Annotated in this window: 115 protein-coding genes, 2 tRNA genes, 4 rRNA genes, 1 pseudogene and 1 riboswitch (2 of these 123 cut by a window edge); of the genes and pseudogenes, 90 read left to right on the forward strand and 32 right to left on the reverse strand. The window is 57.5% G+C overall.

Annotated elements, in window-relative coordinates; genetic code table 11:
• The 3 genes from FO014_RS11400 to FO014_RS11410 form a co-directional block, all read right to left on the reverse strand.
• A protein-coding gene (locus FO014_RS11400) for a phosphoribulokinase (protein WP_105232905.1) crosses the window boundary here: on the reverse strand, nt 1-168 show its 5' portion. 702 nt of this gene lie to the left of the window's left edge; only the first 168 of its 870 coding nucleotides appear in the window; it begins with the start codon at nt 166-168; its stop codon lies beyond the left edge, outside the window.
• 152 nt (nt 169-320) lie between these two features.
• Nucleotides 321-554, reverse strand: coding sequence for a YheU family protein (locus FO014_RS11405; protein WP_105232904.1), 234 nt, complete (start codon nt 552-554; stop codon nt 321-323).
• Between the two features lies 1 nt (nt 555).
• Nucleotides 556-1,530 (reverse strand): hydrolase, encoded by a 975-nt coding sequence (locus tag FO014_RS11410; protein WP_160029626.1) that lies wholly within the window; start codon nt 1,528-1,530, stop codon nt 556-558.
• A gap of 119 nt (nt 1,531-1,649) precedes the next feature.
• Here FO014_RS11410 and FO014_RS11415 point away from each other — a divergent pair, with 119 nt between their 5' ends.
• The 6 genes from FO014_RS11415 (at nt 1,650) to tauD (ending at nt 6,606) form a co-directional block, all read left to right on the forward strand.
• A complete protein-coding gene (locus FO014_RS11415; RefSeq protein WP_160029627.1) occupies nt 1,650-2,252 on the forward strand; it encodes a LysE family translocator in 603 nt (200 codons plus the stop codon).
• Nucleotides 2,253-2,262: 10 nt separating this feature from the next.
• On the forward strand, nt 2,263-3,045 hold the full coding sequence (locus FO014_RS11420) for a PhzF family phenazine biosynthesis protein (protein WP_160029628.1): 783 nt from the start codon (nt 2,263-2,265) through the stop codon (nt 3,043-3,045).
• Nucleotides 3,046-3,161: 116 nt separating this feature from the next.
• Nucleotides 3,162-4,157, forward strand: a complete 996-nt coding sequence (gene tauA, locus FO014_RS11425; RefSeq protein ID WP_160029629.1) for a taurine ABC transporter substrate-binding protein — start codon at nt 3,162-3,164, stop codon at nt 4,155-4,157.
• Nucleotides 4,158-4,166: 9 nt separating this feature from the next.
• On the forward strand, nt 4,167-4,934 hold the full coding sequence (gene tauB, locus FO014_RS11430) for a taurine ABC transporter ATP-binding subunit (protein ID WP_105232899.1): 768 nt from the start codon (nt 4,167-4,169) through the stop codon (nt 4,932-4,934).
• Nucleotides 4,931-5,761, forward strand: a complete 831-nt coding sequence (tauC, locus tag FO014_RS11435; protein WP_111737894.1) for a taurine ABC transporter permease TauC — start codon at nt 4,931-4,933, stop codon at nt 5,759-5,761. Before tauB ends, tauC begins: the two co-directional genes overlap by 4 nt.
• A complete protein-coding gene (gene tauD, locus FO014_RS11440) occupies nt 5,758-6,606 on the forward strand; it encodes a taurine dioxygenase (RefSeq protein ID WP_105232897.1) in 849 nt (282 codons plus the stop codon). Before tauC ends, tauD begins: the two co-directional genes overlap by 4 nt.
• Nucleotides 6,607-6,609: 3 nt before the next feature.
• Here the strand turns inward: tauD and FO014_RS11445 are convergent, their stop codons facing one another.
• Entirely contained in the window at nt 6,610-7,329 is a 720-nt protein-coding gene (locus FO014_RS11445; protein WP_105232896.1) for an NUDIX hydrolase, read from the reverse strand.
• Between the two features lie 206 nt (nt 7,330-7,535).
• Here FO014_RS11445 and prs point away from each other — a divergent pair, with 206 nt between their 5' ends.
• Both prs and FO014_RS11455 read left to right on the forward strand, forming a co-directional pair.
• Nucleotides 7,536-8,396 (forward strand): ribose-phosphate diphosphokinase, encoded by an 861-nt coding sequence (gene prs / locus FO014_RS11450; RefSeq protein WP_160029630.1) that lies wholly within the window; start codon nt 7,536-7,538, stop codon nt 8,394-8,396.
• A 10-nt stretch (nt 8,397-8,406) separates the two neighbouring features.
• Nucleotides 8,407-9,903, forward strand: a complete 1,497-nt coding sequence (locus FO014_RS11455; RefSeq protein ID WP_160029631.1) for a nicotinate phosphoribosyltransferase — start codon at nt 8,407-8,409, stop codon at nt 9,901-9,903.
• A 34-nt stretch (nt 9,904-9,937) separates the two neighbouring features.
• Here the strand turns inward: FO014_RS11455 and FO014_RS11460 are convergent, their stop codons facing one another.
• Nucleotides 9,938-11,857, reverse strand: coding sequence for an ABC transporter ATP-binding protein (locus FO014_RS11460; RefSeq protein ID WP_160029632.1), 1,920 nt, complete (start codon nt 11,855-11,857; stop codon nt 9,938-9,940).
• Nucleotides 11,858-12,041: 184 nt separating this feature from the next.
• On the opposite strand from FO014_RS11460, the gene kefG reads away from it, so the two are divergent.
• From kefG to slyD, 4 genes are all read left to right on the forward strand, one after another.
• On the forward strand, nt 12,042-12,593 hold the full coding sequence (kefG, locus tag FO014_RS11465; RefSeq protein ID WP_105232892.1) for a glutathione-regulated potassium-efflux system ancillary protein KefG: 552 nt from the start codon (nt 12,042-12,044) through the stop codon (nt 12,591-12,593).
• A gap of 2 nt (nt 12,594-12,595) precedes the next feature.
• Nucleotides 12,596-14,401, forward strand: a complete 1,806-nt coding sequence (kefB, locus tag FO014_RS11470; protein ID WP_160029633.1) for a glutathione-regulated potassium-efflux system protein KefB — start codon at nt 12,596-12,598, stop codon at nt 14,399-14,401.
• Between the two features lie 15 nt (nt 14,402-14,416).
• Nucleotides 14,417-14,620, forward strand: coding sequence for a YheV family putative zinc ribbon protein (locus tag FO014_RS11475; RefSeq protein ID WP_105232890.1), 204 nt, complete (start codon nt 14,417-14,419; stop codon nt 14,618-14,620).
• Between the two features lie 125 nt (nt 14,621-14,745).
• Nucleotides 14,746-15,330 carry a peptidylprolyl isomerase gene (slyD, locus tag FO014_RS11480; protein ID WP_160029634.1) on the forward strand — a complete coding sequence of 195 codons (585 nt, stop codon included), beginning with the start codon at nt 14,746-14,748 and terminating at the stop codon, nt 15,328-15,330.
• A 64-nt stretch (nt 15,331-15,394) separates the two neighbouring features.
• On the opposite strand, the gene FO014_RS11485 is transcribed toward slyD, so the two are convergent.
• On the reverse strand, nt 15,395-15,622 hold the full coding sequence (locus tag FO014_RS11485) for a SlyX family protein (protein ID WP_015962158.1): 228 nt from the start codon (nt 15,620-15,622) through the stop codon (nt 15,395-15,397).
• A gap of 326 nt (nt 15,623-15,948) precedes the next feature.
• Here FO014_RS11485 and fkpA point away from each other — a divergent pair, with 326 nt between their 5' ends.
• From fkpA to FO014_RS11695, 42 genes are all read left to right on the forward strand, one after another.
• Nucleotides 15,949-16,770 carry an FKBP-type peptidyl-prolyl cis-trans isomerase gene (gene fkpA, locus FO014_RS11490; RefSeq protein WP_015962157.1) on the forward strand — a complete coding sequence of 274 codons (822 nt, stop codon included), beginning with the start codon at nt 15,949-15,951 and terminating at the stop codon, nt 16,768-16,770.
• A gap of 313 nt (nt 16,771-17,083) precedes the next feature.
• Nucleotides 17,084-17,806: a helix-turn-helix transcriptional regulator gene (locus tag FO014_RS11495; RefSeq protein ID WP_172606322.1), complete on the forward strand. Its 723-nt coding sequence runs from the start codon at nt 17,084-17,086 to the stop codon at nt 17,804-17,806.
• Complete coding sequence (tusD, locus tag FO014_RS11500; RefSeq protein ID WP_105232888.1) at nt 17,806-18,195, forward strand: sulfurtransferase complex subunit TusD; 390 nt, start codon at nt 17,806-17,808, stop codon at nt 18,193-18,195. Before FO014_RS11495 ends, tusD begins: the two co-directional genes overlap by 1 nt.
• A gap of 3 nt (nt 18,196-18,198) precedes the next feature.
• Nucleotides 18,199-18,564 (forward strand): sulfurtransferase complex subunit TusC, encoded by a 366-nt coding sequence (tusC, locus tag FO014_RS11505; protein WP_172606321.1) that lies wholly within the window; start codon nt 18,199-18,201, stop codon nt 18,562-18,564.
• A gap of 10 nt (nt 18,565-18,574) precedes the next feature.
• Nucleotides 18,575-18,859: a sulfurtransferase complex subunit TusB gene (tusB, locus tag FO014_RS11510; protein WP_160029635.1), complete on the forward strand. Its 285-nt coding sequence runs from the start codon at nt 18,575-18,577 to the stop codon at nt 18,857-18,859.
• A 143-nt stretch (nt 18,860-19,002) separates the two neighbouring features.
• On the forward strand, nt 19,003-19,377 hold the full coding sequence (gene rpsL / locus FO014_RS11515) for a 30S ribosomal protein S12 (protein ID WP_004930426.1): 375 nt from the start codon (nt 19,003-19,005) through the stop codon (nt 19,375-19,377).
• 96 nt (nt 19,378-19,473) lie between these two features.
• Nucleotides 19,474-19,944: a 30S ribosomal protein S7 gene (rpsG, locus tag FO014_RS11520; protein WP_004956203.1), complete on the forward strand. Its 471-nt coding sequence runs from the start codon at nt 19,474-19,476 to the stop codon at nt 19,942-19,944.
• Between the two features lie 97 nt (nt 19,945-20,041).
• On the forward strand, nt 20,042-22,156 hold the full coding sequence (gene fusA / locus FO014_RS11525) for an elongation factor G (protein WP_160029636.1): 2,115 nt from the start codon (nt 20,042-20,044) through the stop codon (nt 22,154-22,156).
• A gap of 71 nt (nt 22,157-22,227) precedes the next feature.
• Entirely contained in the window at nt 22,228-23,412 is a 1,185-nt protein-coding gene (tuf, locus tag FO014_RS11530) for an elongation factor Tu (protein WP_105229426.1), read from the forward strand.
• Nucleotides 23,413-23,543: 131 nt separating this feature from the next.
• Entirely contained in the window at nt 23,544-23,738 is a 195-nt protein-coding gene (gene bfd, locus FO014_RS11535) for a bacterioferritin-associated ferredoxin (protein WP_015962151.1), read from the forward strand.
• Nucleotides 23,739-23,812: 74 nt separating this feature from the next.
• Nucleotides 23,813-24,292, forward strand: coding sequence for a bacterioferritin (bfr, locus tag FO014_RS11540; protein ID WP_105232884.1), 480 nt, complete (start codon nt 23,813-23,815; stop codon nt 24,290-24,292).
• Between the two features lie 355 nt (nt 24,293-24,647).
• Nucleotides 24,648-24,959: a 30S ribosomal protein S10 gene (gene rpsJ / locus FO014_RS11545; RefSeq protein WP_001181005.1), complete on the forward strand. Its 312-nt coding sequence runs from the start codon at nt 24,648-24,650 to the stop codon at nt 24,957-24,959.
• Nucleotides 24,960-24,991: 32 nt separating this feature from the next.
• Nucleotides 24,992-25,621: a 50S ribosomal protein L3 gene (gene rplC / locus FO014_RS11550; RefSeq protein WP_015962149.1), complete on the forward strand. Its 630-nt coding sequence runs from the start codon at nt 24,992-24,994 to the stop codon at nt 25,619-25,621.
• 10 nt (nt 25,622-25,631) lie between these two features.
• Nucleotides 25,632-26,237 (forward strand): 50S ribosomal protein L4, encoded by a 606-nt coding sequence (rplD, locus tag FO014_RS11555; RefSeq protein WP_004956192.1) that lies wholly within the window; start codon nt 25,632-25,634, stop codon nt 26,235-26,237.
• Nucleotides 26,234-26,536, forward strand: coding sequence for a 50S ribosomal protein L23 (gene rplW, locus FO014_RS11560; RefSeq protein ID WP_015962148.1), 303 nt, complete (start codon nt 26,234-26,236; stop codon nt 26,534-26,536). Before rplD ends, rplW begins: the two co-directional genes overlap by 4 nt.
• 18 nt (nt 26,537-26,554) lie before the next feature.
• Nucleotides 26,555-27,379, forward strand: a complete 825-nt coding sequence (gene rplB / locus FO014_RS11565; protein ID WP_015962147.1) for a 50S ribosomal protein L2 — start codon at nt 26,555-26,557, stop codon at nt 27,377-27,379.
• Between the two features lie 14 nt (nt 27,380-27,393).
• Nucleotides 27,394-27,672 carry a 30S ribosomal protein S19 gene (rpsS, locus tag FO014_RS11570; RefSeq protein WP_004929772.1) on the forward strand — a complete coding sequence of 93 codons (279 nt, stop codon included), beginning with the start codon at nt 27,394-27,396 and terminating at the stop codon, nt 27,670-27,672.
• Nucleotides 27,673-27,686: 14 nt separating this feature from the next.
• The gene (gene rplV / locus FO014_RS11575; RefSeq protein WP_002223844.1) at nt 27,687-28,019 is read left to right on the forward strand and encodes a 50S ribosomal protein L22; all 333 of its coding nucleotides are present in this window, start codon (nt 27,687-27,689) and stop codon (nt 28,017-28,019) included.
• 17 nt (nt 28,020-28,036) lie between these two features.
• Nucleotides 28,037-28,735, forward strand: a complete 699-nt coding sequence (gene rpsC / locus FO014_RS11580) for a 30S ribosomal protein S3 (RefSeq protein ID WP_004956187.1) — start codon at nt 28,037-28,039, stop codon at nt 28,733-28,735.
• Between the two features lie 12 nt (nt 28,736-28,747).
• Complete coding sequence (gene rplP, locus FO014_RS11585) at nt 28,748-29,158, forward strand: 50S ribosomal protein L16 (protein WP_002438716.1); 411 nt, start codon at nt 28,748-28,750, stop codon at nt 29,156-29,158.
• Nucleotides 29,158-29,349, forward strand: a complete 192-nt coding sequence (gene rpmC / locus FO014_RS11590) for a 50S ribosomal protein L29 (protein WP_015962144.1) — start codon at nt 29,158-29,160, stop codon at nt 29,347-29,349. Before rplP ends, rpmC begins: the two co-directional genes overlap by 1 nt.
• Entirely contained in the window at nt 29,349-29,603 is a 255-nt protein-coding gene (rpsQ, locus tag FO014_RS11595; RefSeq protein ID WP_015962143.1) for a 30S ribosomal protein S17, read from the forward strand. Before rpmC ends, rpsQ begins: the two co-directional genes overlap by 1 nt.
• Before the next feature lie 170 nt (nt 29,604-29,773).
• Nucleotides 29,774-30,145: a 50S ribosomal protein L14 gene (gene rplN, locus FO014_RS11600; RefSeq protein WP_000613954.1), complete on the forward strand. Its 372-nt coding sequence runs from the start codon at nt 29,774-29,776 to the stop codon at nt 30,143-30,145.
• A gap of 10 nt (nt 30,146-30,155) precedes the next feature.
• Nucleotides 30,156-30,470: a 50S ribosomal protein L24 gene (gene rplX, locus FO014_RS11605; RefSeq protein ID WP_015962142.1), complete on the forward strand. Its 315-nt coding sequence runs from the start codon at nt 30,156-30,158 to the stop codon at nt 30,468-30,470.
• A 14-nt stretch (nt 30,471-30,484) separates the two neighbouring features.
• Nucleotides 30,485-31,024, forward strand: a complete 540-nt coding sequence (rplE, locus tag FO014_RS11610; protein ID WP_105232883.1) for a 50S ribosomal protein L5 — start codon at nt 30,485-30,487, stop codon at nt 31,022-31,024.
• A 14-nt stretch (nt 31,025-31,038) separates the two neighbouring features.
• Nucleotides 31,039-31,344 (forward strand): 30S ribosomal protein S14, encoded by a 306-nt coding sequence (gene rpsN / locus FO014_RS11615; RefSeq protein ID WP_004956173.1) that lies wholly within the window; start codon nt 31,039-31,041, stop codon nt 31,342-31,344.
• Nucleotides 31,345-31,377: 33 nt separating this feature from the next.
• On the forward strand, nt 31,378-31,770 hold the full coding sequence (gene rpsH / locus FO014_RS11620; protein WP_004929753.1) for a 30S ribosomal protein S8: 393 nt from the start codon (nt 31,378-31,380) through the stop codon (nt 31,768-31,770).
• 14 nt (nt 31,771-31,784) lie between these two features.
• A complete protein-coding gene (rplF, locus tag FO014_RS11625; protein ID WP_160029637.1) occupies nt 31,785-32,318 on the forward strand; it encodes a 50S ribosomal protein L6 in 534 nt (177 codons plus the stop codon).
• 9 nt (nt 32,319-32,327) lie between these two features.
• A complete protein-coding gene (rplR, locus tag FO014_RS11630) occupies nt 32,328-32,681 on the forward strand; it encodes a 50S ribosomal protein L18 (RefSeq protein ID WP_095846806.1) in 354 nt (117 codons plus the stop codon).
• 14 nt (nt 32,682-32,695) lie between these two features.
• Nucleotides 32,696-33,196 carry a 30S ribosomal protein S5 gene (gene rpsE / locus FO014_RS11635; RefSeq protein ID WP_015962139.1) on the forward strand — a complete coding sequence of 167 codons (501 nt, stop codon included), beginning with the start codon at nt 32,696-32,698 and terminating at the stop codon, nt 33,194-33,196.
• A gap of 6 nt (nt 33,197-33,202) precedes the next feature.
• Nucleotides 33,203-33,382 (forward strand): 50S ribosomal protein L30, encoded by a 180-nt coding sequence (gene rpmD / locus FO014_RS11640; RefSeq protein ID WP_105232881.1) that lies wholly within the window; start codon nt 33,203-33,205, stop codon nt 33,380-33,382.
• 3 nt (nt 33,383-33,385) lie between these two features.
• Nucleotides 33,386-33,820, forward strand: coding sequence for a 50S ribosomal protein L15 (gene rplO / locus FO014_RS11645; protein ID WP_015962138.1), 435 nt, complete (start codon nt 33,386-33,388; stop codon nt 33,818-33,820).
• 8 nt (nt 33,821-33,828) lie between these two features.
• The gene (gene secY, locus FO014_RS11650; protein ID WP_015962137.1) at nt 33,829-35,160 is read left to right on the forward strand and encodes a preprotein translocase subunit SecY; all 1,332 of its coding nucleotides are present in this window, start codon (nt 33,829-33,831) and stop codon (nt 35,158-35,160) included.
• A 34-nt stretch (nt 35,161-35,194) separates the two neighbouring features.
• Complete coding sequence (rpmJ, locus tag FO014_RS11655) at nt 35,195-35,311, forward strand: 50S ribosomal protein L36 (RefSeq protein WP_002227352.1); 117 nt, start codon at nt 35,195-35,197, stop codon at nt 35,309-35,311.
• Between the two features lie 146 nt (nt 35,312-35,457).
• Complete coding sequence (gene rpsM / locus FO014_RS11660) at nt 35,458-35,814, forward strand: 30S ribosomal protein S13 (RefSeq protein ID WP_105232880.1); 357 nt, start codon at nt 35,458-35,460, stop codon at nt 35,812-35,814.
• A 16-nt stretch (nt 35,815-35,830) separates the two neighbouring features.
• The gene (gene rpsK, locus FO014_RS11665) at nt 35,831-36,220 is read left to right on the forward strand and encodes a 30S ribosomal protein S11 (RefSeq protein WP_004929731.1); all 390 of its coding nucleotides are present in this window, start codon (nt 35,831-35,833) and stop codon (nt 36,218-36,220) included.
• A 30-nt stretch (nt 36,221-36,250) separates the two neighbouring features.
• On the forward strand, nt 36,251-36,871 hold the full coding sequence (gene rpsD / locus FO014_RS11670) for a 30S ribosomal protein S4 (protein WP_015962134.1): 621 nt from the start codon (nt 36,251-36,253) through the stop codon (nt 36,869-36,871).
• Between the two features lie 25 nt (nt 36,872-36,896).
• The gene (locus FO014_RS11675; protein WP_002919219.1) at nt 36,897-37,886 is read left to right on the forward strand and encodes a DNA-directed RNA polymerase subunit alpha; all 990 of its coding nucleotides are present in this window, start codon (nt 36,897-36,899) and stop codon (nt 37,884-37,886) included.
• Between the two features lie 40 nt (nt 37,887-37,926).
• Nucleotides 37,927-38,316, forward strand: a complete 390-nt coding sequence (gene rplQ, locus FO014_RS11680) for a 50S ribosomal protein L17 (RefSeq protein ID WP_004929726.1) — start codon at nt 37,927-37,929, stop codon at nt 38,314-38,316.
• A 147-nt stretch (nt 38,317-38,463) separates the two neighbouring features.
• Complete coding sequence (locus tag FO014_RS11685) at nt 38,464-38,838, forward strand: DnaJ family domain-containing protein (protein WP_160029638.1); 375 nt, start codon at nt 38,464-38,466, stop codon at nt 38,836-38,838.
• Nucleotides 38,838-39,278: a Zn(2+)-responsive transcriptional regulator gene (gene zntR / locus FO014_RS11690; protein WP_160029639.1), complete on the forward strand. Its 441-nt coding sequence runs from the start codon at nt 38,838-38,840 to the stop codon at nt 39,276-39,278. Before FO014_RS11685 ends, zntR begins: the two co-directional genes overlap by 1 nt.
• Before the next feature lie 74 nt (nt 39,279-39,352).
• On the forward strand, nt 39,353-39,559 hold the full coding sequence (locus tag FO014_RS11695; protein ID WP_160029640.1) for an alternative ribosome-rescue factor A: 207 nt from the start codon (nt 39,353-39,355) through the stop codon (nt 39,557-39,559).
• Between the two features lie 54 nt (nt 39,560-39,613).
• Here the strand turns inward: FO014_RS11695 and mscL are convergent, their stop codons facing one another.
• From mscL to def, 5 genes are all read right to left on the reverse strand, one after another.
• Nucleotides 39,614-40,027 (reverse strand): large-conductance mechanosensitive channel protein MscL, encoded by a 414-nt coding sequence (gene mscL / locus FO014_RS11700; protein WP_160029641.1) that lies wholly within the window; start codon nt 40,025-40,027, stop codon nt 39,614-39,616.
• Nucleotides 40,028-40,144: 117 nt separating this feature from the next.
• A complete protein-coding gene (trkA, locus tag FO014_RS11705; protein WP_160029642.1) occupies nt 40,145-41,521 on the reverse strand; it encodes a Trk system potassium transporter TrkA in 1,377 nt (458 codons plus the stop codon).
• Between the two features lie 54 nt (nt 41,522-41,575).
• Nucleotides 41,576-42,847, reverse strand: a complete 1,272-nt coding sequence (gene rsmB, locus FO014_RS11710; RefSeq protein WP_160029643.1) for a 16S rRNA (cytosine(967)-C(5))-methyltransferase RsmB — start codon at nt 42,845-42,847, stop codon at nt 41,576-41,578.
• 73 nt (nt 42,848-42,920) lie between these two features.
• Complete coding sequence (fmt, locus tag FO014_RS11715; RefSeq protein ID WP_160029644.1) at nt 42,921-43,865, reverse strand: methionyl-tRNA formyltransferase; 945 nt, start codon at nt 43,863-43,865, stop codon at nt 42,921-42,923.
• A gap of 17 nt (nt 43,866-43,882) precedes the next feature.
• The gene (gene def / locus FO014_RS11720) at nt 43,883-44,401 is read right to left on the reverse strand and encodes a peptide deformylase (RefSeq protein WP_160029645.1); all 519 of its coding nucleotides are present in this window, start codon (nt 44,399-44,401) and stop codon (nt 43,883-43,885) included.
• Between the two features lie 133 nt (nt 44,402-44,534).
• Here def and dprA point away from each other — a divergent pair, with 133 nt between their 5' ends.
• The 5 genes from dprA (at nt 44,535) to aroE (ending at nt 48,180) form a co-directional block, all read left to right on the forward strand.
• A complete protein-coding gene (gene dprA / locus FO014_RS11725; RefSeq protein ID WP_160029646.1) occupies nt 44,535-45,656 on the forward strand; it encodes a DNA-protecting protein DprA in 1,122 nt (373 codons plus the stop codon).
• Complete coding sequence (smg, locus tag FO014_RS11730) at nt 45,628-46,101, forward strand: DUF494 family protein Smg (RefSeq protein ID WP_015962123.1); 474 nt, start codon at nt 45,628-45,630, stop codon at nt 46,099-46,101. Before dprA ends, smg begins: the two co-directional genes overlap by 29 nt.
• 140 nt (nt 46,102-46,241) lie before the next feature.
• Nucleotides 46,242-46,787, forward strand: coding sequence for a DNA topoisomerase family protein (locus FO014_RS11735; RefSeq protein WP_160029647.1), 546 nt, complete (start codon nt 46,242-46,244; stop codon nt 46,785-46,787).
• 7 nt (nt 46,788-46,794) lie between these two features.
• On the forward strand, nt 46,795-47,352 hold the full coding sequence (tsaC, locus tag FO014_RS11740; RefSeq protein WP_160029648.1) for an L-threonylcarbamoyladenylate synthase type 1 TsaC: 558 nt from the start codon (nt 46,795-46,797) through the stop codon (nt 47,350-47,352).
• A 9-nt stretch (nt 47,353-47,361) separates the two neighbouring features.
• Nucleotides 47,362-48,180, forward strand: coding sequence for a shikimate dehydrogenase (aroE, locus tag FO014_RS11745; RefSeq protein ID WP_160029649.1), 819 nt, complete (start codon nt 47,362-47,364; stop codon nt 48,178-48,180).
• A 36-nt stretch (nt 48,181-48,216) separates the two neighbouring features.
• On the opposite strand, the gene FO014_RS11750 is transcribed toward aroE, so the two are convergent.
• Nucleotides 48,217-48,759 carry a gamma carbonic anhydrase family protein gene (locus FO014_RS11750; protein WP_105232867.1) on the reverse strand — a complete coding sequence of 181 codons (543 nt, stop codon included), beginning with the start codon at nt 48,757-48,759 and terminating at the stop codon, nt 48,217-48,219.
• 503 nt (nt 48,760-49,262) lie between these two features.
• Here FO014_RS11750 and FO014_RS11755 point away from each other — a divergent pair.
• The 11 genes from FO014_RS11755 to aceK all read left to right on the forward strand — a co-directional run bounded on the left by FO014_RS11755 (nt 49,263) and on the right by aceK (nt 61,673).
• Nucleotides 49,263-50,804: ribosomal RNA gene (locus FO014_RS11755) — 16S ribosomal RNA — on the forward strand.
• 87 nt (nt 50,805-50,891) lie between these two features.
• Nucleotides 50,892-50,967, forward strand: a tRNA-Glu gene (locus FO014_RS11760).
• A gap of 221 nt (nt 50,968-51,188) precedes the next feature.
• Nucleotides 51,189-54,096, forward strand: a 23S ribosomal RNA gene (locus tag FO014_RS11765).
• Nucleotides 54,097-54,275: 179 nt separating this feature from the next.
• A 5S ribosomal RNA gene (rrf, locus tag FO014_RS11770) occupies nt 54,276-54,391 on the forward strand.
• A 13-nt stretch (nt 54,392-54,404) separates the two neighbouring features.
• Nucleotides 54,405-54,480, forward strand: a tRNA-Thr gene (locus tag FO014_RS11775).
• 44 nt (nt 54,481-54,524) lie between these two features.
• Nucleotides 54,525-54,640, forward strand: a 5S ribosomal RNA gene (gene rrf / locus FO014_RS11780).
• Together the 16S, 23S and 5S rRNA genes with 2 tRNA genes alongside form the textbook arrangement of a ribosomal RNA operon.
• A 157-nt stretch (nt 54,641-54,797) precedes the next feature.
• Nucleotides 54,798-55,466, forward strand: coding sequence for a hypothetical protein (locus tag FO014_RS11785; protein WP_160029650.1), 669 nt, complete (start codon nt 54,798-54,800; stop codon nt 55,464-55,466).
• 134 nt (nt 55,467-55,600) lie between these two features.
• The gene (gene metA, locus FO014_RS11790) at nt 55,601-56,530 is read left to right on the forward strand and encodes a homoserine O-acetyltransferase MetA (protein WP_160029651.1); all 930 of its coding nucleotides are present in this window, start codon (nt 55,601-55,603) and stop codon (nt 56,528-56,530) included.
• A gap of 386 nt (nt 56,531-56,916) precedes the next feature.
• Nucleotides 56,917-58,515 carry a malate synthase A gene (aceB, locus tag FO014_RS11795; protein ID WP_160029652.1) on the forward strand — a complete coding sequence of 533 codons (1,599 nt, stop codon included), beginning with the start codon at nt 56,917-56,919 and terminating at the stop codon, nt 58,513-58,515.
• 35 nt (nt 58,516-58,550) lie between these two features.
• Nucleotides 58,551-59,858 (forward strand): isocitrate lyase, encoded by a 1,308-nt coding sequence (gene aceA / locus FO014_RS11800; RefSeq protein WP_160029653.1) that lies wholly within the window; start codon nt 58,551-58,553, stop codon nt 59,856-59,858.
• 69 nt (nt 59,859-59,927) lie between these two features.
• Nucleotides 59,928-61,673 carry a bifunctional isocitrate dehydrogenase kinase/phosphatase gene (gene aceK / locus FO014_RS11805; protein ID WP_105232862.1) on the forward strand — a complete coding sequence of 582 codons (1,746 nt, stop codon included), beginning with the start codon at nt 59,928-59,930 and terminating at the stop codon, nt 61,671-61,673.
• Between the two features lie 27 nt (nt 61,674-61,700).
• Here the strand turns inward: aceK and FO014_RS11810 are convergent, their stop codons facing one another.
• The 5 genes from FO014_RS11810 to iclR form a co-directional block, all read right to left on the reverse strand.
• Nucleotides 61,701-62,342, reverse strand: a complete 642-nt coding sequence (locus FO014_RS11810) for a bifunctional 4-hydroxy-2-oxoglutarate aldolase/2-dehydro-3-deoxy-phosphogluconate aldolase (RefSeq protein ID WP_105232861.1) — start codon at nt 62,340-62,342, stop codon at nt 61,701-61,703.
• 77 nt (nt 62,343-62,419) lie between these two features.
• A complete protein-coding gene (edd, locus tag FO014_RS11815) occupies nt 62,420-64,234 on the reverse strand; it encodes a phosphogluconate dehydratase (RefSeq protein ID WP_160029654.1) in 1,815 nt (604 codons plus the stop codon).
• Between the two features lie 120 nt (nt 64,235-64,354).
• On the reverse strand, nt 64,355-65,692 hold the full coding sequence (gene gntU, locus FO014_RS11820; protein ID WP_160029655.1) for a gluconate transporter: 1,338 nt from the start codon (nt 65,690-65,692) through the stop codon (nt 64,355-64,357).
• The gene (gntK, locus tag FO014_RS11825; protein ID WP_160029656.1) at nt 65,689-66,228 is read right to left on the reverse strand and encodes a gluconokinase; all 540 of its coding nucleotides are present in this window, start codon (nt 66,226-66,228) and stop codon (nt 65,689-65,691) included. Before gntK ends, gntU begins: the two co-directional genes overlap by 4 nt.
• Nucleotides 66,229-66,489: 261 nt before the next feature.
• Entirely contained in the window at nt 66,490-67,320 is an 831-nt protein-coding gene (gene iclR, locus FO014_RS11830; protein WP_105232857.1) for a glyoxylate bypass operon transcriptional repressor IclR, read from the reverse strand.
• A gap of 254 nt (nt 67,321-67,574) precedes the next feature.
• Here iclR and metH point away from each other — a divergent pair, with 254 nt between their 5' ends.
• Complete coding sequence (gene metH / locus FO014_RS11835) at nt 67,575-71,255, forward strand: methionine synthase (protein WP_160029657.1); 3,681 nt, start codon at nt 67,575-67,577, stop codon at nt 71,253-71,255.
• A 10-nt stretch (nt 71,256-71,265) separates the two neighbouring features.
• Here metH and FO014_RS11840 read toward each other — a convergent pair whose 3' ends face one another.
• Entirely contained in the window at nt 71,266-72,012 is a 747-nt protein-coding gene (locus FO014_RS11840) for an SDR family oxidoreductase (protein WP_160029658.1), read from the reverse strand.
• A 298-nt stretch (nt 72,013-72,310) separates the two neighbouring features.
• Here FO014_RS11840 and FO014_RS11845 point away from each other — a divergent pair, with 298 nt between their 5' ends.
• Entirely contained in the window at nt 72,311-73,960 is a 1,650-nt protein-coding gene (locus FO014_RS11845) for a Na/Pi cotransporter family protein (protein WP_160029659.1), read from the forward strand.
• Between the two features lie 69 nt (nt 73,961-74,029).
• On the opposite strand, the gene panS is transcribed toward FO014_RS11845, so the two are convergent.
• From panS to FO014_RS11860, 3 genes are all read right to left on the reverse strand, one after another.
• Nucleotides 74,030-74,953 carry a ketopantoate/pantoate/pantothenate transporter PanS gene (gene panS, locus FO014_RS11850; RefSeq protein WP_160029660.1) on the reverse strand — a complete coding sequence of 308 codons (924 nt, stop codon included), beginning with the start codon at nt 74,951-74,953 and terminating at the stop codon, nt 74,030-74,032.
• 148 nt (nt 74,954-75,101) lie between these two features.
• On the reverse strand, nt 75,102-76,469 hold the full coding sequence (lysC, locus tag FO014_RS11855; protein ID WP_160029661.1) for a lysine-sensitive aspartokinase 3: 1,368 nt from the start codon (nt 76,467-76,469) through the stop codon (nt 75,102-75,104).
• A gap of 108 nt (nt 76,470-76,577) precedes the next feature.
• Nucleotides 76,578-76,773, reverse strand: a riboswitch (Lysine riboswitch).
• Between the two features lie 51 nt (nt 76,774-76,824).
• Nucleotides 76,825-78,633 carry a cation:proton antiporter gene (locus tag FO014_RS11860; RefSeq protein WP_160029662.1) on the reverse strand — a complete coding sequence of 603 codons (1,809 nt, stop codon included), beginning with the start codon at nt 78,631-78,633 and terminating at the stop codon, nt 76,825-76,827.
• 227 nt (nt 78,634-78,860) lie between these two features.
• Here FO014_RS11860 and pgi point away from each other — a divergent pair, with 227 nt between their 5' ends.
• A complete protein-coding gene (gene pgi / locus FO014_RS11865) occupies nt 78,861-80,507 on the forward strand; it encodes a glucose-6-phosphate isomerase (protein ID WP_160029663.1) in 1,647 nt (548 codons plus the stop codon).
• A 21-nt stretch (nt 80,508-80,528) separates the two neighbouring features.
• Here the strand turns inward: pgi and FO014_RS11870 are convergent.
• The 3 genes and pseudogenes from FO014_RS11870 to FO014_RS11880 form a co-directional block, all read right to left on the reverse strand.
• Nucleotides 80,529-81,773, reverse strand: a pseudogene (locus FO014_RS11870) (IS3 family transposase).
• 111 nt (nt 81,774-81,884) lie between these two features.
• Nucleotides 81,885-82,898, reverse strand: a complete 1,014-nt coding sequence (gene adhP, locus FO014_RS11875) for an alcohol dehydrogenase AdhP (protein WP_160029664.1) — start codon at nt 82,896-82,898, stop codon at nt 81,885-81,887.
• 143 nt (nt 82,899-83,041) lie between these two features.
• Nucleotides 83,042-84,478, reverse strand: a complete 1,437-nt coding sequence (locus FO014_RS11880; protein WP_160029665.1) for a capsule assembly Wzi family protein — start codon at nt 84,476-84,478, stop codon at nt 83,042-83,044.
• Nucleotides 84,479-84,703: 225 nt separating this feature from the next.
• Between FO014_RS11880 and psiE the strand changes: the two genes are divergently transcribed.
• A complete protein-coding gene (gene psiE / locus FO014_RS11885) occupies nt 84,704-85,111 on the forward strand; it encodes a phosphate-starvation-inducible protein PsiE (RefSeq protein WP_105232847.1) in 408 nt (135 codons plus the stop codon).
• Nucleotides 85,112-85,173: 62 nt separating this feature from the next.
• Here psiE and malG read toward each other — a convergent pair whose 3' ends face one another.
• The 3 genes from malG to malE form a co-directional block, all read right to left on the reverse strand.
• Complete coding sequence (malG, locus tag FO014_RS11890) at nt 85,174-86,064, reverse strand: maltose ABC transporter permease MalG (protein ID WP_160029666.1); 891 nt, start codon at nt 86,062-86,064, stop codon at nt 85,174-85,176.
• An 11-nt stretch (nt 86,065-86,075) separates the two neighbouring features.
• The gene (gene malF / locus FO014_RS11895) at nt 86,076-87,656 is read right to left on the reverse strand and encodes a maltose ABC transporter permease MalF (RefSeq protein WP_160029667.1); all 1,581 of its coding nucleotides are present in this window, start codon (nt 87,654-87,656) and stop codon (nt 86,076-86,078) included.
• A 64-nt stretch (nt 87,657-87,720) separates the two neighbouring features.
• Complete coding sequence (gene malE / locus FO014_RS11900; protein WP_160029668.1) at nt 87,721-88,917, reverse strand: maltose/maltodextrin ABC transporter substrate-binding protein MalE; 1,197 nt, start codon at nt 88,915-88,917, stop codon at nt 87,721-87,723.
• A gap of 405 nt (nt 88,918-89,322) precedes the next feature.
• Between malE and malK the strand changes: the two genes are divergently transcribed.
• From malK to ubiA, 5 genes are all read left to right on the forward strand, one after another.
• The gene (malK, locus tag FO014_RS11905; RefSeq protein ID WP_160029669.1) at nt 89,323-90,432 is read left to right on the forward strand and encodes a maltose/maltodextrin ABC transporter ATP-binding protein MalK; all 1,110 of its coding nucleotides are present in this window, start codon (nt 89,323-89,325) and stop codon (nt 90,430-90,432) included.
• A gap of 82 nt (nt 90,433-90,514) precedes the next feature.
• Complete coding sequence (locus tag FO014_RS11910) at nt 90,515-91,807, forward strand: maltoporin (protein WP_281354976.1); 1,293 nt, start codon at nt 90,515-90,517, stop codon at nt 91,805-91,807.
• Nucleotides 91,808-91,906: 99 nt separating this feature from the next.
• The gene (malM, locus tag FO014_RS11915) at nt 91,907-92,800 is read left to right on the forward strand and encodes a maltose operon protein MalM (protein WP_160029671.1); all 894 of its coding nucleotides are present in this window, start codon (nt 91,907-91,909) and stop codon (nt 92,798-92,800) included.
• 206 nt (nt 92,801-93,006) lie between these two features.
• Entirely contained in the window at nt 93,007-93,531 is a 525-nt protein-coding gene (gene ubiC / locus FO014_RS11920) for a chorismate lyase (protein ID WP_160029672.1), read from the forward strand.
• A 14-nt stretch (nt 93,532-93,545) separates the two neighbouring features.
• Nucleotides 93,546-94,412 carry a 4-hydroxybenzoate octaprenyltransferase gene (gene ubiA, locus FO014_RS11925; protein WP_160029673.1) on the forward strand — a complete coding sequence of 289 codons (867 nt, stop codon included), beginning with the start codon at nt 93,546-93,548 and terminating at the stop codon, nt 94,410-94,412.
• 74 nt (nt 94,413-94,486) lie between these two features.
• Here ubiA and plsB read toward each other — a convergent pair whose 3' ends face one another.
• The gene (plsB, locus tag FO014_RS11930; RefSeq protein WP_160029674.1) at nt 94,487-96,949 is read right to left on the reverse strand and encodes a glycerol-3-phosphate 1-O-acyltransferase PlsB; all 2,463 of its coding nucleotides are present in this window, start codon (nt 96,947-96,949) and stop codon (nt 94,487-94,489) included.
• A gap of 128 nt (nt 96,950-97,077) precedes the next feature.
• Between plsB and FO014_RS11935 the strand changes: the two genes are divergently transcribed.
• The 3 genes from FO014_RS11935 to dinF all read left to right on the forward strand — a co-directional run bounded on the left by FO014_RS11935 (nt 97,078) and on the right by dinF (nt 99,603).
• On the forward strand, nt 97,078-97,446 hold the full coding sequence (locus tag FO014_RS11935) for a diacylglycerol kinase (RefSeq protein ID WP_160029675.1): 369 nt from the start codon (nt 97,078-97,080) through the stop codon (nt 97,444-97,446).
• Nucleotides 97,447-97,554: 108 nt separating this feature from the next.
• Nucleotides 97,555-98,163: a transcriptional repressor LexA gene (gene lexA, locus FO014_RS11940; RefSeq protein WP_105232836.1), complete on the forward strand. Its 609-nt coding sequence runs from the start codon at nt 97,555-97,557 to the stop codon at nt 98,161-98,163.
• 93 nt (nt 98,164-98,256) lie between these two features.
• Nucleotides 98,257-99,603, forward strand: coding sequence for an MATE family efflux transporter DinF (gene dinF / locus FO014_RS11945; protein ID WP_160029676.1), 1,347 nt, complete (start codon nt 98,257-98,259; stop codon nt 99,601-99,603).
• A 28-nt stretch (nt 99,604-99,631) separates the two neighbouring features.
• Here the strand turns inward: dinF and zur are convergent, their stop codons facing one another.
• Nucleotides 99,632-100,141: a zinc uptake transcriptional repressor Zur gene (gene zur / locus FO014_RS11950; RefSeq protein ID WP_105232834.1), complete on the reverse strand. Its 510-nt coding sequence runs from the start codon at nt 100,139-100,141 to the stop codon at nt 99,632-99,634.
• Nucleotides 100,142-100,443: 302 nt separating this feature from the next.
• On the opposite strand from zur, the gene dusA reads away from it, so the two are divergent.
• Both dusA and pspG read left to right on the forward strand, forming a co-directional pair.
• Entirely contained in the window at nt 100,444-101,397 is a 954-nt protein-coding gene (gene dusA, locus FO014_RS11955; protein ID WP_232251698.1) for a tRNA dihydrouridine(20/20a) synthase DusA, read from the forward strand.
• Nucleotides 101,398-101,559: 162 nt separating this feature from the next.
• Entirely contained in the window at nt 101,560-101,778 is a 219-nt protein-coding gene (gene pspG / locus FO014_RS11960) for an envelope stress response protein PspG (protein WP_160029678.1), read from the forward strand.
• 300 nt (nt 101,779-102,078) lie between these two features.
• On the opposite strand, the gene FO014_RS11965 is transcribed toward pspG, so the two are convergent.
• A complete protein-coding gene (locus FO014_RS11965) occupies nt 102,079-103,065 on the reverse strand; it encodes a quinone oxidoreductase (protein WP_160029679.1) in 987 nt (328 codons plus the stop codon).
• A gap of 237 nt (nt 103,066-103,302) precedes the next feature.
• Here FO014_RS11965 and dnaB point away from each other — a divergent pair, with 237 nt between their 5' ends.
• Both dnaB and alr read left to right on the forward strand, forming a co-directional pair.
• Nucleotides 103,303-104,718, forward strand: a complete 1,416-nt coding sequence (gene dnaB, locus FO014_RS11970; protein WP_105232830.1) for a replicative DNA helicase — start codon at nt 103,303-103,305, stop codon at nt 104,716-104,718.
• A gap of 24 nt (nt 104,719-104,742) precedes the next feature.
• Complete coding sequence (alr, locus tag FO014_RS11975; RefSeq protein WP_160029680.1) at nt 104,743-105,822, forward strand: alanine racemase; 1,080 nt, start codon at nt 104,743-104,745, stop codon at nt 105,820-105,822.
• Nucleotides 105,823-105,866: 44 nt separating this feature from the next.
• Here the strand turns inward: alr and FO014_RS11980 are convergent, their stop codons facing one another.
• On the reverse strand, nt 105,867-106,871 hold the full coding sequence (locus FO014_RS11980) for a LacI family DNA-binding transcriptional regulator (RefSeq protein WP_160029681.1): 1,005 nt from the start codon (nt 106,869-106,871) through the stop codon (nt 105,867-105,869).
• Between the two features lie 246 nt (nt 106,872-107,117).
• On the opposite strand from FO014_RS11980, the gene FO014_RS11985 reads away from it, so the two are divergent.
• Both FO014_RS11985 and FO014_RS11990 read left to right on the forward strand, forming a co-directional pair.
• Nucleotides 107,118-107,867, forward strand: a complete 750-nt coding sequence (locus tag FO014_RS11985) for an SDR family oxidoreductase (protein ID WP_201282860.1) — start codon at nt 107,118-107,120, stop codon at nt 107,865-107,867.
• Between the two features lie 166 nt (nt 107,868-108,033).
• Complete coding sequence (locus tag FO014_RS11990; protein ID WP_160029682.1) at nt 108,034-109,650, forward strand: FGGY-family carbohydrate kinase; 1,617 nt, start codon at nt 108,034-108,036, stop codon at nt 109,648-109,650.
• A gap of 28 nt (nt 109,651-109,678) precedes the next feature.
• Here FO014_RS11990 and FO014_RS11995 read toward each other — a convergent pair whose 3' ends face one another.
• Nucleotides 109,679-110,446 carry a transporter substrate-binding domain-containing protein gene (locus tag FO014_RS11995; protein ID WP_105233535.1) on the reverse strand — a complete coding sequence of 256 codons (768 nt, stop codon included), beginning with the start codon at nt 110,444-110,446 and terminating at the stop codon, nt 109,679-109,681.
• A 215-nt stretch (nt 110,447-110,661) separates the two neighbouring features.
• Here FO014_RS11995 and FO014_RS12000 point away from each other — a divergent pair, with 215 nt between their 5' ends.
• The gene (locus tag FO014_RS12000; protein ID WP_160029683.1) at nt 110,662-111,129 is read left to right on the forward strand and encodes an Lrp/AsnC family transcriptional regulator; all 468 of its coding nucleotides are present in this window, start codon (nt 110,662-110,664) and stop codon (nt 111,127-111,129) included.
• 173 nt (nt 111,130-111,302) lie between these two features.
• Nucleotides 111,303-111,886, forward strand: partial view of an amino acid aminotransferase gene (locus FO014_RS12005; protein ID WP_160029684.1) — the start only. Its footprint extends 610 nt past the window's final position; 584 of the gene's 1,194 nt are visible here — the first part of the coding sequence; its start codon is at nt 111,303-111,305; the stop codon falls past the right edge of the window.

The raw sequence follows: 111,886 nt of genomic DNA on the forward strand, positions 1-111,886 counted from the left end.
GATAGCTGCGTCCATTTCCGGCCGGGTGTAGCGGTGGAAGCTGTCGCCTTCCAGCTGCGCGGCGCGGATATCCAGCTGCTGGAATATTTTGCGGAACGCCACGCTGGTGGTGGTGGTGCCGGCGCCGCTGGAGCCGGTCACCGCGATAACGGGATGTTTGGCGGACATACTTGGGTTACTCCGTAGTAAAAAGCGCGCGTATCAGAGAATAATTTTTAGTGTGGTTGATACGTTTTTGCCAGCGGCAAGCTGCGCGAGTTGGTTTGCAAGATGTCCATTGTTACCTGATTTTTACCGTCAGTCATAGGGCGCAGACGCGATTACCTCTCCTGATAACCGGCACGCAGCTGCCCGCGCGGCATGATATTGACGGTCTCGTGCAGCTCAGACCACACCAGCACCACCTCGCCGCTTTGCAGCTGGCGGCGCACGTCGGCCACCTTCTGCTCCAGCGAACGTTCATGTTCGCCGTAGTCGGTGCCTTCGCGCAGCACGAAGGCTTCAATCAGGTTATTCAGCGTGTCGCCATCCAGTTCTTTCCAGGGAATAATCACGTTATTTATCCAGATAAGGGGTAAGCCAGGCGGGAATCCGCTGTTCCAGCCACATTTGCGGTTTGTGCAGCGTGCCGCCGACAAAGCCGACGTGGCCGCCGCGCTCGGTCAGCTGATACTCGATGTTGGGCGGCAGGGCGCTCAGATCGGGGATCACCGCGTCGGTCATAAACGGATCGTCTTTGGCGTGGATGATCAGCAGCGGCGTTTGGATCTCGGGCAGCAGCGGCAGCGCGCTGCAGCGCCGATAGTAGTCGGTGGCGTCGCGGAAGCCGTGAATGCGTGCGGTAATGGCGTCGTCAAAGTCGCGCATGCGGCGCAGTCCTTTGAGCTGCGGCAGCTTCAGCGGTAGTGACGCCGGGTCGCGCAGCAGCTTGCGGGTGGCGTTCTGCTTGAGCTGGCCGAGCAGGTAATGCTGATAAACGCGCGAGAACCCCTGTTCCATGCGTAACGAGCAAGGCTCCAGCATCAGCGGCGCGCTGACCACCACGGCGGCGTCCAGCAGGCTCTCCCGCCGCTGCTGCGCCAGATAGCAGGCCAGCATATTGCCGCCGAGGGAAATGCCGACCGCAGCGGTAGGCGCTGCGCCATGGGTATCCCGCAGCCAGCGCAGGAAAAAGCGCGCGTCTTCCGTTTCGCCGGAATGATAAATGCGCTGTTTGCGGTTGGGCACGCCGCTGCAGCCGCGAAAGTGCATCACCACGCCCAGCCAGCCTTTTTCCCGCCAGGCGTGCAGCAGGCCGTGGGCGTAGGGGCTGTAGAAGCTGCCTTCCAGGCCGTGGAACAGCACCACCCGGGGCTTATCGCCTGCGCTGCTGGGGTCTTCGCTCCAGGCCAGATCGACGAAATCGCCGTCGGGCAGTTCCAGCCGCTGCCAGTGCGGTTGCAGCAGTACGCGGCGGCGCACCAGCCGCGGCAATAAGGTTTGCAGATGCGGGTTACCGGCACCGCTCAGGGGACGAAAGGTTTCATGCATAAGGTGAATAAAAATCTTGTTGGCGACTATTGTGTGATCAATAGCGCACTGTTAGCTTCAATGTCATCTGTTAACCATCATACTGCAAAAATCGCGCATGGGTGAGGAGCGCCCGTTTCATGGAATTAAGTTTGTTTCTTTCGCTGCTGGGTTTCCTGTGGGTGGCCGCGATCACCCCTGGCCCGAATAACATGCTGCTCACCACCTCCGGCGCCAATTTTGGCTTTATGCGCTCGCTGTGGCTGATGATTGGCATCATGCTCGGCATGCAGAGCATTTTGCTGCTGGTGGCGTTCGGCGTCGGCAGCCTGATCCTGGTCTACCCTTCATTACACCTTATCCTGAAAATACTCGGCACCGTCTACCTGCTGTGGCTGGCGTGGAAAGTGGCGACCGCCGCCTATGAAAAGCTGGAGACCGATATCGCGCCGCCCAAGCCGGTGCGGCTGTACCAGGGCTGGCTGCTGCAGTTTCTCAACCCTAAAGCCTGGCTGATGGCGCTGGGCGCGGTGGCCAGCTTCAGCCTGGAAGGGGAGCGCTATAACGCGTCGATTCTGGCCATTGCGGCGGGTATTTTTGTGGTGAATATCATTGCCGGCGTCATCTGGCTCGGATTCGGCACCGTTATAGGTCGCCTGCTGCACAGTAAGAAAGCCTGGGTGATCTTCAACGTTTCCATGGGGTTACTGACGGCGGCCTGTGCGTTGCTGATTTGGCATTAAGGAATAAGCGATGAGCGAAAACTATTTTCACGTTGACGCCTTTACCGGCGCCGGGCTGCGCGGTAACCCGGCGGGGGTGTATCTGTTGAAACAGCCATTGGAGACGGCGCAGCTGCAGGCGATCGCCAATGAGCTGAATCTGCCGGAGACCAGCTTTGTCTGGGACGACGGCGATGTGCTGAGCATCCGCTGGTTTACGCCGCAGCGCGAGGTGGACTTGTGCGGTCACGGCACGCTGGCGGCGGCGCACGTGATGTTTAACGTGGTGAATCCGGGGCTGAACGACGTGCGTTTCCGCTCCGCCAGCGGTGAACTGTACGTCAGACGCGACAGTGAAGACGGCGAACGACTGATTCTGGATTTTCCCAGCCGGGCGCCGCAGCGCATTGCGCCGGTGGAAGCGGTGGCGCAGTTGCTGGGCGTTACGCCACTGGAGAGCTGGCAGGCTACGGCGCTGCTGATGGTGCTGGAGAATGAGGCGCAGGTGAGGGCATTGCAGCCGGATATCCCGGCGCTGATTGCCGCCGTCGGCCGGGCGGTGATCGTCACCGCGCCGGGTGAGGAGGTGGATTTTGTTTCCCGTTACTTCACGCTGGATGGCGGAGAAGACCCGGTGACCGGCTCCGCCCACTGTACGCTGATGCCGTATTGGGTCGCGCGTCTGGGCCGTCATACGCTGCAGGCCCGGCAGATTTCCGCCCGCGGCGGCGAGCTGTTTTGCCGGCAGCAGGGTGAACGCACCCTGCTCGGCGGCTACGCCCGGATTTTTTTACGCGGGGAAATTACCGGCTGATTATGCACCTTATATCGCCATAAGTAATAAAGAAGTTTTTTTTATTCTTTCATTGCTCGCCAGTGCTCGGATAAAACTGTTAGTAACTGAACAGATAGTTATCAACGGAGCAGATCATGGCGGGCAAACTCTTTTCTCTACGCGGCGCGGCGCTGCTGGCGTTGTCGCTGACGGCGGCCAGCGCACAGGCGGTCGACGTGACCGTCGCCTACCAAACCTCAGCGGAGCCCGCCAAAATAGCGCAGGCGGAAAACAGTTTTGCCAAACAGTCCGGCGCCAAGGTCGACTGGCGTAAGTTTGACAGCGGTTCCGGCGTGCTGCGCGCGCTGGCCTCCGGCGATGTGCAAATCGGTAATATCGGCTCCAGCCCGCTGGCGGTGGCCGCCAGCCAAAAACTGCCGATTGAGGTGTTTCTGATCGTCTCGCAGCTGGGCAGCTCGGAAGCGCTGGTGGTGAAGAACACCATCACGTCGCCTAAAGATCTGATCGGCAAACGCATTGCGGTGCCGTTTATCTCAACCACCCATTACAGCCTGCTGGCCTCGCTGAAGCACTGGGGCATCAAGCCCGAACAGGTAAAAATCCTCAATCTGCAGCCGCCGGCCATTGCCGCCGCCTGGCAGCGCGGTGATATCGACGGCGCATACGTCTGGGCGCCGGTGGTGAACGAGCTGGCGAAAGAAGGCAAGGTGCTGGCCGATTCGGCGCAGGTGGGCGAGTGGGGCGCGCCGACGCTGGACGTCTGGGTGGTGCGTAAGGATTTCGCCCAGCAGCATCCGCAGGTGGTGACCGCGTTTGCCGCCAGTTCGCTGGCGGCGCAAAAGGCCTACCTGAACGATCCTGCCGCCTGGCTGGGAGATAACAATCACCTCGCTACGCTGGCGCGGCTGAGCGGAGTGCCGGAAGCGCAGGTGCCGGTATTGGTGCAGGGCAACCGCTATCTGCCGGCGGCGGAGCAGGTGAGCCAACTGGGCCAGCCGGTCAGCAAGGCGATTCACGATACCGCGGAGTTCCTGAAACAGCAGGGCAAAATTCCGCAGGTTGATGCGGATTACAGCGCCTATGTCACCGACCGTTTCGTCAAGCAGCTGCAGGCTGCGCCGCAGCCGTAAGGGGGAGACATGTTAAACGTCAGCCATTTGTCGGCGGAGTATCAGGGGCGCCCGGCGCTGCGCGATGTGTCGTTCCAGATCGACAGCGGCGAGCTGGTGGTGGTGCTGGGCCCGTCGGGCTGCGGCAAAACGACCTTACTGAATCTGATTGCCGGCTTTATGACGCCGGCGGCGGGCAGCATTACGCTGGACGGGCAGCCGGTCCGCGGCCCCGGCGCCGAGCGCGGCGTGGTGTTCCAGCATGAGGGCCTGCTGCCGTGGCGCAACGTGGCGGATAACGTCGAGTTTGGTCTGCAACTGGCGGGCGTCGGCAAGGCGCAGCGCCGGGCGGTGGCGCAAGATATGCTGCGGCGCGTCGGTCTGGCCGGCTATGAGCAACATTTTATCTGGCAGTTGTCCGGCGGGATGCGTCAGCGTGTAGGCATCGCCCGCGCCCTGGCGGCGGATCCGCGCCTGCTGCTGCTGGATGAGCCGTTCGGCGCGCTGGATGCCTTTACCCGCGAACAGATGCAGGAACTGCTGCTGACCATCTGGCGCGATACCGGCAAACAGGTGTTGCTGATTACGCACGATATTGAAGAGGCGGTTTTTTTAGCCAGCGAGCTGTTGCTGCTGTCGCCGGGGCCGGGACAGGTGGTTGAACGCCTGTCGCTGGATTTCGGCCGCCGCTATGCCGCCGGCGAGGCGTGCCGTTCGATCAAATCGGACCCGGCGTTTATCGCCCGGCGCGAATATGTGCTCGGCAAGGTCTTCCAACAGCGCGAGGCATTGCTATGAGCCTGCACTCCACCTTAAAAGCCACCGCGACGTCGGCATCGCCGCGCCGTTTTACACTGCCGCGCCGCGTCTGGCTCAGCGCTTCAACGCTGCTGGCGCTACTGGCGCTGTGGTGGGCGGTGACGGCGCTGGGGCTTATCAGCCCGCTGTTTCTGCCGGCGCCGCAGCAGGTGCTGCGCCAGTTGATCACCATCGCCAGCCCGCAAGGGTTTATGGACGCCACGCTGTGGCAGCATCTGGCCGCCAGTCTGGGGCGCATTCTGCTGGCGTTGTTGGCGGCGGTGCTGATCGGTGTTCCGGTCGGTATTGCGATGGGGCTGAACGATACGGTGCGCGGTATTCTCGACCCGTTGATTGAAATCTACCGTCCGGTGCCGCCGCTGGCCTATTTGCCGCTGATGGTGATTTGGTTCGGCATTGGCGAAACGTCGAAAATCCTGCTGATTTACCTGGCGATTTTCGCCCCGGTCGCGCTATCGACCGTGGCCGGCGTGCGCAGCGTGGCGCAGGTGCGGGTGCGGGCGGCTCGCGCACTGGGCGCCAACCGTTGGCAGGTGCTGCGTTTTGTGGTGCTGCCGAGCGCGTTGCCGGAAATTCTGACCGGCATCCGCATCGGGCTGGGCGTAGGCTGGTCGACGCTGGTGGCGGCGGAGCTGATCGCCGCAACGCGCGGTTTAGGTTTTATGGTGCAATCCGCCGGTGAATTTCTGGCGACCGATGTGGTGCTGGCCGGCATCGGCGTGATTGCGATAATTGCATTCGGCTTAGAGCTGGGACTGCGTGCCCTGCAGCGCCGTCTGACCCCGTGGCATGGAGTACAACAATGAACGAACGTCTGGTGATTACCCCGTTAGGGCCGTATATCGGCGCGCTGGTGGAAAATGTGCAGCTGGCGCGGCCGCTGGGTGACGGACAGTTTGAGCAGCTGTATCACGCGCTGCTGAAACATCAGGTGCTGTTTTTCCGCAATCAGCCGATTACGCCGCTGCAGCAGCGCGATTTGGCGGGACGCTTCGGCGACCTGCATATTCATCCGGTGTATCCGCACGCCAGCGACGTGGAGGAAATTATCGTGCTGGATACTCACGATAATAATCCGCCGGACAACGATAACTGGCACACCGATGTCACCTTTATCGAAAATCCGCCGCTGGGAGCGATCCTGGCGGCGAAAACGCTGCCGGCCACCGGCGGCGATACCCTGTGGGCCAGCGGCATTGCCGCCTATGAGGCGCTGTCGGCACCGTTCAAGCAACTGCTGAGCGGTCTGCAGGCGGAGCACGACTTCACCAAGTCATTCCCGGAATATAAACATCGCGGCAGCGAGGAGGAACACCAGCGCTGGCGACAGGCGGTGCAGAAAAATCCGCCGCTGCTGCATCCGGTGATCCGTACCCACCCGGTAAGCGGCCGGCAGGCGCTGTTCGTCAATGAAGGCTTTACCACGCGGATTGTCGATGTGTCGCCGAAAGAGAGCGAGGCGCTGCTGGGCTTCCTGTTTGCCCATATCACCAAACCGGAGTTCCAGGTGCGCTGGCGCTGGCAGGAAAATGATATTGCCATCTGGGACAACCGCGTGACGCAGCATTACGCCAACGCGGATTATTTGCCGCAGCGCCGCATTATGCACCGGGCGACGATGTTGGGTGATAAGCCGTTTTACCGCGCCTGACGGTTAATCCACCATCAGATTGCGGGAAAAATTGTGCATATCGACCCCCGCCTTTTTACGATACAGGCGCGCCTTGCGCGCGCCTGTCGCCATCATCTTGCCGGTATCCTCAAACATCTCCGCGGCGTCAAAGCGCCGCATCAGGCTCTTGCGCTGTACCGGCTGCGCCAAAATGATTTCCATCACTTCCTGTAATTGCGACAGCGTAAACTCCGCCGGCAGGCAGTAGACCGGCAGCATGGAGTAGGCGGTTTTCTGGCGCAGGCGCTGCAGCGCCGCATCGATAATCGCCAGATGGTCGAACGCCAGCGTCTGTTTACGCAGCGTTGTCAGCGGCAGCCAGGCGGCGTCATCCACGTCGGCAATATGGGCCTGGCAGTCGGCGTGGGCGATCAGGGCAAAATAGACCGTGGTCAGGCTCCAGCCGCGCGGGTCGCGCCCAGGGCCGGAAAAGCTCTCCAACTGCGCCAGATACGGCGGGGCGACGCCGGTTTTCTCCATCAGTTTGCGCTGGGCGGTGGCGCCGGTGGAAGCATCGCGCTGCAGATCGATAAAACCGCCCGGCAATCCCCATAATCCCTGATACGGGTGGTTGGCGCGTTTGACCATCAGGACGCACAGCTCTCCCTGATGAACGGTAAACAGCACGCTGTCCACTGTAACAATCGGGGAAGGGAAACGGCTGGCGTCGTAGTGTTGCAGATAGTCGGTTTCCGTGGACATTGCGCGGGGTCTCGCTGAAAGGGTCTTTGGGACACTATAGCGAGCGCGCCGGTGTTCAGCAAGCGGGGCTGTTTCGTTTCTTTTTATTATCAGTTGGTTATATTTTTATCTCTGCGTAGGCGGATTTTTTACTTGCCAATTATTGTCCCTTAGACAATTATATAAATGTCTTACAGACACTAATTGTTGAATCACGGGAGGCGGGCATGCATACAACACTGCAGTTATTTCTGGATGGAGAGGAAGTTCAGGTCATCAGCGGTCAGTTTCCTGATGGCGCCGTGTATGCCCGCTTCGCCGTGCCGGCGGCGGCGGGCGTCGCGCAAATGCGTATCCGGGCCGCCGCGATGCGCAGCATGGATGATTTTATGGCGCTGGCGCAGTTGGTGGATGCGGTGCGTCACCACTACCCCATCCGCGAGAGCCTGCTTGAGCTGCCTTATCTGCCGTTCGCCCGTCAGGATCGCCATATGGGCGCCGGCGACAGCTTTGCGCTGAAGGTGTTCGGCCAACTGCTGAATACGCTGAAGTTTGATCGGGTGACGGTGCTGGACCCGCACAGCGACGTGGCGGCGGCGGCGATTGACCGTTTCCACGCGGTTGCTCAGCAGCACTGTATGCAGCACAGCGCCAGGCTGACGCAGCTGCTGTCGCAGCAGGTTTTACTGCCTATCGCGCCGGACGCCGGGGCGCTGAAAAAAATCCACGCCGTTGCAGAACATTTTGCGCTTAACGAGTACGGCATCATGACCAAACACCGTGACGTGCAGAGCGGCCAACTGACCGGGTTTGCGCTGCTGGCCGGTGACGTGCGCGGCAGAGACGTGCTGATCGTGGACGATTTGTGCGATGCCGGCGGCACCTTCATCGGCGCGGCGCAGGTGCTGCGCCAGCACGGCGCGCGCGGCGTCAGCCTGTACGTCACGCACGGCATCTTTTCCAAAGGCGTTGAGCATCTGCTGGCTCAGGGCATCGACAACATTTATACCACCACCTCATATGCGCCGGCGGATCTCGCCGGAGCCCGCGTTGAACTGATTGATATTGCGCGTATCTACGCCCATTAAGGAGAGCATCATGCTGACTAACCCTATTCTGGCGATTGACGGGTATAAAGTCTCCCACCGTGAGCAGTACCCGCAGGGGACGACGCGGGTCTATTCCAACTTTACGCCGCGCAGCGATCGTTTCTTCAGTTCTCCGCTGCCTGACGGGCAACTGGTATTCTTTGGCCTGCAGGGATTCCTGCAGTGGTTTATGGTGGATTTGTTCAACCAGCAGTTTTTCGCCCAGCCGGAAGAGCAGGTGGTCGGGGAATATAAAGCGCTGATGGACAGTTACATCGGCCAGGATCGGGTGTCCGTCGAGCATATCCGTGCGCTGCATCGGTTGGGCTATCTGCCGCTGCATATCAAAGGGCTGGATGAAGGCAGCAAGGTCAATATGAAGGTGCCGGTGCTGACCATCACCAACACGCGGGATGAGTTCTTCTGGCTGGTGAACTACCTGGAGACGGTCATTTCCGCAGAGCTGTGGAAGTCCTCCACCAACGCCACCATCGCCCATCACTACCGCAAAATTTGCCAGATGTGGGCGGCGCGCACCTGTGACGATACGGCGCACCTGGATTTCCAGTGCCACGACTTCTCATTCCGCGGCATGTCGGGCATGCATGATGTGGCGCAGGCCGGCGCCGGCCATCTGCTCAGTTTTAAAGGCACCGACAATATCCCGTCCATTCTGTACGCGCAGCGCTACTATCCGACCGCTGCCGACTACTTTGTGGCCGGTAGCATCCCGGCGACCGAGCACAGCGTGATGTGCATGGGGGAGCAGGATGCGGAGATTGAAACCTTCCGCCGCCTGATTGAGGATCTGTATCCGCAGGGGCTGGTGTCCATCGTGTCGGATACCTGGGATTACTGGCGGGTGCTGACCGAATTCACCCGCGAGCTGAAAGCAAAAATCATGGCGCGCGACGGCCGGGTGGTGTTTCGTCCGGACAGCGGCGACCCGGTCGCCATCCTGTGCGGCAGCGGTGCGGATGACGATCGCCGCCCGACGCGCAGCGCGGAAGAAAAAGGCTCGGTGGAAGTGCTGTGGGAGATTTTTGGCGGTACGGTAAACAGCAAGGGTTACAAGGTGCTGGATCCTCACGTCGGGCTGATTTACGGCGACTCCATTACGCTGGATCGCGCGCAAGAAATTCTGCGCCGTCTGGAGGCGAAAGGGTTCGCCAGTTCCAACGTGGTGTTTGGCGTGGGTTCTTTTACCTATCAATACCATACCCGCGACACCTTCGGCTTTGCGATGAAGGCGACCTATGGCGAGGTGCAGGGCGTCGGCCGGCCGATTTTCAAGCAGCCGAAAACCGACGGCGGTTTAAAGCAGTCGGCGCGCGGCCTGCTGCGGGTGATCAGGGATGAGCATGGCGACTACCAACTGCGGGATAACCAAAGCTGGCAACAGGAGCAGCAGGGGGAACTGAAAACCCGTTTCCTGGACGGTAAGCTGTTCCATCAGGAATCGTTGGAACAAATCCGCCAGCGGCTGAGTGCGACGCCGGCGGAGTGATATTACGGCGCTCCCCGCCCGGGCGGGGCAGCGCTTAACTTTCGGTGTCGAACGCCTGAGTCAGCTGCTCCAGCTGCTCCTGCGCCTCCAGCCAGGTCATCTCCGTCTCTTCCAACGCGGATTTGGCCTGGCTTTGCCGTTGCAGGCAGTCGGTCAGTTCGGCCTTGCGGCTGATGTCATACAGCGCGGAATCCGCCAGTTGTTCTTCCACCTGCGCCAGCTCGGCGCCCAGAGTTTCCATCTGCTGTTCCAGTTTGGCGATCTGCTTGCGCAGCGGCTGGGTTTGCGTGCGGAACTCGGCGGCGCGGCGTTTCTGATCCTTACGCGCCTGCGCGCTGTTGCCGCTGTCCTGCTTCGGTGCGGCGTCCTGCTGCGCCTGCTGTTTTTGCAGGTCGCTGAGCCACTGCTGGTAATCCTCCAGATCGCCGGCGAACGGTTCAACCTGGCCGTCGTGCACCAGATACAGATCGTCGGTGGTTGAGCGCAGCAGGTGACGGTCGTGCGATACCACCACCAATGCGCCTTCGAAGTCGATCAGCGCTTCGGTCAGCGCCTGGCGCATATCCAGATCCAGGTGGTTGGTCGGTTCATCGAGCAGCAGCAGGTTAGGGCGCTGCCAGACAATCAGCGCCAGCACCAGGCGGGCCTTTTCCCCGCCGGAGAAACGACCGGTTGCCTCGCTCACCTTGTCGCCCTGGAAGCCGAAGCCGCCGAGGTAGTCGCGCAGCTGCTGTTCCAGTACGCGTGGCGCAATGCGGCTCAGGTGCTGCAGCGGCGATTCGTCGGCACGCAGGAATTCCAGCTGATGCTGGGCGAAGTAGCCCAGCTTGATGCCTTTCGCCAGGCCGATTTCGCCGCTGAGCGGCGCCAGTTCGTCGGCCAGCAGTTTAATCAGGGTGGATTTCCCGGCGCCGTTGCGCCCCAGCAGGCCGATGCGCGAACCGGGCACCAGATTGAGTTTGATCGACTGCAGGATCACCTTATCGCCATAGCCGGCGCTGACTTTTTCCATCCGCAGCAGCGGGTTGGGCAGGCTTTCCGGCTGGCGGAAGCTGAAGCTGAACGGGTTGTCGACGTGCGCCGGCGCGATCAGCTCCATGCGTTCGAGCATCTTGATACGGCTCTGCGCCTGCTTGGCTTTGGTGGCCTTGGCGCGGAACCGTTCGATATAGCTCTGCAGATGCGCCACCTTTTCCTGCTGCGTCTGGTACAGCGACTGCTGCTGCGCCAGCTTGGTGGCGCGCTGACGTTCGAACGAGGAGTAGTTGCCGGTGTACTCGTTGATGGTCTGCTGTTCGATGTGCAGGATTTTATCGACGATCGGATCGAGGAAGTCGCGGTCGTGAGAAATCAGCACCAGCGTGCCGGGGTAGCTTTTCAGCCAGCGCTCCAGCCAGATGACCGCGTCCAGATCCAGGTGGTTGGTTGGTTCATCGAGCAGCAGCAGGTCGGAACGGCACAGCAGCGCCTGCGCCAGGTTGAGGCGCATGCGCCAGCCGCCGGAGAAAGCGCGCACCGGGCTTTGCAGTTGCTCGTTGGAAAAGCCGAGGCCGTGCAGCAGGCTGGCGGCGCGGGCGCGGATGGTCCAGGCGTCGATGGCGTCCAGCTTGCCGTGCAGCGTGGCGATGGCGTTGCCGTCGTTACGCTCGTTGGCCAGCTGCAAGTCTGCTTCCAACTGGCGGAATTCGCGGTCGCCGTCGATCACATACTCCAGCGCCGGCGTATCCAGCGCCGGCGTTTCCTGGTTCACCCAGGCCAGCGCCCAACCGCCGGGGAAGGTGTAGCTGCCGCCGTCGGCGGAGAGTTCGCCCTTCAGCAGCGACAACAGGGTGGACTTGCCGCAGCCGTTTTTGCCCACCAGGCCCACTTTCTGCCCGGGGTTAACCGTTGCCGTCGCGTTGTCCAGCAAGACGCGGGTGCCGCGTCGGATTTGTAACGATGAGAATACAATCATAAAGCGCCGTTCTCTGTGTAGTCCCTTTACTTCGAATGATTGCCGCATCGATGCGACTCGAATAATGTAGGAGATATGTTAAATTATCATCAGGGTAACAGACCGCAGCGAGCGTGCTGTTTTAAACTATGCGCAGCATGGTAACGGAAAACCGTTGCTCTGACGACGCTATTGGAGGGGAACGATGTTGCAGCCGGCCAAGGTTTTGCTGCTGTATGCCCATCCGGAATCTCATGACTCGGTGGCTAACCGGGTTTTGCTCAGGCCGGCGCAGCAGATGGATAACGTCACCGTACATGATTTGTACGCGCACTACCCCGACTTCTTTATTGATATTCATCATGAGCAGCAGCTGCTGCGTGAACACCAGATCATTGTTTTCCAACACCCTTTATACACCTACAGCTGTCCGGCACTGCTGAAGGAGTGGCTGGACCGGGTGCTGTCGCGCGGTTTCGCCAGCGGCGTGGGAGGCAACGCGCTGGCGGGTAAGTACTGGCGCTCGGTGATCACCACCGGTGAACCGGAAGGGGCGTATCGTCTGGGCGGCTACAACCGTTACCCGATCGAAGATATTTTACGTCCCTTCGAGCTGACCGCTGCGATGTGTCATATGCACTGGCTGACGCCGATCGTCGTTTACTGGGCGCGCCGGCAAAAGCCGGAGGTGCTGGCCAGCCATGCCGCCGCCTACGGTGAGTGGCTGCGTAACCCTTTGCCGCAACGGAGGCCCTGATCATGGAAGGTTCCGCATTACTGACAGCCGGGCTGCTGTTTCTGTTCGCCGCGGTGGTAACGGTGCCGATCGCCCGCCGTCTGGGGATTGGCGCGGTGCTGGGCTATCTGATTGCCGGTATCGCCATCGGCCCCTGGGGGCTGGGCTTTATCCGCGACGTCGACGAGATTCTGCACTTCTCTGAGCTGGGCGTGGTATTCCTGATGTTTATCATCGGTCTGGAACTGAACCCGTCCAAACTGTGGGCGCTGCGGCGCTCGATTTTCGGCGTGGGCGCCGGCCAGGTGGCGATCAGCGCCGCCATTTTGGGATCGCTGCTGTACTTCAGCCACTTCGCCTGGCAGGCGGCAGTGATCGGCGGCATCGGCCTGGCGATGTCTTCAACGGCGATGGCGCTGCAGCTGATGCGTGAAAAGGGCATGAATCGCCATGAAGGCGGCCAACTGGGTTTTTCGGTGCTGCTGTTCCAGGATATGGCGGTGATCCCGGCGCTGGCGCTGATCCCTATTCTGGCAGGCGGCAGCGGCAGCGACGACTGGGCCAGAATCGCTATCAAGGTGGCGGCGTTCGGCGGGATGCTGCTGGGCGGTCGTTATCTGCTGCGGCCGCTGTTCCGCTATATTGCGGCCTCCGGCGTGCGGGAAATCTTTACCGCCGCCGCCCTGCTGGTGGTGTTGGGGGCGGCGCTGTTCATGGATGCGCTGGGGCTGTCGATGGCGCTCGGCACCTTTATCGCCGGCGTGCTGCTGGCGGAAAGTGAATATCGCCATGAGCTGGAGATCGCCATCGAGCCGTTTAAAGGGCTGCTGCTGGGGCTGTTCTTTATTTCCGTCGGCATGGCGTTGAATATCGGCGTACTCTATACCCATCTGGTTGAGGTGATTGTCGGCGTGCTGCTGCTGGTGGCGGTGAAATACGGCGTGCTGTACGCGCTTGCGCGCATCTTTGGCCTGCGCCGTTCGGTGCGGCTGCAGTTTTCCGGCGTGCTGAGTCAGGGCGGCGAATTTGCGTTCGTGCTGTTTTCGGCGGCGGCGACGCAAAAGGTGCTGCAGAGCGACCAACTGGCGCTGTTGCTGGTGATCGTCACGCTGTCGATGATGACTACGCCGCTGCTGATGCAGGCTATCGACCGTATTTTGGCCCGCCGCTATAACGCCCGTGACGACGTTGAGGAGACGCCGTACGTCGAAGATGATGAACCGCAGGTGATTATCGCCGGATTCGGACGCTTTGGGCAGGTAATCGGCCGCCTGCTGATGGCCAATAAAATGCGGATTACCGTGCTGGAGCGTGATGTCAGCGCCGTTAGCATGCTGCGCCGCTATGGCTACAAAGTGTATTTCGGTGACGCCACCGAGCTGGAGCTGCTGCGCGCCGCCGGCGCGGAGAAGGCGAAATCGATCGTCATCGCCTGCAGCGATCCGGAAGATACCTTGGCGATTGTGCATCTTTGTCAGCAGCACTTTCCTAACCTGTCGATACTGGCGCGCGCCCGTGGCCGCGTGGAGGCGCATGAGCTGCTGCAGGCCGGCGTGCAGTATTTCAGCCGCGAGACCTTCTCCAGCGCCCTGGAGCTGGGGCGAAAAACGCTGATGACGCTGGGAATGCACCCACATCAGGCGTTTCGCGCCCAGCAGCACTTCCGCCGGCTGGATATGCGTATGCTGCGCGAATTGATGCCGCCGCATCAGGGGGATGTGACGCAGATTTCCCGCATGAAAGAGGCGCGGCGCGAGCTGGAAGAGCTGTTCCACCGTGAGATGCAAAAAGAGAGCCGCCAGTTTGACGGCTGGGATGAATATGAATAAGTGGGAGCAATAAGCATGTCTGTAACACGTAAGCGTTTTATCGCCGGTGCGGTTTGCCCGAGCTGTAATGCGATGGATACGCTGGCCGTCTGGCGCGAAGATCAGGTTGAGGTGGTGGAGTGCGTGAAGTGCGGTCATCATCAGCGTCAGACGGAACAACAGGTGGAAAAACACGTGCGTCCGCAGGAGCAGGTAATCGGTATTTTCCATCCGGAATAGCGTTGTTTGCCGCGATTTTTTATGCTGGAGGGTACAGCGGAGTAGATTTCCGTTACAATCTACCCGTTAGAGTTGCTGTCGGCCCAGGCTGGCGCAGCTGAAAGTATCCAACGGTAGGAGATATCATGAAAGTAGCAAAAGACTCGGTAGTCAGCCTGGCTTACCAAGTACGTACAGAAGACGGTGTTTTGGTTGATGAGTCTCCGGTGAGTGCACCGCTGGACTATCTGCACGGGCATGGTTCTCTGATTGCAGGTCTGGAAAAAGCGCTCGAAGGCCATGCGGTGGGCGATCGTTTCGACGTTCACGTTGGCGCTAACGAAGCCTACGGCAACTATGATGAAAACCTGGTGCAGCGCGTACCAAAAGACGTTTTCATGGGCGTTGACGAACTGCAGGTTGGCATGCGTTTCCTGGCTGATACCGATCAGGGGCCGGTTCCGGTTGAAATTACCGAAGTGGACGGCGACCACGTGGTGGTTGACGGCAACCACATGCTGGCGGGCCAGAACCTGAACTTCAACGTTGAAGTGGTGGCTATCCGTGAAGCAACGCCGGAAGAACTGGCTCACGGCCACGTTCACGGTGAGCACGATCATCACCACGAGCACGGCGACGGCTGCTGCGGCGGTCACGACCACGACCATGGTCACGATCACGCTGAAGAGAAAAAAGGCGGCTGTGGCAACGGCGGTTGCGGCTGCCACTAAGCGCAGCACGCTGCAGGAAAAGGTCGCTTCGGCGGCCTTTTTTTATGCTCCTGCGGCGCAGCGGTTAATAATGGGGAGGCGGCGTTTCTTCCGATTGCGAGGCGATCATGGAAGGCTGCGCGGCGCGCAGTTTATCGGTGAGCAGATGCAGGTGCTCACGCATTTTCAGCAGCTCCAGCTGCTGCTGAACAACCGTCTGGTTCAACTCTTCGATGGTGACTTCCTGAAAAGCCTGACGGCTTTCCAACTCTTCCAGCCGTTGTAACAGGCTTTCATTGCCGGCGTTGTGCATGGCGTGACCTCTGACACTGTTAAATCTTGATTGCTGGCGTTATGGTAACAGCTGCGGCGCGTTTTGCGCTGTGCTATTTATCTGAGGCGGGGGGTAAAAACGGTCATGGCGGAGTGGTTTTATGCCATGGCGCCGCAGCGGGGCAAGAAAAGTCTGATTTATCATGCGGGTAAAAATGAGAGGAAACTTCTCTTTGAATACGAAGTCACACTTTGACTCGATTGGTTACCTGTGCGACTGTCTTGTTTTCTTGCAGCCCGCTATAGTAGCCCGGTTATCTTACTTAATGATTGTTTGGGGCACCGCTTCAGACACTGGAGAAATGGATGAAATCTTTGTTTAAAGTCACGCTTCTGGCAACCACCATGGCTTTTGCTTTGAATGCGACTCAGGCTATGGCCGCCGATGCGGCAAAACCTGCTGATGCCGCCGCGGCGCCAAGCACCGGCAAATTCAAGAACGATGACGAACAAGCGGCTTACGCGCTGGGCGCGTCCCTGGGCCGTTACATGGACAACTCTCTCAAAGAGCAAGAGAAACTGGGTATCAAACTGGATAAAGACCAGCTGATCGCCGGCGTTCAGGACGCTTTCGCCAACAAGAGCAAGCTGAATGACGCGGATATTGAGAAAACCCTGCAGGGCTTCGAAGCGCGCGTGAAGTCTTCCGCTCAGGCGAAGATGGAGCAGGACGCGAAAGAGAACGAAGAGAAAGGCGCGAAATACCGTGACACCTTCGCCAAAGAAAAAGGCGTGAAGAAAACGGAATCCGGCCTGCTGTATCAGGTAGAGAAACCAGGTACCGGCAATGCGCCAAAAGACAGCGACACCGTGGTGGTGAACTACAAGGGCACCCTGATCGACGGTAAAGAGTTTGATAACTCTTACACCCGCGGCGAGCCGCTGTCGTTCCGTCTGGACGGCGTTATCCCTGGCTGGACCGAAGGTCTGAAGCACATCAAGAAGGGCGGTAAAATCAAGCTGGTTATCCCACCGGCGCTGGCTTACGGTAAAACCGGCGTTCCTGGCATCCCGGCTAACTCCACCCTGGTGTTCGACGTTGAGCTGCTGGACGTGAAAGCCACGCCGAAAGCTGACGCCAAAGCAGAAAAACCTGCCGCTGCGGACGCTAAAGCGAAAGCTAAATAAGCGAATCCTGTGCGCCACCGCCGCGATGATGTCGCGGCGGTTTTCGTTTACTTCCCCGCCATCCTTGCCAATCTTGCCGCAACTTTATCTTCCTCCTCGGCCTGATCACTTGACGCCTGCCGGGCATGAGCTTAACGTCAATACCACGCGAAAATGAAAGGGTTTGGTTTCGGTCGTGCCGACCGGGATCGGATTCAGACAATTATGTCATGCGTCTGCCCCTTAGGGCGTGTATCTAAAACTGTTTTCGATCAATACGAGCTGTTTTAGCTGCGCCCCCTGGCACAGACGATTTATGAGGGTGGTATCTTCGATGTCTAATTCGCTTTTATCCAGCGAAGCCGGCGAGCTTGATTTGCTCAATGAGCGTCCGTTTAACCAGACGGATTATGAAATCCTGAAGTCTTATGAGGCGGTGGTCGATGGTCTGGCGATGCTGATCGGCTCGCACTGCGAGATCGTGCTGCATTCGCTGGAAGATTTGAAATGCTCTGCGGTGCGTATCGCCAACGGTGAGCATACCGGCCGGCAGATTGGTTCGCCGATTACTGATTTGGCGCTGCGTATGCTGCACGATATGGCCGGCGACGACAGCAGCGTGTCCAAGGCCTATTTCACCCGCGCCAAAAGCGGCGTGCTGATGAAATCCGTCACCATCGCCATTCGCAATCGCGAGCAGCGCGTGATCGGCCTGCTGTGCATCAATATGAACCTTGACGTGCCGTTCTCTCAGGTGATGCAAAGCTTTATGCCGCCGGAAACCCAGGAAATCGCCTCGTCGGTGAACTTCGCCTCGTCGGTGGACGATCTGGTGGCGCAGACGCTGGAGTTCACCATTGAAGAGGTGAACGCCGACCGTAACGTGTCAAACAACGTCAAAAACCGGCAGGTGGTATTGAACCTGTACGAGAAGGGGATTTTTGATATCAAGGATGCCATCAACCAGGTGGCTGACCGGCTGAATATCTCCAAACACACCGTGTATTTGTATATCCGCCAGTTTAAAAGCGGCGACCTGCTGGGTAATGAACGGTGATGCTGAATTACTGCCTGTTAGTCACCGGGCCGGCCTACGGTACGCAGCAGGCCAGCAGCGCCTATCAGTTCGCGCTGGCGCTGATTGAGGCCGGACACCGGCTGAATAGCGTGTTTTTCTACCGCGAAGGGGTGTTGAATGCCAACCGGCTGACGTCGCCGGCCAGTGATGAGTTCGATCTGGTGCGCGCCTGGGCCGAGCTGGCGCAGCAGCATAACGTCGTGCTGAACGTCTGCGTGGCGGCGGCGTTGCGCCGTGGCGTTACCGACGAACATGAGGCGCGTGAGCAGGGACTGGCGGCGGCGAATCTGCAGCCTGGCTTTACGCTCAGCGGGCTGGGCGCGCTGGCGGAAGCCGCGCTTGGCTGCGACCGTATGGTACAGTTTTAAGAGATGACGATGAAACGAGTGGCCTTTGTTTTTACCCAGGCACCGCACGGTAGCGCCTCCGGGCGGGAAGGACTTGATGCCTTGCTCGCCACGTCGGCGCTGAGCGAAGATCTGGGCGTGTTTTTTATCGGCGACGGCGTGCTGCAGCTGCTGCCGGGCCAGCAGCCGGAAACGGTGCTGGGGCGCAACTACATCGCAACGTTCGGCGTTTTGCCGTTGTATGACGTTGAGCAATGTTATCTGTGTGAGGCGTCGCTGCAGGCGCGCGGTCTGGCACAGGTGGAAAATTGGGTGCTGGAGGCCGAAGTGCTGGCGCCTGAAGCCCTGCGACAAAAACTGGCCGCCTTCGATGTGGTGATGACTTTTTAGGAATGTCCCGATGCTGTTTACCCTGAGCCGTTCCCCTGCGCAGTGCGATCTGCCGACGCTGTTGCGTCAGGCGTCGCCCGGCGATGCGCTGCTGCTGCTGCAGGACGGCGTGCTGGCCGCGCTGGCCGGCGCTCACCTTGATTTACTGCTCGCTGCCCCCATCTCTCTTTATGCGCTGCGCAATGACCTGGAGGCGCGGGGGCTGAGTGGTCATATTTCGCACAAAGTCACCGTCATTGACTATAATCACTTCGTTGAATTAACCACAATGCATCGCAGCCAAATGGCGTGGTAATGACGACTATGCTGTATATTTCTTGACACCTCTTCGGGTCGGCAATAAAATTCTGCGTCCTCGTACTTTGCCAATAGTGCATACGAGGGGATTTATCACATGTTTACGAAGCTAGTACGAAGCAAAAACCAGGAGCTTTTTTAATGGCAACAATTAACCAGCTGGTTCGCAAACCACGCTCTGTGAAGGCTGCTAAAAGCAACGTTCCAGCGCTGGAAGCCTGCCCGCAAAAACGTGGCGTATGTACCCGCGTATATACCACCACACCTAAAAAACCAAACTCCGCACTGCGTAAAGTATGCCGTGTGCGTTTGACCAACGGTTTCGAAGTGACTTCCTACATCGGTGGTGAAGGTCACAACCTGCAGGAGCACTCCGTGATCCTGATCCGCGGCGGTCGTGTTAAAGACTTGCCAGGTGTGCGTTACCACACCGTTCGCGGCGCACTTGACTGCTCCGGTGTTAAAGACCGTAAGCAAGCTCGTTCCAAGTACGGCGTGAAGAAGCCAAAGGCTTAATGGTTCTCCGTTAAGTAAGGCCAAACGTTTTAACTTTAATGTCAAAATAAACTCGTAGAGTTTTGGACAATCCTGAATTAACAACGGAGTATTTCCATGCCACGTCGTCGCGTAATCGGCCAACGTAAAATTCTGCCAGATCCTAAGTTCGGATCTGAGCTGCTGGCCAAATTTGTAAATATCCTGATGGTAGACGGTAAAAAATCTACCGCAGAAGCAATCGTCTATACCGCGCTGGAGACCCTGGCTCAGCGTTCTGGTAAAGATCACCTGGAAGCTTTTGAAGTAGCTCTGGACAACGTTCGCCCGACTGTCGAAGTTAAGTCGCGCCGCGTTGGTGGTTCTACTTACCAAGTACCAGTTGAAGTTCGTCCGGTTCGTCGCAATGCTCTGGCAATGCGCTGGATCGTTGATGCTGCTCGTAAACGCGGTGATAAATCCATGGCTCTGCGCCTGGCGAATGAACTGTCTGACGCAGCAGAGAACAAAGGTTCTGCTGTTAAGAAGCGTGAAGACGTTCACCGCATGGCCGAAGCCAACAAGGCGTTCGCGCACTACCGCTGGTAATCACCACGCTGTAGTTATGCTAACCAAGCGGGCGCTTCAAGAGGCTCACCCGCTTGGGTTAACTGAACTTGAACGCCTAAGGCAATAGAGGAATCAAATGGCTCGTACAACACCTATTGCACGCTACCGCAACATCGGTATCAGTGCACACATCGACGCCGGTAAAACCACCACTACCGAACGTATCCTGTTCTACACCGGTGTAAACCATAAAATCGGTGAAGTTCATGACGGCGCTGCCACCATGGACTGGATGGAACAGGAGCAGGAGCGTGGTATTACCATCACTTCTGCAGCGACTACTGCTTTCTGGTCTGGTATGGCCAAGCAGTATGAACCGCACCGCGTAAACATCATCGACACCCCAGGGCACGTTGACTTCACCATCGAAGTAGAACGTTCCATGCGTGTGTTGGATGGCGCAGTGATGGTTTACTGTGCTGTTGGTGGTGTTCAGCCGCAGTCTGAAACCGTATGGCGTCAGGCTAACAAATATAAAGTTCCACGTATCGCGTTCGTTAACAAAATGGACCGTATGGGTGCGAACTTCCTGAAAGTTGTTGACCAGATCAAAACCCGTCTGGGCGCGACTCCGGTTCCACTGCAGTTGGCTATCGGCGCTGAAGAAGCGTTCACCGGCGTTGTTGACCTGGTGAAAATGAAGGCTATCAACTGGAACGAAGCTGACGCGGGCGTAACCTTCGAATACGAAGATATCCCTGCCGATATGGTCGAACTGGCTAACGAATGGCACCAGAACCTGATCGAATCCGCAGCTGAAGCGTCTGAAGAGCTGATGGAAAAATACCTGGGCGGCGAAGAGCTGACCGAGGCAGAGATCAAGTCTGCACTGCGTCAGCGCGTGCTGAACAACGAAATCATCCTGGTAACCTGTGGTTCTGCGTTCAAGAACAAGGGTGTCCAGGCAATGCTGGATGCGGTAATCGATTACCTGCCGTCTCCAATCGATGTTCCTGCGATCAACGGTATGCTGGACGACGGTAAAGATACCCCGGCTGAGCGTCACGCTGATGACAACGAGCCGTTCTCTGCTCTGGCGTTCAAAATCGCTACCGACCCGTTTGTTGGTAACCTGACCTTCTTCCGTGTTTACTCCGGTGTGGTTAACTCCGGCGATACCGTGCTGAACTCCGTGAAAGCTGCACGTGAGCGTTTCGGCCGTATCGTACAGATGCACTCCAACAAACGTGAAGAGATCAAAGAAGTTCGCGCGGGCGACATCGCCGCGGCTATCGGTCTGAAAGACGTAACTACGGGTGATACCCTGTGTGATCCAGATGCGCCGATCATTCTGGAGCGTATGGAATTCCCTGAGCCGGTAATCTCCATCGCCGTTGAACCGAAAACCAAGTCTGACCAGGAAAAAATGGGTCTGGCTCTGGGCCGTCTGGCTAAAGAAGACCCGTCATTCCGCGTATGGACTGATGAAGAATCTAACCAGACCATCATCGCTGGTATGGGTGAGCTGCACCTCGACATCATCGTTGACCGTATGAAGCGTGAGTTCAACGTTGAAGCAAACGTCGGTAAACCACAGGTTGCTTATCGTGAAGCGATTCGCGCCAAAGTTACCGATATCGAAGGTAAGCACGCCAAGCAGTCTGGTGGTCGTGGTCAGTACGGTCACGTTGTGTTCGACATGTACCCGCTGGAGCCGGGCTCTAACCCGAAAGGTTACGAGTTCATCAACGACATCAAGGGTGGTGTAATTCCGACCGAATACATCCCTGCCGTTGATAAAGGCATCCAGGAGCAGCTGAAAGCTGGTCCGCTGGCTGGTTACCCAGTAGTAGATCTCGGCGTGCGTCTGCACTTCGGTTCTTACCACGACGTTGACTCCTCTGAACTGGCGTTTAAACTGGCCGCTTCCATTGCCTTTAAAGATGGCTTTAAGAAAGCAAAACCAGTTCTGCTTGAGCCGATCATGAAGGTTGAAGTGGAAACGCCTGAAGAGAACACTGGTGACGTCATCGGTGACCTGAGCCGTCGTCGTGGTATGCTGCGCGGTCAGGAATCTGAAGCAACTGGCGTTAAGATCCACGCTGAAGTACCGCTGTCCGAAATGTTCGGATATGCAACTCAGCTGCGTTCTCTGACCAAAGGTCGTGCATCATACAGCATGGAATTCCTGAAGTATGATGATGCGCCGAACAACGTTGCTCAGGCCGTTATTGAAGCCCGTGGTAAATAAGCCTTAGGGTTAAAACCAAAGTCCCGTGCTCTCTCCTGATGGGGGAGAGCGCTATAGTAAGGAATATAGCCGTGTCTAAAGAAAAATTTGAACGTACAAAACCGCACGTTAACGTTGGTACTATCGGCCACGTTGACCACGGTAAAACTACCCTGACTGCTGCAATCACTACCGTACTGTCTAAAACCTACGGCGGTGCTGCTCGCGCTTTCGACCAGATCGATAACGCGCCAGAAGAAAAAGCTCGTGGTATCACCATCAACACTTCTCACGTTGAGTATGACACCCCGACTCGTCACTACGCGCACGTTGACTGCCCAGGGCACGCCGACTACGTGAAAAACATGATCACCGGTGCAGCGCAGATGGACGGCGCAATCCTGGTAGTAGCAGCGACTGACGGCCCAATGCCTCAGACCCGTGAGCACATCCTGCTGGGCCGCCAGGTAGGCGTACCTTACATCATCGTATTCATGAACAAATGCGACATGGTAGATGATGAAGAGCTGCTGGAACTGGTAGAGATGGAAGTTCGCGAACTGCTGTCTGCTTACGATTTCCCTGGCGACGACCTGCCGGTAATCCGTGGTTCCGCGCTGAAAGCGCTGGAAGGCGAAGCCGAGTGGGAAGCGAAGATTGTTGAGCTGGCAGAAGCGCTGGACAGCTACATCCCAGAGCCAGAGCGTGCTGTAGACAAGCCGTTCCTGCTGCCAATCGAAGACGTCTTCTCCATCTCCGGTCGTGGTACCGTTGTTACCGGTCGTGTAGAGCGCGGTATCATCAAAGTCGGTGAAGAAGTTGAAATCGTTGGTATCAAAGACACCGTTAAGTCTACCTGTACTGGCGTAGAAATGTTCCGCAAACTGCTGGACGAAGGCCGTGCTGGTGAGAACGTAGGTGTTCTGCTGCGTGGTATCAAGCGTGAAGAAATCGAACGTGGTCAGGTACTGGCGAAGCCAGGTTCAATCAAGCCGCACACCCAGTTCGAATCTGAAGTGTACATTCTGTCCAAAGACGAAGGCGGCCGTCATACTCCGTTCTTCAAAGGCTACCGTCCACAGTTCTACTTCCGTACAACTGACGTGACCGGTACCATCGAACTGCCAGAAGGCGTAGAGATGGTAATGCCAGGCGACAACGTGAACATGGTAGTAACCCTGATTCACCCAATCGCGATGGACGACGGTCTGCGTTTCGCAATCCGTGAAGGCGGCCGTACCGTAGGCGCGGGTGTTGTTGCTAAAGTTATCGCTTAATCGCTGATAATTTATCAACACAATAAAGAGGGCACTTCGGTGCCCTTTTTTTATACAATTTGTGCAAATCTTAATTGAAATAAAAAGCATTCTTATTTAGACTTACTCAAAGGTTAAGAAGTGAGTCTCCTATGTACGTATGTCTGTGTAATGCCGTGACTGACAAAGCGATTCGTAAAGCGGTACGTCAGCACAACCCCCATACCATGAAGCAGCTGCGAGACCTTGTGCCGATTGGTAGTGATTGCGGGAAATGCATTCGTCAGGCACGCCAGATTATGGTGGAGGAACGCGCAGCCATTATTCATATGCATGAAGTTGCCTAACAGAAGGTAAGGTCATTTTTTGACTCTTGACGCACAGGTTCTACACTTTTAGAACTGGTCAGGAGGAATACCTTATGAAAGGCGATAAAAAGATCATTGCGCATCTCAATAAACTGCTCGGCAACGAGTTGGTTGCCATCAATCAATACTTCCTACACGCCCGCATGTTCAAGAATTGGGGTTTAATGCGCCTCAATGACAAGGAATATCACGAGTCCATCGATGAAATGAAGCACGCCGATCGCTATATCGAGCGTATTTTGTTTCTGGAAGGCATCCCGAATTTACAAGATCTCGGCAAGCTCAATATCGGCGAAGATATTGAGGAGATGCTGCGCTCGGACTTGGCCCTGGAACTGGATGGCGCCAAGAATTTGCGTGAGGGTATCGCCTACGCCGACTCCATCCATGACTACGTCAGTCGCGATCTGATGATCGAGATTCTGGCGGATGAAGAAGAACATATCGACTGGCTGGAAACCGAGCTCGACCTTATCCAGCGTCTGGGCATTCAGAATTACGCGCAGGCTCAGGTGCTGGAGCGTAAAGACTGACGTGATTCACCGCTTCTTACTGAACCGCCGGCAGCCTGGTTGCCGGCAGGGCAGGGGAGTCCTCGCCACGTTGTTTCTGCTTATATCAATCCCTGCCTCATGAGATGAAAGCGCCGATATTCTGCGCATATTTTCATCTGCGCCTTGCTTTAGCGCCCATTTTGCGTATAATGCGCGGGCTTACCTAATCTTGGTAGCCTGATTTTAGCGAATCAGTCGATCGGCAGCCTTTTGTGCCTTTCGAACAATACTCCCGATATGGGAGTTATATGTTGACGATTACACTCCCCCATCAATCGAAATGGGTGTGAGGAGTAATCATTTACGTTTATAAAATAATTGGAGCTCTGGTCTCATGCAGAACCAAAGAATCCGTATCCGCCTGAAAGCGTTTGATCATCGTCTGATCGATCAATCAACCGCGGAAATCGTCGAGACTGCTAAGCGCACTGGTGCGCAAGTCCGTGGTCCGATCCCGCTGCCGACCCGCAAAGAGCGTTTTACCGTTCTGATCTCTCCGCACGTCAACAAAGATGCGCGCGATCAGTACGAAATCCGTACTCACAAGCGTCTGGTTGACATCGTTGAGCCAACCGAGAAAACCGTTGATGCTCTGATGCGTCTGGATCTGGCTGCCGGTGTAGACGTGCAGATCAGCCTGGGTTAATCAGGTCATTGAGCGATTGAGAGGTTGAAACAATGATTGGTTTAGTCGGTAAAAAAGTGGGCATGACTCGCATCTTCACTGAAGAAGGCGTTTCCATCCCAGTAACCGTAATCGAAATTGAAGCGAACCGCGTCACTCAGGTTAAGAGCCTGGATAACGACGGATACAGTGCCATTCAGGTCACCACCGGTAGCAAAAAAGCGAACCGCGTGACCAAGCCTGAAGCTGGCCATTTCGCTAAAGCTGGCGTTGAAGCTGGCCGTGGTCTGTGGGAATTCCGCCTGGAAGAAGGTCAGGAATACACTGCAGGTCAGGAAATTAGCGTAGAAATCTTCGCTGATGTTAAAAAAGTTGACGTAACCGGTACTTCTAAAGGTAAAGGTTTTGCTGGCACTGTTAAGCGCTGGAACTTCCGTACCCAAGACGCTACCCACGGCAACTCCTTGTCTCACCGCGTTCCGGGTTCTATCGGTCAGAACCAGACTCCGGGCAAAGTGTTCAAAGGCAAGAAAATGGCAGGCCACCTGGGTGACGAACGCGTAACCGTTCAGAGCCTGGACGTAGTACGTGTTGACGCTGAGCGCAACCTGCTGCTGGTAAAAGGTGCTGTTCCGGGTGCAACCGGTGGCAACCTGATCGTTAAACCAGCTGTGAAGGCGTAAGGGGATAGCAATGGAATTAGTATTGAAAGACGCGCAAAGCGCGCTGACTGTTTCCGAAACTACCTTCGGTCGTGATTTCAACGAAGCGCTGGTACACCAGGTTGTTGTTGCTTATGCAGCAGGTGCCCGTCAAGGTACTCGTGCTCAGAAGACCCGTGCTGAAGTGACCGGTTCCGGTAAGAAACCGTGGCGCCAGAAAGGTACTGGCCGTGCGCGTTCAGGTTCTGTTAAGAGCCCGATCTGGCGTTCCGGTGGTGTGACCTTCGCTGCGAAGCCACAAGACCACAGTCAGAAAGTTAACAAAAAGATGTACCGCGGCGCGCTGAAAAGCATCCTGTCCGAACTGGTACGTCAAGATCGTCTGATCGTTGTCGAAAAGTTCTCTGTTGAAGCGCCTAAAACTAAGCTGCTGGCACAGAAACTGAAAGATATGGCCCTGGAAGACGTGCTGATTGTAACCGGCGAAGTCGATGAGAATCTGTTCCTGGCTGCCCGCAACCTGTACAAGGTTGACGTGCGCGATGTAGCAGGTATCGATCCAGTTAGCCTGATCGCCTTCGACAAAGTGGTTATGACTGCTGATGCTGTGAAGCAAGTTGAGGAGATGCTGGCATGATCCGTGAAGAACGTTTGCTGAAAGTGCTGCGTGCACCGCACGTATCTGAGAAAGCATCTGCAGCGATGGAAAAATCAAACACCATCGTACTCAAAGTTGCCAAAGACGCGACCAAAGCAGAAATCAAAGCTGCAGTGCAGAAACTGTTTGAAGTCGAAGTCAAAGACGTGAGCACCCTGGTAGTTAAAGGGAAAGTGAAGCGTCACGGTCAGCGTATCGGTCGTCGTAGCGACTGGAAAAAAGCTTACGTCACCCTGAAAGAAGGCCAGAATCTGGACTTCATCAGCGGCGCAGAGTAAGTCGGAGGAGTAAGAACAATGGCAATTGTTAAATGTAAACCTACATCTCCGGGTCGTCGCCACGTTGTTAAAGTGGTTAACCCTGAGCTGCACAAGGGTAAACCTTATGCCCCGCTGCTGGAAAAACTGAGCAAAAGCGGTGGTCGTAACAACAATGGCCGTATCACCACCCGTCATATCGGTGGTGGCCACAAGCAACACTATCGTCTGGTTGACTTCAAACGCAACAAAGACGGCGTGTCTGCAGTGGTTGAGCGTCTGGAGTACGATCCGAACCGTTCCGCGAACATCGCGCTGGTTCTGTACAAAGACGGCGAACGCCGTTACATCCTGGCGCCGAAAGGCCTGAAAGCTGGTGACCAGATCCAATCTGGTGTTGATGCTGCGATCAAAGTGGGCAATGCCCTGCCAATGCGCAACATCCCAGTTGGTTCAACGGTTCACAACGTAGAAATGAAACCAGGTAAAGGCGGCCAGATGGCGCGTTCTGCCGGTGCCTACGTTCAGATCGTTGCTCGTGATGGTTCCTACGTAACTCTGCGTCTGCGCTCTGGCGAAATGCGTAAAGTTCCTGCAGATTGCCGCGCCACCCTGGGTGAAGTCGGTAACTCAGAACACATGCTGCGCGTCCTGGGTAAAGCAGGTGCTGCACGTTGGCGTGGTGTTCGTCCTACCGTTCGCGGTACGGCGATGAACCCGGTAGATCACCCGCACGGTGGTGGTGAAGGTCGTAACTTTGGTAAGCACCCGGTTTCCCCGTGGGGCGTTCAGACCAAAGGTAAGAAGACCCGTAGCAACAAGCGTACTGATAAGTTCATCGTACGTCGCCGTAGCAAAAAATAATTAGAGGATAAGCCATGCCACGTTCTCTCAAGAAAGGTCCTTTTATTGACCTGCACTTGCTGAAGAAGGTAGAGAAAGCGGTGGAAAGCGGTGACAAGAAGCCTTTGCGCACTTGGTCCCGTCGTTCAACGATCTTTCCTAACATGATCGGTTTGACCATCGCTGTCCATAATGGTCGTCAGCACGTACCAGTATTCGTTTCCGATGAAATGGTCGGTCACAAACTGGGTGAATTCGCGCCGACTCGTACTTATCGCGGCCATGCGGCTGATAAAAAAGCTAAAAAGCGCTAAGGTAGGAGGAAGAGATGGAAACTATCGCTAAACATCGCCACGCTCGTTCTTCTGCTCAGAAGGTTCGCCTTGTTGCTGACCTGATCCGCGGTAAGAAAGTGTCGCAAGCTCTGGAAACTTTGACCTACACCAACAAGAAAGCTGCTGGTCTGGTTAAAAAAGTACTGGAGTCTGCCATTGCTAACGCAGAACACAACGATGGCGCTGACATCGATGATCTGAAAGTTACGAAAATCTTCGTAGATGAAGGCCCAAGCATGAAGCGCATTATGCCGCGTGCGAAAGGTCGTGCAGATCGCATCCTGAAGCGCACCAGCCACATTACTGTGGTTGTGTCCGATCGCTGAGACTCTGGAGACTAGCAATGGGTCAGAAAGTACATCCTAATGGTATTCGCCTGGGTATTGTCAAACCTTGGAACTCTACCTGGTATGCGAATACCAAAGAATTCGCTGACAACCTGGACAGCGACTTTAAAGTTCGCCAATTCCTGACTAAGGAACTGGCTAAAGCGTCCGTATCTCGTATCGTTATCGAGCGTCCGGCTAAAAGCATTCGTGTAACCATTCACACTGCTCGCCCGGGTATCGTTATCGGTAAGAAAGGTGAAGACGTAGAAAAACTGCGCAAGGTCGTAGCGGACATCGCTGGCGTTCCTGCACAGATCAACATCGCCGAAGTCCGTAAACCGGAACTGGACGCTAAATTGGTTGCTGACAGCATCACTTCACAGCTGGAACGTCGCGTAATGTTCCGTCGTGCTATGAAGCGTGCTGTACAGAACGCAATGCGTCTGGGCGCTAAAGGCATCAAAGTTGAAGTAAGCGGCCGTCTTGGCGGTGCTGAAATCGCACGTACCGAATGGTACCGCGAAGGTCGTGTTCCATTGCACACTCTGCGTGCGGACATCGACTACAACACGTCCGAAGCGCACACCACTTACGGTGTAATTGGCGTTAAGGTATGGATCTTCAAAGGTGAGATCCTGGGTGGTATGGCTGCAGTTGAACAACCGGAACCGGCTGCTCAACCTAAAAAGCAGCAGCGTAAAGGCCGCAAGTAAGGAGAGTCGCTGATGTTACAACCAAAGCGTACAAAATTCCGTAAGGTGCACAAGGGCCGCAACCGTGGTCTGGCGCAAGGTACGGATGTTAGCTTCGGCACTTTCGGTCTGAAAGCTGTTGGCCGTGGCCGTCTGACTGCTCGTCAAATCGAAGCAGCTCGTCGTGCAATGACTCGTGCAGTTAAGCGTCAAGGTAAAATTTGGATCCGTGTATTCCCGGACAAACCAATAACCGAGAAGCCGCTGGAAGTCCGTATGGGTAAAGGTAAGGGTAACGTGGAGTACTGGGTTGCTCTGATCCAACCTGGTAAAGTCCTGTACGAAATGGACGGTGTGCCTGAAGAGCTGGCCCGTGAGGCATTCAAGCTGGCAGCAGCGAAACTGCCGATCAAAACCACCTTTGTAACCAAGACGGTGATGTAATGAAAGCACAAGAGCTGCGTGAAAAAAGCGTTGAAGAGCTGAACACTGAGCTGCTCAACCTGCTGCGTGAGCAATTTAACTTGCGCATGCAAGCGGCGAGTGGCCAGCTGCAACAAACTCACCTGTTGAAACAAGTGCGTCGTGATGTCGCACGCGTTAAGACTTTACTGACTGAGAAGGCGGGTGCGTAATGACCGATAAAATCCGTACTCTGCAGGGTCGTGTTGTTAGCGATAAAATGGAGAAATCCATTGTTGTTGCTATCGAACGTTTCGTGAAGCACCCAATCTACGGGAAATTCATCAAGCGTACGACTAAATTGCACGTACATGACGAGAACAACGAATGTGGCGCCGGCGACGTGGTAGAAATCCGCGAATGCCGCCCACTGTCTAAGACTAAGTCCTGGACGTTGGTTCGCGTTGTAGAGAAAGCGATTCTGTAATAGAGTAGCTGGCTCTCACTTGATAAACGGCTCAGAAAATGAGCCGTTTATTTTTTCTACCCATCCTAAGGAAGCGGTGTTATAATGCTGCGCCCTCAGTTATGGGGCTTTTCAACGACCTAAATTTCTTAGGTCTTTAAAGTAGTAGTTGACATTAGCGGAGCACTAAAATGATCCAAGAACAGACTATGCTGAACGTCGCCGATAACTCCGGTGCTCGTCGCGTAATGTGTATCAAGGTTCTAGGTGGCTCGCACCGTCGCTACGCAGGCGTCGGCGATATCATCAAGATTACCATCAAGGAAGCAATTCCACGTGGTAAGGTGAAGAAAGGCGATGTGCTGAAGGCGGTAGTGGTGCGCACCAAGAAGGGTGTACGTCGCCCGGACGGTTCTGTCATTCGCTTCGATGGAAATGCATGCGTTATTTTGAACAATAACAGCGAGCAACCTATCGGTACGCGTATTTTTGGGCCGGTAACTCGTGAACTGCGTAATGAGAAGTTCATGAAAATTATCTCTCTGGCACCAGAAGTACTCTAAGGAGCGAACCATGGCAGCGAAAATCCGTCGTGATGACGAAGTTATCGTGCTTACCGGGAAAGACAAAGGTAAACGCGGTAAAGTAAAAAATGTCCTGTCTGCTGGTAAGGTCATTGTTGAAGGTATCAACCTGGTTAAGAAACACCAGAAGCCGGTTCCGGCTCTGAACCAACCAGGCGGCATCGTTGAAAAAGAAGCTGCAATTCAGGTTTCTAACGTTGCTATCTTCAACGCGGCAACCGGTAAGGCTGACCGTGTAGGCTTTAGATTCGAAGACGGCAAAAAAGTCCGTTTCTTCAAGTCTAACAGCGAAACTATCAAGTAATTTGGAGTAATACGATGGCGAAACTGCATGATTACTACAAAGACGAGGTAGTTAAACAACTGATGTCTCAGTTTAACTACAATTCTGTCATGCAAGTCCCTCGGGTCGAGAAGATCACCCTGAACATGGGTGTTGGTGAAGCGATCGCTGACAAGAAACTGCTGGACAACGCAGCAGCTGACCTGACAGCAATCTCCGGCCAAAAGCCGTTGATCACCAAAGCTCGCAAATCTGTTGCAGGCTTCAAAATCCGTCAGGGCTATCCAATCGGCTGCAAAGTAACTCTGCGTGGCGAACGCATGTGGGAGTTCTTTGAGCGTCTGATTTCCATTGCTGTTCCACGTATCCGTGACTTCCGTGGCCTGTCCGCCAAGTCATTCGATGGCCGTGGCAACTACAGCATGGGTGTGCGTGAGCAAATCATCTTCCCAGAGATCGACTACGATAAAGTCGATCGCGTACGTGGTCTGGATATTACCATCACCACGACTGCGAACTCTGATGATGAAGGCCGCGCACTGTTGGCTGCTTTTAACTTCCCGTTCCGCAAGTAAGGCAGGGTTGACTTATGGCTAAGCAATCAATGAAAGCACGCGAAGTAAAGCGCGTGAAATTAGCTGACAAGTTCTTTGCTAAACGCGCTGAACTGAAAGCTATCATCTCTGATGTGAACGCGTCCGATGAAGATCGTTGGAACGCTGTTCTCAAGCTGCAAACTCTGCCGCGTGATTCCAGCCCGTCTCGTCAGCGTAACCGCTGCCGCCAAACTGGCCGTCCACATGGTTATGTGGGCAAATTCGGGTTGAGCCGTATTAAGCTGCGTGAAGCCGCCATGCGCGGTGAAGTACCAGGCTTGAAAAAGGCTAGCTGGTAATTGTCACCAATTGAATCACGGGAGTAAAGACAGATGAGCATGCAAGATCCGATCGCGGATATGCTGACCCGTATCCGTAACGGTCAAGCCGCGAACAAAGTTGCGGTCACCATGCCTTCCTCCAAGCTGAAAGTGGCAATTGCCAACGTGCTGAAGGAAGAAGGTTTTATTGAAGATTTCAAAATCGAAGGCGACGCCAAGCCTGTTCTGGAACTGGTACTGAAGTACTTCCAGGGCAAAGCTGTGGTAGAAAGCATTCAGCGTATCAGCCGTCCAGGTCTGCGCATCTATAAGAAAAAAGATGAGCTGCCAAAAGTTATGGCCGGTTTGGGTATCGCTGTCGTTTCTACCTCTAAAGGTGTTATGACCGATCGTGCAGCTCGCCAGGCTGGTCTGGGTGGCGAGATTATCTGCTACGTAGCTTAATTCGGGAGGAAAGAATGTCTCGTGTTGCAAAAGCACCCGTCGTCATTCCTGCCGGCGTAGAGGTAAAACTCAACGGTCAGGTTATTTCGATTAAGGGTAAAAACGGCGAGCTGACTCGTACAGTCCACGATGCCGTTATCGTTAAGCAAGAAGAAAACGCACTGACTTTCGCCCCGCGCGAAGGTTTTGCGAACGCTTGGGCCCAGGCGGGCACCACGCGCGCTCTGCTGAACGCAATGGTTATCGGTGTTACCGAAGGCTTCAGCAAGAAGCTTCAACTGGTAGGTGTTGGTTATCGCGCAGCGGTTAAAGGCAATGTTATTAACCTGTCATTAGGTTTCTCACATCCGGTTGACCATCAGCTGCCAGCAGGTATCACTGCTGAATGCCCAAGCCAAACTGAAATCGTGCTGAAAGGCGCTGATAAGCAGGTAATTGGCCAGGTTGCTGCAGAGCTGCGTGCCTACCGTCGTCCTGAGCCTTACAAAGGCAAGGGTGTCCGTTACGCCGACGAAGTCGTGCGTACCAAAGAGGCTAAGAAGAAGTAAGGTAACACTATGGATAAGAAATCTGCTCGTATCCGTCGTGCGACCCGCGCACGCCGCAAGCTCAAAGAACTGGGTGCAACTCGCCTGGTGGTACATCGTACCCCGCGTCACATTTACGCACAGGTAATTGCTTCAAATGGTTCTGAAGTTCTGGTAGCCGCTTCTACTGTAGAAAAAGCTATCACTGAGCAACTGAAGTATTCCGGTAACAAAGACGCAGCAGCAGCAGTAGGTAAAGCTATCGCTGAGCGCGCGTTGGAAAAAGGCATCAAAGATGTTTCCTTTGACCGTTCCGGTTTCCAATATCATGGTCGAGTCCAGGCACTGGCAGATGCTGCCCGTGAAGCTGGCCTTCAGTTCTAAGGAAGAGGTTTAAGATGGCTCACATCGAAAAACAAGCTGGCGAACTGCAGGAAAAGCTGATCGCGGTAAACCGCGTATCTAAAACCGTAAAAGGTGGCCGTATTTTCAGCTTTACCGCACTGACTGTCGTTGGTGATGGTAACGGTCGCGTTGGTTTTGGCTACGGCAAAGCACGCGAAGTTCCGGCAGCGATCCAGAAAGCGATGGAAAAAGCCCGTCGCAACATGATGAATGTCGCGCTGAACAGCGGCACCCTGCAGCACCCTGTTAAAGGTGTTCACACGGGTTCTCGTGTGTTCATGCAGCCGGCTTCAGAAGGTACCGGTATCATCGCCGGTGGTGCAATGCGCGCCGTTCTGGAAGTCGCAGGGGTACACAACGTATTGGCTAAAGCTTATGGTTCCACCAACCCGATCAACGTGGTTCGTGCAACTATTGATGCTCTGGCAAATATGAAGTCTCCTGAAATGGTCGCTGCCAAGCGTGGTAAATCCGTTGCAGACATTCTGGGGTAATTGACCATGGCTAAGACTATTAAAGTTACACAAATTCGCAGCGCCATTGGCCGTCTGCCGAAGCATAAAGCTACTCTGCTGGGCTTGGGTCTGCGTCGTATTGGTCACACCGTAGAGCGCGAGGATACTCCTGCTGTACGCGGTATGATCAACCTGGTTTCCTACATGGTTAAAGTTGAGGAGTAACAGATGCGTTTAAATACTCTGTCTCCGGCTGAAGGTGCCAAGCATGCGCCGAAGCGTGTAGGTCGTGGTATTGGTTCTGGCCTGGGTAAAACCGGCGGCCGTGGTCACAAAGGTCAGAAGTCTCGTTCTGGCGGTGGCGTACGTCGTGGTTTCGAAGGTGGTCAGATGCCTCTGTACCGTCGTTTGCCGAAATTCGGCTTCACTTCACGCAAAGCGATGATCACGGCAGAAGTACGTCTGTCTGAACTGGCTCTGATTGAAGGCGATGTCATCGACCTGAACACGCTGAAAGCCGCTAACGTTGTTGGTACCCAGATCGAATTCGTGAAAGTTATGCTTTCTGGCGAAATCGCTCGTCCGGTTACCCTGCGTGGTCTGCGTGTCACCAAAGGCGCTCGTGCTGCTATCGAGGCTGCTGGCGGTAAAATTGAGGAATAAGTGAGCTGATGGCTAAGCAACCAGGATTAGATTTTCAAAGTGCTAAAGGTGGGCTCGGCGAGCTGAAGCGCAGACTTTTGTTTGTTATCGGCGCGCTGATTGTCTTCCGTATCGGCTCTTTCATTCCGATTCCTGGTATCGATGCCACTGTGCTTGCCAAATTGCTCGAACAGCAGAGAGGCACTATCATTGAAATGTTTAACATGTTCTCTGGTGGTGCCCTCAGCCGTGCTTCTATCTTTGCGCTGGGGATCATGCCGTATATTTCGGCGTCGATCATTATCCAGCTGTTGACGGTGGTTCATCCGGCGTTGGCAGAAATAAAGAAAGAAGGGGAGGCTGGCCGTCGCAAGATTAGCCAGTATACCCGCTACGGCACGCTGGTATTGGCCATATTCCAGTCGATCGGTATTGCTACCGGTTTACCGAATATGCCTGGTATGCAAGGCCTGGTGATTAATCCAGGCTTTGCGTTCTACTTTACTGCGGTTGTGAGCCTGGTGACCGGGACAATGTTCCTGATGTGGCTGGGTGAGCAGATTACTGAACGCGGTATCGGCAACGGTATCTCGATCATTATCTTCGCGGGTATTGTAGCGGGCTTACCGCCGGCAATTGGTCATACTATCGAGCAAGCCCGGCAAGGCGACCTGCACTTCCTCCTGTTGCTGCTGGTTGCAGTATTGGTGTTTGCAGTGACCTTCTTTGTCGTCTTCATGGAGCGTGGTCAACGTCGTATCGTCGTTAACTATGCGAAGCGTCAACAGGGTCGTCGCGTTTATGCAGCACAGAGTACACACTTACCGTTGAAAGTGAACATGGCGGGTGTTATCCCGGCGATCTTCGCTTCCAGCATTATCCTGTTCCCGGCCACGATTGCATCCTGGTTCGGGGGTGGTACCGGTTGGAACTGGCTGACAACAATTTCGATGTATTTGCAGCCTGGACAGCCGCTTTATGTGTTACTCTATGCGTCTGCAATCATCTTCTTCTGTTTCTTCTACACGGCGTTGGTTTTCAACCCGCGTGAAACAGCAGATAACCTGAAGAAGTCCGGTGCCTTCGTACCAGGAATTCGTCCGGGAGAGCAAACGGCGAAGTACATCGATAAAGTAATGACGCGTTTAACCCTGGTGGGCGCGATGTACATTACTTTCATCTGCCTGATCCCGGAGTTCATGCGTGATGCAATGAAAGTACCATTCTACTTTGGTGGTACCTCGCTACTGATCGTGGTTGTCGTCATCATGGACTTTATGGCTCAAGTGCAAACTCTGATGATGTCAAGTCAGTACGAGTCTGCATTGAAGAAAGCAAACCTGAAAGGCTATAACCGCTAGTCGGGTTTTGTTTGAGAAGTTACGGAGAGTAAAAATGAAAGTTCGTGCTTCCGTCAAGAAATTATGTCGTAACTGCAAAATCGTTAAGCGTAACGGTGTCGTTCGTGTGATTTGCAGCGCCGAGCCGAAGCATAAACAGCGTCAAGGCTGATTATCTCGCATATTTTTCTTGCAAAGTTGGGTTGAGCTGGCTAGATTAGCCAGCCAATCTTTTGTATGTAACTGCAACATTATTTGAGTATCCTGAAAACGGGCTTTTCAGAATGGTGTTGCCGTAAAAATAAGTAGGAGTGCATAGTGGCCCGTATAGCAGGCATTAACATTCCTGATCATAAACATACCGTAATCGCCTTAACGTCGATCTTCGGTATCGGCAAAACCCGCTCACAGGCTATCTGTGCTGCGACTGGTATTGCTGAAAATGTTAAGATCAGTGAGCTGTCTGAAGAGCAGATTGAACAGCTGCGTGAAGCTGTCGCCAAATACACTGTTGAAGGTGATCTGCGCCGTGAAGTTACCCTGAGCATCAAGCGTCTGATGGATCTTGGTACATATCGTGGTTTGCGCCATCGTCGTGGTCTGCCAGTTCGCGGTCAGCGTACTAAGACCAACGCACGTACCCGTAAGGGTCCGCGTAAACCGATCAAGAAATAATCGGGGTGATTGAATAATGGCAAAGGCACCTGTTCGTACACGTAAGCGTGTAAGAAAGCAAGTCTCTGACGGCGTGGCTCATATCCATGCTTCTTTCAACAACACCATCGTTACCATTACTGATCGTCAGGGTAATGCTTTGGGTTGGGCAACTGCCGGTGGTTCCGGTTTCCGTGGTTCTCGTAAGTCCACTCCGTTCGCAGCACAGGTTGCCGCTGAACGTTGTGCAGACGCAGTAAAAGAATACGGTATCAAGAACCTGGAAGTTATGGTTAAAGGACCTGGTCCTGGTCGTGAGTCTACTATCCGCGCTCTGAACGCGGCTGGTTTCCGCATCACTAACATTACTGATGTGACTCCGATCCCTCATAACGGTTGTCGTCCGCCGAAAAAGCGCCGCGTATAACGCAGCTTTTAGGTTTGTTGGAGAAAGAAAATGGCAAGATATTTGGGTCCTAAGCTCAAGCTGAGCCGTCGTGAGGGCACAGACCTGTTCCTTAAGTCTGGCGTTCGCGCGATCGATTCAAAATGCAAAATTGAACAACCGCCTGGTCAGCACGGTGCGCGTAAACCGCGTCTGTCTGATTACGGTGTGCAGTTGCGTGAGAAGCAGAAAGTTCGCCGTATCTACGGTGTTCTGGAGCGTCAATTCCGCAACTATTACAAAGAAGCAGCACGTCTGAAAGGCAACACCGGTGAAAACCTGTTGCAACTGCTGGAAGGTCGTCTGGACAACGTCGTTTACCGCATGGGCTTCGGCGCCACGCGTGCAGAAGCACGTCAGCTGGTTAGCCACAAAGCTATCATGGTAAATGGTCGCGTTGTTAACATCGCTTCTTATCAGGTATCTCCGAATGACGTAGTCAGCATCCGCGAGAAAGCGAAAAAGCAGTCTCGTGTTAAGGCCGCTTTGGAGCTGGCTGAGCAGCGTGAAAAGCCGACTTGGCTGGAAGTTGATGCTGCCAAGATGGAAGGCGTGTTCAAGCGTATGCCTGAACGTACCGATCTGTCTGCGGACATTAACGAACACCTGATCGTCGAGCTTTACTCCAAGTAAAGCTTAGTACCAAAGAGAGGACACAATGCAGGGTTCTGTGACAGAGTTTCTAAAACCGCGCCTGGTAGATATCGAGCAAGTCAGTTCGACGCACGCCAAGGTGACCCTTGAGCCTTTAGAGCGTGGCTTTGGCCATACTCTTGGCAACGCACTGCGCCGTATTCTGCTTTCATCTATGCCGGGTTGCGCGGTGACCGAGGTTGAGATTGATGGTGTACTGCATGAGTACAGCACCAAAGAAGGCGTACAGGAAGACATCCTGGAGATCCTGCTCAACCTGAAAGGGCTGGCGGTGAGAGTTCAAGGCAAAGATGAAGTTATTCTTACCCTGAATAAATCTGGCATTGGCCCTGTGACCGCTGCCGACATTACCCATGATGGTGATGTCGAAATCGTCAAGCCGCAGCACGTTATCTGCCACCTGACCGATGAGAACGCGGCTATCAGCATGCGTATCAAAGTTCAGCGCGGTCGTGGTTATGTGCCGGCTTCTGCCCGAATTCATTCGGAAGAAGATGAGCGCCCAATCGGTCGTCTGTTGGTCGACGCCTGCTACAGCCCTGTAGAGCGTATTGCCTACAATGTTGAAGCTGCGCGTGTAGAACAGCGTACTGACTTGGATAAGCTGGTCATCGAAATGGAAACCAATGGCACGATCGATCCTGAAGAGGCGATCCGCCGTGCGGCAACCATTCTGGCTGAACAACTGGAAGCTTTCGTTGACTTACGTGATGTACGTCAGCCGGAAGTGAAAGAAGAGAAACCAGAGTTCGATCCGATCTTGCTGCGCCCTGTTGACGATCTGGAATTGACTGTCCGCTCTGCTAACTGCCTCAAGGCAGAAGCTATCCACTACATCGGTGATCTGGTACAGCGTACCGAGGTTGAGTTGCTGAAAACGCCGAACCTGGGTAAAAAATCTCTTACCGAGATTAAAGACGTGCTGGCCTCACGTGGTCTGTCTCTGGGCATGCGCCTGGAAAACTGGCCGCCGGCAAGCATTGCTGACGAGTAACCGGATCACAGGTTAAGGTTTTACTGAGAAGGATAAGGTCATGCGCCATCGTAAGAGTGGTCGTCAACTGAACCGTAACAGCAGCCACCGCCAGGCTATGTTCCGTAACATGGCCGGCTCTTTGGTTCGTCATGAGATCATCAAGACGACCCTGCCAAAAGCGAAAGAGCTGCGTCGCGTTGTTGAGCCGCTGATTACTCTTGCCAAGACCGACAGCGTAGCTAATCGTCGTCTGGCATTCGCCCGTACTCGTGATAACGAGATCGTGGCAAAACTGTTTAACGAGCTGGGCCCGCGTTTCGCGAGCCGTGCCGGTGGTTACACTCGCATTCTGAAGTGTGGCTTCCGCGCAGGCGACAACGCGCCGATGGCATACATCGAGCTGGTTGATCGTGCTGAGTCTCAAGCAGAAGTAGCAACTGCAGAGTAATCTGTAGAAGCGTAAAAAAACCGGGCTTGCCCGGTTTTTTTACGTCTATCTGCAGCCAATTGTGCTTTCCCCCAGTCTATACGCTTTAAGATCCCCCGCCCTATCCGCTATGCTAGCGGCAGAGATTGCATGCTGAGGAATCATACAATGTGGTTACTCGATGAGTGGGCTGAACGGCATATTCGTGACGCGCAAGATAGCGGTGAGTTTGAGAACTTATCGGGCCAGGGTAAACCGCTGGAGCTTGATGATGACAGCGCGGTACCGGCAGAACTGCGCTCCGGATTTCGTCTGTTGAAGAATGCGGGCTACCTGCCGCCGGAATTGGAAATCCGCAAAGAAGCGTTGACCATCGCCGCCTTGCTGCAGGAAATTAACAGCGAACACCCTGACTACGTTGCATTGAGTAAACGCATGGCGCTGTTGGAATATCGTTTACAGCAGGCCGGAATGAGTACCGATTTCCTGTATGGCGAATACCATCAGATGATTAATGGCAAATTCAGGCCGGAGGAATGCTAATGTTCAAAATTGGCCAGCTCGCCAAGCTCGCGGGGGTAACGCCGGATACCGTGCGTTATTATGAAAAGCAGGGCATGATGGAGCACAATGTGCGGACCGAAGGGGGCTACCGCCTGTATAGCGAGCAGGACTTACAGCGCCTGCGCTTTATTCGCTATGCCAAGCAGCTGGGCTTTACCCTGGAAACCATTGCCGAACTGTTGTCGATCCGCGTCGACCCAGAACATCACACCTGCCAGGAATCAAAGTCCATTGTTGATGCGCGTTTGCAGGAAGTGGAACAAAAGCTGCTGGAGCTGACGCGCATGCGCGAATCTTTACGGCGTTTGAGCGAGGCCTGCTGCGGCAGTGCGCATACCAGCACCTACTGTTCGATTCTTGAGGCATTAGAGCAGGGTGCCAGCGACGGCAGCGATAAAAAACCAGAGCATCACTGCTGAGCGTCTGTTATTTTTCCAGATTCGGCGCTATTATCTGCCCGATTTATATCCATAGTCATATCAGGAGAAATACCATGACGAAATACCGTCACACGAAAGGCAAGATACAAGACAACGCCATTGAAGCGTTATTACACGATCCTTTATTCCGCCTGCGGGTGGAGAAGAACAGCAAAGGGAAAGGCAGCTACCGGCGTAAAGAAAAACATGGCAAAGGGGCAAACTGGGAGACCAGTGGTAAGCAATCAAACGATTATTTACCACTGGCCTTCTGGTTTTAAGACGTAAAAAAGCCCTCATCAGCGAGGGCTTTTTGATCTATAACAGACGTGAGCTTAGGCTTTTGGCTGATCTTTGGCTAACAGATCGCGTATTTCCGTCAGCAGCTTCTCTTCTGCGCTTGGCGCCGGCGGAGCCGCTGGTTTTTCTTCCTGCTTACGACGCGCTTTGTTCATCAACTTAATTGCCAGGAAGATAGCGAAGGCAACAATTACAAAGTCAAAGATCGTTTGAATAAAGTTACCGTAGTTCATGATGACCGCCGGGATTTCACCCTGCGCTTCACGTAATACTAAGTGGAACTGTTTGAAATCGACACCGCCGATCAGTAAACCCAACGGCGGCATGATGATATCGGCAACGAATGACGATACGATCTTACCAAACGCCGCACCAATAATGACACCAACAGCTAGGTCAACAACATTGCCACGCATGGCAAACTCGCGGAACTCTTTCAACATACTCATAGAACACCCCTCGCAAAATTAATAACTCAAGTTTAACAAAGCAACTTCCCTTTGCCACAAATCGCAGAGAAAAGTTTGTATCTTGTCTCTTACGTTTCTTAAACGGCTTAAAAAAGCCTACAGGAAGAATGGACTCGGCTGGAATAAACGCTCGACGTCCGGTACAAATTTCTTATCGGTGATGAACATAATGACGTGATCACCCTGTTCAATTTTACTATTACCGCTGGCGATAATGACATCATCGCCACGTACGATGGCGCCAATGGTGGTTCCCGGCGGCAGTTTAATCTCTTCTACGCTGCGGCCGACCACCTTGGAGGTGCTTTCGTCGCCGTGCGCAATGGCTTCAATCGCCTCCGCAACGCCGCGGCGCAGCGAGGAAACGCTGACGATATCCGCTTTACGCACGTGGCCCAGCAAGGCGGAAATGGTCGCCTGCTGCGGTGAAATGGCAATATCGATCACGCTGCCCTGTACCAGGTCGACATAGGCACGACGCTGTATCAGCACCATGACTTTTTTGGCGCCCAGACGCTTGGCCAACATGGCGGACATGATATTTGCTTCGTCGTCGTTGGTAATGGCGATAAATACGTCGACCTGATCGACATGCTCTTCCGCCAGCAGCTCCTGATCGGACGCATCGCCATAAAAGACAATGGTGTCGTGCAGTTGCTCCGCCAGTTCTGACGCCCGCTGTTGGTTACGTTCGATCAGCTTGACGTTGTAATCCTTTTCCAACTTGGCTGCCAGGCCCGCGCCGACGTTGCCGCCGCCGACGATCATAATGCGTTTGTAAGGTTTCTCCAGCCGCTGTAGCTCACTCATTACCGCGCGAATATGCTGCGATGCTGCGACGAAGAACACCTCGTCACCGGCTTCGATAATTGTCGAACCTTGCGGACGGATAGGGCGGTCCTGACGAAAAATAGCGGCGACGCGCGTATCGATATGCGGCATATGCTCGCGCATGGAGGACAGCGCATTGCCCACCAACGGGCCACCGTAATAGGCTTTTACCGCAGCAATGCTGACCTTGCCCTCGGCAAAATTGACCACCTGCAGCGCTCCGGGGTACTCAATCAGCTTGTAGATATAATCGATAACCAGCTGTTCCGGCGAGATCAAATGATCGATCGGTACCGCTTCCGGCAGGAAGAGCTTCTCCGACTCACGGATATATTCCGAAGCGCGGATACGGGCGATGCGGTTCGGCGTATTAAACAGCGAATAGGCGATCTGGCAGGCCACCATATTGGTTTCATCCGAATTGGTGACGGCAACCAGCATGTCGGCATCTTCCGCGCCGGCTTCACGTAGCACGCGCGGGTAGGAACCGTGTCCCTGCACGACGCGCAGATCGAATTTGTCCTGCAGCTGGCGCAGGCGGTTCGTATCGGTATCCACCACGGTGATATCGTTATTTTCACCGACCAGGTTTTCCGCCAGTGTCCCGCCAACCTGGCCTGCGCCAAGAATAATTATTTTCATCGTGTTCTCTGCTTCACACAGCAAGGCTGAGGGCGTAATGCTACGCCCGGAGAGTTACATTTTAATCAGCTTAGCGTAAAAGAAGCCATCGCCATCTTCAGGGTGAGGAAGGTTTTGCCGTTCGGTGCCGGCCAGCCGGGCGTCGCTATGGCGCTGCAGGAAGGCCTGCAACTGTTGGCTATTCTCTTGCGGTAAAATCGAACAGGTGGCATAAACCATTACGCCGCCCGCTTTAAGGTGTGGCCAGATGGCATCGAGAATTTCCGCCTGCAGGCCGGCCAGTTCGGCAATGTCGCTATCGCGGCGCAGCCATTTGATATCCGGATGACGACGAATCACGCCGGTGGCGGAACAAGGCGCGTCCAGCAGAATGCGGTCAAACTGTTTGTCGCCGCACCACTGCTGTGGCGTACGGCCATCACCCTGTTTCACCTCGGCGTGACAATGCAAACGTTGCAGGTTTTCTTTTACCCGGCTCAGACGTTGCTCATCAATATCCACGGCCATAACATGCGCCTGTGGAGCCGCTTCGAGGATATGGGTGGTTTTGCCGCCGGGAGCAGCACACAGATCGAGGATCTGCTCGCCATCTTGCGGATCCAGCAGATCGACGCAGCCTTGTGCGGATGCATCCTGCACCGTGGCCCAGCCGTCGGCGAATCCCGGTAAGTTGTTTACCGCGCACGGCGTGAGTAAGCGCACTGCGTCAGGGTATTCCGCGTGCGCGACGGCCTCAATGCCGGCCTGCGCCAGCAGGTGCAGATAGTCATCACGGCTGTGATGGCGGCGGTTAACCCGCAGCCACATGGGCGGCTTTTGATTATTGGCGTCGACGATCTGTTGCCACTGTGCGGGATAAGCCTGTTGGACACGCTTCAGCAGCCAGCTTGGGTGCAGGTAGCGGCTGTCATGATTCGCCGCGCGTTGCATCAACGCTTCCTGTTGGCGCTGGAACTGACGCAGTACGCCGTTGACCAATCCTTTAAGCTGCGGGCGCTTTAGCGCGACTGCGCCATTAACCGTTTCCGCCAGGGCGGCATGGGCCGGGATGCGGGTATACAGCAATTGGTACATGCCGACCATCAGCAGATAGTGCAACGTACGCTGCTTGCCTACCATCGGTTTTGCCATCAGCTGTTGGATACACCATTCAAGCTGCGGCAGCACGCGCAGCGTGCCGAAGCACAGTTCCTGCAGCAGGGCGCGGTCCTTATCGGAAATTTTGTTATTCAGTGCCGGCAGCAGGGTGCTGAGCGATTGCCCCTGATCCAACACCTGGCCGATGGTTTGAGCAGCGATGCTGCGGAGGTTGTAGTTATTTTTCATAGGCTAAAGCTGGATGACATCGGCTTGAGGAAAATAAACGGCCCGGCGTTGTCTGCCGGGCTGTGAAGGTGGTTTACAGGCGGTTACCTGGCGCAAACCATTCGCGGCGTGAATTTAACAAATCTTTAGCCGACATCGGTTTCTTGCCCGCAGGCTGCAGCTGCGTCAGGCATAAAATACCTTCGGCGGTGGCGACCTGAATACCGTGCTTGTCCGCCTGCAGGATAGTACCGGGTTCCGCATCGCTGTTACCAGCCAGTGCCTGGGCTTGCCACACTTTCACCGGCTGTTCATCAACGGTGAAATAGCTGATCGGCCACGGGTTGAAGGCGCGTACGCAGCGTTCCAGCTGCACGGCGGAAAGGCGCCAGTCCAGACGCGCTTCTTCCTTGCTCAGTTTCTCGGCATAGGTCACCAGCGCTTCGTCCTGAACTTCGCGTTGTGCTGTACCGTCCGCCAGCTGCTGCAGCGTGGTCAGCAGCCCTTGCGGGCCAAGCTCGGCCAATTTGTCATACAGGCTGGCGCTGGTATCCGTTGCTTCTATCGGACAGGCAATTTTGTGCATCATATCGCCGGTATCCAGACCGACATCCATCTGCATGATGGTCACGCCGGTTTCCCGATCGCCGGCCCACAGCGCACGTTGAATTGGAGCGGCGCCGCGCCAGCGCGGCAGCAGTGAGCCATGTACGTTGATACAGCCAAGGCGCGGCATATCCAGCACCGCCTTTGGCAGGATCAGGCCATAAGCCACCACGACCATCACGTCTGCATTAAGATCGGCGACCAGATGCTGGTTCTCTTCCGGACGCAGTGATTTGGGCTGAAACACGGGCAGCTGATGCTGCTGCGCCAGCACTTTCACCGGGCTTGGCGTCAGCTTGTTGCCCCGGCCGGCCGGTCGATCGGGTTGGGTGAAGACGCCGACGACCTGATGCCCAGAAGACAACAGCGCGTCAAGGTGACGCGCTGCGAAGTCTGGTGTGCCGGCAAAGATAATCCGTAAAGAATCAGACACGATGTTTCCCTGCTTGGTTAGGCGCGCGCTTGCTGTTTGGCCAGCTTATCCAGTTTTTCCACTTTCTGGCGAATACGCTGACGCTTCAGCGGCGACAGATAATCGACAAACAGTTTGCCGATCAGGTGGTCCATCTCGTGCTGAATGCAGATGGCCAGCAGATCGTCGGCTTCCAGTTCGAATGCTTTGCCATCGTAATCCAACGCGCGGATTTTTACCTTCTCGGCACGCGGCACCAGAGCGCGTTGCTCAGGGATGGACAGACAACCTTCTTCGATACCGGTTTCACCGCTCTTTTCCAACAGCTCCGGGTTGATCAGCACCATGCGCTGATCGCGGGTTTCGGAAACGTCAATGACGATAATACGTTGATGGATGTCCACCTGAGTCGCAGCCAGACCAATGCCTTCCTCTGCGTACATGGTTTCAAACATATCATCCACGATGCGCTGGATATCTGCATTGACTTCTTTTACCGGGGCCGCAACTTTGCGCAGCCGCTCGTCTGGGAAATGTAATACCTGCAAGACTGACATATATCTTTAGATCTGTATCCGAGTAATAAAGGGGGTATAGCTTCTATTCTAGACATTTCCAGCTCCGATTGACAGCATCGTCTACCAATTGCACGGATTGGCGATACCGCCAGGAATAGCGAGGGAATGCGCGATGACGCCTGAAGAAATAGGGTTGAGATTATCTTGGGTCAGCGGGATGGAGGCATCGTTGGCCAGCGAACTGCAGCAGCAGTTGATTGACGTCGGTGGTGAGCCGTCGCACCATTTGCGCTCCTTGGGATTGAGCGCCAGGCAGCGTCGGCAGTTCAATCAGGCCGATTCGGCGGCGCTGGCGGCGACGCTGACCTGGCTGGAGTCGCCGGGCCGCTATATGCTGACCTACAGTTCGCCGCATTATCCCCCGCATTTACATACCTTGGCCGATGCGCCGTTTCTGCTGCTGGTTGAAGGTTGTCTTGAAGCGTTGCAACAGCCACAGATCGCCATGGTCGGCAGCCGGAGCGCCAGCCATTACGGCGCTCGCTGGGGACATGAATTCGCCGTGGGCTTGGTTCAGCAGGGCTATGCCGTGACCAGCGGGCTGGCCCTGGGCGTGGATGGTATCTGTCATCGTGGCGCGTTGGCCGCGCAGGGAACAACGCTGGCAGTGCTGGGCTGCGGGTTGGCGAACGTCTACCCGAGCCGTCACCGGCAACTGGCTGCGCAGATCGTGGCGCAGGGCGGGGCGCTGATCTCTGAATACCTGGTGACGGCAATGCCTCTGCCTGCGCATTTTCCTCGCCGGAACCGCATCATCAGCGGCCTGAGCCTAGGGGTCTTGGTGGTAGAAGCGGCGGTACGCAGCGGTTCGTTGATTACCGCACGCCTGGCGTTGGATCAAGGGCGTGATGTTTTTGCCTTGCCCGGCGCATTAGGCAACCCGATGAGCGCTGGCCCACACTGGCTGATCCAGCAAGGCGCCCACTTGGTGACACAGCCACAGGAGATTGCACAATTGTTGGGAAGCGGGCTGAACTGGCTGCCTATGGATGAAAAAACAACTATTTCTGCATCAGACGTCGAAGTTGAATTGCCATTTGCTGATGTGTTGGCTAACGTAGGAGATGAGGTGACACCTGTTGACGTCGTCGCTGAACGTGCCGGCCAACCTGTGCCAGAGGTGGTAATGCAATTACTCGAACTGGAGTTAGCAGGATGGATCGCAGCTGTACCCGGCGGCTATGTCCGAATAAGGAGGGCAAGCCATGTTCGACGTACTCATGTACTTATTTGAAACTTATATCCACAATGAACCAGAGATGCGCGTCGACCAGGATAAACTGACGAACGATCTCGCTGAGGCGGGATTTCATCGTGAGGATATCTACAACGCTTTGAATTGGCTTGAAAAACTTGCAGATCTGCAAGAGGGTGAAAATGCGCCGTACTTTATGAGTGCCGATCCGCTCGCCATGCGGTTCTACACGGAAGAAGAAAGTATGCGTCTTGACGCCGGTTGCCGTGGTTTTCTCCTTTTCCTTGAACAGATTCAGGTATTGAACCTCGAAACCCGAGAAATGGTTATCGACCGTGTTATGGCTTTGGATAATACGGAATTCGATCTCGAAGATCTGAAATGGGTCGTGCTGATGGTGCTGTTTAATATCCCCGGATATGAAAGCGCCTACCAGCAGATGGAAGAACTGCTGTTTGAAGTCAACGAAGGTTATCTGCACTGAGCCGGTACCACGCGTATGCCCGTTATACTTCAAGCTGCAGGCTTATCGGCTTCCTCCGGTCTATACGCTCCGTATATGACCGGGGGGTTGCCTGCGGCCGTCTTCCTGCAACGTGAATTATTTAGGGCATAAAAGAAGTTATGACAAAAGCAGCGATTTTTGCCGCCAGGCAAAATGAACCCTGTCCGGAATGCGGGGCCGAACTGGTGATCCGCAGCGGTCGCCACGGTCCTTTCCTCGGTTGTTCTCAATACCCAGACTGCCAGTATATTCGTCCGCTGAAGGCACAGGCTGATGGACATATCGTCAAGGTGCTGGAGGGACAACACTGTCCAAAATGTCAGGCGACACTGGTATTACGGCAGGGGCGCTACGGCATGTTTATTGGCTGTAGCCACTATCCTGAATGCGATCACACCGAGGTGATCGATAAACCGGACGAAACCTCTATTACCTGTCCACAATGCGGGCAGGGCAAATTGCTGCAGCGTAAATCACGCTATGGCAAAGTTTTTCACTCTTGCGATCGCTATCCAGAATGCCAGTTTGCCCTTAACAACAAGCCTGTCGCCGGGGAATGCGCCTACTGTCATTACCCGCTGCTGATGGAAAAACGTACGGCAAAAGGCCCGCTCCTTTGCTGCGCCAGCAAACTGTGTGGGAAGCCTGTCGCAATCACAGAATAACAACACTATGAGCTCAGAATTCACCGCCATTATTAATGCACTGAACAATCAACAGGTCATCGCCTATCCGACCGAGGCCGTGTTTGGCTTAGGCTGCGATCCCGATAGCGAACAGGCGCTGCATAAGCTGTTGGACTTAAAACAGCGCCCGTGGGAAAAGGGACTGATCCTGATTGCCGCCGATTACCAGCAGCTGTTGCCTTATATCGACGACAGCCGGCTTACGCCATCGCAACGCGAGACGATGTTTGCCTGCTGGCCAGGCCCGGTAACGTGGGTTATCCCGGCCAAACCGACTACGCCGCGTCTGCTTACCGGGCGTTTCGACTCACTGGCGGTGCGCGTCAGCGACCATCCGCTGGTGCAGCAGCTATGTCGCGAGTTTGGCAAGCCGCTGGTATCAACCAGCGCCAATCTCAGTGGTCAGCCGCCGTGCCGTCAGGCGGCAGAGGTTGTGCAGCAGTTTGGTGAAGGGTTCCCGGTGCTGCCGGGCAACGTGGGCGGACGTCAGAATCCGTCGGAAATCAGAGATGCGTTGACCGGTGAACAGATCCGGCAGGGCTAAGGGGAAGCAATGGAGCCGTTTGCGGTTTTTGGTAATCCCATCGCACACAGCAAGTCACCACGTATTCATGCCCTGTTTGCGGAACAAACCGGCATAGAGCATCCCTACGGTACCGTTTTAGCGCCGTCGGATGGTTTTGCGGATAGTCTGCAGACATTTATCGATGCAGGCGGCAGAGGTGCGAACGTTACCGTTCCTTTTAAAGAGCAGGCTTACCGGCTGGCCAATGAATTGACGGAACGCGCGCAGATGGCCGGGGCGGTTAATACGCTTAAGATTCAGTCGGGTGGTCAGCTGCTGGGCGACAACACCGACGGCATTGGCCTGCTGAGCGATCTGGAGCGCCAGCGCTTGATCAAGCCCGGCGATCGCATTTTGCTGGTGGGCGCCGGCGGCGCTGCGCGTGGGGCGATTCTGCCACTCCTGTCTTTTGGCTGCTCGGTGGTGATTACCAACCGTACGTTCAGCCGGGCGCAAGAACTGGCGCAGGCGTTCCGGCATTTGGGCGAGATCGCGGCGTTGTCGTTGGATCAATGCGATCGGGCCGAGTATGAGCTGGTGATCAATGCAACGGCTTCCGGTCTGGGTGGTGAAGTGCCGGCTCTGCCGGTGAAGGTGCTTGGAGCGCAAACCCGTTGCTATGACATGTTTTATCAACGCGGTCTGACGCCTTTCCTCGACTGGACAAGCCAACAAGGCGTCACGCGATATGCCGATGGTTTAGGCATGCTGGTGGGTCAGGCGGCCCATGCGTTTTTGCTATGGCATGGTGTGATGCCGGAGATTGAGCCGGTGCTGCAGCAGCTTCGCCAGGAAGCTGCCCTGTAATCCAGCCCCCGTTCCCGTTAGAGAGCGGGGGTTATTTCAAATATCTTCCGACAGATAGTCGTTTTTCCAGTCAACGTAGTTATTTGACGAGTAACGCAACCCTTCTAATTCAGCGGGCGTCAATGGGCGTACCTGGCGAGCCGGGCTGCCCATATATAAGTAGCCGCTGGCTAAACGCTTGCCAGGTGCCACCAAACTGCCGGCGCCGATCATCACGTCATCTTCTATAATGGCGCCATCCAGCAGGATCGAACCCATCCCGACTAAAACGCGGTTGCCGATGGCACAGCCATGCAACATCGCCTTATGTCCGACGGTAACGTCTTCGCCGATCAGTAGCGGGTAGCCTTCGGGGTTATGAGCGGATTTATGGGTGACGTGCAGTACGCTGCCATCTTGTATATTGCTGCGGGCGCCAATCTTCACCGCATTCACATCGCCGCGAATGGCGACCAGCGGCCAGATACTGACATCATCGGCCAGTTCAACATTGCCGATCACCACGCTGGAAGGATCGATCATCACGCGTTGACCGATTTGCGGAGTGTAATGAAGATAAGAACGAACTGCTTCAGACATGGTAAAGCCTCACGCCGGGATCATATTTACCGGCAATACTAGACGCTGGCGATGGAATTACAACCAATCCCACGCGGCGATCCTGCTAAAAACGGCCCCGATCGCATAAGATCCACACGAAAGGGCGGAAAAGTGCGCAAGCGATAAGAAAAGATCAAAAAAGGGGTTGTGCAAAAAACTCGGATCCCTATAATGCGCCTCCATCGACACGGCGCAAGTGATTCACTTCACACAGCGGCCGAGACGAAAGAGAAAAAATCCTGAAAAAACGGGTTGACTCTGAAAGAGGAAAGCGTAATATACGCCACCTCGAGTTAGCAAGCGAAAGCGCGTAACTCACTGCTCTTTAACAATTTATCAGACAATCTGTGTGGGCACTCACAAGACGATATCCAGCATCTTCGGATGCAAAAAAATATCAAGTCTTGAAGAGTGACTAACTGAAGTAAAATTCATGCAGTAAATCTTTGAGCAACAGCTATTAACTTAGCGAATCAAGCTTTTAATTGAAGAGTTTGATCATGGCTCAGATTGAACGCTGGCGGCAGGCCTAACACATGCAAGTCGAGCGGCAGCGGGAAGTAGCTTGCTACTTTGCCGGCGAGCGGCGGACGGGTGAGTAATGTCTGGGAAACTGCCCGATGGAGGGGGATAACCACTGGAAACGGTGGCTAATACCGCATAACGTCTTCGGACCAAAGTGGGGGACCTTCGGGCCTCACACCATCGGATGTGCCCAGATGGGATTAGCTAGTAGGTGGGGTAATGGCTCACCTAGGCGACGATCCCTAGCTGGTCTGAGAGGATGACCAGCCACACTGGAACTGAGACACGGTCCAGACTCCTACGGGAGGCAGCAGTGGGGAATATTGCACAATGGGCGCAAGCCTGATGCAGCCATGCCGCGTGTGTGAAGAAGGCCTTCGGGTTGTAAAGCACTTTCAGCGAGGAGGAAGGGTAGTGTCTTAATACGGCATTACATTGACGTTACTCGCAGAAGAAGCACCGGCTAACTCCGTGCCAGCAGCCGCGGTAATACGGAGGGTGCAAGCGTTAATCGGAATTACTGGGCGTAAAGCGCACGCAGGCGGTTTGTTAAGTCAGATGTGAAATCCCCGAGCTTAACTTGGGAACTGCATTTGAAACTGGCAGACTAGAGTCTCGTAGAGGGGGGTAGAATTCCAGGTGTAGCGGTGAAATGCGTAGAGATCTGGAGGAATACCGGTGGCGAAGGCGGCCCCCTGGACGAAGACTGACGCTCAGGTGCGAAAGCGTGGGGAGCAAACAGGATTAGATACCCTGGTAGTCCACGCCGTAAACGATGTCGATTTGGAGGCTGTGCCCTTGAGGCGTGGCTTCCGGAGCTAACGCGTTAAATCGACCGCCTGGGGAGTACGGCCGCAAGGTTAAAACTCAAATGAATTGACGGGGGCCCGCACAAGCGGTGGAGCATGTGGTTTAATTCGATGCAACGCGAAGAACCTTACCTACTCTTGACATCCAGAGAACTTAGCAGAGATGCTTTGGTGCCTTCGGGAACTCTGAGACAGGTGCTGCATGGCTGTCGTCAGCTCGTGTTGTGAAATGTTGGGTTAAGTCCCGCAACGAGCGCAACCCTTATCCTTTGTTGCCAGCGGTTCGGCCGGGAACTCAAAGGAGACTGCCAGTGATAAACTGGAGGAAGGTGGGGATGACGTCAAGTCATCATGGCCCTTACGAGTAGGGCTACACACGTGCTACAATGGCGTATACAAAGAGAAGCGAACCTGCGAAGGCAAGCGGACCTCATAAAGTACGTCGTAGTCCGGATTGGAGTCTGCAACTCGACTCCATGAAGTCGGAATCGCTAGTAATCGTAGATCAGAATGCTACGGTGAATACGTTCCCGGGCCTTGTACACACCGCCCGTCACACCATGGGAGTGGGTTGCAAAAGAAGTAGGTAGCTTAACCTTCGGGAGGGCGCTTACCACTTTGTGATTCATGACTGGGGTGAAGTCGTAACAAGGTAACCGTAGGGGAACCTGCGGTTGGATCACCTCCTTACCTAAAGATATCCTGACTGTGCAGTGTCCACACAGATTGTCTGATGAAAAGAACGAGCAAAGCGTCTGCGAAGCCGACATATACCGTGTCCCCTTCGTCTAGAGGCCTAGGACACCGCCCTTTCACGGCGGTAACAGGGGTTCGAATCCCCTAGGGGACGCCATTTGCTGATATCGGGTGAAAGACGGTATCAAACGATATCTCAAAACTGACTTGCGAGTCATGTTTGAGATATTTGCTCTTTAACAATCTGGAACAAGCTGAAAATTGAAACATGGCAGCTGAAACTTGTCCCCCGTAGAAGTTCGGGATGAGGAGTAACCTGTCATAGAGTCTCTCAAATGTAGCAATGCGACGATGTCGAAAGACACCTTCGGGTTGTGAGGTTAAGTGACTAAGCGTACACGGTGGATGCCTAGGCAGTCAGAGGCGATGAAGGGCGTGCTAATCTGCGAAAAGCGTCGGTAAGGTGATATGAACCGTTATAACCGACGATACCCGAATGGGGAAACCCAGTGTGTTTCGACACACTATCGTTAAGTGAATACATAGCTTAACGAGGCGAACCGGGGGAACTGAAACATCTAAGTACCCCGAGGAAAAGAAATCAACCGAGATTCCCCCAGTAGCGGCGAGCGAACGGGGAAGAGCCCAGAACCTGAATCGGCTTGTGTGTCAGTGGAAGCGTCTGGAAAGTCGCACAGTAAAGGGTGATAGTCCCGTACACGAAGATGCACAGGTCGTGAGTTCGATGAGTAGGGCGGGACACGTGTTATCCTGTCTGAATATGGGGGGACCATCCTCCAAGGCTAAATACTCCTGACTGACCGATAGTGAACCAGTACCGTGAGGGAAAGGCGAAAAGAACCCCGGCGAGGGGAGTGAAATAGAACCTGAAACCGTGTACGTACAAGCAGTGGGAGCACCTTCGTGGTGTGACTGCGTACCTTTTGTATAATGGGTCAGCGACTTATATTTTGTAGCAAGGTTAACCGAATAGGGGAGCCGTAGGGAAACCGAGTCTTAACTGGGCGTCTAGTTGCAAGGTATAGACCCGAAACCCGGTGATCTAGCCATGGGCAGGTTGAAGGTTGGGTAACACTAACTGGAGGACCGAACCGACTAATGTTGAAAAATTAGCGGATGACTTGTGGCTGGGGGTGAAAGGCCAATCAAACCGGGAGATAGCTGGTTCTCCCCGAAAGCTATTTAGGTAGCGCCTCGTGAACTCATCTTCGGGGGTAGAGCACTGTTTCGGCTAGGGGGCCATCCCGGCTTACCAAACCGATGCAAACTCCGAATACCGAAGAATGTTATCACGGGAGACACACGGCGGGTGCTAACGTCCGTCGTGAAGAGGGAAACAACCCAGACCGCCAGCTAAGGTCCCAAAGTCATGGTTAAGTGGGAAACGATGTGGGAAGGCACAGACAGCCAGGATGTTGGCTTAGAAGCAGCCATCATTTAAAGAAAGCGTAATAGCTCACTGGTCGAGTCGGCCTGCGCGGAAGATGTAACGGGGCTAAACCATGCACCGAAGCTGCGGCAGCGACGCTTATGCGTTGTTGGGTAGGGGAGCGTTCTGTAAGCCGTTGAAGGTGTGCTGCGAGGCATGCTGGAGGTATCAGAAGTGCGAATGCTGACATAAGTAACGATAATGCGGGTGAAAAACCCGCACGCCGGAAGACCAAGGGTTCCTGTCCAACGTTAATCGGGGCAGGGTGAGTCGACCCCTAAGGCGAGGCTGAAAAGCGTAGTCGATGGGAAACAGGTTAATATTCCTGTACTTGGTGTTACTGCGAAGGGGGGACGGAGAAGGCTAGGCTAGCCGAGCGACGGTTGTCTCGGTTTAAGCGTGTAGGGGGAGTGACCTGGTAAATCCGGTTGCTTGCTAACCCTGAGGCGTGATGACGATGCACTACGGTGCAGAAGTAGTTGATGCCAAGCTTCCAGGAAAAGCCTCTAAGCTCCAGGTAACACGAAATCGTACCCCAAACCGACACAGGTGGTCAGGTAGAGAATACCAAGGCGCTTGAGAGAACTCGGGTGAAGGAACTAGGCAAAATGGTGCCGTAACTTCGGGAGAAGGCACGCTGGCGCGTAGGTGAAGTCCCTTGCGGATGGAGCTGAAGCCAGTCGCAGATACCAGCTGGCTGCAACTGTTTAATAAAAACACAGCACTGTGCAAACACGAAAGTGGACGTATACGGTGTGACGCCTGCCCGGTGCCGGAAGGTTAATTGATGGGGTTATGGGTAACCAGAAGCTCTTGATCGAAGCCCCGGTAAACGGCGGCCGTAACTATAACGGTCCTAAGGTAGCGAAATTCCTTGTCGGGTAAGTTCCGACCTGCACGAATGGCGTAATGATGGCCAGGCTGTCTCCACCCGAGACTCAGTGAAATTGAACTCGCTGTGAAGATGCAGTGTACCCGCGGCAAGACGGAAAGACCCCGTGAACCTTTACTATAGCTTGACACTGAACATTGAGCCTTGATGTGTAGGATAGGTGGGAGGCTTTGAAGTGTGGACGCCAGTCTGCATGGAGCCAACCTTGAAATACCACCCTTTAATGTTTGATGTTCTAACTCGGCCCCCTAATCGGGGGTGAGGACAGTGTCTGGTGGGTAGTTTGACTGGGGCGGTCTCCTCCCAAAGAGTAACGGAGGAGCACGAAGGTTAGCTAATCACGGTCGGACATCGTGAGGTTAGTGCAAAGGCATAAGCTAGCTTGACTGCGAGAGTGACGGCTCGAGCAGGTGCGAAAGCAGGTCTTAGTGATCCGGTGGTTCTGAATGGAAGGGCCATCGCTCAACGGATAAAAGGTACTCCGGGGATAACAGGCTGATACCGCCCAAGAGTTCATATCGACGGCGGTGTTTGGCACCTCGATGTCGGCTCATCACATCCTGGGGCTGAAGTAGGTCCCAAGGGTATGGCTGTTCGCCATTTAAAGTGGTACGCGAGCTGGGTTTAGAACGTCGTGAGACAGTTCGGTCCCTATCTGCCGTGGGCGTTGGAAGATTGAGAGGGGTTGCTCCTAGTACGAGAGGACCGGAGTGAACGCACCACTGGTGTTCGGGTTGTCATGCCAATGGCATTGCCCGGTAGCTAAGTGCGGAAAAGATAAGCGCTGAAAGCATCTAAGCGCGAAACTTGCCTCAAGATGAGTCTTCCCTGGGCCTTTAAGGTCCCTGAAGGAACGTTTAAGACTAAGACGTTGATAGGCTGGGTGTGTAAGTGCAGCGATGCATTGAGCTAACCAGTACTAATGAACCGTGAGGCTTAACCTTACAACACCGAAGGTGTTTTAGAGACGGATGACAAAATCGTCGGGAACGATTTTGAACAACGCGGAGCGTTGGCCCCGAAGGGGTGAGTATCAGGATGATACGAATAATTTTCAGCGAAGTTCCGAGATTGGATTGACTGGCAGCGTGAATGCGCTGCGGGTTGATTGAAACAGAATTTGCCTGGCGGCAATAGCGCGGTGGTCCCACCTGACCCCATGCCGAACTCAGAAGTGAAACGCCGTAGCGCCGATGGTAGTGTGGGGTCTCCCCATGCGAGAGTAGGACACTGCCAGGCATCAAATTTGTGTGCTGATATGGCTCAGTTGGTAGAGCGCACCCTTGGTAAGGGTGAGGTCCCCAGTTCGACTCTGGGTATCAGCACCACTTTATTCAAAGTGGGTTGAGAAGTTCGGCAGAAAAAGAATTTGCTTGGCGGCAATAGCGCGGTGGTCCCACCTGACCCCATGCCGAACTCAGAAGTGAAACGCCGTAGCGCCGATGGTAGTGTGGGGTCTCCCCATGCGAGAGTAGGACACTGCCAAGCATCAATTAAAACAAAAAGCCCTGTGCATTTGCACAGGGCTTTTTGTTTTGTCCGTTATTCAAAGTATGTTTCCTGCCAAATTTACCTCTTTGCGTTCCTAAAAGGGTGATGGTTAATTAAAATTAGCCAGTCTGCCTATGTTCACAGGAGTGAACCCATGAAAATACGTCCCCACTTCACGATCTGCATGCTTCTCTCTGCCACGATTTACGTGCAGTCCGCTGCCGCGGAGTCCGGGCTGTTTTGCCACGGCATGCAAGACGAGCAGCCGAAAGATCGTGCGCAGCTGGCTGAAATTACTGCCAGGAGTTATTTCTTCGACTACCGCTATCCGGATGACTGGAACGAGAATCCAAAACTGGAAAACGGCCATCTGCAGCAAGGGCGTAGCTATCTGATTGCCGGCGATCGCCTGGTGGTTGGGCCGGAACAGCGAGGTTACCGTTGCGGTTATTACATCAATGGCAAAGGTATCCAAACGGCTAACTGGATAAAAGCGGATACGCTGCGGGTGTTGTCCGATGTCACCGCGGCCGATTGGCGCGGCGTCTGGACGAGCAATGACAGCCATCGCCAGCTGAGGATAACAAGTCGGCAGGCGGTGTATCAGTTTATCGGCGGCGGCAGCGATCCTAGCCGTATCGGCACAATATTTCCGTTTACCGTACCGGCGAATCAACAAGATGCGCTGTTGATTGCGCCGCAGCCGACAGATGCGCCCTGTGAACTGAAACTGCATCGTTTGGGGGAGTATTTAATCATCACTAATGGCGAAAGCTGCGGTCTGATAAACGCTAACCCGGATGGCGTACTGCGCAAACGCTGATTGTTACCGCAGGAACGCGGCCAGAAATGAAACATTTTCACCTTCCGGCTGAATGCTCGACATTGGATTTAAAAAACGCTATCGTCGGGCATCTAGAAGTCTAAACGTATAAACGGATGTGTGAGGATTAAGTAATGCCGATTCGTGTTCCTGATGAGTTACCTGCGGTCTGTTTCTTGCGTAATGAGAATGTCTTCGTGATGACATCCTCACGGGCAAAAACGCAGGAAATCAGGCCGTTAAAGGTGCTAATCCTTAACCTGATGCCGAAAAAAATAGAGACGGAAAATCAGTTCCTGCGCTTACTGTCCAACTCGCCGCTGCAGATTGATATTCAACTGCTGCGTATCGACAGCCGTGAATCTAAGAACACGCCGGCCGAACACCTGAATAACTTCTACTGTAACTTTGAAGATATTCAGCATGACAATTACGATGGTCTGATCGTCACCGGTGCCCCGCTGGGATTAGTCGACTTTTGTGATGTTGCCTATTGGCCGCAGATCGAACGCGTTATCGATTGGGCTAAGGAGCATGTAACCTCCACGCTATTTGTCTGCTGGGCGGTGCAGGCGGCGTTGAATATCCTGTATGGCATCCCGAAGATGACGCTTGAAGAGAAGCTGTCAGGGGTTTATCAACACCAGACGCTGCAGCAGCATGCGTTGCTGACCCGCGGCTTTGATGAAACCTTTCTGGCACCGCATTCACGCTATGCGGATTTCCCGACGGAGATAATCCGTCGGTATACTGACCTTGATATCCTGGCTGAATCTGAGCAGGCAGGCGCCTACCTGTTTGCCAGCAAGGACAAGCGTTTGGCCTTTGTTACGGGCCACCCGGAGTACGATGCGCTGACGTTAGCGGGAGAGTATTGTCGTGATTACGATGCCGGCCTCAACCCCACCGTACCGCTCAATTACTTCCCCGATGACAACCCAGATTTACCCCCTAAAGCCTCCTGGCGCAGTCATGGACACCTGCTGTTCTCCAATTGGCTGAACTATTACGTCTACCAGATCACACCGTTTGATCTGAGCCACATGAATCCTACTCTCGAATAGTCATTTTCATTTTTTCCTGGCGGCTGAATCGAGGCCGCCGTCATCCCCTCTCTCTTTTTATTTATCCTTTCTTTCTATGTAACTCCCTGTAACTCCTTTGTTTACAGTCAGTTATCCTTTCATTTTTTAATTATTGGAATTGTTTTCCTGTGGCTATTTTCTGTTAAAACACCGTAATTAACTGATAACAAAAGATTAAAATTTAAATAAAATAAAAAATGGAAATGGTTTTTGATTTTTATTATTTGTTGGTTATTCTTAAAGCATGCAGGGTGAGATCTGACCAGTTTACGGTCGTTTTATCCCTCCTGAACCCGCGCAATATTTGATGAGCAGAGCGCCCCGGCTAGCGGCCATGGGCGGGCAAGATGGGAAGGAGCATGACAATGACGCAACAGACAGTAGGCACGGAGTTAACGTTTACTCAGGGATTGAGTGCGGCAGACCGACTGATACTGACCGATGATGCGGTCGAGTTTCTGGCCGAACTGGTCAGCAAGTTCACACCGCAGCGTAATGAATTGCTGGCTGCGCGCGTTGACGTACAGGCAGCGATCGATCGCGGTGGGCTGCCTGGTTTTATTTCGGAAATGGCTTCCATTCGTGAAGGTGACTGGAAAATACGCGGTATCCCTGAGGACCTGCGCGATCGCCGCGTGGAGATCACCGGGCCGGTTGAACGCAAGATGGTGATCAATGCGCTGAACGCCAATGTGAAAGTATTTATGGCGGACTTTGAAGACTCGCTGGCGCCCAGCTGGGACAAGGTGATCGACGGCCAAATCAACCTGCGCGATGCGGTGAACGGCACCATCTCCTATACCAACGAAGCCGGTAAAATTTACCAGTTGAAGCCGGACCCGGCGGTATTGATTGCCCGCGTGCGTGGCCTGCACCTGCCGGAAAAACATGTGCAGTGGCGGGGCGAAGCCATTCCGGGCGGCCTGTTTGATTTTGCGTTGTATTTTTTCCATAACTATCGCCAGCTGCTGGAAAATGGCAGCGGCCCCTATTTCTATCTGCCGAAAACTCAGTCGTGGCAGGAGGCAGCCTGGTGGGGCGAGGTGTTCAGCTTTACCGAAGATCGTTTCGACCTGCCGCGGGGCACCATCAAAGCAACCCTGCTGATTGAAACGTTGCCAGCGGTGTTCCAGATGGATGAGATCCTGTATCACCTGCGCGACCATATCGTCGGCCTGAACTGCGGCCGCTGGGATTATATTTTCAGCTATATCAAAACGCTGAAGAATCACGCCGATCGCGTATTGCCGGATCGCCAGTCGGTCACCATGGATAAACCCTTCCTGAGCGCCTACTCCCGCCTGCTGATTAAAACCTGTCACCGGCGCGGTGCCTTTGCCATGGGCGGCATGGCGGCGTTTATACCGAGTAAAGATGCGGAAAAAAATGCCTGGGTGCTGGACAAGGTGCGGGCAGACAAACAGCTGGAGGCGGACAACGGCCATGATGGCACCTGGGTGGCGCATCCGGGGCTGGCCGATACCGTGATGGCGGTGTTTGACCAGGTGCTGGGCGAGCGTCGTAACCAGTTGGAGGCGATGCGGGAACAGGATGCGCCGATTACTGCCGAGCAACTGCTGGAGCCATGCGAGGGCGAACGTACCGAAGCCGGTATGCGCGCCAACATCCGGGTGGCGGTGCAGTACATCGAAGCGTGGATTTCGGGCAACGGCTGCGTACCGATCTACGGACTGATGGAAGATGCCGCCACGGCGGAAATCTCACGTACTTCCATCTGGCAGTGGATCCATCATGAAAAATCTCTCAGCGACGGACAACTGGTCACCAAGGCGCTGTTTCGTCAAATGTTGAACGAAGAGATGTTGGTCATTCGTCAGGAAGTGGGAGAAGCGCGCTTTAACGCCGGCCGGTTCGACGAGGCGGCGCGCCTGATGGAACGCATCACCACGCAAGATGAACTGATCGATTTTCTGACCCTGCCGGGTTATGAGCTCTTGGCCTGAACCATTCCTCACCCTACAACGCAAGGATAACAATTATGACGACTTCTCGTAGCCAACAGATCCAACAGCTGGAACAGGAATGGAAATCCGCACGTTGGGAAGGCATCACCCGCCCGTACAGCGCGGAAGATGTGATCAACCTGCGCGGTTCGGTCAACCCGGTCTGCACGCTGGCGCAAAACGGCGCCGCCAAACTGTGGGAGCTGCTGCACGGCGGCGCGCGTAAAGGCTATGTCAACTGTCTGGGGGCGCTGACCGGCGGGCAGGCGCTGCAGCAGGCCAAAGCCGGCGTGGAAGCCGTATATCTGTCGGGCTGGCAGGTGGCGGCGGATGCCAACACCGCCTCCGCCATGTATCCGGACCAGTCGCTGTACCCGGTTGATTCCGTGCCGGCGGTAGTGGAACGGATTAACAATACGTTCCGACGCGCCGATCAGATCCAGTGGGCGAATAACATTGAGCCGGGCAGCCAGGGCTATGTCGATTACTTCCTGCCGATCGTCGCCGATGCGGAAGCGGGTTTTGGCGGGGTGCTGAACGCCTTTGAGCTGATGAAGGCGATGATAGAGGCCGGTGCCGCCGGCGTGCACTTTGAAGACCAGCTGGCGGCGGTGAAGAAGTGCGGTCATATGGGGGGGAAAGTGCTGGTGCCGACGCAGGAAGCGATTCAGAAGCTGGTAGCGGCGCGGTTGGCGGCTGACGTGCTGGGCGTGCCGACGCTGCTGATTGCCCGCACCGACGCCGATGCGGCTGACCTGCTGACCTCAGACTGTGACCCTTACGACCGCGAGTTCGTGACCGGCGATCGCACCGTGGAAGGTTTCTTCCGCACTCAGGCAGGGATTGAACAGGCGATCAGCCGCGGGCTGGCCTATGCGCCTTATGCCGACCTGGTGTGGTGTGAAACCTCTACGCCGGATCTGGCGGCCGCCAGACGCTTTGCCGAAGCGATGCACGCTAAGTTCCCCGGCAAGCTGCTGGCCTATAACTGCTCGCCGTCGTTCAACTGGAAAAAGAACCTCGACGACCAGACCATTGCCCGCTTCCAGGAGGAACTGTCGGCGATGGGCTACAAATACCAGTTTATTACCCTGGCCGGCATCCACAGCATGTGGTTCAACATGTTCGACCTGGCCCATGCGTACGCGCAGGGCGAGGGCATGAAACACTACGTGGAGAAAGTGCAGCAGCCGGAGTTTGACGCCAGCAGCCGCGGCTATACCTTCGCGTCGCACCAGCAGGAGGTGGGAACCGGCTATTTCGACCGGGTAACCACGGTGATTCAGGGCGGCGCCTCCTCGGTAACCGCGCTGACCGGCTCCACCGAAGAGCAGCAGTTCTAGCCGTTTCGACGTTGGCTTGCGCAGGGCCGGGCGTCAGCCCGGCCTGACAGGCATGGTGGGAGGATCTCGATGGCAGCAAAAATGGAGTTGTTGATCGCGCAGACTATCCTGCAGGGCTTTGATGCGCAGTACGGGCGCTTTCTGGAGGTCACCGCCGGGGCGCAGCAGCGTTTTGAACGTGCGGACTGGCCTGCGGTGCAGCAGGCGATGAAAAAGCGTATTCACCTGTATGACCACCACGTTGGTCTGGTGGTGGAACAGCTGAAATGTATTACCGGCAAGCAAGATTTTGATGCGGATTTTCCCTGTCGGGTCAAAGCGGTATATACCGAACTGCTGCCGGAGTATCCGCGCTTTGAGATCGCCGAGAGTTTTTTTAACTCGGTCTATTGCCGGCTGTTTAAGCACCGTGATTTAACGCCGGAAAAGCTGTTTGTCTTCAGCTCGCAGCCGGAACGGCGCTTTCGCGACATTCCCCGTCCGCTGGCGCGCGACGTGGTGCCAAATGGCGATCTGTCCGCCATGCTACACACCCTGCTGACCGATTTGCCGCTGCGCCTGCCCTGGGAGGATCTGGCGCGTGATATCCGCTATGTCACGGCGGCGCTGCGGCAGGCATTTGCACCGGCGCAACTGGCCGACGGCACCTTTCAAATCGCCAACGAACTGTTTTATCGCAATAAGGCCGCCTGGCTGGTAGGCAAGCTGCGCACCACGGGCGGCGTATTCCCTTTTCTGCTGCCGATTCACCACAGCGAATCCGGCGCGCTGTTTATCGATACCTGCCTGACCAGCAAAGAAGAGGCCAGCATCGTCTTTGGCTTCGCCCGCTCTTATTTTATGGTGTATGCACCGCTGCCGGCGGCGATGGTCGAATGGCTGCGGGAAATTTTACCGGGTAAAACCACCGCCGAATTGTATATGGCGATTGGCTGCCAGAAGCACGGTAAAACCGAATGCTATCGCGAATACCTGACGTTTATGGCCCGCTCGCAGGAGCAATTTATTATTGCGCCGGGGGTGAAGGGCATGGTGATGCTGGTGTTTACCCTGCCGTCGTTCGATCGAGTGTTCAAAGTGATTAAGGACCGTTTTGCGCCGCAGAAAGAGGTGACGCCGGCGCAGGTGATGGCCTGCTACCAACTGGTAAAGGAGCATGACCGGGTCGGGCGGATGGCCGATACCCAGGAATATGAGAACTTTGTCATCGACAAGGCGCGCATCAGCCCGGAACTGCTGGCGGAATTGCAGCGTGAGGTGCCGGAAAAGCTGGAGGATCTGGGCGACCGCATCATTATCCGCCACCTGTATATGGAGCGTCGCATGACGCCGCTGAATCTGTACCTGGAGCAGGCCGACGAGCAGCAGACGCATGACGCGATTGAAGAGTACGGCAACGCCATCAAACAGCTGGCGGCGGCGAATATTTTCCCGGGGGATATGCTGTTTAAAAACTTTGGCGTGACGCGCCACGGGCGGGTGGTGTTCTACGATTACGATGAAATCTGCTATATGACCGAGGTGAACTTCCGCGATATTCCGCCGCCGCGCTATCCGGAAGACGAATTGGCCAGCGAGCCGTGGTACAGCATCGCGCCCAACGACGTGTTCCCCGAGGAGTTTCGCCATTTTCTGTGCAGCGATCCACGTATCCGCCAGGTTTTCGAGGCGTTGCACGGCGATCTGTTTGAGGCGGAGTATTGGCGGGGCCTGCAGCAGCGTATCCGCCAGGGGCATGTAGAAGACGTCTTCGCCTACCGCAAAAGGCGGCGCTTTAGCCAGCGCGGCGCAGCGCCGCTGTCGGCCACGGCGTAGGGCGCAGTCTGGCTGCGCCCGCTACGATTATGCGTTGGCGCCGGCCACGGCCGCACGCGCCAGCTCGGTAATGCGCCCGTAGTCGCCGCTTTCCAGCGCGTCCGCCGGCACCAGCCAAGAGCCGCCAATGCACAGCACGCTTTTCAGCGCCAGATAGTCGCGATAGTTGTTCGGCGAAATGCCGCCGGTCGGGCAGAAACGCACCTGCGGGAACGGGCCGCCGATCGCCTGCAGGGCCTTCACGCCGCCGTTGGCTTCGGCCGGGAAGAATTTAAACTCGCGCAGGCCGTAATCCATACCCAGCATCAGTTCTGAGACGCTGCTGATGCCCGGAATCAGCGGAATGCTGCCGGCGGTAGCGGCCTGCAGCAGGGAGTCGGTCAGGCCGGGGCTGATGGCGAACTGCGCGCCGGCGTCGGTGACTGCCTGCAACTGCTGGGCGTTAATCACGGTGCCCGCGCCGATAATGGCTTCAGGTACCTCATTGGCGATGGCGCGGATGGCGTCCAGCGCGCAGTCGGTGCGCAGCGTCACTTCCAGCACGCGCACGCCGCCGGCAACCAATGCTTTTGCCAGCGGCACCGCATGTTCCAGTTTATTGATGACGATGACCGGGACGACCGGGCCGGACGTCAGGATCTGCTCAGCGCTTGTTTTCCAGTTATTCATAGACGGTTCCTCTCCAGAATAGACCTCAGGCGGCAGGCGGCTGATGGTTGACGCCCCCAGCCGCACGCCGCTTGCGGTTAAAATATAATGCAGCAGGCGCCCTGTTCGGCACCGGACAGCTGGCTGCGTAATGCGCCGAACAGCTCGCGGCCGCAGCCGACGTGTTCTGCGCTCAGATCGGGTTGATAAGCCTCGCGCGCCGCCAGTTCGGCCTCATCGACCAGCAGCGTCAGCTCGCCGCTGCGGCCGTTAACGCGGATCATATCGCCGTTGCGCACTTTCGCCAGCCCGCCGCCGGCGTAGGCTTCCGGCGTCACGTGGATGGCGGAAGGCACCTTGCCGGAGGCGCCGGACAGGCGGCCGTCGGTAACCAGCGCCACCTTGAAGCCGCGGTCCATCAGCACGCCCAGCGGCGGCATCAGTTTGTGCAGTTCCGGCATGCCGTTGGCCTGCGGTCCCTGAAAGCGCACCACGACCACGCAATCTTTGTCCAGCTGGCCGGCTTCAAACGCCGGTACGATATCGTGCTGGCTTTCAAACACCACCGCCGGCGCTTCGATAATCTGGTTGTCCGCCGGTACGGCGGAGGTTTTCATCACCGCACGGCCAAGGTTGCCGGACATCACCTTGGTACCGCCGTGGTGTTCAAACGGCTGGGCGATGCTGGCAATCACGCCGGCGTCGAGCGAGCTGTCTGCGCCGTCGCGCCAGGCCAGCTGGCCGTTGTCCAGCCACGGCTCCTGGGTATAGCGCTCCAGGCCGAAGCCGGCGACGGTATGCACATCCTGATGCAGCAGGCCATGCTGCAGCAGTTCCCGTACCACCAGCTGTACGCCGCCGGCGGCCTGGAACTGGTTGATGTCCGCCGGGCCGTTCGGGTAAATCCGGCACAGCAGCGGCACCGCTTCCGACAGTTCGGAAAAGTCATCCCAGTTGATGATAATGCCTGCCGCACGGGCCATTGCCACCATATGCATGGTCAGGTTGGTGGATCCGCCGGTCGCCAGCAGCGAGACGATGCCGTTAACCACCACCTTCTCATCCACCAGACGCCCGATGGGCAGATAGTTGCCGGCGGTTTCGGTCAGACGCGTCACCTGACGCGCCGCCGCATCGTTCAGCGCGTCGCGCAGCGGGGTGTCCGGATGCACGAAAGAGGCGCCCGGCAGGTGCAGGCCCATCACTTCCATGATCATCTGGTTGGTGTTGGCGGTGCCGTAAAAGGTGCAGGTGCCGATGCTGTGATAAGAGGCCGCTTCGGCTTCCAGCAGCGCCTGACGATCGGCCTTGCCTTCGGCATACAGCTGGCGCACGCGCACTTTTTCTTTATTCGGCAGTCCGCTGGTCATCGGCCCGGCGGGGACGAACAGCGCCGGCAGATGGCCGAAAGAGAGGGCCGACATCACCAGCCCCGGCACGATCTTGTCGCAGATGCCGAGGAACAGCGCGCCGTCGAACATGTTATGCGACAGGCCGACCGCTGCGGACATGGCAATCACATCGCGGCTCATCAGCGACAGCTCCATACCGTCCTGGCCCTGGGTAACGCCGTCGCACATTGCGGGTACGCCGCCGGCCACCTGACCGACCGCGCCCACGGCGTTCAGCGCCTGTTTCAGCCGCTGTGGGTAGTCTTCATAGGGCTGGTGGGCGGACAGCATATCGTTGTAGGCGGTGATAATGGCGATATCACTGCGCACCATATTCTTCAGAGCGGTTTTATCATCCGGCTGGCAGGCGGCGAAGCCGTGCGCCAGGTTGCCGCAGGCCAGTTGGGAGCGGTGCACGGTTTTACAGCGGGCCGCCTCGATGCGTGCCAGATAGGCGGTGCGGGTCGGTTTGGAGCGTTCAATAATGCGTTGCGTTACACGGGATAGGGTTGAGTTAATCATACCTTCCTCACATTTTTTCGTTATAGGTCCGCCGGATGGCGGGGCCCTCGGATGCGGCTGGTGTCCCAGAGGGGACGGCATGCCGAGGGCCGTTACTGGTGTTGTTATCGGTGTGTCAAATCAGAACAGGGTGAAGGCGATCATGCCGACCACCCCGCCGGTGGTGCCGAGGATGGTTTCCATTACCGTCCAGGTTTTCAGCGTTTGCATCTCGTTGGCGCCGGTAAACTTGCCGAACAGCCAGAAACCGGCGTCATTAACGTGGCTCAACACGATAGAGCCGCCGGCGATACAGATGGCCAGCGCCGCCAGTTGGCCGCCGCCAAGTCCCATCTGGCTGGTGATCGGCAGCACCAGGCCGACGGTGGTCAGACAGGCGACCGTTGCCGAACCCTGCAGCACGCGTACCAGCGCGGAAAGGGCGAAGCAGGCGACGGCAATGGGCAGGCCCGCGCCGATCATGGCGTCGCCCAGCGCCGGGCCGACGCCGGAATCCACCAGAATCTGCTTGAAGACGCCGCCGGCGCCGGTCATCAGCAAAATAATCCCGGCCGGTTGTACCGCAGCGGAGCAGATGGCCAGCGTCTGTTCATTGGTCATGCCGCGCGGTTTCGCCAGGCCGTAAATCACGATCAGGCAGGCGATCAGGATGGCGGTGAACGGGTGGCCGATAAACTCCAGCCAGTCGTGCAGCGGCGTGCCCGGCGTCACCAGACGGGCGCCGATGGTTTTCATCCCGACCAGCACCAGCGGGCACAGCACCAGCGCCAGGCTGAAGCCGAAGGAGGGCATGGTGCCTTTCAGTTTGATCGGTTCGGCTTCGTCAGCCGGCATCTGCCAGTTCACAAAGCGGCTGATAAAGCTGCCGTACAGCGGCCCGGCGATCAGCATACCGAGCACCGCCGCCACCAGACCGATGGCGATCATCCAGCCGAAGTCGGCTTTCATCTGGGCGGCCAGCAGCATCGGCACCGGCCCCGGCAGCAGGAAGGACGCGGCGGCGGCCACGCCGGCAAACAGCGGGATAGCCAGTTTGACGATATTGCCGTCGGTGCGGCGCGCCACGGCGAACACAATGCCGATCAGCAGCACGATGGCGACGTCGAAGAACAGCGGCAACGCACACACCAGACCGGCGATGCCCAGCGCATAATGCGCCTTGTTTTCACCAAAGCGTTTCAGCAGGTAGGAGGCAATCTGATCCAGCGCCCCGACCTCATGCAGGATTTTGCCGAACATCGCCCCCAGCGCCACAACGATCGCCAGAAAGCCCAGCGTATCGCCCATGCCTTTTTGCATGGTATCGGCGATGGTGGTCAGCGGCATGCCGGAGAAAATACCGGCGGCAATGGAAACCAACATCAGGGCGACGAAGGCGTGCATGCGCGCCTTCATCACCAGAAACAGCAGCAACAGAACCGAGCCGACGGCGGTACCCACTAATGTCAGGGTACTCACGCGCACGCCTCCTGCGGCATAAAGCTGCGGATATGCTGCAGCGTATCGGCGATCACCGCCTCAAGCGGCTGGTTGATGTCCACGGCCATCACGTCGCTTTCGTCTGCGCCGGGTTGCTCCAGCGCGTCAAACTGCGAGACCAGCATCTGCGGCTTGAAGAAGTGGCCTTTACGCGCGGCCATGCGCGCTTCGATCACCGGGAAATCGCCATGCAGATAGATAAACGACAGGTTGGCGTTGCCGGCGCGCAGGCGGTCGCGATAGTGCTTTTTCAGCGCCGAACAGACGATGATCGAAACGTTGTTGGTGCGCTGCATGGCGAAGGCGGCGTCGTTGAGCGCGGCCAGCCAGGGGGCGCGGTCGTCATCATTCAGCGCAACGCCTTCGGCCATTTTCATAATGTTACTGCGGGGATGCAGGAAATCCCCGTCGAGGAACCCGGCAGACAATTGGCGGGCTGCCGCGGCGGCAACGGCGGATTTTCCGCTGCCGGAAACGCCCATGATGACGTAAATACGGTTTTGATTATTGGTCATGGTGTAGCTCCCAAACCTGAAATTGGCGTTACCGCCTTCTGTTACCGGTAACATGTTATCGGTAACATTTTCGAGGCAAGCTGTATAGGAGGCAAACGGCTTTACCTTTGACGATCGTTAACTGTGATCGGCTTCAAGCTTTTACTTAGCAGGGAAACAATTTGGCAGCTTAATTTTACACATGGTTAACATGTGTACGCCCAGACGGGGAATCAGCAGAAAAGCGCGGAAACCCTCTCCCGGCAGAGAGGGTTGGGGGAATCAGCGGACGCCGCCGTAAGCCAGGCTGATCTCTTTGGCGGCATGGATCACCAGCGCGCCCAGTTCGATCACCCGGTCGTCGGTAATGCGCGACACCGGGCCGGAAATGGAGATGGCGGCAAAGGCTTCGCGGTGCTCGTCGAAAATACAGGCCGCAACGCAGCGCAGCCCCAGCGCGTGCTCTTCATCATCAAAAGAAAAGCCCTGTTTGCGGATCTGCGCCAGCCCTTCCTTCAGGTTATGCGGCGTCAGGGTGCGCGGCGTGTAAGTATGCATGCCCTTCTGATGCAGCAATTTGGTGACCTGCTCATCGGCCAGCGCGGCCAGAAATGCTTTGCCGGCGCCGGATGCGTGCATCGGCAGCTTGCCGCCGATTGGCGCCGACATGCGCATCAGCGCGTTGCACTGCACCTGATCGATAATAATCGCCTGATATTCGGCCTTGTCCATCACCGCCAGATTGACGGTTTCGCCGGACTCTTCCATCAGCCGGCGCAGCGTCGGATGCACCATGGCCAGCAGGTTGCGGCTTTGCAGAAAACTGCTGCCGACCACAAAGGCGTGGGAACCGATGGTCCACAGGCCGAGATCGCCGACCTGACGGACAAAGCCCTGCTGCTGCATGGTGGTCAGTAAACGGTGAGTGGTGGAATTGGGCAGGCCGGCCTGCTGCGCCAGATCGGTCAGCGCTACATTGCCTTGTGCTTCGGCAATATATTCCAGCAGTTTCAGGCCGCGGGTCAGCGACTGCACCTGGCCGGTGGTGCTGCCGGTGGCGGGTGCGGCGCTGCGGGGCTTCTTGCCGCGTTTGGCGGGAACGGGTGTCGCCATGGTTACGCTTCCTTTTTCCGTATCATGGAATTTATTTTCGTTTTTTAAGTATGGATTGCAAGCGGCGTTTGCGCTCATCGGATGTGTTAGCGCGCAACCTGAAAAACTCTCAACCAGCGCCCGGCGCTCTGCGGTGGTTTACTGTGCTAGGATGAATCGATTTTCGAGCGATTGGGTGATGGCAATATCTGCCCGACACCTGCCGGCAGGCTGCTGTTTGTCGCCGGAGAAGGTCGGGGAATTAAGGGGTTACAGTGACGAATCGAGTGGAACAACTGCGCCGGCAGCTTGAACAGCGTATTTTGGTGTTGGACGGCGGTATGGGCACCATGATCCAGAGCTATAAGCTGGAAGAACAGGATTACCGCGGCGCGCGCTTTGCCGACTGGCAGAGCGATCTGAAAGGCAATAACGATCTGCTGGTGCTGACCCAGCCGGAAATTATCAGCGCGATCCACCACGGCTACCTGGAAGCGGGCGCGGATATCCTCGAAACCAACACCTTTAACGCCACCCCCATCGCGATGGCCGACTACCATATGGAATCGCTGTCGGCCGAGATCAACCGTGAGGCCGCCCGTCTGGCGCGCCGCTGCGCCGATGAATGGACGGCGCGCACGCCGGACAAGCCGCGCTACGTGGCCGGCGTACTTGGCCCGACCAACCGCACCGCCTCGATCTCGCCGGATGTTAACGACCCGGCGTTCCGCAATATCTCCTTCAACCAGCTGGTGGAAGCGTACCGCGAATCGACCCGCGCGCTGGTGGAGGGAGGCGTCGATCTGATTATGATCGAAACCATCTTCGATACGCTGAACGCCAAAGCCGCCGCGTTTGCGGTGGAAAGCGAGTTTGAGGCGCTGGGCGTCACGCTGCCGATCATGATCTCCGGCACCATTACCGATGCCTCCGGCCGCACCCTGTCCGGGCAGACCACCGAAGCGTTTTACAACTCGCTGCGCCACGTCAGGCCGCTGACCTTCGGCCTTAACTGCGCGCTGGGGCCGGATGAGCTGCGCCAGTATGTGGCGGAGCTGTCGCGCATCTGTGAAGGCTACGTCACCGCACACCCGAACGCCGGCCTGCCCAACGCCTTCGGCGAATACGATCTCGATGCGCAAGAGATGGCGAGCCAGGTAGGCGAGTGGGCGCAGTCCGGTTTTCTGAACATTATCGGCGGCTGCTGCGGCACCACGCCGGAACATATTGCCGCGATGGCCAACGCGGTTGAGGGCGTGCCGCCGCGTCAGCTGCCGCAGCTGCCGGTGGCCTGCCGCCTGTCTGGCCTGGAGCCGCTGAATATCGACGCCGACACGCTGTTCGTCAACGTGGGCGAGCGCACCAACGTCACCGGTTCGGCCCGTTTCAAGCGGCTGATTAAAGAGGATAAATACGCCGAGGCGCTGGAGGTGGCGCTGCAGCAGGTGGAAAGCGGCGCGCAGATTATCGATATCAATATGGATGAGGGGATGCTCGACGCGGAAGCGGCGATGGTGCGCTTCCTTAACCTGATCGCCGGCGAACCGGATATCGCCCGCGTGCCGATCATGATCGACTCCTCGAAATGGGAGGTGATCGAGAAAGGGCTGCAGTGTATCCAGGGAAAGGGCATCGTTAACTCAATCTCGATGAAAGAAGGGGAAGAGGCCTTTATACACCACGCCAAACTGGTGCGCCGTTACGGCGCGGCGGTGGTGGTGATGGCATTCGACGAAGTCGGCCAGGCGGACACCCGCGAGCGCAAATTTGACATCTGCCGGCGTGCCTACCAGATCCTGACCGAAAAGGTCGGTTTCCCGCCGGAAGACATCATTTTCGACCCGAATATCTTCGCCGTGGCGACCGGCATCGACGAGCATAACAACTATGCCGTCGACTTTATCGAAGCCTGCGGCGACATCAAAACCCATCTGCCGCACGCAATGATCTCCGGCGGCGTTTCCAACGTTTCATTCTCCTTCCGCGGCAACGATCCGGTGCGCGAAGCGATCCACGCGGTGTTTCTCTACCATGCGATCCGCAACGGCATGGATATGGGCATCGTCAACGCCGGACAGCTGGCGATTTATGACGATCTCTCCGACGAACTGCGCGAGGCGGTTGAGGATGTGATCCTCAACCGGCGCGACGACGGCACCGAGCGGCTGCTGGCACTGGCGGAAAAATACCGCGGCAGCAAAGATAAAGAGGCCGATATTCAGCAGGCGGAGTGGCGCGGCTGGCCGGTGGTGAAGCGGCTGGAATATGCGTTGGTGAAGGGCATTACCGAATTTATCGAGCAGGATACCGAGGAGGCGCGCCAGCAGGCGGAGCGGCCGATCGAAGTGATTGAAGGGCCGCTGATGGCCGGTATGAACGTGGTGGGCGATCTGTTTGGCGAGGGCAAAATGTTCCTGCCGCAGGTGGTGAAGTCGGCGCGCGTGATGAAACAGGCGGTCGCCTACCTTGAACCTTATATTCAGGCCAGCAAGCAGCAGGGCACCACCGCGGGCAAAGTGCTGCTGGCGACGGTGAAGGGCGATGTGCATGACATCGGCAAAAATATCGTCGGCGTGGTGCTGCAGTGCAACAACTACGAGATTATCGACCTCGGGGTAATGGTGCCGACCGACAAGATCCTGAAAACCGCGCGCGAAGAGAACGTCGATATTATCGGTCTCTCCGGCCTGATCACCCCGTCGCTGGATGAGATGGTCAACGTGGCGAAAGAGATGGAGCGCCAGGGCTTTACCCTGCCGCTGTTGATCGGCGGCGCCACCACCTCCAAAGCGCATACCGCGGTGAAAATTGAGCAGAACTACAGCGGGCCGACCACCTATGTGCAGAACGCCTCGCGCACCGTCGGGGTGGTGGCGGCGCTGCTGTCGGCGACGCAGCGCGACGAGTTCGTCGCCCGCACGCGCAAAGAGTATGAAACCGTGCGTATTCAGCACGCGCGTAAAAAACCGCGCACGCCGCCGGTCAGCCTGCAGCAGGCGCGCGACAACGCCACCCGGCTGGAGTGGGAAAGCTACACGCCGCCGGTGCCGCAGCAACTGGGCGTTTTCCCGGCGCAGGCGGATATCGCCACCCTACGCCCTTATATCGACTGGACGCCGTTCTTTATGACCTGGTCGCTGGCGGGTAAATACCCGCGTATTCTGCAAGATGAGGTGGTGGGAGACGAGGCCAAACGGCTGTTCCATGACGCCAACCAGATGCTCGACGTGCTGGCGGCTTCCGGCAGTCTCAATCCGCGCGGCGTGTACGGCCTGTTCCCGGCCAACCGCGTCGGCGACGACATCGAAATCTACCGCGACGAGCAGCGTGATGCGCTGCTGGCGGTCAGCCGTCACCTGCGTCAGCAGACCGAGAAAAGCGACTTTGCCAACTACTGCCTGGCGGACTTTATCGCGCCGAAAAGCAGCGGCAAGGCGGACTACTTCGGCGCGTTTGCCGTCACCGGCGGGCTGGAGGAGGACGCGCTGGCGGCGGCCTACGACGCACAGCACGATGATTACAATAAAATCATGGTGAAGGCGCTGTCGGACCGCCTGGCGGAGGCGTTCGCCGAATATCTGCACGAACAGGTGCGCAAGCTGCACTGGGGCTACGCTGCGGAAGAAAGCCTGAGCAACGAAGAGCTGATTCGCGAGAACTATCAGGGGATTCGCCCGGCGCCGGGCTACCCGGCCTGCCCGGAACATACCGAGAAAGCGCAGATCTGGCAGTTGCTGGACGTGGAGCGCCATACCGGCATGCAACTGACCGAATCGTTCGCCATGTGGCCGGGGGCATCGGTCTCCGGCTGGTACTTCAGCCATCCGCAGAGCAAGTATTTCGCGGTGGCGCAAATCCAGCGCGATCAGGTGGAAGACTACGCGGCGCGTAAAGGCATGAGCGTCAGCGAGGTAGAGCGCTGGCTGGCGCCGAACCTGGGGTACGACGCCGACTAAGCGTGCCGGGCTATTGCGCGGTGTAGCCACCGTCAATCACCAGTTCTGTGCCGGTGGCGAATGCCGATTCGTCGCTGGCCAGAAACAACGCCGCGTTGGCGATATCCCGCGCCTCACCCAGATGGCCGATCGGGTGCAGCGCCGTTAACTGCCGCAGCATTTCCGGGTCATTGCCGATCATCGGCGTATGAATATAACCGGGGTGAATGCTGTTAATGCGGATGCCGTAGCGGCTGCGGGCGGCATGCAGCGCGGCGGACTTGGTCAGCAGGCGCACGCCGCCTTTGGCGGCGTTGTAGGCTGGTAGATTCGGGTCGCCCACCAGCCCTTCAATCGAGCTGATATTGATAATGCTGCCGCCGTGCGCCTTCATCGCCATAATGCCCTGCCGGGTACCGAGGAACACGCCGTCCAGATTGACCGCCAGCATCTTTTTCCACTCCCGGTAGGAGGTCTGCTCGATATTTTTGTACAGGCTGATGCCGGCGTTATTGACCAGAATATCCAGGCGCGGCGCCCAGTGGCGCAGCTGTTCGAATACCGTCTGCCACTCCTTCTCGCTGGTGACGTCGTGGGGCAGATAGCGGATTCTCCCGCCGTAGGCGGCAAGCTGCGTCAGCGCCTGCTGCCCGCGGCGCGGGGCGATATCGGTGATGATCACCTGCGCCTGCTCTTCCAGAAAGCGTTGGGCGATAGCCAGGCCGATGCCCGATGCGCCGCCGGTGATCAGCGCGGTTTTATGCTCCAGTCTGCTCATCTTTCATCCTTGTTTCTCGTGGCCATTGCTCTTCATGAGCGCGTCTTTATCCTGCCAGATAGTAAGGGCTTGCCGTCGGCTGCGCCAGTGCAATCACGCCGCGCGCAGCCGAGCTGGTTAATTGATCTACACGTCGAATCTGTTACATTACGGTAAGTTGCAGCATTTTTTCGGGCCAGAGAGCCCGGGCGCTGAGCGCCTGGCCGATGTGGCCCGTTGCCGTTTTGCTGTCCTGCCTTTTTCACGCCCGGCAGGCAGGATGGCCCAGCTTGCCGGACGTTAAGGGAGCGTTCCTTCCGTGTTGACCCTTCTTCACCTGCTTTCCGCCGTGGCGTTGCTGGTGTGGGGCACCCACATCGTGCGCACCGGAATTATGCGGGTTTACGGCGCCAATCTGCGCCGCATCTTGAGCGACAGCGTGGAGAAAAAACCGCTGGCGTTCGCTTCCGGCATCGGCGTCACCGCGCTGGTGCAGAGCAGCAACGCCACCGCGCTGCTGGTCACTTCCTTTGTCGCCCAGGGGCTGGTGGGGCTGGCGCCTGCGCTGGTGATCATGCTGGGCGCCGACGTCGGCACCGCACTGATGGCGCGGGTGCTGACCTTCGATCTCTCCTGGCTGTCGCCGCTGCTGATTTTCGTCGGCGTCATTTTGTTCCTCAGCCGCAAGCAGACGCGCGTGGGGCAGGTGGGGCGGGTATTTATCGGCCTTGGCCTGATCGTGCTGGCGCTGGAGCTGATTGTGGCGGCGGCGACGCCGATCACCCAGGCGGCCGGCGTCAAAGTGCTGTTTTCCTCCCTGACCGGCGACGTGATGCTGGACGCGCTGACCGGCGCGCTGTTTGCCATCATCAGCTATTCGAGCCTGGCGGCGGTGCTGCTGACCGCGACGCTGACCGCCTCCGGCGTGATTTCGCTAAAGGTGGCGCTGTGTCTGGTGATCGGCGCCAACCTCGGCAGCGGCCTGCTGGCGAGCATCAACAGCAGCGGGCAGAACGCGGCCGGACGGCGCGTGGCGCTGGGCAGTCTGCTGTTCAAGCTGCTGGGTAGCGCGCTGTTGCTGCCGTTTGTCTCCTATCTGGCGGACTGGATGGCCAGGCTGCCGGTGCAGGGCGAAGAGCTGGTGATCTATTTCCACGTGTTCTACAACCTGATCCGCTGCCTGTTGTTTATTCCGCTGGCCGACCCGATGGCGCGGCTGTGCCGCATGTTGATCGCCGATGCGCCGGAAGAAGACCCGCGCCTGCGTCCGCGCCACCTCGACAGCAGCGCGCTGGATACGCCGTCGCTGGCGCTGGCCAATACGGCGCGCGAAACGCTGCGCATGGGCGACGTGGTGGAGCATATGCTGATCCTGCAGCACGAGGTGCTGCATGGCAAACTGGGGCAGGACAAAGAGGTGCGTCGGCTGGACGACGATGTCGACGTGCTGTACACCGCGATAAAACTCTACCTGGCGCAAATTCAGAAAGAGGATCTGGGCGAGGAAGACTCGCGCCGCTGGGCGGAGATTATCGAGATGGCGCTGAACCTGGAGCAGGCCGGGGACATCATCGAACGGATGACCGGCGATGTCGCGGCCAAGTCCCACGCGGCGCGGCGTGCGTTCTCGCCGGAGGGGCTGGCGGAACTGGACGCGCTGCATGAGCGGCTGGTGGCCAACCTGCGCCTGAGCCTGTCGGTGTTCCTGTCGGCGGATCTCACCAGCGCCAAACGCCTGCGCCGTTCCAAACACCGCTTCCGCATTCTGGACCGGCGTTATGCTCACGCGCACGTCGATCGTCTGCACCAACAGAACGTGCAGAGTATTGAGACCAGTTCGCTGCATCTGGGGTTGCTGGGGGATATGAAGCGTCTGAACTCGCTGTTCTGCGCGGTGGCGTACAACGTGCTGGATCAGGATGAGCGTGATGATGAGCGCGACTGGGAAGATACGCCGAGAACGCTATAGCGGCAAAAAAAACGGGGCCCCAATGCGCCCCTGTTCGTTATCAACATGATGCCGGCGTTTGCGCCGGCATTATTTTTTCGCCGGCTTAATCGGCCGCCCGGACCAATAACCCGCCAGCAGCGAGCCGGAGAGGTTGTGCCATACCGAGAACAGCGCGCCCGGCAGGGCGGCCAGCGGCGTAAAGTAGATTTTACCCAGCGTCGCCGCCAGCCCTGAGTTCTGCATGCCGACCTCAATCGCCAGCGTGCGGCAGGTGGACTCGTCAAAGCCGAACAGCTTGCCGCCCCAGTAGCCGCTCAGCAGGCCGATGGCGTTATGCAGAATCACCGCGATAATCACCACCAGACCGACGGAGGCGATATGGCTTTGGCTGCCGGCCACCACGGCGCTGATGATCGCCAGAATACACACCATCGACAGCGGCGGCAGCAGCGGCTCAAGCCGTTTGACCACTTTGCCGAACAGATGATGGACAATCAGGCCGAGGCCGATCGGGATCACCACGATCTGCAGAATGCTCAGCAGCATGCCGACGATATCGACGCTGATGTCGGCGTCAACGTACAGGCGCGTCAGCAGCGGCGTGGCGAACACGCCAACCAGGGTGGAAACGGCGGAGATGGTCACCGACAGCGCCACGTCCCCCTTGGCCAGATAGATCATCACGTTGGAGGCGGTGCCGCTGGCGACGCTGCCGACCAGCACCATCCCGGCGGACAGGTCCGGCGGCATATGAAACAGCATCGCCAGCAGCCAGGCCGCCAGCGGCATAATCAGATAGTGCAGAAAGATGCCGGCCGCCACCGGTCCGGGGCGCGCCAGCACGCGTTTAAAATCGTCCAGCCGCAGCGTGACGCCCATGGCGAACATAATCAGCATCAGCAACGGGCTGACGTAAGGGCTGATGCCGGTAAAGGTGGCGGGCGTGTAGTAGGCGGCGACGGAGAGCAGCACCGCCCACAGCGGGAATAATCGGGTGAAGGTTGCCAACATGATTCGGGTTTTCCTTGGGCCAAATAACGCGGATGGTTGTTGTGTTGTGTTGTGTTGTGTTGTGTTGTGTTTTTTTAGTCAGAATGCGGCAGGCAGGGTGATCGGGCGGTGGGCGCAGCCTGCAGCGCCCACCGCCTGTCAGTATGGCTTATTCGAACAGATTATGGTGCAGGGTGCGCACCACCTGCTCGGCATCGCTGCCCGGCACCAGGAAGCACAGGTTGTAGTTGCTGGCGCCGTAGCAAATCATGCGGATATTGAACGGATCCATCACGCCGAACACCTCTTTGCCGACGCCGCAGGCGCGCGACAGCTTATTGCCGATCAGCGCGATCAGCGCCAGGTCTTCTTCTACTTCCACCCGGCACAGAGAGGAGAGTTCGGTCAGCAGCGCGGTGGTCAGCAGGCTGCTGCCGCTGGAGGTGGAGCCGGTGGTGTCCATGGTCAGCGCGACGCTGACTTCAGAGGTGGTGATCAGATCCACCGAGATATTGTGGCGCGCCAGAATGCTGAACACTTCCGCCAGGAAGCCGCGGGCGTGCAGCATATTCAGGCTGTGCAGCGTCAGCAGCGTTTGTTTGCGGCGCAGCGCCAGCGCGCGGAACAGCGGCGGGTTTTCGGTGGTGTTGCACACCAGCGTGCCGCCGGCGGCCGGATCCTTGCTGGAGCCGACAAATACCGGAATATCGCTGCGCACCGCCGGCAGCAGGGTGGCCGGATGCAGCACTTTGGCGCCGAAGGTGGCCATCTCCGCCGCCTCTTCAAAGGCGATTTTATCGATACGTTTGGCAGCCGGCACCACGCGCGGATCGGTGGTGTAAATGCCGGGTACGTCGGTCCAGATATCCACCCGGCTGAGGTTCAGCGCTTCGCCCAGCAGCGCGGCGGTATAGTCGCTGCCGCCGCGGCCCAGCGTGGTGGTGCGGCCTTTCGCTTCGCTGCCGATAAAGCCCTGGGTGACCACCAGCGACGTTTGCAGGCGCGGCTGCAGCAGCGTCTGCGCCAGCTCTTTCAGCACCGCGCCGTCCGGCGTCGCCCGGCCGAAGTGGTCATCGGTATGCATCACCTTGCGCACGTCGAACCATTCGGCCTGCGCCTGACGCTGGCGCAGAATCTCTACAAACAGCAGGGTGGACATCAGCTCGCCGTGGCTGACCAGCTCATCGGTCAGCGCTGCGGAGGTGGCCAGCGCGGCCGCGTCCGACAGCATGGCGATATTTTCCAGCATGCGGTCGATCTCCTCGCGGACGACGGCGGGGTTGTCCAGGCGATCGAGAATGGCGTATTGGATACGGCGGATTTCGTCGAGCTGATAGCTGCGCTGCTCGCTTTCGCTGCCAGCGGCCAGCGCCACCAGCAGATTGGTGACGCCCGCGGAGGCGGAAAGCACCACCAGGCGTACGTCAGGATTACCCAGAACCACGTCGGCGCTGCGGTTCATGGCCTCAAAATCGGCGACGCTGGTGCCGCCGAACTTGGCCACCACGGGGGAAGATTGGGGTGCTGCTTGATTCATGTAAAAAAACCTCGTGTCAGGGATATCGTATCTGACGACTCTATCGCTAATAAGCCTTGGCACGGGGGAGAGCGGTAAACAGGGAGCAGACGTAGGGGTTGCTACGATACACCCAGAAGCGCCCCACCTTGCCGACCGTCCGCCATGGACAGTCCTGGTGACAACCCAGGGGATTCAGCCCCTGTAGCCGACACGCCGCTTAGCCGAATGGGCGGCGTACCTCGGCGTCGCTCCCCCTCCAGTGCCGTCATGGGATAACGGCTCCTCCGACACTGTACCTGGGCGACGCGCCTCTTCTGGCTTGCGCACGGGTGCGCAAGTAGGCTGATAGGAATAGCCGGTTTAACCGCTGCTGTCAACGGCCGGGCGTTGAGGGTTTTTCATCTTGCACCAGCGCAATCAGCGTGCAGGGCATAGTTGGCGTAGAACCCGCGCCGATCGGTTGCAAACTGCCGTCTTCTCGCTGGTAAAATAGTGGAATAACGCCGCGGTTTTTCTCCAGGTATTCCGGCCAGCCAAAGTTGTCGTTGAGGCGGGTCACCTTGATGACGGCGCCTTTGGCGATCAGGCTGCTCAGACGGGCGTAGGTCGCCTCGTGATTGAACAGGATCTCATGGCGGCGGAAGCGGGAACTTTCCGTGCTGTTGGCGCGTCCCTTCAGCGGTGCGCCGGAGCGGATGGCGAATACGTGGTCGTCGCCGAAAATATGGCCGAAATGGTACACCGCCAGCGCGTTTTGGTGGCGGTTGGGCGACAACGCCAGCACCTGGGCGGTGTCGCTCAGATCGAGGGTGTTGTCGGCATGTTCCGAGTAGGCATGGCCGTAATAGGCGGGAATGCCCTCCATCCGCGCCTGACGGTAATACTCCCAGCTGCTGTCGGTGACCATCACCGGCACGTTCATTTTCATCAGCGCCTGCGCCAGCGTACGCGCCACGCCGTTGGCGCCGACAATCAGCACGCCGCGCGGTTTCTGCTGCTGTACCCGCAGCCAGCGGGCGATAATGCCGCTGGTCAGGCTTTGCAGCACCACGGTGCCGATAATAATGGCGAACACCACCGTCACCAGCCGGTCTGCGCCTGCATAACCGTTGCGCTGCAGGGTCAGGGCAAACAGCGAACTGACCGCCGCCGCCACGATGCCGCGCGGCGCGATCCAGCACAGCAGCAGGCGGTCGCGCCAGTGCAGGCTGGAGCGCCAGGTTGACAGCGCAATGCACAGCGGGCGGGCGATAAACTGCACCACCAGCAGCAAAACCAGCAGCGGCCAGCCCATCTGCCACAGCGCGTTGATATCCAGCCGGGCGGCCAGAATAATAAACAGCGCCGAAATCAGAATCGCCGACAGCTCTTCCTTAAAGGCCAGAATATCGCTGGTGTCCACGTCGCGCATATTGGCCAGCCAAATGCCCATCACCGTCACGGTCAGCAGGCCGGATTCGTCGGCCAGCGCGTTGGACAGGCCAAAAGCGGTGAGCATAATCGCCAGCACCGCCAGGTTCTGCAGATAGCGCGGCAGCCAGACGCGGCGCAGCGCAATGCCCAGCAGGTAGCCGAACAGCGCGCCGGCAATCAGCCCGACGGCGGCGGTGACGCCGAGCGTCCAGAACAGATGGGTATAGGATTCGGCGTTCTGCTGCAGCACGATAAATTCAAACACCAGCAGGGTGAAGATGGCGCCGACCGGATCGATCACGATCCCTTCCCAACGGAGCACCTGGTTAATCCTGGCGTTCGGCCGCACCACGCGCATCAACGGGGCGATCACCGTCGGGCCGGTAACCACCGTCACCGCACCGATCAGCGCCGCCAGCTCCGACGGGAAGTCCAACAGCCACCAGCAGGCGACGCCGATGGTCATGAAGGTCGCCAGCATGCCGACGGTGACCAGATTGCGCACTACGCCGCCCAGCCCGCGGATCTCCTCCACCCGCAGCGTCAGCGCGCCTTCAAACAGGATGATCGCCACTGACAGCGACACCAGCGGAAACAACAGATCGCCGAATAGCCCGTCCGGCTGCACCAGATGCACCACCGGGCCTAAAATAATGCCGAACAGCAACAGCGGCAGTATTGCCGGCAGGCGTAATAACCAGGCGAGCCACTGCGCCAGCAGCGAGCTTAAGCCGATAACCACCAACATCAACGGGGCGGAGAGTTCCATGAGAGCGATCCCTTTCAACAACGATATGGTCAACAATGACACAATTTGATGACAACCAGATCGGCCTGATAACAGGCCGTTAGCTCAATTATAGGGAAAAAGCTGAAACGATGCGGCTATGCGTTGACAGTTAGCGCCTATCGCAAGAAAAGAGATCATAATCACGCTCTAACAGGCTACAATCGGACAATCACGTCATATTCATTCTCAAGCATAAGAGCGTTGCTATGAAAAATATCAATCCTAGTCAAACCGCTGCTTGGCAAGCCCTGCAGCAACATTTTGAACAAATGAAAGACGTACAGATCGGCGATCTGTTTGCCCAGGATAGCGAGCGTTTCTCCAAGTTCTCCGCCACCTTCGACGACCAGATGCTGGTGGATTACTCCAAAAACCGCATTACCGCGGAGACGCTGACCAAGCTGCAGGCGCTGGCGCAAGAGACGGATTTGCAGGGCGCGATCAAAGCCATGTTCTCCGGCGAAAAAATCAACCGCACCGAAGATCGTGCGGTGCTGCACGTGGCGCTGCGCAACCGCAGCAATACGCCGATTATCGTTGACGGCAAAGACGTGATGCCGGAAGTGAACGCGGTGCTGGCGAAGATGAAGCAGTTCTGCGAACGGGTGATCGGCGGCGCATGGACCGGTTATACCGGCAAAGCGATCACCGACGTGGTCAACATCGGCATCGGCGGCTCTGACCTGGGCCCTTACATGGTGACCGAGGCGCTGCGCCCGTATAAAAACCACCTGAACATGCACTTTGTCTCCAACGTTGACGGCACCCATATCGCCGAAACGCTGAAGCCGCTGAACCCGGAAACCACCCTGTTCCTGGTGGCCTCCAAAACCTTCACCACTCAGGAAACCATGACCAACGCCCACAGCGCGCGCGATTGGTTCCTGCAGACGGCGGGCGATCGCCAGCACGTGGCCAAACACTTCGCCGCGCTGTCGACCAACGCCAAAGCGGTCGGCGAGTTCGGCATCGACACCGACAACATGTTCGAATTCTGGGACTGGGTCGGCGGCCGTTACTCTCTGTGGTCCGCCATCGGCCTGTCGATTGCGCTGTCCATCGGCTTTGACAACTTCGAACAGCTGCTGAGCGGCGCGCATGCGATGGATAAACACTTCGCGCAGACGCCGGCGGAGCAGAACCTGCCGGTACTGCTGGCGCTGATCGGCATCTGGTACAACAACTTCTTCGGCGCCGAAACCGAAGCCATTCTGCCGTATGACCAGTATATGCACCGTTTTGCCGCTTACTTCCAGCAGGGCAATATGGAATCCAACGGCAAGTATGTCGATCGCAACGGCAACCCGGTGGACTACCAGACCGGCCCAATCATCTGGGGCGAGCCGGGCACCAACGGTCAGCATGCGTTCTACCAGCTGATTCACCAGGGCACCAAACTGGTTCCTTGTGACTTTATCGCGCCGGCGGTCAGCCATAACCCGCTGAGCGACCATCACGCCAAACTGCTGTCCAACTTCTTCGCCCAGACCGAAGCGCTGGCGTTCGGCAAATCGCTGGAGACCGTTGAGGCGGAATTTGCCGCGCAGGGCAAAAAGCCGGAAGAGGTGCAGCATGTGGCGCCGTTCAAAGTGTTCGAGGGCAACCGTCCGACCAACTCCATCTTGCTGCGTGAGATCACGCCGTTCAGCCTGGGCAGCCTGATTGCGCTGTATGAGCACAAGATCTTCACTCAAGGCGCGATCCTGAATATCTTCACCTTCGACCAGTGGGGCGTGGAGCTGGGCAAACAGCTGGCTAACCGCATTCTGCCGGAACTGGCGGGCGGCGAGCAGGTCAGCAGCCACGACAGCTCCACCAACGGCCTGATCAACCGCTTTAAAACATGGCGCTAAGGCTCGGCCTGGGTCTGTTGACTAGTCCTGATATAGGTTGACACTTTTCAGCCTTATAACGCCCGATGAACCTCATCGGGCGTTTTGTATTGTAGCGACAGATGCGGTCGCCGTGCGTTGTAGATTTCCACAGACTGCCTGACCATCTTTCTTGCCTGCACGATGTCTTTCGGTTTGCCAAGCAGGTATTCCGTTTTCAGTATCCCGTTTATCCTCTCCGCCAGCGCATTCTGGTAACAGTCATACCCGTCTGTCATCGAACAGGTGACGCCATGTCGCTTGTGTAACGTCTGATATTCCTGCGAGCAGTACTGGATCCCCCGGTCCGAGTGATGTACCAACGGAGCTGCGGTGCGCCTGCTGGCCAGCGCCATTTTGAACGCACAGGCGACATGCCGGGTATGCAGGCTGTCATGCACATGATACCCCACGATTTTTCTCGACCACGCATCCGTTATCAGACTGATATACGCCGTTCCTGTTTTCAGCGGCAGATAGGTGATATCCGCTACCCACACCTGTTCCGGGCGGCTGGCTATAACCTGATGTTCTCCCGCTTTCAGCAAGTTGGGATGACGGTAAAAACGATGATGGCTGTGCGTTGTCTTATGATACGCCCGTTTAGGCATCACCAGTAAACGGGCGCAGCGCAGTATCCGGAACAGGCGGTCTCGCCCCACATGCACGGGGGCTTCCGGCTGCTGTCGCAGTAAGTGGTGCAGCTTGCGTGTACCCAGTCGGGGCTGGTGTAAGCGGATAGCGGTCACCTGCTCCACTATATGGTGGGCTTGCTCTTCTCTTCCACGTTCACGTTGCAAGGACTGATACCATGCCTGCCGGCTGATACCCATCCACCGGCAGGCGCGTGCTACCGTGAGTCGTGGCGCTTGTGTTTGCGCGATAAGGCAGCCAACTGCTTTTTTGTCAGGGTAGCTCCGAACTCGGTATTCATCACTTTTACGACGGCTTCAAAGAACTGCGCTTTGACTTCAGATTCAGCCAGTTGCTGTTCGAGTTCTTTGATGCGCTGTTCAGGAGTCAGGGTAACTTGGGCATATCATCTCCGCACAGTCTGGTTGAAGAGGACGAACGCCAGTCGAGTTGGCCATATTTACGCAGCCAGTTCATGACGGTATGACTGCCCTGGATACCGTAGCGGTCTTGTGCCTGACGGTAAGTCATCTCGCCTTTTTCGACCTGTTGGACGACGGCCAATTTAAAGGATAGAGGGTAATCGCGTTGCGTGCGTTTAACATACTGGTTCATCACACTTTCCTCTGTTCGTGAGTAAAATGTGTCAACGCTATTTAGGACGGGTCATGTGAATAATAAAAAACCCGCCGCGGCGGGTTTTTTATTGCCGGTTGGCGGCCGGGATCAGCGAGCGTGGAAATCGATCACCATGCGGCCTTTAATCTTGCCCTGTTCCATCTCCTGGAAAATGGCGTTGATATCTTCCACCGGACGTTTGGTGACGGTGGGCACTACCTTGCCTTCGGCGGCGAATTGAAACGCTTCTTTTAAATCTTCACGGGTGCCGACCAGCGAACCGACCACCTGAATGCCGTCCAGCACCAGCCGCGGGATATTCAGGCTCATCGACTCCGGCGGCAGGCCGACGGCAACGATGCGGCCGCCGGCGCGCATGGCGTCCACCGCCGAATTGAATGCAGCCTTGGCTACCGCAGTCACCACCGCGGCGTGCGCGCCCTGGACTTTATCCTGGATAATCTGTGCCGCGTCTTCCGTACGGGAGTTAATCACCAAATCGGCGCCCATTTCGCTGGCGAATTTCAGCTGTGCGTCATTGACGTCGATGGCGATAACCTTGGCGTTAAAGACGTTTTTCGCATACTGCAGCGCCAGGTTGCCGAGGCCGCCCAGGCCGTAAATGGCGATCCACTGGCCGGGGGCAATGCCCGATATTTTCACCGCCTTGTAGGTGGTGACGCCGGCGCAGGTGATGCTGCTGGCAGCCGCCGGATCCAGCCCGTCCGGCACTTTTACCGCATAGTCGGCCACCACGATGCACTCTTCCGCCATCCCGCCGTCCACGCTGTAGCCGGCGTTCTTCACCTCGCGGCACAGGGTTTCGTTGCCGCTGTTACAGTATTCGCAGTGCCCGCAGCCCTGGTAGAACCAGGCAACGCTGGCGCGGTCGCCAACTTTCAACGAACTGACGCCGGGACCGACCGCTTTTACCACGCCAATGCCTTCATGGCCGAGGATGACGCCGGTCTTATCGCCGAAATCACCGTTTTTGACATGCAGATCGGTATGGCAGACGCCGCAGCACTCCATACTGAGCAGCGCTTCGCCGTGTTCCAGCGGGCGCAGCTGTTTATCCACGACGCCGACCGAGTGATCCTGATTAACAACTGCAGCTTTCATTGTGAGTCTCCTGAACGATCGCAAACTTAAAAGATAGCGCAGAATCGGCGTGGTGATGGGGGATGAGCAAAAGAAAACGGAGCAAAGAAAAATGCCGGTCGGTGAGGCACCGGCCGGCATGGTAACGAGGGTAGGGTCAGCGATTACAGATTGATTGGCACTTCCAGGCTGATGCCGGCGCCAACGTCGTCTGCGGTGCTGTTGTTGTTATCGGTGTACCACAGGCTGGTATCGAATTTCACCTGCGAATCGAAGTCATAGCCCCAACCCAGCTGAATGCCTTTCAGCGTATCCGAGCGCGGGAAGGCCTGGTTGATCGCCATATTCAGCGGGTTAACTTTGGCATACACTAAACGGGTGCTCCAGCGCTGACCGTCGTCCAGCACCAGTTCTACCCGGCCGGACAGCATCTGGCCGTCGCCGCCCATCGCGTGACCCAGCGGGTAACCCTGCTGGTAGTAACCGCCGCGGTAGGTGTAGTGGTTATACACATAGCCTTTACGATCGCGGTCTGCGCGGGTGTCGGCGCCTTCAATATACCAGTTGATGGTGTTCGGGCCCCACTCAGGGTGGCCTTCCAGGCCCAGCAGGTAGGTATTTTTCGACGGCAGCAGGCCGGCTTCATCTTCGCCGATCAACTGACCGTACAGGCTGACCGGCAGGCCGATCAGCGGCTGCATCTTCAGCTTGAAGTCAAAGCCTGCCAGCTGGTTGCCCGGATCGTTACCTTGGCCGGAGTCATCGTTATCCTTGCCGGTAAAGCCGTCCCAGAACGAGCTCCAGGACTCCGGACGTCCTTGGCCGCCCCACTGCATGATGCGAGAGGCGCCCAGTTCGACAAAGTCGGTCGGCATCATGGTGAAACGGCCGCCAATCAGCTTGGTGTGCGGTATGGACGAGTATTGTGACAGCTGGCCGGCGGTAATCTGGTACTGCCAACGGCCGATCCAGGAGAGCCACGGCGTTTCAAACGGCGATTGATCGGCGCGCTGCATCATAAAGCCGGTAACCGGACGCGCGGCGTCGGAACGGATCAGGCTGCCGTCATAGCCCGGCCCCCACCACTGGGAAACTTCGCCGAAGGAGATCCACTGGTTCCAGACTTTTAGCGCGCCGTAGGAACCTTGCATATTAAACTTGGACCCATCGCTGACGCGCTGGTCGCCTTCCACTGAACCCTGCAGGCGCACATCCCAGTATTCGCCGCTGCCGCCGACGCCGACGGTCAGACGATCGTCAGCATACTCATTCTGGCCAAAGCCCTGTGGGGTGCCAGGTTTATCGGTGGAGGCGTAACCGCTGATGCGGATATTGGATTTCAGTTCACCGACGCGACGCTGAACGCGGTCAATCACGTTCTTTTCGGTATTAGTGACCGGTTTGGCCTGCGACAGTACGGAATTGATCTCTTCCTGGCTGAGCGGCCAGGTGGACAGACTGACGTTGATCACGCCGCGATCGGACAGCCAGGCCAGATCGTTGCGCAGATCGTTATCAGGAGTGACCAGACCGCTGGCGTGGCTGGTCAAGGCACAGGTAAACAAGCCTGCGGCGACCAGTCCGTTGAGTTTAGCGCGCATAAAAAGTTCCTTTCCTGAGTCAGGGAATTGTAGATTTTATGTAAAGTTCTGTGACCCATGATAGATGACATTTCAATTCGCTACAAATATATCCAACGGCGAGGGTTGGTTGTAATTTATTGTTATATATGGGTTTATATTGCGTGGTGGCATTGGGGTGATTTTTAAGATAATACCTATATTTAGATGCGGTTCATTCTTTTGAGGTTCGGGTTGGAGAGAAATATGGCAAAGACGTCACGGTCGATAGCAATTGCTAAAGGCTTACAGCGGGTACTGAACGTCGGACTGCTGCTGCTGGCGGCGATTCTGGTGGTGTTTCTGGTAAAGGAAACCATTCATCTGGCGAAAGTGTTATTTATCAACAATGAGGAGTCTTCATCGTATCTGCTGATTGAAGGCATTGTGATTTACTTCCTGTATTTTGAATTTATTGCCTTGATTGTTAAGTATTTTGAGTCGGGTTACCATTTCCCGTTGCGCTATTTTATCTATATCGGCATTACCGCGATTATCCGGCTGATCATCGTCGATCATAAAAATCCCTTTGATACGCTGATCTATGCCGGGGCGATTATGCTGCTGGTGGCGACGCTGTATCTGGCCAATACCGATCGGCTCAAGCGCGAATAGCGGCCTAAAAAAGGCGTCCCGTCAGGGACGCTAAAGACACAGGCACAGTGTGAAACTTTGTGTTATCCCTTTACCCCGCCGGCGGTCAGGCCGCCCACCAGCCAGCGCTGCGCCAGCAGGAAGACGGTGGTGATCGGAATGGCTGACAGCACCGCCGCGGCGGCGAAGTCTCCCCACAGATAGTTCTGCGGATTCAGGTATTGCTGCATTCCCACCGCCAGCGTGTAACTGTTCACGTCGCGTAACAGCAGTGAGGCGACCGGCACCTCGGTGATGGCGGCGATAAACGACAGAATAAACACCACCGCCAGGATCGGCACCGACAACGGCAGCAGCACCAGGCGGAAGGCCTGCCACGGCGTGGCGCCGTCCAGCGCCGCCGCTTCCTCCAGCGAATTGTCGATGGTTTCGAAGTAGCCCTTGATGGTCCAGACGTGCAGGGCAATGCCGCCCATATAGGCGAAAATCACCCCTCCGTGGGTATTGAGGCCGATAAACGGCAGGTATTGGCCCAGACGATCAAACAGCGCGTACAGGGCGACCAGCGACAGCACCGCCGGGAACATCTGAAAAATCAGCATGCTTTTCAGCAGGGCGCTTTTACCGCGAAAGCGCAGGCGTGCAAAGGCATAGGCGCAGGTGGTCGACAGCGTGACGATGCCGATGGCGGTGATCGCCGCTACCTTCACCGAATTCCACAGCCACAGCAGCACCGGGAACGGCGGCGGCGTTACGCTGCCGTCGGCGTGGGTAACGCTCAGACCCAGCGCCAGCCGCCAGTGGTCGAAGGAGACCTGATCCGGGATCAGGCTGCCGGTGGCGAAATTGCCGGCGCGCAGCGAAATTGCCACCACCATCAGCAGCGGAAACATGATCAGGGCGATAAAACTCAGCATTGCCAAATGGGTCAGCCACAGGCGCAGACGCTGGGATTTCGGTTGGACCATAGCCATGGGTGTTCTCCCTAATCAAAGTTCATTTTGCTGGCTTTCAGATTCAGAATCGCCAGTGCGCCGACCAGCAGGAAAATCAGCGTGGCGATGGCGGCCGCCAGCCCGAAGTCCTGTCCGCCGCCGCCTTCAAAGGCGATGCGGTAGGTGTAGCTGACCAGCAGGTCGGTATAGCCGGCCGGCGTGGTGGTGCCGATCATGTCCGGGCCGCCGTTGGTCAGCAGCTGGATCAGCACGAAGTTATTAAAGTTAAAGGCAAAGCTGGCGATCATCAGCGGCGTCAGCGGTTTGATCAGCAGCGGGAAAGTGATGCGGAAGAAGTTCTGCAGCGGCCCGGCGCCGTCGAGGGCCGAGGCTTCATACAGATCGTCCGGGATCGCTTTGAGCAGGCCCATGCACAGGATCATCATGTAGGGGTAACCCAGCCAGGTATTGACGATCAGGATCATGCTCTTGGCGGTCAGCGGATCGCTGAACCAGGCCGGCTTAATGCCGAACAGCGCGCTGAGCATCATATTGATTTCGCCGAAGCTTTGGTTGAACAGCCCTTTGAAGATCAGAATGGAAATAAACGACGGCACGGCGTAGGGCAGGATCAGCAGCACGCGGTAGGCGGCTTTGCCCTTCAGCGCTTCCCACTGCACCACGCAGGCCAGCACCATGCCTACCGCGACGGTCAGCGCAACCGACAGCAGTGAAAACACCAGCGTCCAGATAAAGATCGAAATAAACGGCTGCTTGATGCCTTCATCCTGCGCCACCCGCAGGAAGTTCTTCCAGCCGCTGACGACGGTATAGCCCGGGCTGAGGGTTTCCTGCCCCCACTGCCCGTCGGCGTTCACCGCCTGGTAGAAGCCGGTGTCGTCGTTTGGCCGGTACTGCACCTGAGTCTGGTTATTGGTCAGCGTTTTGCCGTCGTCGGCCAGCGTGTACAGCGGGCCGGTGCCGGAGAACTGGCGCAGCGAACTCATCCGCAGCACGCCGCCGTCCGGCAGTAGGGCAGACAGCTGACCCAACGCCTGACGGTGCTGGGTAATCACGCGCAAGGTGGCGCGTTCGCCGGCGGGCGCGGCGTCGGAGACGGTCAGCGTCACCTGCTGCGGCGCATTAGCGTTATTCAGGCTGAACGGTGTGGAAAGCAGCGATTCACCGCTGTCGGGGTGCGTCAGCAGCAGCTGCCACTGCCGATCGGCCGTCGGGTAGAGGCCGAAGGTAAAGGTCTTGCCGGTTTGCAACTGGCGCTGCATCAGCACCGACTGCGCGCGCTCGAAGGTGAGCTGGTTGCTGCTGCTGTAGTTGGTAAAGGCGATGGTGATGGTGCAAATCAGCGGGAACAGAACAAACAGCCCCATGCCGGCCATGCCGGGATAGACGTAGCGCCAGGCATAAGCGCGGCGGTTGGCGAAAATATACAGCCCGGCGCTGACCAGGATCAGCGTCATGATGGCGAAAAGATATTCCCCCTGTGCATACATCAACACAATCAGATAGCAGGTAACCAGACCGAACAGGCTAATCGTCAGCCATTTCAGTCCGTCATGCTGCCACCACTTCGATTTTTGGCGCGTCGGCAAGCCGTCATGGGCGAATTGCATAGGGTGTTCCCTCTGTCTACGTAACCCGCTCCCCCCTCCCGTGCGGGAAGGGGGAGGGCCGGGCTTATTTATTGATGCGGGTCTGGGCGTCTTTCAGCGCGGCGTCCACCGTCTGGCGGCCGTTGATGGTGTTGAGCACGGCGCTGCGCATCGCATACCAGAACGCGCTCATCTGCGGAATATTCGGCATGATTTCGCCGTGTTGCGAGTTCTGCATGGTGGCGGCGATCTTTTCATCCTGCGCCAGCTGCTGCTGGAAGGACTTCAGCGCCACCGCGCCCAGCGGCTTGTCTTTGTTGACGTCCGCCAGCCCCTGGTCGGTCAGCAGGTAGTTTTCCAGGAACTCGGTCGCCAGTTCTTTATTCGGGCTGGCGGCGTTGATGCCGGCGGTCAGTACGCCGACGAACGCCTTCGACGGCTTGCCTTTGAAGGTTGGCAGCACCGCGACGCCGTAGTTGACTTTGCTCTGGTCGATATTGCTCCAGGCCCACGGCCCGTTGATGGTCATCGCGGTCTGCCCTTTGTTAAAGGCGGCTTCGGCGATCGAATAATCGGTGTCGGCGTTGATATGCTTATTTTTCACCAGATCGACGATAAACTGCAGGCCGGCGCGTGAACCGGCGTTATCGACGCCGACGTCTTTCACGTCGTAGCTGCCGTTGGCCTGCTTAAAGGCGTAGCCGCCGTCGGCGGCGATGATTGGCCAGGTGAAGTAGGGCTCCTGCAGGTTCCACATGATGGCGCTTTTGCCTTTGGCGCGCAGCTGCTTGTCCAGCGCCGGGATCTCTTCCCAGGTTTTCGGCGGCTGTTTGATCAGATCCTTGTTATAAATCAGCGACAGTGCCTCTACGGCAATCGGGTAGCCGATCAGTTTGCCGTCGTAGCGCACCGCATCCCAGGTGAACGGGAAGATTTTGTCCTGCAGCGCCTTGGACGGGTGGATCTCCGCCAGCAGGCCGGACTGCGCGTAGCCGCCGAAGCGGTCGTGCGCCCAGAAGATAATGTCCGGGCCGTCGCCGGTTGCGGCTACCTGCGGATATTTCTCTTCCAGTTTATCGGGGTGCTCGACGGTCACCTTGATGCCGGTGTCCTGCTCAAATTTTTTGCCGACCTCGGCCAGGCCGTTATAGCCTTTATCGCCGTTGATCCAGATGACCAGCTTGCCTTCTTCGATTTTGGCAAAGGCCGAGGATGAAAGCGCCAACGTCGTCAGCGCCGACAGCACCAGCGTGCGGGCGGCGGTAGTCATAGTACGAGTCATAGTCCAATCCTTCTGTGGGCACTGCGGTAAGTTGGCAAATAGTGGGCCACAACCGGCGTGCCGCTCATCCTCCTGTGCTCTACGCCCCATCGCTGAGTTATGTGATCTAGTTAACACTCCGTTCCATTCTGTGGCCTTCGGCACACAAAATGCCGGCCGTTTTTGCCAAACAGATCACAGATTTGTCTGACGTGCGTCGCCGCTCCTCCCCATGCTGCTTTCCTCATCCTCCCGCCTCCTCCCCCATGAAAAATCCGGTTGCGGATGATTACCCGCGGCGGCGATTCGCCCACCATCGGCCCATGACTTTGATTACCCGGGAACATCCCGCAGAGCGCGGGGGGGACGGAGCGCGCTTCGTCCCTTTCACCCGGCACTGTAACTGCGAAAGCAGGGGAGTTACGCATGGCTAGCGTCACACTGCGCAGCGTTTATAAGGCCTTTGGCGAGGCCGTGATTTCCAGGGACGTCAACCTGACCATCGACGACGGCGAATTTGTGGTGTTTGTCGGGCCGTCGGGCTGTGGCAAGTCGACGCTGCTGCGCATGATTGCCGGGCTGGAGGACATTACCTCCGGCGATCTGCTGATCGGCGAGCGGCGGATGAACGAGGTGCCGCCGTCGGAGCGCGGCATCGGCATGGTGTTTCAGTCTTACGCGCTGTATCCCCACCTGTCGGTGGCCGACAACATGTCGTTCGGCCTGAAGCTGGCCGGCGCCAACAAAGCGCAGATTGGTCAACGGGTAAACCAGGTATCAGAAGTGCTGCAGCTGGCGCATCTGCTGGAACGGCGGCCGAAGGCGCTGTCCGGCGGACAGCGTCAGCGGGTGGCGATTGGCCGCACGCTGGTGGCGGAGCCGGAGGTATTCCTGCTTGATGAGCCGCTGTCCAACCTCGACGCCGCGCTGCGGGTGCAGATGCGCATTGAGATCTCCCGTCTGCACAAGCGGCTGCGGCGCACCATGATTTACGTCACCCACGATCAGGTCGAGGCGATGACGCTGGCGGACAAAATCGTGGTGCTGGATGCCGGGCGCGTGGCGCAGGTCGGCAGGCCGCTGGAGTTGTATCACTACCCGGCCAACCGCTTCGTCGCCGGTTTTATCGGTTCGCCGAAGATGAATTTTCTGCCGGTGAAGGTGACGGCAGTAGAGCCGCAGCAGGTGCAGGTTGAACTGCCCAACCGGCAGTGGGTCTGGCTGTCGGTGGACGGCGATCGGGTGGAGGTCGGCGCCAATATGTCGCTCGGCATTCGCCCGGAACACCTGCTGCCGAGCGGCGAGAGCGATGTGCAGCTCAGCGGCGAGGTACAGGTGGTGGAGCAGCTTGGCCACGAAACGCAGATTCATATCCAAATCCCGGCAATTCGTCAGAACCTGGTTTACCGCCAGAACGACGTGGTGCTGGTAGAAGAAGGCGCCACATTCGCCATCGGTTTGCCGTTACAGCGCTGCCACCTGTTCCGTGAAGACGGAACCGCCTGCCAGCGCCGTTATCGCGAGCCGGGCGTTTAAAGCGCCACGCACCCCGGCCTGTCCCGCGCGTGGTCGCTGCGGGCGCGCCGCGGGGAACGGTCTGTATAACAGGAGAATAATGATGACTACTCTGCGCAAACTTCCTCTGGCGTTGGCAGTCGCCGCCGGCGTGCTGACCACGCAGGCGATGGCGGTCGATTTTAAAGGTTACGCCCGTTCCGGCATCGGCTGGAGCGGCAGCGGCGGGGAACAGCAATGCTTTCAGGCCACCGGCGCCGGCAGTAAATACCGTCTCGGCAACGAGTGTGAAACCTACGCCGAGCTGAAGCTGGGCCAGGAAGTGTGGAAAGACGGTGATAAAAGCTTCTACTTCGACACCAATCTGGCCTACTCGGTATCGCAGCGCAGCGACTGGGAAGACACCACGCCGGGCTTTCGTGAAGTGAACGTGCAGGGTAAAAACCTGATCGAATGGCTGCCTGGCTCCACCCTGTGGGCCGGTAAGCGTTTCTATCAGCGTCACGATGTTCATATGATCGACTTCTACTACTGGGATATCTCCGGCCCGGGCGCCGGTCTGGAAAATGTCGATCTGGGCTTTGGCAAACTGTCGATGGCGGTGACCCGCAACGGCGAATCCGGCGGCTCTTACGGTTATCTGTACAACGAGTGGGACGAGCGTCCGACGGTCAACGATGTGTTTGACGTGCGGCTGGCCGGGCTGGAAACCAACCCCGGCGGTACGCTGGAGTTAGGGGTGGACTACGGCCGCGCCAACGTGCAGGACGGTTACCACCTGGCGGACGGCGCGTCGAAGGACGGCTGGATGTTTACCGCCGAGCATACCCAGAGCATCCTGAACGGCTACAACAAGTTCGTCGTGCAGTACGCGTCGGACGCCATGAGCTCGCAGAACAACGGCCGCAACGAAGGCTCCTCGGTCAACAATAACGGCAATATGTTCCGCGTGCTGGATCACGGCGCCATCGACTTTAATGACAAATGGGCGCTGATGTATGTGGCGATGTATCAGGATGTCGACCGCGATAATGACAACGGCAGCACCTGGTACACCGTGGGCGTACGCCCGATGTACAAATGGACGCCGATTATGAGCACCCTGCTGGAAGCGGGCTACGACAACGTGAAATCCCAGCGCACCGGTGACCGCAACAGCCAGTACAAAATCACCCTGGCGCAGCAGTGGCAGGCAGGCGACAGCATCTGGTCGCGTCCGGCGATCCGTCTGTTCGCCACCTACGCCAAGTGGGATGAAAAATGGGGCTACGCCACCGACGATTCCGGCTCGGCCTACGCTTCCGGTACTGCCTACCGCGACAGCAGCGCGCACACCTTCAGCCGTGGCGACGATGATGAAGTCACCTTCGGCGCGCAGATGGAAATCTGGTGGTAACGACCGCACGCAGGGAAGGGGCCGGTGCCTCTTTCCCTCTCTGATTACCGGCGGCGCGGCGCTTGCCTGCCGACCGCCGGAAGGTATGGGGATATAACAATGAACAAAACTCTGTTGTCGTTTTATCTGTCTGCTGCGCTGGCCGTCAGCCTGTCGCCGGCCGCCAATGCCGCGACGCCGGCCGATGTCGCCGTTGCGCCGGCCATCAGCGCCGCCGCGCTGCAAAACCTGCCCTGGCAGCCGCTGGTGCCGCCGGTGAAACAGGACGTGACGCTGAACGACGCCAGCCCGCAGATTCGTCAGGGCGATATTCAGGGCGCGGTAGCGGCGTATACGCTGCCGGCCGACCGTGGCTCACTGGAGATCACCCTGAGCAGCATCGCCAGGGATAATGCGCTGTATGCGCCGAGCGTGCTGGTGCTGGATGAGCAGCGGCGCCCGGCGGCCTACTATCCCAGCAGCTATTTTCCGTACCAGCCGCCGGGCGTGATGTCGGCAGACCGGCTGGAGGGCACCATGAAGCTGACGCCGGCGCTGGGGCAAAAGCAGATTTACCTGCTGGTGTACACCACGCGGCAGGATCTGGCTAAAACCACACGGCTGACCAATCCGGCGAAGGCCTATGCGCGCGGCGTCGGTAATGCGGTGCCGGATATTCCCGATCCCGTTGCCCGCCACGCCGGCGGCGGCCTGCTGAAGCTGAAGGTCAGCGCCGAGCAGGGCAGCGGCAATATCATGATCGGCATGCTGCCTGCGGCGTCGAGCACGCCGCCGGTCACGGTCGGTGCCACGGTACAGCCGGCCAGGGCGACTGCGTCCGCACCGGCGGAACCGATGCTGAACGACACCGAAAGCTACTTCAATAACGGCATCAGACAGGCGGTGAAGGCGGGAGATATCGACAAAGCGCTGAAGCTGATGAATGAAGCGGAAAAATTGGGTTCCACCACTGCGCGTAACACCTTTATCAGCAGTGTGAAAGGCAAGGGGTAATCCCCACGCTGCCGATGCTGGCTCGATGATTGGTGCGCTGCGGCGCACCTTTTTTCGTTTGGCGGCCGTGCTTTTTCCTGCCGGCGGGATACCACGAATCATTCTGCCGCTTTTAATTTTCTGCGTTACAATGGCCGCCTGTTAACCGTTTGTAGTGTCGATGATGTACGTTGTTGACGTATGTTGCCGACCGTTGGAGTAGAACAATGCCAGGCAATAGCGAATCCATTTTGCCCCCGCTGGAATGGCTCACCGAGCAGCATCCTCCCGTGCCCGCCGCGATCAATGACTGGTTGATGGAGCTGGGATCGATGACCCAGCGCTTCGAGAAACACTGCCGCTGCGTGCGGGTTGAGCCGCAGCGCGAGGGCTTTGTCAGCCGCGAGGAGCTGGGAGAAGAGGCGGAACATCTGCCGGACAGCCCGCGTTACTGGCTGCGCGAAATCGTCCTGCTGGGTGACGACCAGCCCTGGCTGCTCGGCAGAACGGTGATCCCGCTGGAGACGCTGACCGGCCCCGATCAGGCGCTGGTTGATTTGGGCACCGTGCCGCTGGGACGTTACCTGTTCAGCAGCGATGCGCTGACCCGCGACTATATTTTGGTCGGCAGGCAGGATCGGCTGTGGGCGCGGCGTTCCCGCCTGCGGCTGGCGGGCAAACCGCTGTTGCTGACCGAACTGTTTTTACCTGCCGCACCGCTGTATGAAGCGGACGGCAGCGAACCGGCCTAAGGGGGAAAGAGATCTTGGAAGGAAGCATTAGCCAAAGTAAATGGCGGGCCTATTGCCACCTGATGCGCATTGATAAACCGATCGGCACGCTGCTGCTGTTGTGGCCGACGCTGTGGGCGCTGTGGCTGGCGGGCGAGGGCGTGCCGTCGTTCCCTGTTCTGCTGGTGTTTGTACTGGGCGTATTTTTAATGCGCGCGGCGGGCTGTGTGGTGAATGATTTTGCCGATCGCGCCTTTGACGGTCATGTGAAACGCACCGCCAATCGTCCGCTGCCCAGCGGCCGGGTCACGGAGAAAGAAGCGAAAATTTTGTTTGTGGTGCTGGTGCTGATCTCCTTCGCGCTGGTGCTGACGCTCAATACCATGACTATCGCCCTGTCGCTGGCCGGGTTGGCGCTGGCGTGGATTTATCCGTTTATGAAGCGGGTGACCAATCTGCCGCAGCTGGTGCTGGGCGCAGCCTTCGGCTGGGGCATCCCGATGGCCTATGCTGCGGTGAGCGAATCGCTGCCGCTGAGCTGCTGGCTGTTGCTGCTGGCGAATATCTGCTGGACGGTGGCTTACGATACGCTGTACGCGATGGTGGACCGCGACGACGATCTGAAGATCGGCGTGAAATCCACCGCGGTGCTGTTCGGCCGTTTCGACAAACTGATTGTCGGCCTGCTGCAGTTCGCCACGCTGCTGCTGCTGTTGTGGATTGGTTACCTGTCGCAGCTGGGCGGGGCGTTTTACTGGTCGCTGCTGCTGGCGGGCGCGCTGTTTATTCATCAGCAACAGCAGATCGCCGGCCGTGACCGCGACGCCTGTTTCCGCGCTTTCCTGCACAACAACTACGTCGGGCTGGTGGTGTTTATCGGCGTGGTGCTGAGCTTTATCTGACGATACTGACGCGATGCGCTGATAAAAAAAGGCACCCGATTGATGGGTGCCTTTTTCGTTATGGCCACGTCGGTTTATTCGGCGCTCTTGGCGTCCGTTTCGGCCGGCAGTGCTTCAGGTTCCGGCGGCGTGCTGACGCTTTCAATCGTCAGTTTGATCTCCGGGGTGATCAGGTCGCTCAGCATGGTGTAAACCTCCATGGTGTGCTCACGGATCGCATCGCCGATATCGTTGATGTAGCCTTCTTCGCGCAGCGTCGCCACCAGAGTGGAGAACACCGCCTTATCGAAGAACTCCGGCGCGTTGATGCCGTGCAGCACCGACAAACGCTGAGCCATAATGCGGCTCTCTTTTTCCAGCGCGCCGCGGTTGATGCTCGGGTTGGCGCTGAGGATCGACATGGTGATGGCGTAGCGCTGCAGCGTTTCACGCACGCCGGCCGCCAGCAGCTGCAGCGGACGGATGCGCGCGGCGTTGAGCGACAGCTCGTCGCCGTTGACGCAAATCAGCGACTGACGCGCCATTTCGTCGGTCAGCGTTTGCAGCACTTCCGGCAGCTGTTCCTTATCGTAATGCAGGAACAGTTCGGCCTTCAGCATCGGATAAATCAGGCCGATCTGGCGCAGCAGTTCGGCGCGCGAGACGTGGCGGTGATGCATCACAATGCTGGCGATCAGCGACGGCAGCACCAGCAGGTGGTGAATATTATTACGGTAATAGGTCATCAACACCGCCTGCTCACGCGGCAGGATGATGATATCGCCGATATTGTCCTGCTCCACCTCGAACTTGTTCATGTTGAGCGCGTGGTCCAGCAGCTCGGCCGGCGAATGGTCCGGCACCGTCACGTCGTCGGCGTACGGCGCATTGCGCATCAGCTGCAGATAGCAGTCCAACTGCTCGATCAGCTGTTCACGGGTCAGTGAACGCTGGCGCGAGGCCAGCAGCGCGGTCGAACACAGGTTCATGGCGTTGGCGGCGGCGGCGTTGTTGATACGCACCATGATTTTCGCCGCCAGATCGTTCACCGTCGGCGTCAGCCAGCTCGGGCGCTGCGCTTCGATCGGGTCGATGGAGTCGCGCCACTGCGGCACGTTCTGGTTCAGGTAGGGGGTCAGCGGCAGCGGTTCGCCGAAGTTGACGTAGCCCTGGCCCAGGTTGCGCAGTTTACGCAGGCCGCGCAGCATCTGCAGCAGGCTCTCTTTCTCTTTGGTCGCGCCGCGCAGCTCCTTGGCGTAGGTGCCCACTTCCATCACGTGCTCGTAGCCGATGTAGATCGGCACCAGGGTGATCGGCCGGGTGCCGCCACGCAGCATCGCCTGAATGGTCATCGACAGGGTGCCGGTCTTCGGCTCCAGCAGACGCCCGGTGCGCGAACGGCCGCCTTCGACGAAGTATTCCACCGAGTAGCCGCGGGTAAACAGCTCGCCGAGGTATTCGCGGAACACCGTCGAGTAGAGCTTATTGCCTTTGAAGGTGCGGCGGATAAAGAACGCCCCCAACCGGCGGAAAATCGGCCCGGCCGGCCAGAAGTTCAGGTTGATGCCGGCGGCGATATGCGGCGGCACCAGCCCCTGGTGATACAGTACGTAGGACAGCAGCAGGTAGTCCATATGGCTGCGGTGGCAGGGCACGTAGACGATTTCGTGGCCGTCCTGCGCCAGCTGGCGCACGCGTTCGGCGTTGGTGACGTTGATGCCCTGATACAGCCGGTTCCAGGTCCAGCTTAGCACGCGGTCCGACAGACGTACGGTTTCATAGGAGAAGTCGGCGGCGATCTCCTCCATCAGCGCGATGGCGTTTTGCTGCGCCTTCTCGTGGGAGATCTTTTTGTTGCGCGCTTCATCTTCCACCGCTTTTTCAATCGCCTTGGAGGCCAGCAGCTTGTTGAACAGATCCTGCCGTGCCGGCAGGCTCGGCCCTACCGCCGCCAGACGCTGACGCGAGAAGTGCATACGCGCGACGCGCGCCAGCTTCTGCGCGATAATCTTGTCGGTGCCGTGCTCGGTCGCCATCTTACGCAGCGACACGGTGTTGGAGAAACGCACGAAGCTGTCGCGGCCCAGCCATAAAATGGCGAAGAATTTCTGCACGCCGTTCAGCAGGCGCAGGTGCGGGGTGCCCTGGCCTTCGCGCCCCGGTGAGCGGCCGAACATCACCGACGCCGGCAGCATCTGAATATCCAGCCCCGGGTTATTGCGGTGCAGATCCAGATAGTCGTGGAACAGTTTTACCGACTCTTCCTTCGGCGTGTAGTAGCGGAAGACGCGCGGGCCGTCGTGGATAAACACGTAGCTGGGCAGCACTGCGCCGTCGATCTCCAGCGGTTCGAGCGGGTCGGGCAGATCCTGCGCCAGGCACTGGGCGCGCAGCGTCAGCAAATCCGCCTTGGAATGGTAAGGTAAAACGTACAAAATCGGTCGTGAGGGATCGAGCCCCAGCTCCGTGACCGGATCCGCAGGGATAACTTTGCTTCTTACCAGCAGTTTGAGTGGTAGATTCAATAATTTATAATAAATTTTACGCCAACCTGACATAACTATGTGAAGCCTCTTGTTAGCAATGCGCCGCAAGCATACCAGAAAGCGGGTAACAGATCTGTGGTGTTAAAGAACCCCGAACCGTTAAAATTATGACTGACCTCTTGTAAAAGGCACACAGCAAAATGGCAAATCAAACGACCGGCTTGACCCGGATCATCAAAGCGGCGGGTTACTCGTATCAAGGATTAACGGCGGCCTGGCGCAATGAGGCGGCGTTTCGCCAGGAGTCGGTGGCGGCGGCGATTGCCGTGATTGTGGCGCTGTGGCTGGATGTCGACGCCGTGGCGCGCATTTTACTGATTGGCTCGGTGCTGTTGGTGCTGATCGTCGAAGTGCTCAACAGCGCCATTGAGGCGATCGTCGACCGCGTCGGCACCGACTACCATGAGCTGTCCGGCCGTGCCAAGGATATGGGATCGGCGGCGGTGTCGCTGAGTATTATCCTGGCGCTGTTGGTCTGGGTAACGCTGCTGTGGCGGCATTTCGCCTGATTTGCGAAGCGGTGCGCTAATCCCTGATTTTTATTCATTCTCCGGTTCCCAATCCGCGTTCACCTGTATATACTCACAGCAAGACTGTATAAACAAACAGGGGGCGGAATGAAAGCACTAACTACCAGGCAGCAAGAGGTCTACGATCTGATTCGCGAGCATATCTCGCAAACCGGCATGCCGCCAACGCGTGCCGAGATCGCGCTGCGCCTGGGGTTCCGCTCGCCTAATGCCGCCGAAGAGCACCTGAAGGCGCTGGCCCGCAAGGGCGTGATCGAGATCGTTTCCGGCGCCTCGCGCGGCATCCGCCTGCTGATGGAAGATGAAGACGGCCTGCCGCTGATCGGTCGGGTCGCTGCCGGCGAACCGCTGCTGGCGCAACAGCATATCGAAGGGCACTACAAGGTGGATCCGTCGCTGTTCAAGCCGAACGCGGATTTCCTGCTGCGGGTTAACGGCATGTCGATGCGTGATATCGGCATTCTGGACGGCGACCTGCTGGCGGTGCATAAAACGCAGGATGTGCGCAACGGCCAGGTGGTGGTGGCGCGCATCGAAGACGAAGTGACGGTGAAGCGCTTAAAACGCAGCGGCAATCTGGTCGAGCTGCTGCCTGAAAACAGCGAGTTCACGCCGATCAAGGTTGACCTGCGCGAACAGAATTTCACCATCGAAGGTCTGGCCGTCGGCGTCATCCGCAACGGTGACTGGATCTAAAGCGCATCCCCCTGCGTTTAATCGCCTCGGCCATGTCCGGGGCGATGTTATTTCTTATCTGATCCATCCTTTCTGCTACGGGAACATGTGACTATGCGCCTGCTTGCCTCCTTGACTAGCGACACGGACAAAGCCCTGTGGCGTTTGGCGCTGCCGATGATCTTCTCCAACATTACCGTGCCGCTGCTGGGGCTGGTGGATACCGCGGTGATCGGCCACCTCGACAGCCCGGTCTATCTGGGCGGCGTGGCGGTGGGGGCGATGGTCACCAGCTTCCTGTTTATGCTGCTGCTGTTTTTGCGCATGAGTACCACTGGACTGACGGCGCAGGCGCTGGGGGCGCAAAACCCGCAGGCGCTGGCGCGCGCTTTTATGCAGCCGCTGCTGCTGGCGCTGCTGGCCGGGCTGGCGATTGTGCTGCTGCGCCACCCGCTGATCGATCTCGCACTGCAGATCGTCGGCGGTGACGGCGAGGTGCTGACGCAGGCGCGCGCGTTCCTGGAGATCCGCTGGCTCAGCGCGCCGGCGGCGCTGGCGAACATGGTGCTGCTGGGCTGGCTGCTGGGCGTCCAGTACGTGCGCGCGCCGGTGATCCTGCTGATTGTCGGCAACCTGCTGAATATCGTGCTGGACCTGTGGCTGGTGATGGGGCTGGGCTGGAACGTGCAGGGCGCGGCCACGGCCACCGCGGTGTCTGAATACGCCACCCTGCTGCTCGGGCTGTGGCTCAGCTGGCGCGTGATGCGCATGCGCGGCATTTCGCCGTCGATGCTGCGGCACGCCTGGCGCGGCAACGTGCGCCGTTTGCTGGCGCTCAACCGCGATATCATGCTGCGCTCCCTGTTGTTGCAGCTGTGCTTCGCTTCGCTGACCATTTTCGCCGCCCGCCTGGGCAGCGAGGTGGTGGCGGTCAATGCGGTGCTGATGAACCTGCTGACCTTTACCGCCTACGCGTTGGACGGCTTCGCCTATGCGGTTGAGGCGCACTCCGGGCACGCCTACGGCGCGCGTGACGACAGCCAGCTGCGTCTGGTCTGGCGCGCCGCCTGCCGTCAGTCCTGTCTGGTGGCGCTGGGCTTTGCGCTGGTGTACGCCTGCGCGGGACAGCAGATCGTCAATATGCTGACGTCGCTGCCGGAGCTGCGCACGCTGGCGGCTCACTATCTGCCGTGGCAGATGGTGTTGCCGCTGATTGGCGTATGGTGTTATCTGTTGGACGGCATGTTTATCGGCGCGACGCGCGGCGCAGAGATGCGCAACAGCATGGCGGTGGCGGCGGCGGGCTACGGCCTGACGCTGCTGAGTTTGCCGCTGTTGGGCAACCACGGGCTGTGGCTGGCACTGTGCGTCTTTCTGGGGCTGCGCGGCGCGGCGCTCGGTTGGATTTGGCACCGGCACCGCGTCAATGGCACCTGGTTTGCGCAGGGGAAGGCGGCTTAGCGTTACGCGCAGTAAGCCGCTTGGCGGGTTACTTCTTCTTCACCACGATGCTGTGGTCGTGATCGCAGTCATGCTGGCTGTCGCAGGCTTCCACCTCAACGCAGCCGGCGCACAGGCCGTGAGCTTCCACCACGCTGTGACGCAGCACAAAGCCGGATTCCTGCGCCAGCTTTTGCAGCGTCTCTTCCACGCCCTCCGTCGGGCGCTCGGTGACCTGGCCGCAGCGGTCGCAGATAAACAGCGCCGAGGTATGCATCGGCTCTTCGAAGTGGTGGCACAGCACGTAGCTGTTGGCCGACTCGACGCGGTGGATAAATCCCTGTTCCAGCAGAAAATCCAGCGCGCGGTATACCGTCGGCGGTTTGGCCTGCGGCTCCACGACGCGCAGCAGGTCGAGCAGATCGTAGGCGCTGATCGCACCGGGCTGCTGCGCCATCAGGCGTAACACTTCCAGCCGTTGTGGCGTCAGGCGCACATTGCGTTGCTGGCAGAGTCGTTCTGCCTGCGCGAGCAGCTTTTCCTGGTTGGTTGGGGTCATGGCGAATATCCCGGTACGTTAAAAATGCGATTTTACCATGCCTGCGGCAAATCACCGATAGCCGGTGGTTTTTCTTGTCGCTTCGACCACAAAAATAACCAATTTTCAGCAGGATAATGCCGATCGCCGCGCCGGTTTCGCCTCGGCGGCGGTTTACGTTATAATCAGCGATTACTTTTTTGTCCGCCTGATGCTGAATAGATACCGTAATGACCGATTCGTTAACACCAGAACACTCTCCGCTTGCCGACTTAAACGGCACTGAACGGCCGTTTAGCGCGAGCCGTTTTTCCATCGCGCCTATGCTCGACTGGACCGACCGTCATTGCCGTTATTTCCACCGCCTGCTGAGCAAAGAGACGCTGTTGTATACCGAAATGGTAACCACCGGCGCGATCATTCACGGCAAAGGGGATTATCTGGCGTACAGCGACGAGGAACACCCGCTGGCGCTGCAATTGGGCGGCAGCGATCCGGCGGCGCTGGCGCACTGCGCCAGACTGGCGGAACAGCGCGGCTATGATGAGATCAACCTGAACGTCGGTTGCCCGTCCGACCGGGTGCAGAACGGTATGTTCGGCGCCTGCCTGATGGGGCAGGCCGCGCTGGTGGCGGACTGCGTTAAAGCGATGCGCGACGTGGTGTCGATTCCGGTAACGGTGAAAACCCGTATCGGCATTGACGATCAGGATAGCTACGCCTTCCTGTGCGACTTTATTGACACCGTTTCCGGCCGCGGCGAGTGCGAGACGTTTATCATCCATGCGCGTAAAGCCTGGTTGTCCGGCCTGAGCCCGAAAGAGAACCGCGAAGTGCCGCCGCTGGACTATCCGCGCGTTTATCAGCTCAAGCGCGACTTCCCGGCGCTGACCATCGCCATTAACGGCGGCGTCAAGTCGCTGGCCGAGGCGCAGCAGCACCTGCAGCACGTCGATGGCGTGATGATGGGGCGCGAAGCCTATCAGAATCCGGGCATTCTGGCGCAGGTGGACCGCGAGCTGTTTGGCTCGCAGGCGGCAGTGCGCGACAGCGTCGAGGTGGTGGAGGCGCTGTATCCGTACATCGAGCGCGAACTGGCGAACGGCACCTATCTGGGCCATATCACCCGCCATATTCTGGGTCTGTTCCAGGGGATCCCGGGGGCGCGCCAGTGGCGGCGCCACCTGAGTGAGAATGCCCATAAGGCGGGGGCCGACGTGCGCGTGGTGGAGCAGGCGCTTAGTCTGGTGCGCCAGCCGCGCAGTGAGGTGGCGTAATTCGCCGCTTATTACGCTAATTGTTGGTTATTTTCACCAGCTGCGTCGCGTCCTGCGGCGCAGCTTTTATTGCATTTCAACGGGTTGCCGATAGCATCAGGGTTGGCACGCTTCTTGTAATAACGTTGGCAGATGCCAGTTTTGCCAAGGAGCTTCCTTATCATGCTAGAAATTTTCTTTTTTATCGGCTTCGTGCTGATGCTGCTGGTCACCGGCGTTTCGCTGCTGGGTGTGTTGGCCGCGCTGCTGGTGGCCTCGGCCTTTATGCTGTTGGGCGGCCTGTTTGCGATGATGATTAAGCTGTTGCCGTGGCTGATTCTGGCGGTGGTTGGCGTGTGGATTTATCGTTCGTTGCAAAAGCCGCAGACACGGCGCTATTGATTTTTGCTGATTTATCAGTCAGTCATGATGAAAACAACGTAATAAGTCAGAGAGGGAATGCGGCAGAGATCACACCTTAAGGTATAAAACGCCGTTGCGATGCGTTTAACGTTCTTTTTGCGTTTAGCGGCTGTTAGGATGTGCGCCATAGCAGTGAAGTGATGCTGACAATTTCATCACCGTGCGAGGCAGCCCTAATAATAATCGTGTTGCAACAGCAACCTCTGTCTCATGCGGACTCTGCTCTACCCTACAAAACGCAGTATCAGAAAGGGCTCCTGAGGGAGCCCTTTTCTGTTATCAGCCTGGAATCAGCAGGCTGGAGCCGCTGGTCTGACGGCTTTCCAACAGCTGGTGCGCGCGCTGCGCGTCGCCCAATGCGAATTTTTGCTCGTCGTTCACTTCAACCTTGATGGCGCCGCTGCCAATCAGCGCAAACAGCTCATTGCTGGCATATTCCAGTTCCGCACGGTTGGTGATGTAACCGTTAAGGGAAGGACGGGTGACGTACAGTGAGCCTTTCTGATTCAGCAGCGCCAGATCGACGCCGGTTACCGGCCCGGAGGCGTTGCCGAAGCTGACCATCAGGCCACGGCGCTTCAGGCTGTTGAGCGAAGCCTGCCAGGTGCTTTTGCCGACCGAATCATACACTACGCCGACTTTTTCTCCGTTGGTCAGCGCCGCCACGCGTTCGGCAATATCTTCCTGCTGATAGTTGATGGTAGCCCAGGCGCCGGCCTGCTGCGCCAGCGCCGCTTTTTCCGCCGAACCGACGCTGCCGATCAGCCTGGCGCCCAGCGCCTTCGCCCACTGGCAGGCGATCAGCCCGACGCCGCCGGCGGCCGCGTGGAGCAGGAAGGTTTCCCCCGGCTGCAGATTATAGGTCTGCCGCAGCAGATAGTGCACGGTCAGCCCCTTGAGGAAGGAGGCCGCGCCCTGTTCAAAACTGATGTTGTCGGGCAACTGCGCCACTTTCTCTTCCGGCACGTTGTGCACGTCGCTGTAGGCGCCCAGCGCCGCCTGCGCATACACCACTCGGTCGCCCGGCTTCAGCGCGCTGACGCCGGCGCCCACTTTGGTCACCACGCCGGCCGCTTCGGTGCCCAGACCGCTCGGCAGCGATGGCGGCGCGTATAAACCGCTGCGCACATAGGTATCGATGTAGTTGATGCCGATGGCCCGGTTTTCAATCTGTACCTCGCCGGCGGCCGGATCGAGCGGTGTAAAATCAACGTATTGCAAGACTTCCGGTCCGCCGGTGGCGGAAAACTGAATGCGCTTGGCCATGGCTCCTCCTCAGTGTGCGCTGTCGCCGTTAGATCCTAATGTTAGGACATAGCGATGGGTCATTAATGTATACCCGTCATACTGCAAGTTACAGCGGTGTTGGCTGAGTTCAGTCACCCGAATCCTGACCTGTGTCAGCGCATCGGGATTGCTTCCCTTGCCGCTTGCCTGTAACTGGAATTATTTAGGGTATATACTGCCGCGTTGTCACTTCATAACAGGTAATGCGTCCCCACTATGGCAGGAAAGAAACCCACCAACAAATCTAACGAGGCTCAGGCACCGCGCGATCGCCAAATGGAAGGGCTGAAGATGCCGCCGCATTCGCTGGAGGCGGAACAGTCCGTGTTGGGCGGTTTAATGCTGGATAACGAACGCTGGGACAACGTGGCGGAACGCGTGGTCGCCAACGACTTCTTCAGCCGTCCGCACCGCCTGATCTTTACCGAGATGCAGCGCCTGCTTGAAATGAGCAAGCCGATTGACCTGATCACCCTGTCCGAATCGCTGGAACAGCGGGGCGATCTGGATTCCGTCGGCGGCTTCGCCTATCTGGCCGAGCTGGCGAAAAACACCCCGAGCGCCGCCAACATCGGCGCCTATGCCGATATCGTGCGCGAGCGCGCGGTGGTGCGCGAGATGATCGCGGTGGCCAATGAGATCGCCGACGCCGGCTATGATCCGCAGGGGCGCACCAGCGAAGATCTGCTCGATCTGGCGGAATCGCGGGTATTCCAGATTGCGGAAAACCGCGCCAGTAAGGACGAAGGGCCGAAAAGCGTCGATCAGATCCTGGAAGCCACCGTTTCCCGTATCGAGTCGCTGTACCAGACGCCGCACGACGGCGTCACCGGGGTGGATACCGGCTATCAGGATCTGAATAAGAAAACCGCCGGCCTGCAGCGTTCGGATCTGATCATCGTGGCGGCGCGTCCGTCGATGGGTAAAACCACCTTTGCGATGAACCTGTGCGAAAACGCCGCGATGCTGCAGGACAAGCCGGTGCTGATCTTCAGCCTGGAGATGCCCGGCGAGCAGATCATGATGCGTATGCTGGCCTCGCTGTCGCGCGTCGATCAGACCCGTATCCGTACCGGCCAGCTGGACGATGAGGACTGGGCGCGCATTTCCAGCACCATGGGCATCCTGCTGGAGAAGCGCAATATGTATATCGACGATTCCTCCGGCCTGACGCCGACCGAGGTGCGCTCGCGCGCCCGCCGTATTTTCCGTGAAAACGACGGCCTGAGCCTGATCATGATCGACTACCTGCAGCTGATGCGCGTACCGTCGCTGTCGGACAACCGAACGCTGGAAATCGCCGAAATCTCGCGCTCGCTGAAGGCGCTGGCGAAGGAGCTGCAGGTGCCGGTGGTGGCGCTGTCGCAGCTGAACCGCTCCCTGGAGCAGCGCGCCGACAAACGCCCGGTCAACTCCGACCTGCGTGAATCCGGCTCCATCGAGCAGGATGCCGACCTTATCATGTTCATCTACCGTGATGAGGTGTATCACGAGAACAGCGATCTGAAAGGGATCGCCGAAATCATTATTGGTAAGCAGCGTAACGGCCCGATCGGCACCGTACGTCTGACCTTTAACGGCCAGTGGTCACGCTTTGACAACTATGCCGGCCCGCAATATGACGATGAATAATTAATCCTCAGCTAAGGAACGGAAATGAAAGCGGCAACCGCTGTAATCGACCGCCGCGCTCTGCGACACAACCTGCAACAGGTACGCCGTCAGGCGCCGAACAGCCGCCTGATCGCGGTTGTGAAAGCAAACGCTTATGGACATGGCCTGCTGGAAACGGCCCACACCCTGCAAGACGCTGACAGCTACGGCGTCGCGCGCATCGGCGAAGCGCTGATGCTGCGCTCCGGCGGCATCGTCAAACCGATCCTGCTGCTGGAAGGCTTCTTCTGCGCGGACGATTTGCCCGTTCTGGCGGCAAATCATATCGAAACCGCGGTACACAGCATCGAACAGCTTGAGGCGCTGGAGCAGGCAACCCTGCCGCACCCGGTGACGGTATGGATGAAGCTGGATACCGGCATGCACCGGCTGGGCGTGCGCCCGGAGCAGGCGGAAGCGTTTTATCAGCGCCTGTGCGCCTGCCGTAACGTGGCGCAGCCGGTGAATATCATGAGCCATTTCAGCCGGGCGGATGAGCCGGAATCTGACGCGACGCTGCGGCAAATCGCCTGTTTTGAACAGTTTGCCCGCGGCAAGCCGGGGCAGCGCTCCATCGCCGCCTCCGGCGGCACGCTGCTGTGGCCGGATGCACATAACGAATGGGTGCGGCCGGGAATTATTTTGTACGGCGTCTCGCCGCTGGAAAGCGGTGACGGCGGCGCCTTTGACCTGCAGCCGGCAATGACGCTGAAATCCAGCCTGATCGCAGTGCGCGAGCATCGGGCCGGCGAGCCGGTCGGCTACGGCGGCAGTTGGGTCAGCGAGCGCGATACCCGCCTGGGCGTGGTGGCGATAGGGTACGGCGACGGCTACCCGCGCAGCGCGCCGAGCGGCACGCCGATCTGGCTGAACGGCCGCGAAGTGCCGATCGTCGGCCGGGTGTCGATGGATATGATCTCCGTCGATCTGGGGCCGAACGCCGGGGATAAAGTGGGTGATGAGGCGATACTGTGGGGCGCCGCACTGCCGGTGGAGCGCGTCGCCGCCACGACCGGCATCAGCGCCTATGAGCTGATCACTAAACTGACCCAGCGCGTGGCGATGGAGTATATCGGCGACTGAGCCTGCCTATGCTGTCCCGCTCAGGGGAGCTGAGCGGGATGGGGTTATACCATCAGCTCCACCGGGATCTCTGTCAGCGCCGTGCCGCTGATGCCGCTTTCCACCTGACGGAACACTTCCGTCATCATCGCGCCGACGTCCTGTTTCACCATCATGATATCGTCCCCCAGCATGGCGACGAAGGGATCCCAGTCAAAACAGCCCATTGCCCGCCGCGGCTCGCCGCGCAGCATGCCCTGGCCGCTGAGAAAGCGAACCACGCCTTCCAGCGAAATGGTGGAGTTAACGAAAAACCCGCTCTGGGCGTCGCGGTGGCCGTGAAAATAGTTCGCCAGCGCCGCTTCCGCTTTTTCCGCCCGATAGCCGCACAGCAAAATATGCGTCTCGGGCACCGTCAGGCCGGCTTCCTGATGCGCGGCCAGAAAGCCCCGCAGGCGTTCCCGGGTATTGTGATCGCCGCCGCGGCCGCCGATAAACAGCAGCGGGGCGTTTGCCGGACTGTGTTGCAGCAGCCGGCGGGTCAGCGCGCGGGCGCCGTCAAAGTTGGCGGAAATCACCGACGGCGCGCGGCTGCCGGGCAGATCCAGATTCAGCGCGGGCACGCCGGCATTGGCGCAGATCTCGGCGATTCTGTCCGGATCGGTGGCGCCGGTGACGATCATGCAGTCAACCTGCCAGGAGAGCATGGTTTTGGCGGCTTCCGCCTCCAGCGCCGGATCGCGCCGGGTGCAGGTAATCACCGGGAACAGGCCGCGTTCGCGCGCCATCTCCTCGAATTTCTCGACGATCGAGCCGAAATAGCGGTTATCGTACTTCGGTACGATCATGCCGATGGTTTTGGAGCGCGCGCTGCGCAGCAGGCTGGCCTGTCGGTTGACCGCATAGCCTTGCTCTTCGGCAATCCGCGTCACCTTTTCCGCCAGGCTGGCGCTGATACGGCGTTTTTTCCAGCTGCCGTTCAGGATCGCGCTGACCGCGCTGGCGGATACGCCGCTGAGCGCAGCCAGATCGTAGATGGTGGTTTTCTTGTTTTTGCCGATCTCGCTCACAGATCCCAATCCTCTAATCACATTTCTTTTGCTGATTGCCGCCGATGATGATAATTAAGCTTCATCGATTGAGCAATGTGTTGCGCATCGTGCGCCAGATAGTCCGCCACGGTGGTATTGCGGCGGCGCATCAGGGTAAATCGTTACCGGCTCAACAGTAAACATCAATATTTTCACTGTGTTAAATACGTCCTGCGCGCAGATGTCGCGCGCTCTGCGACCTGACAACGGTATAAGGATTATAAGATGAACGCTTCTGTCTTCTCTATGAATACTTCCCTGGCGGGCAAAGTCGCCGCCGTCACGGGTGCTGCGTCCGGTATCGGGCTGGAGTGCGCCAAAATCATGCTGCAGGCCGGCGCCAAAGTGGTGCTGATCGATCGCGATGCGGACAAACTGCGCGAGGTGGTCGGCGAGCTGGGCGAGCAGGCGCTGCCGCTGCAGGTTGACCTGATGGACGGAGCCCAGGTGGACGGCATTCTGGCGCAGATCCTCAAACTGGCCGGCCGGCTGGACATTTTCCACGCCAACGCCGGCGCCTATATCGGCGGCGCGGTGGAAGAGGGCGACCCGGACGTGTGGGAGCGGGTGCTGAAGCTTAACACCAGCGCGGCGTTTCGCAGCGTGCGCGCCGTGCTGCCGCAGCTGATCGCGCAGAAGTCCGGCGACATCATTTTCACCAGCTCCATCGCCGGCGTGGTGCCGGTGGTGTGGGAACCCATCTATACTGCTTCTAAATTCGCCGTGCAGGCGTTCGTCCACTCGACCCGCCGACAGGTGGCGCAGCACGGCGTGCGCGTCGGCGCGGTGCTGCCCGGCCCGGTGGTGACCTCGCTGCTGGATGACTGGCCAAAAGAGAAAATGGAAGAAGCGCTGGCGAACGGCAGCCTGATGCAGCCGATTGAGGTCGCCGAGTCGGTGCTGTTTATGGTGACGCGCTCGCCGAACGTGACGGTGCGCGACCTGGTCATTTTGCCGAACAGCGTCGATCTCTGAAGTTGATGACAACGTCGTCTGATGACCCGAGATACCCGGGCCTAGCGTAACGAGGGGCACTCCGGCGGCTTATGCCGCTACGACCCCATCGCCACGCTTTCCCTAATAACTGATTTTGTCAGCAGTCTGATCTCTGAGCCATTATTTAAGCGAAAGGTAACCAGATATGAGCAGTAAAGCCAGATACCTGATTGGCGTTGACGTCGGTTCCGCCAGCGCGCGGGCGGGAGTGTTTGATGCAGACGGCAATCTGCTCGCTTCCGCCAAAAAGAACATTGCCACCTTCCACGCCAGCGGCCACCGGGTTGAGCAGTCCGGCAATGATATCTGGCGCGCGGTGTGCCACTGTGTCAGACGCGCGGTGACGCAGTCCGGCATTGAGCCCGCCGCGGTGGCGGGCATCGGCTTTGACGCCACCTGTTCGCTGGTGGTGGTCGGTGAGGAGGGCGCGCCGCTGGCGGTCAGCCCGGGCGGTGAGGCGGAGCGCAATATCATCGTCTGGATGGATCACCGCGCCGCACAACAGGCGGACGCCATCAACGCTACGGCGCATCCGGTGCTGAAATACGTCGGCGGGCGCATCTCGCCGGAAATGGAAATACCCAAGCTGCTGTGGCTGAAGCAGCATCACCCGGAGACCTTCACGCAGGCCTGGCAGTTCTTCGATCTGACGGACTATCTGACCTGGCGTTCCACCGGCGATCTGGCGCGTTCGCAGTGTACGGTCACATGCAAGTGGAACTATCTGGCCCATGAAAACCGCTGGGACGCCGACTATTTCCATACCGTCGGTCTGCCCGAACTGGCGGAGGCGTCGTTCGGCCGCATCGGCCAGCGCATCGTGGAGCCGGGAACGCCGTGCGGACAGGGGCTGTCGGCCCAGGCGGCCGAGGATATGGGGCTGCCGCAACATACGCCGGTGGCGGCCGGTATGATCGACGCGCACGCCGGCGGCATCGGCACGCTGGGGGTGGACGGCTCGCCGGAAGAGAAGCTGGCCTATGTGTTCGGCACCTCCTCCTGCACCATGACTTCCACCCGCACGCCGGCCTTCGTGCCGGGCGTCTGGGGGCCGTATTATGCGGCGATGGTGCCGGGATTCTGGCTGAGCGAGGGCGGGCAGAGCGCGGCGGGCGCGGCGATTGACCGCCTGCTGGAGCTGCATCCGGCGTCGGCGCAGGTGAAGGCGCAGGCCGAGGCGGAAGGGCTGTCGCTGCCGGTTTACCTGGCGGATCTGGCGATGAACAGGTTCGATGCGCTGTCCGACGCGGTGCAGTGCGCCCGTGAGATGCACGTGGTGCCGGAGTTTGCCGGCAACCGGGCGCCGCTGGCGGATCCTTATGCCCGCGCGCTGATCTACGGCCTGGATATGGATCGCGATCTGGACAGTCTGATTGCGCTGTATATCGCCGGCGTGTGCAGCCTGGGCTACGGGCTGCGGCAGATCATCGATGCACAGCGTGAGAACGGTATCGCAACGCGTGATATCGTCATCAGCGGCGGCGCCGGCCAGCATCCGCTGGTGCGTCAGCTGATTGCCGACGCCTGCGGCTGCTCGGTGCTGGCGACCAAATCGGAAGAGCCGGTGCTGCTGGGCTCCGCCATTCTGGCCGCGGTTGCCGGCGGCCAGCGCGCCTCGGTGACCGACGCCATGCAGGCGATGACCGCGCGCGAGTGCGAATATTCGCCCAACGCGGCCTACACATCGCTGCATCGCCGCCGCTATCAGGCGTTCCAGCTGCTGCAGCAGACGGCGAAAAATATCCGCGAAGATCGCTATTAATACGCCGTCTTGATCGTGGCGGTGGGGGTTACTTCTTCACCGCCAGCCACTTATCAATAATTTTCTGGTACTCGCCGCTGGCTTTGGTCAGGTGCAGCCACTGGTCGACGTACAGCTTCCAGCTTAAGTCGTCACGCGGCAGCATGTAGGCCTTCTCGCCGTACTGCATGGGTTTTTTCGGGTTGACGGCGCACAGCTTCGGGTAGCGCTTTTGCTGATACAGCGCCTCGGAGGCGTCGGTGATCATCACGTCGGCCTTGCGATCGACCAGCTGCTGGAAGATCCCCATATTGTCGTGCGACAGCGTCAGCTTCGCTTTCGGCAGGTGCGCGCGGGCGAAGGCCTCATTGGTGCCGCCGGCCGGTTCGATCACCCGTACCGACGGTTTGTTGATCTGGGCGATGGTGCGGTATTTCTTCACGTCGCTGCAGCGCACCAGTGGGATCTTGCCGTCGGTATCCAGTTTTTCCGCGAAGAAGGCCTGTTTTTGCCGCTCCAGCGTGACGGAGATACCGCCCATCGCGATATCGCACTTGCCGGCGTTAAAGTCCTGCATCAGGGTTTTCCAGCTGGTTTTGACCCACTTCACCTCGGCACCGAGGCTTTTGGCCAGCGACTGGGCCATCTCGATATCGATGCCTTCATAGCCGCCTTTTTCCGGCAGAAAGGTGTAGGGCTTGTAATCGCCGGTGGTGCACACTTCCAGCTGCTTTTGCTGCGTCACCTTATCCAGGTGCGACTGGGCGCTGGCGCCGCCGGCGGCGAGCAGTAAGGCGAGAGGCGCTAATTTTTTCATCATTTTCCCTTTCTTATACATTCGTGGCTTTATGCGTCGGTTAGCCGTGGGTTGTGGTTGGTTTGCGTGAATTATCCGTTTTTTATGTCGCCGATAAACGGCGTCAGTCTGATTTGCTGCTACGCAACGCGCATTCTCTGACGCGGAACGATAACAACACGAAAAAAACTGATAGTCTGAACGTCAATATTTCTTAACACAGTTTACAGGTGGCTATGTACAACATTGACGATTTTGATATGAAAATCCTGACGCTGCTACAAGCCAACGGCCGACTGACCAACCAGGAACTGAGCGAGCTGGTGGGGCTGTCCGCGTCGCAGTGTTCCCGGCGGCGCATCAGCCTGGAGCAGGCGCAGCTGATCCGCGGCTACCATGCGCGGCTGGCCCCCGAGGCGGTGGGGTTGGGCATGGTCGGGCTGATTGAGGTGAGCCTGACCAGCCACGGACCGGAACAGGTGGACAGTTTTCATTACATGCTGGAGCATACGGAAGCGGTGCTCGACGCCTATAAGACCACCGGCGACGCCGACTACCTGCTGAAAGTGGCCGTCGCCGATCTGGCCGCGTTGAGCGAGTTTATCAGCCAGACGCTGCTGACCCACCACAGCGTGGCGCACGTCAAGACGGCGGTGGTGCTGAACCGCATTAAAGAAAACGGCCTGCTGCCGGTGGCGCGTTAAGCCCCCTGTTGCTGAGCATTTTTTACCGCGGCGGCCTGGCAAGATAACCACACTTTTTATGGCGGATATTTCCCCGCGGATAGCGTCTATATTAGGTGCATTGGCGTGTGCGTATGCTGTCGGCGCGCCGGTCTCTGTACCTTAAAAATAACTAAAGCAAGGAGAACAACACCGTGTTCCAGAACGTTGATGCCTATGCCGGCGACCCGATACTGTCGCTGATGGAGAAGTTCAAACAGGATCCGCGCGAGCATAAGGTAAACCTGAGCATCGGCCTGTATTACAACGAGCAGGCGATTATCCCGCAGCTGCAGGCGGTCGCCGCCGCCGAGGCGCAGCTGAGCAGCGCCGATCACGGCGCCTCGCTGTATCTGCCGATGGAAGGCCTGCAGCCTTACCGCAGCGCTATCCAGCAGCTGCTGTTCGGCGCCGAGCATCCGATGCTGCAGCAGGAGCGCATTGCAACGGTGCAGACCGTCGGCGGCTCCGGCGCGCTGAAGGTGGGGGCCGATTTCCTGCATTACTATTTCCCGAATTCGCAGGTGTGGGTCAGCGACCCGACCTGGGAAAACCACGTGGCGATCTTCAGCGGCGCCGGCTTCAAGGTGAATACCTACCCGTACTTTGACAGCGAAAGCCTGGGCGTACGTTTCGACGCTATGCTGAGTACGCTGAAAACGCTGCCGGCGCAGGGCATCGTGCTGCTGCACCCGTGCTGCCATAACCCGACCGGCTCCGATCTGACGCCGGCGCAGTG

Source organism: Serratia rhizosphaerae (genome assembly GCF_009817885.1).
In the GTDB taxonomy this organism is placed as follows: domain Bacteria; phylum Pseudomonadota; class Gammaproteobacteria; order Enterobacterales; family Enterobacteriaceae; genus Serratia_B; species Serratia_B rhizosphaerae.

Excerpts from the sequence above, each read along its gene's own strand:
- malG (WP_160029666.1), bottom strand. The coding sequence starts at position 86,064 with ATGGCTATGGTCCAACCGAAATCCCAGCGTCTGCGCCTGTGGCTGACC.
- rplW (WP_015962148.1), top strand. The coding sequence starts at position 26,234 with ATGATCCGTGAAGAACGTTTGCTGAAAGTGCTGCGTGCACCGCACGTA.
- dnaB (WP_105232830.1), top strand. The coding sequence starts at position 103,303 with ATGGCAGGAAAGAAACCCACCAACAAATCTAACGAGGCTCAGGCACCG.
- FO014_RS11935 (WP_160029675.1), top strand. The coding sequence starts at position 97,078 with ATGGCAAATCAAACGACCGGCTTGACCCGGATCATCAAAGCGGCGGGT.
- malF (WP_160029667.1), bottom strand. The coding sequence starts at position 87,656 with ATGCAATTCGCCCATGACGGCTTGCCGACGCGCCAAAAATCGAAGTGG.
- FO014_RS11910 (WP_281354976.1), top strand. The coding sequence starts at position 90,515 with ATGACTACTCTGCGCAAACTTCCTCTGGCGTTGGCAGTCGCCGCCGGC.
- FO014_RS11475 (WP_105232890.1), top strand. The coding sequence starts at position 14,417 with ATGTCTGTAACACGTAAGCGTTTTATCGCCGGTGCGGTTTGCCCGAGC.
- smg (WP_015962123.1), top strand. The coding sequence starts at position 45,628 with ATGTTCGACGTACTCATGTACTTATTTGAAACTTATATCCACAATGAA.
- FO014_RS11455 (WP_160029631.1), top strand. The coding sequence starts at position 8,407 with ATGCTGACTAACCCTATTCTGGCGATTGACGGGTATAAAGTCTCCCAC.
- rplQ (WP_004929726.1), top strand. The coding sequence starts at position 37,927 with ATGCGCCATCGTAAGAGTGGTCGTCAACTGAACCGTAACAGCAGCCAC.
- FO014_RS12000 (WP_160029683.1), top strand. The coding sequence starts at position 110,662 with ATGTACAACATTGACGATTTTGATATGAAAATCCTGACGCTGCTACAA.
- FO014_RS11880 (WP_160029665.1), bottom strand. The coding sequence starts at position 84,478 with ATGCGCGCTAAACTCAACGGACTGGTCGCCGCAGGCTTGTTTACCTGT.
- rplX (WP_015962142.1), top strand. The coding sequence starts at position 30,156 with ATGGCAGCGAAAATCCGTCGTGATGACGAAGTTATCGTGCTTACCGGG.
- FO014_RS11750 (WP_105232867.1), bottom strand. The coding sequence starts at position 48,759 with ATGTCTGAAGCAGTTCGTTCTTATCTTCATTACACTCCGCAAATCGGT.
- tauC (WP_111737894.1), top strand. The coding sequence starts at position 4,931 with ATGAGCCTGCACTCCACCTTAAAAGCCACCGCGACGTCGGCATCGCCG.
- rsmB (WP_160029643.1), bottom strand. The coding sequence starts at position 42,847 with ATGAAAAATAACTACAACCTCCGCAGCATCGCTGCTCAAACCATCGGC.
- zntR (WP_160029639.1), top strand. The coding sequence starts at position 38,838 with ATGTTCAAAATTGGCCAGCTCGCCAAGCTCGCGGGGGTAACGCCGGAT.
- tauB (WP_105232899.1), top strand. The coding sequence starts at position 4,167 with ATGTTAAACGTCAGCCATTTGTCGGCGGAGTATCAGGGGCGCCCGGCG.
- rpsE (WP_015962139.1), top strand. The coding sequence starts at position 32,696 with ATGGCTCACATCGAAAAACAAGCTGGCGAACTGCAGGAAAAGCTGATC.
- kefB (WP_160029633.1), top strand. The coding sequence starts at position 12,596 with ATGGAAGGTTCCGCATTACTGACAGCCGGGCTGCTGTTTCTGTTCGCC.
- tauA (WP_160029629.1), top strand. The coding sequence starts at position 3,162 with ATGGCGGGCAAACTCTTTTCTCTACGCGGCGCGGCGCTGCTGGCGTTG.
- rplV (WP_002223844.1), top strand. The coding sequence starts at position 27,687 with ATGGAAACTATCGCTAAACATCGCCACGCTCGTTCTTCTGCTCAGAAG.
- dprA (WP_160029646.1), top strand. The coding sequence starts at position 44,535 with ATGACGCCTGAAGAAATAGGGTTGAGATTATCTTGGGTCAGCGGGATG.
- rpsD (WP_015962134.1), top strand. The coding sequence starts at position 36,251 with ATGGCAAGATATTTGGGTCCTAAGCTCAAGCTGAGCCGTCGTGAGGGC.
- FO014_RS11735 (WP_160029647.1), top strand. The coding sequence starts at position 46,242 with ATGACAAAAGCAGCGATTTTTGCCGCCAGGCAAAATGAACCCTGTCCG.
- FO014_RS11410 (WP_160029626.1), bottom strand. The coding sequence starts at position 1,530 with ATGCATGAAACCTTTCGTCCCCTGAGCGGTGCCGGTAACCCGCATCTG.
- rpmJ (WP_002227352.1), top strand. The coding sequence starts at position 35,195 with ATGAAAGTTCGTGCTTCCGTCAAGAAATTATGTCGTAACTGCAAAATC.
- slyD (WP_160029634.1), top strand. The coding sequence starts at position 14,746 with ATGAAAGTAGCAAAAGACTCGGTAGTCAGCCTGGCTTACCAAGTACGT.
- dusA (WP_232251698.1), top strand. The coding sequence starts at position 100,444 with ATGCTCGACTGGACCGACCGTCATTGCCGTTATTTCCACCGCCTGCTG.
- plsB (WP_160029674.1), bottom strand. The coding sequence starts at position 96,949 with ATGTCAGGTTGGCGTAAAATTTATTATAAATTATTGAATCTACCACTC.
- psiE (WP_105232847.1), top strand. The coding sequence starts at position 84,704 with ATGGCAAAGACGTCACGGTCGATAGCAATTGCTAAAGGCTTACAGCGG.
- pgi (WP_160029663.1), top strand. The coding sequence starts at position 78,861 with ATGAAAAATATCAATCCTAGTCAAACCGCTGCTTGGCAAGCCCTGCAG.
- rpsS (WP_004929772.1), top strand. The coding sequence starts at position 27,394 with ATGCCACGTTCTCTCAAGAAAGGTCCTTTTATTGACCTGCACTTGCTG.
- rpmC (WP_015962144.1), top strand. The coding sequence starts at position 29,158 with ATGAAAGCACAAGAGCTGCGTGAAAAAAGCGTTGAAGAGCTGAACACT.
- metA (WP_160029651.1), top strand. The coding sequence starts at position 55,601 with ATGCCGATTCGTGTTCCTGATGAGTTACCTGCGGTCTGTTTCTTGCGT.
- secY (WP_015962137.1), top strand. The coding sequence starts at position 33,829 with ATGGCTAAGCAACCAGGATTAGATTTTCAAAGTGCTAAAGGTGGGCTC.
- rplC (WP_015962149.1), top strand. The coding sequence starts at position 24,992 with ATGATTGGTTTAGTCGGTAAAAAAGTGGGCATGACTCGCATCTTCACT.
- malK (WP_160029669.1), top strand. The coding sequence starts at position 89,323 with ATGGCTAGCGTCACACTGCGCAGCGTTTATAAGGCCTTTGGCGAGGCC.
- rpsC (WP_004956187.1), top strand. The coding sequence starts at position 28,037 with ATGGGTCAGAAAGTACATCCTAATGGTATTCGCCTGGGTATTGTCAAA.
- rplN (WP_000613954.1), top strand. The coding sequence starts at position 29,774 with ATGATCCAAGAACAGACTATGCTGAACGTCGCCGATAACTCCGGTGCT.
- fkpA (WP_015962157.1), top strand. The coding sequence starts at position 15,949 with ATGAAATCTTTGTTTAAAGTCACGCTTCTGGCAACCACCATGGCTTTT.
- tusB (WP_160029635.1), top strand. The coding sequence starts at position 18,575 with ATGCTGTTTACCCTGAGCCGTTCCCCTGCGCAGTGCGATCTGCCGACG.
- rpsL (WP_004930426.1), top strand. The coding sequence starts at position 19,003 with ATGGCAACAATTAACCAGCTGGTTCGCAAACCACGCTCTGTGAAGGCT.
- FO014_RS11495 (WP_172606322.1), top strand. The coding sequence starts at position 17,084 with ATGTCTAATTCGCTTTTATCCAGCGAAGCCGGCGAGCTTGATTTGCTC.
- aceK (WP_105232862.1), top strand. The coding sequence starts at position 59,928 with ATGGCAGCAAAAATGGAGTTGTTGATCGCGCAGACTATCCTGCAGGGC.
- gntK (WP_160029656.1), bottom strand. The coding sequence starts at position 66,228 with ATGACCAATAATCAAAACCGTATTTACGTCATCATGGGCGTTTCCGGC.
- bfr (WP_105232884.1), top strand. The coding sequence starts at position 23,813 with ATGAAAGGCGATAAAAAGATCATTGCGCATCTCAATAAACTGCTCGGC.
- tusD (WP_105232888.1), top strand. The coding sequence starts at position 17,806 with ATGCTGAATTACTGCCTGTTAGTCACCGGGCCGGCCTACGGTACGCAG.
- FO014_RS11685 (WP_160029638.1), top strand. The coding sequence starts at position 38,464 with ATGTGGTTACTCGATGAGTGGGCTGAACGGCATATTCGTGACGCGCAA.
- FO014_RS11840 (WP_160029658.1), bottom strand. The coding sequence starts at position 72,012 with ATGAGCAGACTGGAGCATAAAACCGCGCTGATCACCGGCGGCGCATCG.
- FO014_RS11460 (WP_160029632.1), bottom strand. The coding sequence starts at position 11,857 with ATGATTGTATTCTCATCGTTACAAATCCGACGCGGCACCCGCGTCTTG.
- trkA (WP_160029642.1), bottom strand. The coding sequence starts at position 41,521 with ATGAAAATAATTATTCTTGGCGCAGGCCAGGTTGGCGGGACACTGGCG.
- FO014_RS11985 (WP_201282860.1), top strand. The coding sequence starts at position 107,118 with ATGAACGCTTCTGTCTTCTCTATGAATACTTCCCTGGCGGGCAAAGTC.
- rpsQ (WP_015962143.1), top strand. The coding sequence starts at position 29,349 with ATGACCGATAAAATCCGTACTCTGCAGGGTCGTGTTGTTAGCGATAAA.
- FO014_RS11995 (WP_105233535.1), bottom strand. The coding sequence starts at position 110,446 with ATGAAAAAATTAGCGCCTCTCGCCTTACTGCTCGCCGCCGGCGGCGCC.
- rplE (WP_105232883.1), top strand. The coding sequence starts at position 30,485 with ATGGCGAAACTGCATGATTACTACAAAGACGAGGTAGTTAAACAACTG.
- rplF (WP_160029637.1), top strand. The coding sequence starts at position 31,785 with ATGTCTCGTGTTGCAAAAGCACCCGTCGTCATTCCTGCCGGCGTAGAG.
- bfd (WP_015962151.1), top strand. The coding sequence starts at position 23,544 with ATGTACGTATGTCTGTGTAATGCCGTGACTGACAAAGCGATTCGTAAA.
- FO014_RS11675 (WP_002919219.1), top strand. The coding sequence starts at position 36,897 with ATGCAGGGTTCTGTGACAGAGTTTCTAAAACCGCGCCTGGTAGATATC.
- rpsN (WP_004956173.1), top strand. The coding sequence starts at position 31,039 with ATGGCTAAGCAATCAATGAAAGCACGCGAAGTAAAGCGCGTGAAATTA.
- zur (WP_105232834.1), bottom strand. The coding sequence starts at position 100,141 with ATGACCCCAACCAACCAGGAAAAGCTGCTCGCGCAGGCAGAACGACTC.
- ubiC (WP_160029672.1), top strand. The coding sequence starts at position 93,007 with ATGCCAGGCAATAGCGAATCCATTTTGCCCCCGCTGGAATGGCTCACC.
- tauD (WP_105232897.1), top strand. The coding sequence starts at position 5,758 with ATGAACGAACGTCTGGTGATTACCCCGTTAGGGCCGTATATCGGCGCG.
- FO014_RS11445 (WP_105232896.1), bottom strand. The coding sequence starts at position 7,329 with ATGTCCACGGAAACCGACTATCTGCAACACTACGACGCCAGCCGTTTC.
- aceB (WP_160029652.1), top strand. The coding sequence starts at position 56,917 with ATGACGCAACAGACAGTAGGCACGGAGTTAACGTTTACTCAGGGATTG.
- malM (WP_160029671.1), top strand. The coding sequence starts at position 91,907 with ATGAACAAAACTCTGTTGTCGTTTTATCTGTCTGCTGCGCTGGCCGTC.
- dinF (WP_160029676.1), top strand. The coding sequence starts at position 98,257 with ATGCGCCTGCTTGCCTCCTTGACTAGCGACACGGACAAAGCCCTGTGG.
- aceA (WP_160029653.1), top strand. The coding sequence starts at position 58,551 with ATGACGACTTCTCGTAGCCAACAGATCCAACAGCTGGAACAGGAATGG.
- FO014_RS11485 (WP_015962158.1), bottom strand. The coding sequence starts at position 15,622 with ATGCACAACGCCGGCAATGAAAGCCTGTTACAACGGCTGGAAGAGTTG.
- FO014_RS11420 (WP_160029628.1), top strand. The coding sequence starts at position 2,263 with ATGAGCGAAAACTATTTTCACGTTGACGCCTTTACCGGCGCCGGGCTG.
- panS (WP_160029660.1), bottom strand. The coding sequence starts at position 74,953 with ATGTTGGCAACCTTCACCCGATTATTCCCGCTGTGGGCGGTGCTGCTC.
- pspG (WP_160029678.1), top strand. The coding sequence starts at position 101,560 with ATGCTAGAAATTTTCTTTTTTATCGGCTTCGTGCTGATGCTGCTGGTC.
- FO014_RS11860 (WP_160029662.1), bottom strand. The coding sequence starts at position 78,633 with ATGGAACTCTCCGCCCCGTTGATGTTGGTGGTTATCGGCTTAAGCTCG.
- def (WP_160029645.1), bottom strand. The coding sequence starts at position 44,401 with ATGTCAGTCTTGCAGGTATTACATTTCCCAGACGAGCGGCTGCGCAAA.
- lexA (WP_105232836.1), top strand. The coding sequence starts at position 97,555 with ATGAAAGCACTAACTACCAGGCAGCAAGAGGTCTACGATCTGATTCGC.
- FO014_RS11990 (WP_160029682.1), top strand. The coding sequence starts at position 108,034 with ATGAGCAGTAAAGCCAGATACCTGATTGGCGTTGACGTCGGTTCCGCC.
- rplB (WP_015962147.1), top strand. The coding sequence starts at position 26,555 with ATGGCAATTGTTAAATGTAAACCTACATCTCCGGGTCGTCGCCACGTT.
- rplR (WP_095846806.1), top strand. The coding sequence starts at position 32,328 with ATGGATAAGAAATCTGCTCGTATCCGTCGTGCGACCCGCGCACGCCGC.
- rpsJ (WP_001181005.1), top strand. The coding sequence starts at position 24,648 with ATGCAGAACCAAAGAATCCGTATCCGCCTGAAAGCGTTTGATCATCGT.
- rpsK (WP_004929731.1), top strand. The coding sequence starts at position 35,831 with ATGGCAAAGGCACCTGTTCGTACACGTAAGCGTGTAAGAAAGCAAGTC.
- edd (WP_160029654.1), bottom strand. The coding sequence starts at position 64,234 with ATGATTAACTCAACCCTATCCCGTGTAACGCAACGCATTATTGAACGC.
- FO014_RS11965 (WP_160029679.1), bottom strand. The coding sequence starts at position 103,065 with ATGGCCAAGCGCATTCAGTTTTCCGCCACCGGCGGACCGGAAGTCTTG.
- kefG (WP_105232892.1), top strand. The coding sequence starts at position 12,042 with ATGTTGCAGCCGGCCAAGGTTTTGCTGCTGTATGCCCATCCGGAATCT.
- adhP (WP_160029664.1), bottom strand. The coding sequence starts at position 82,898 with ATGAAAGCTGCAGTTGTTAATCAGGATCACTCGGTCGGCGTCGTGGAT.
- FO014_RS11415 (WP_160029627.1), top strand. The coding sequence starts at position 1,650 with ATGGAATTAAGTTTGTTTCTTTCGCTGCTGGGTTTCCTGTGGGTGGCC.
- rplD (WP_004956192.1), top strand. The coding sequence starts at position 25,632 with ATGGAATTAGTATTGAAAGACGCGCAAAGCGCGCTGACTGTTTCCGAA.
- rplO (WP_015962138.1), top strand. The coding sequence starts at position 33,386 with ATGCGTTTAAATACTCTGTCTCCGGCTGAAGGTGCCAAGCATGCGCCG.
- tusC (WP_172606321.1), top strand. The coding sequence starts at position 18,199 with ATGACGATGAAACGAGTGGCCTTTGTTTTTACCCAGGCACCGCACGGT.
- rpsH (WP_004929753.1), top strand. The coding sequence starts at position 31,378 with ATGAGCATGCAAGATCCGATCGCGGATATGCTGACCCGTATCCGTAAC.
- aroE (WP_160029649.1), top strand. The coding sequence starts at position 47,362 with ATGGAGCCGTTTGCGGTTTTTGGTAATCCCATCGCACACAGCAAGTCA.
- fusA (WP_160029636.1), top strand. The coding sequence starts at position 20,042 with ATGGCTCGTACAACACCTATTGCACGCTACCGCAACATCGGTATCAGT.
- rplP (WP_002438716.1), top strand. The coding sequence starts at position 28,748 with ATGTTACAACCAAAGCGTACAAAATTCCGTAAGGTGCACAAGGGCCGC.
- alr (WP_160029680.1), top strand. The coding sequence starts at position 104,743 with ATGAAAGCGGCAACCGCTGTAATCGACCGCCGCGCTCTGCGACACAAC.
- rpsG (WP_004956203.1), top strand. The coding sequence starts at position 19,474 with ATGCCACGTCGTCGCGTAATCGGCCAACGTAAAATTCTGCCAGATCCT.
- lysC (WP_160029661.1), bottom strand. The coding sequence starts at position 76,469 with ATGAATCAAGCAGCACCCCAATCTTCCCCCGTGGTGGCCAAGTTCGGC.
- FO014_RS11785 (WP_160029650.1), top strand. The coding sequence starts at position 54,798 with ATGAAAATACGTCCCCACTTCACGATCTGCATGCTTCTCTCTGCCACG.
- FO014_RS11810 (WP_105232861.1), bottom strand. The coding sequence starts at position 62,342 with ATGAATAACTGGAAAACAAGCGCTGAGCAGATCCTGACGTCCGGCCCG.
- iclR (WP_105232857.1), bottom strand. The coding sequence starts at position 67,320 with ATGGCGACACCCGTTCCCGCCAAACGCGGCAAGAAGCCCCGCAGCGCC.
- tsaC (WP_160029648.1), top strand. The coding sequence starts at position 46,795 with ATGAGCTCAGAATTCACCGCCATTATTAATGCACTGAACAATCAACAG.
- FO014_RS11695 (WP_160029640.1), top strand. The coding sequence starts at position 39,353 with ATGACGAAATACCGTCACACGAAAGGCAAGATACAAGACAACGCCATT.
- mscL (WP_160029641.1), bottom strand. The coding sequence starts at position 40,027 with ATGAGTATGTTGAAAGAGTTCCGCGAGTTTGCCATGCGTGGCAATGTT.
- rpmD (WP_105232881.1), top strand. The coding sequence starts at position 33,203 with ATGGCTAAGACTATTAAAGTTACACAAATTCGCAGCGCCATTGGCCGT.
- malE (WP_160029668.1), bottom strand. The coding sequence starts at position 88,917 with ATGACTCGTACTATGACTACCGCCGCCCGCACGCTGGTGCTGTCGGCG.
- prs (WP_160029630.1), top strand. The coding sequence starts at position 7,536 with ATGCATACAACACTGCAGTTATTTCTGGATGGAGAGGAAGTTCAGGTC.